This window comes from Pseudarthrobacter woesei, from assembly GCF_055412745.1.
In genome coordinates this window covers 505008-617670 of record NZ_JBVAYU010000001.1, presented here as the reverse complement: position 1 = coordinate 617670, position 112663 = coordinate 505008, and the positions used below count along the sequence as shown (strand labels likewise).

Genomic DNA, 112663 nt, shown 5'->3' with positions numbered 1-112663 from the left:
GCGTGGACGAAATCCGGGCGGGCCCGGCCGAACAGGTTCTTCCCGAACGTCGTGGCCGTGATGGACACCGCAGCGGCACCGCAGACCAGGATGATCGGCCGCCAGGTGCGGTTCAGCCAGGTGAGCCAGGCGGTGAGGATGCCCGCCAGGATCGGCATGCCGATGCTTCCGCCAATATTGGTGAAACCTGTGACGGCCGAGTTCAACTCCGGCGTGCGCAGGTCCTCGGCGAGGGCCAGGGCCGGTTCGTCCAGGTTCGCCAGTCCGGCCTCGTCCACCACGTTGTCATACACTTCGGCGCCCAGCAATGCCAGCGCCACGACGACGATGCCGCCGATCACCAGGGTGAGCCACAGGGCAGCGTAGGGGACCACCCATTTGCCCCAACGTTCTGCAAAGGTCTTCACGGCCGTCTCCCCAATGCTTTGCTTTTCACAGCTGCCCTTTCCTCGAAACTATCATTGAGCAATGACTTCCCCGGAGCCCCGCCATGCAGAGTGGATGGGCCTTGCCCTCGCCGAGGCGCGGGCTGCGCTGGCCACGGCGGATGTGCCGATCGGCGCCGTCGTGATCGGGCCCGACGGCGCGGTGCTCGGCTCCGGGCGCAACGAACGCGAAGCGCTCGGGGACCCGACGGCGCACGCCGAGATGGTGGCAATCCGCCAGGCCGCAGCCCGGCTGCAGGAGCGGCGGGCAGCGGACGGCAAGCCCGGTGACGGCTGGCGGCTGGCGGACTGCACCCTGGTGGTGACGCTGGAGCCCTGTGCCATGTGCGCCGGGGCGGTGGTGCTGGCCCGCATTCCGCGGGTGGTGTTCGGCGCGTGGGATGAGAAGGCCGGGGCGGCCGGCTCGGTGTTCGACGTCCTCCGCGAACGGCGGCTCAACCACTGGGTGGAAGTGTATGCCGGGGTCCGGGAACAGGAATGCGCGGCGCTGCTGCACGACTTCTTCGCCGGGCACCGCGGCAGCTGAACCGTGGACATCGCCGCTCCCCTCTGCACCTGATTCGCCTGGCCGGCGCGCTAGTGTCCCGCGGATGCTGCAGCGGATGCCGCCAGCGCGTCGATCCGTTGCTGCCGGGTGGCCGGTGAATCGAGGCTGAAGGCGCGGAAGTCGGCCAGGTCCTCCCGGATCCAGGCCTCCACCTGGGCGATCCGCCGGGTCACCGCCGGAGTGGTGGTGTGGAACAGCCAGGGCACGATCCGTTCCTTGCCCGGCTCGTACTGCCAGAGCCCGATGATCCGGCCGCGGTCCAGGATGGGATGGTCCGGGAGGTCCGCCTGCAGGGCGAGCGAACCCAGGGCCGTCGTGTGCCGGCTCTCATCGGCGAGCAGGTCCGCGGCGTTGCGGCGCAGCAGTACCAGCGAATCCGTCCCGGCAAGCAACTGGATCTGCTCGTCGCCGGGTTCCTCGAACGCTGCGAGGCGTTCGACGTCGTCGGGCAGCATCCACAGCCCCCCACCCCCCGCGGTGGTCACCTCAACGGCGCCGACGGCGGCCAGCGCCGCCTTGCTTTGGGCCACGGTGAAGGCCGAGAACCACTGCGACTGTTTGACGGTGGCTCCGCCGGTCCAGCCAAGGTAGCGGCGGATCAGCTCGGCTCGGGTTTCGTCGGCAGCGAGCGGGCTGGCCGGCAGGACCCAGGGCTCGTAGGCGTAGTGCTGCTGGTCGAGGCGTCCGGTGGCCGGCACCCGGCGGATCCGTCCCTGCGATTGCAGGATGCCGAGGGCGGTGGGCAGGGTGGTGGTGGCGCCCTTCTTTTTGCCTTCTTCGCCGAGGTTCCGCACGGAGTCGCCCAGCTCGTCCTTGAGTTGCCGGGGATCCAGCGGCGCGTCGGCATCGGCGAGGATGTGCAGCACCTGTTCCTCGAGCAGCGTGATTTCGCCGCGGTCGACGCCGAGCCGGCCCACCACCTTGACCGTCGCCTCGGCGGCGTCGCGCCCCAGCTGCAGCGCCCAGGCGAAGTCGTCCCGGCCCAGGACGTAAGTGCAGCCGCGCGCGGTGGGGAGTTCGAGGATCCGGTGCGCGAGGACGTCGGCGTCCACCTGTTCGCGTCGGATGCCGGCGCGGGCGAAGAGCGTGAGGTAGGGGTTGGCGCCGCCCACGGAGCGTGCCCAGCCGGCCCGGGCAAACACCTGTTCCGCGGTGCAGCCGGCGAGCGAGCCGTCGAGGCCCTGCCGGTGCCAGGCCCAGGCGCGGAGCCGTTCCGGGGTGAGAGTCCGGGCCGGCGGCGCGTTCGCGGCCAGGGGCTGGGTGCTGAGGGGCTCGGGCGTCATGGGGTCATTGTCCAACAGCTTGTGCGGCAGGGGAATCGTCTGCGGCGGTCTTTTCGTGCGGCGTGGCTGCCGGGCGCCCTGTGTCCGTGGCACCGGCCAGCGCCGCCAGCACCGTAAGTGCGGTGGTGTCCCAGCCGGGCAGGCGCTCCCGCGCGGCGACGGCGGCCGCGCGCCAGCGGCTGCGGAGCGCCGGTTCGGTGAGCCAGCGGCGCAGGATTTCGGCCAGCGGTGCGGGGTCCGTGCTGAGGGGGACGGCGGTGCCCGGCAGGGTTGTCTCCCCCGGCCGGGCCCCGGCCGCGAGCGCTTCGACGGCACCGGTGCCGGTCCGCACCACCGCTGGCACACCACGTGCGATCGATTCGGTGACCACCAGCCCGTAAGTCTCCGCCCGGGAAATCAGCAGGCTGAGGTCGGCCGCAGCCCGCTCAGCCTCCAGCGCCTCGCCCCGCAGCTCCCCGGGAATCCGGATCCGGTCCTGCAGCCCCAGCCGTTGCACCGTGTCCCGAAGCCGGGCCGCGTAGGCGGGGTCGGCGGAATCCGAGCCGACGAGCGAGGCGGTCCACGGCAGCTCCGTCAGCGCTGACAGGGCGGCGATCAGGAGCGACTGGTCCTTGTTCGGCAGCAGGGCGGCCACGGCGATCAGGTGTGGCGGCTCGGATCCGGCGGCAAGCGGGGCGGGCCCGGAGCCCGGGAGGGCAACCCGGACACCATCCATCCCGTGCCGGGCCCGGATTCCGGCTGCGGCCGCGCCGCTGGTGCAGATCACCCCGGCCGCTGCCCGCAGTGCCCGGCGTTCCAGCCCGGTTTCATCATGTCCGGCATCCTCCAGCGGCATGTGGAGCAGGATCCAGGCCGGGCGCCCGGCGGCCGCGGCGGCTGCCAGTTCCTCCGGCGCCCCGCACGCGAGCAGTCCGTCAACGACCGTGACCTCGCCACCGGCTCCGGCCGTCAGCAGGGCACCCAGCCTCCGCCGGTCCGCCTCGCTGCCCACCGGCCAGTCGCCGTCGAGCGGGCACGTCTCCACGGCGGCTCCCAGAACGGAAAGCTCCCGGGCGAGGGCGGCGTTGTAGACGTTGCCGCCGGAATTGTGGCGCACGTTGCCGGGCACCACCAGGCGGATGCGGAGGCCGGACGGCTGCACCGGGTTCCTAGCGGGCGACGAAGTCGAGCGAGTAGCCGGCCCAGGCGTCGGGGGTTTCGCGCAGCGTGACGTCCAGCCCGGCGAGCCCGCGCCCGTCCTGGCCCCCGCGGATCCGGGCGGCCACCGCGTCGGCGATGTACTGGGCCAGGGCCTCGGTGGTGCTCAGCTTCCCGGCGAAATCGGGGTGCTCGTCCAGGTTTTTGTAGTTCAGCCCCTCGAGGACCGAATCCAGCACGTCACCGGCGTCGCCGATGTCCAGCACAATCGAGTCCTCGTTCAGGGCCCGACGGCGGAAGGTCACCTCCGTGACGAAGGTGGCTCCGTGCAGGCCCTGGGCGGGGCCGAACGCCGGGCGGGGCAGGCTGTGGGCGATCATGAAGTTGCGGCGGACGGTCAGGCTGAACACGGATTTACCTCGTGGCTTCTGTTGTGGCTGTTGTGGCTGTTTCAGGGGCGGGCTGTTCACTGACTGGGTATTCAATGACATGGCAGAGTGCGTCCAGCGTCCCGTCGGAGAGCTGCTGGACCACGTCGGGAAGCCCTTCGAAGCTGGAGGACCCCGTGAGGAACACGTCGAAGACGGGATCGGCCAACAGTGAGACCGCGAGCCGGAGCCGGTCCGCGTGCGTGCGGCGGTGGCGGCGGGCCCGGGCCACCACGCCCACCTGGCTGGCGCGGATGGAGAGCCGGCGGGCGTGGAAGTCCTGCCCCAGCGGCAGCGTGACGTTCCGGTCGGCGTACCAGGACATTTCGATGACGTCGCCCTCGTCGCCCACAAGCTGCAGGCTACGTTCCAGGCCTTCCTGCGAGGCGGAGCAGTGGATCACGATGTCGCAGTCCGGCAGGGCGTCGTCGGGGTGGCTGAATTCGACGCCGAGGGTGTCCGCGAGCACGCGTTTTCCCGGGTCGACGTCGATCAGCTGCAGCCGTCCGAGCGGGAAGGTGCTGAGCAGTTTGGCCACCATGCCGCCGACGAGGCCGGCGCCGATCACGGCGACGCGGTCCCCCAGCCGGGGGCCGGCTTCCCAGAGCCCGTTGACGGCGGTCTCGACCGTTCCGGTGAGCACGGCGCGGCGGGCCGGAACGCCGTCGGGAACCACGGTGAGTGATTCGACCGGGACCACGTAGCGGTCCTGGTGCGGGTACAGGCAAAAGACCGTCGTGCCGCGCCAGTCCGCGGGGCCTTCCTCGACGATCCCTACGGACAGGTAGCCGAACTTCACCGGGGACGGAAAGGAACCTTCCTGGTTGGGGGCGGCCATTTCCTCGGCGACGCAGTCAGGGACGCGGGCGTTGTGCACCACGAGTTCGGTGCCCTTGCTGATGCCCGAGAACAGGGTCCGTACGAGGGCTTCGCCGGCGCCGGGCGCGGGCAGGTCCTCACGCCGGAGCTCACCCTTTTCGGGTCCGACGGTCCAATATGCGGTGGCTGTGGTGTGGTGCTGGGTCTGCTGTTGAGAGTTGCTCATCTTGCTGACGAATCTAGTCCGTGGCTTCGGCGCGGGGAAGAGCCGCGCGTCCGGGCGTGCCGCCGCGCACGGCAGGAGACGGCGCCGTTTTGTGGATGAGCGCTTTGCTCCGGTACCCTATACAGGTTGGTGACGTGTCCGAGCGGCCGAAGGTGCAACACTCGAAATGTTGTTTGGTGAAAGCCAACGTGGGTTCAAATCCCACCGTCACCGCGAATGAGAAAGGCCCTACTCCCCTTGCAAACAAAGGGAAGTAGGGCCTTTTTGTTTATCTGAGATCAAGGGTCTGGGCACACTCTGGGCACCCTTGATTATGAGACGGCATGATCGACGGCCTCCGAAACCGGGTCCAGGTCACCGTCGAATAGATACGCGTAACGTCCAACGTCATCGCTACCGACGCGTGACCGAGCCTTTTTTGAACGACTTCTGACGTTGCCCTGACGAAACGGCGAAGCTCGCCGCCGTGTGCCTAAGTTCGTGCGGAGTGATTCTTGGAACTCCCGAAAGCTTCACTGAAGATGAGTCCTTGGCATGAGGGCGGCGATTCTTCCAGAGCCAAATGCAACCGGTGACGGCCGGTCCTCCGGCTGGCAGGGGTTGTGCATTCTCAGCGGCGGAGGTGTGCCAGCATCTCGGGCGTTGTCTGCAACACTCGCGGGGATGATTTCGTCTGGATGACCAGGCCCTCGAGTTCCTGCCCGCCGTCCTATAATTCAGCAACCCATTTGGCGCGCTGCTTGTTTACGTAGCCGATCTTTCGTTCTGGACGGCCAACGGTGATCGCGACTGCGTTGGGGTCATGACTGTTGTTCGACTCGCGGGCGACGGACACCCGCTGCCCGTTCCGGAACTTGAACGGCCTGTCCTGGTCCTCGTAGAAGCCCATGCCGACGACGCGAAAGGCAAAAATGTTGAAGTGGCGCAACGCCAAAGTGTTGTAGTCCAGCAGCTTCCCATCGGGAAGGGTGAAGTCGAGGCCATTGTTCGATGGGACCAATTTCAACGGGGGAAGCCCATCGGGTCCGGCGACCAGTAGTGACTTGGCTTCCTCTGCCGGGATGTATCCGGCGCGGTAACCCTTGACTGTCTGTCCTGCCGCCTGCGCCGGCCGCTTCTCCGCCTCATAGAACTTGCTCGTCGCGTCCGACTGTCGATACGGCTCGTGCGGAGGTGTCACCGCTGGTTCGGGCCGCGCTTGAGGCTCCTGAGGCTGTCCATCCAGTGGGCGCTGGGTCCCATGGCCGGCCGCAGCCACGGAAGCAAGCCACGCGCGTATCGGCGACAGGTTGGATGAGGCACTGTGGATTATGGAGAAAATCTTCGAGCTCGGAAGTTACAGTTCTCAGACCGACATGGGGTTTACCCGTACACGGGGTCCGGGGAGGACGGCTCACCGCGGATGGAACTAATGGTGGCGGCCATGAGGCCGGCGACGATGGCGAGGACGCCCGGCGGAAGAATCGCGGCCACGATCATGTTTTCGCTGTTCCCCGAGGCGATCGCCAGTCCGACGGCGACGGCTGTGAGCAGGACGGCCCCGGCCCAGTAGGCACGCCAGACCACCCGGATGGTTCGTGCCCGCCCGGCGTTCTTCGCGTTCCATTCCCGCCGCACCCGTTGCACCTCGTCGGTGTGGGACTCGGGGCGTTCCCGGAAGGACCCGATCGCGGCGTCGGCATCCGCCGGGGTCATGAACTCGCAGAGGAGCGCGCGCACACGGACGAGCACCGCCTCCGCGTCGATCGTCTCGTTCACGCTCTCGTCGAATCCGGTGACAAGGGCGTCGATGAACGCCTGGACGTCGTCGTCCGTGCTCGGGGCCTCGCCGTCGAGCTCGCCATCCCAGAGCTCACGGGCGCGTTCGGCAGCGACCGCAGCGGCGGGGTACAGGTGGGCGCGCATCGCTCTCGTCAGAGAGTCGACCGTGAGATTGCTCATGAGGGCCATGGACTCATTGTGCACCGCCGCGCTCACGCATCACGCCACGGCGGCGCCGCGCGCATCCGCCGGGCGCGCCGCACACATCCCACCCCTGGGCCTTACATACCACCCGGCCGCTGATCGCCCTTGTGGGTCCGCAGGTTCTCCTGCACCTTGCCGAACAGATCCTTGATGGCAGTCTCGGTGTTCGCGAGCTTGTCCGGCTGCACATAAACCTGCTGGGTCGGCGGAAGGCTGTAGGAGGCCGGCACGCCGCCCGAACCGGCCACGCCGTCGAGGGCGATAGTCACTCCGCCCTCCTTCCGCGCGATCGCGCCGATCCGGCCAAAGATCAGCGTGAACTCGTCCGGCTCGAAACTCACGGTCAGTCCGACATGTGTCCGGTCAAGATCGCTTGCAGTGACGGCCTTCTCATTACCGGTCCCCGAATAGCTCATGTCCATCTCCTGTGGCGTTGGCGGCGTTGTACGCGTGCAGTCTATGTCCGTGCCCCGGAGGGCGGATAGGTTCCCGCAGGTGGAGAATGCGTCTATGACCAATGACGCTCCCCGCCCGGTCTACTTCCTCTCGGACAGTACGGGCATCACCGCGGAAACCCTCGGCAACACGTTGCTGACGCAGTTTCCCGAGAACGATTTTGACCGCATCACCGTCCCCTTTATCACCACGGTTGACCAGGCGCGGGCGGTGGTCAGCGTCATCGACGGACTGGCCGCCACAGGACTGCGCCCCATCGTCTTCTCCACCGCGGTGGGCAGCGACATCCGCCAGACCCTGGCCAAGTGCAACGGAATCGTGGTGGACCTGATCGGGACGCACGTCGGCGTGCTGGAAAGTGCCCTTGGCACCCCGGCGAGCGGGGAACCGGGACGGGCGCACGGGCTGGGCAACGCGGCACGCTACCAGTCCCGGATGGCCGCCGTCGAATATGCCATGGAGCACGACGACGGCCAGAGCCTGCGCGCCCTCGAAAAGGCGCAGGTCATCCTGGTGGCCCCGTCCCGCTGCGGAAAGACGCCCACCACGATGTATCTGGCGCTGCAACACGGCATCTTCGCGGCGAACTTCCCGCTGGTGGACGAGGACTTCGAAAAGGAGGGGCTCCCCCGGCCGCTCCGGCCGTTCATTTCGAAATGCTTCGGCCTCACCACCAATCCCCTGCGCCTGAGCCAGGTCCGCACCGAGCGCCGCCGCGGCTCGCCCTACGCGTCGCTGCGGCAGTGCGGTTTTGAGCTGCGCAGCGCCGAGCGGCTCTACGTGTCCCATGGGATTCCCTACCTGAATTCGGCCAGCGTGTCGGTGGAGGAAATGGCCGCCACCATCCTCCAGCAGATGAATCTCAAGCACTAGGAAAACGGTTCACAAGTGTTGCGTGGACCACATCATGTGGAAACACCGGCGCAGACCTGTCACTGTGGACAGGACTTGCGCCCATCAACCGGCGATCGCCCCACGCGGGGCGGCGATACCTCATGCCACCATCTGCAAAGGAGCAGCAACCATGACGACAGACATCCTGTGGTTCTCAGAACTCGGTCTCAAGGATCTGGACCGGGTGGGCGGCAAAAACGCCTCCCTCGGCGAAATGGTGCAGAACCTGACGTCTGCCGGCGTCCAGGTACCGGACGGCTTCGCCACGACGGCGGACGCCTACCGCAGTTTCCTGGCCGACTCGGGCCTGGACCAGAAGATCGCCGACAGGCTGGTCGGCCTGGATACCGACGATGTGACGGCCCTGGCCGCCGCAGGCCAGGAGATCCGGACGCTGATGCGCGAGACCGCCTTCCTGCCTGATTTCGAGACGCAGGTCCGCGCCGCCTACCAGCAGCTGGTGGACAAGCACGGCGGCTCCGAGGACCTCTCCTGGGCCGTCCGCTCCAGCGCCACGGCGGAAGACCTCCCGGATGCCTCCTTCGCCGGACAGCAGGAAACCTTCCTGAACGTCCGCGGCATCGAGAACATCCTGGTGGCCATCAGGGATGTCTTCGCGTCCCTCTACAACGACCGCGCCATCGCCTACCGCGTGCACCACAAATTCGAGCACGCCGAGGTGGCGCTCTCTGCCGGAATCCAGCGCATGGTGCGTTCCGACGTCGGCGCCTCCGGCGTGATGTTCACCATGGACACCGAATCCGGCTTCAATGACGCTGTCTTCGTCACCTCCTCCTACGGCCTGGGCGAGGCAGTGGTCCAGGGTGCCGTCAACCCGGACGAGTTCTACGTCTACAAGCCCGCACTGCAGGCAGGCCGCCCCGCCATCCTCAAGCGCGGACTGGGCGAGAAGGCGCTCCAGATGACGTACACGAGCAACCGCGAAATCGGCCACACCATTGACTTTGTTCCGGTTGAGGCTTCCCTGCGGAACCGCTTCAGCCTCACGGACGACGACGTCGAGCAGCTCGCCCGCCACGCGGTCGCCATCGAGACCCACTACGGGCGCCCGATGGACATCGAATGGGGCAAGGACGGGATCGACGGCGGCCTTTACATCCTGCAGGCGCGCCCCGAGACCGTGCAGTCCCGCAGGCCCGCAGGCCAGCGGACCCGCTTCCGCCTGCACGGGACCGGCCGGGTCCTTTCCGAGGGCCGCGCCATCGGGCAGCGGATCGGCGCCGGCCGCGTCCGGATCCTCACCTCCATCGATCAGATGGCCGCCTTCAAAACCGGCGACGTCCTGGTCGCAGACATGACCGACCCGGACTGGGAACCGATCATGAAGCGTGCCTCCGCAATCGTGACCAACCGCGGCGGCCGCACCTGCCACGCGGCCATCATCGCCCGCGAACTGGGGATCCCCGCCGTCGTCGGCACCGGAGACGTCACGGACGTCCTCTCCGACGGTGTCGAAGTCACCGTGTCCTGCGCCGACGGCGAGACCGGCTTCATCTACGAGGGGCTCCTGGACTTCAGCGTCGAGGAAACCGAGATCACTCAGCTGCCCGAGGCCCCGGTCAAGGTCATGATGAACGTCGGCACCCCGGAGCAGGCGTTCACGTTCGCGCAGCTGCCCAACCACGGCGTGGGCCTTGCCCGGCTGGAGTTCATCATCAACCGCCAGATCGGCATCCACCCCAAGGCGCTGCTGAACCTGGACGAGCAGCCGGCGGACGTGGCCGCCCAAATCCGGGAGCGGATCGCCGCCTACGCTAGCCCGCGCGACTACTACATCAAGCGCCTGGCCGAAGGCGTGGCCACCATCGCGGCGGCGTTCGCGCCCGAGCCGGTCATTGTTCGAATGTCCGACTTCAAGTCCAACGAGTACGCCAACCTGATCGGCGGACCGGCCTACGAGCCGCACGAAGAGAACCCGATGATCGGTTTCCGCGGCGCCTCCCGGTACCTCGAGCCGTCCTTCCGGGACTGCTTCGATCTGGAGTGCGAGGCCCTGTCCTTCGTCCGCAACGAGATGGGCCTGACCAACGTCAAGCTGATGATCCCGTTCGTGCGCACGCTCGACGAGGCCAGCGGCGTCATCGACCTGCTCGCGGAGAACGGCCTGCGCCGCGGCGAAAACGGCCTCGAGGTCATCATGATGTGCGAGCTGCCGTCCAACGCGCTGCTGGCCGACGAGTTCCTGGACTACTTCGACGGGTTCTCCATCGGCTCCAACGACATGACCCAGCTGACCCTGGGCCTGGACCGGGACTCCGCGATCGTCGCCGGCAGCTTCGACGAACGTGACCCGGCCGTCAAGAAGCTCCTGAGCATGGCCATCAAGGCCTGCAAGGCCCGCGGCAAGTACGTGGGGATCTGCGGCCAGGGACCGAGCGACCATGCGGACTTCGCCGAGTGGCTGGTCGGTGAGGGCATCGATTCCGTCTCGCTGAACCCCGACACTGTGGTGGACACGTGGCTGCGCCTCGCCGGCGCGGGTGCCGCCGCCGGCGCCGCGGCCAGCTAAGAACACGCAGCTAACTGGGCACCCCGGTCTTCGGACCGGGGTGTTCCGTTTTGCCCGGCACTCCCTGGCCATCGTTCCCTTGCCTAAGACCGCTGCCCGGGCCTTAACTAGTACGACAGCTGCCCCAGGCCGAACTGGTTGCGCAGCCTCCCGCCGAGGCCGGCGCTGAAGGCTGCTGCCCCTGGTCAGCGGACGCCCGCTGGACGCCTGCACAAGCAGACACCTGTCCCGCCGTGAGGTTGTCCATTGAGCTGCGGCTCCCGCACACGGTTAGCTAAGTCCCATCAGCGTTCCGCATCAATGACGTTCAGGACACATCGTGACTTTGCAGCAAGACCGGGCCAACGGCGCCCCAGGTACTTGGACCGACGTACGCACCGGCGACCGCACTGAGGACCTCCCATCCGGCCGGCCGTGTCCGGAGGACTGCCACTTCTGCTCGGGACCTGAGACGGACTGACCCCGGACCCGCGCCGCTAGACCCGGGCGCGCTGCAGCCGGCTGGCGGCGGCCCTGTCCAGGACGAGGGTGATGTGCGGGTGGCGCTGGATGAGCGACGCCGGGAAGTCTTCCGTGACGGGCCCTTCGACGGCGCGCGCCACGGCCCAGGCCCTGGGTGATGGCGTGGGTAGGGACGTCCGCTGCCGTGTCGAAGAACCGGGCATTGTCCAGCCGGGTGCTGGCCGCGAGTTCCGCGACGCGGCCAGGCTCGCGGACGCCGTCGCCGCGCTGTCCAGCGCGACGCGGATCGACATCTTCGGCGTTGGTGCCAGCGCATGGGTGGGGCAGGATCTGCAGCAGAAGCTCCACCAGATCGGGCTGACGGCGCACAGCTGGTCCGACGCCCATTCGGCCTGGACGTCGGCGGCCCTGCTCAACGCCCGGAGCGTGTCAGTGGCCCTCTCCCATTCCGGTTCGACCCTGGACACGGTCGAGGCCCTGCGCATCGCCACCGAGGCGGGCGCCCGGACCGTCGCCATCACCAACCACGCCGACTCGCCGCTGGCCCGGATCGCCGACGTCGTGCTGACCACGGCCGCACGCGAGAGCCCGTTCCGTTCCGGGGCCCTCGGCAGCCGCATGGCTCAAATGATGGTCATCGACTGCCTGTTTGTCGGCGTCGCCCAGCAGTCCTACGGCGGCCCCGTAACTTTTCGCGGCACTGCAGAGATCCGCCGGTAGAATCGGGGAAAGCCCGCCGGCGGCCGCGCCGGCGGGCCCAACCGTAAGCCGCCGCTGGTGAGGGAGTGTTCCGTGCGTACAGCCGCAAGAGCGCCGCTCCACGCCCTGCGCTCAGCCATGGTGGCACTGACGGTCGTTTCCCTCGCCGCCGGCGCCCACGTCCTGGCCGGCGGGGAACTGCCCGTCCCGGCCATCCTGCTGGCATTCCTGGCCCTGACCGGCCTCGCCTCCACCGCCGCCACCCGGCTGAAGCTCAACTTCCCCGCCATGGCGGCCCTGCTCGGCGCCGGGCAGCTTATGCTGCATGAGGCTTTCACCCTCTGCAGCGGTCCGGTGCCGGCCGCCGCCAGGGGGTCCGCGCACCACGCCGACGCAACCCTGGCGCCGGTCAGCGCAGACCAGATCCAGTTTCCGCTCCATGAACCGGACTCCACGCTTTCCCTGCTGATGCTTGCCGGCCACGCGCTGGCAACGCTCGCCTGCGCCCTGCTCCTCGCCAGAGGCGAGGCCGCCCTGTGGGCGCTCGCCGCGTGGCTCCGCCCGCTGCTGCGGCTCCCCGCGCCCGTGACGCCCGACGCCGTCACGGCGCCGGCCGAGGCCTGCTGGCCCGGGGATACTGCCCCGCTCCCCTGGCGGAACCTCCGGCGCGACTGCCGCCGCGGCCCGCCCGCCGCCGTCGTCTTCTCCTGACCTCCTTCCCCCGGCCCATTCACCGGCCATCCCATTTCTGTGCGCCCGGCCGCAGCGCCGCGCGCACGCCTGAAAGGCCCGCTTCCATGCGCAAACCCACCAAGTCCGTTCTCCGCCGCACCCTCGCCGCGACGGCCGTGGCCGGCGGAACCGCCGCCCTTATGCTCGCCGGCATCAGCGGCGCCTCGGCCCACGTCGGGGTCACCCCGGACAAAACCACCGCGAATTCTTACGCCCTGCTCACCTTCGGCATTCCGCACGGCTGCGACGCCTCCGGCACCACCAAGATGACCATCACGCTTCCCGTCGAACTCAACGATGCCCAGCCCACGGTGAACCCTAACTGGACGGTCCAGAAGGTCACAGAGCAGCTGCCCGAGCCCAAGAAGCTGGCGGACGGGACCTCCATCAGCAAGCGCACCAGCCAGATCATCTACACCGCAAAAGCACCGCTGGAACCTGCCCTCCGCGACGCCGTCGTGCTGTCCGTAAAACTGCCTGACATGGCCGGGCAGACGCTCTACTTCCCGACCCTGCAGAACTGCGAGCAGGGCCAGACCGACTGGTCGCAGATTCCGCAGGAGGGCCATGACCCGCACTCGCTGAAGGCGCCGGCCCCGTCCGTCGCGGTCACCGAGGCTGCCGGAGCCGCCGCCGACGGGCACAGCGCCCTTGCGGCCCCCGCATCCGACACCACGGCCGGTGCCGCTTCCGGTACCGTCCAGGCCGCTGCGGTGAGCGACACCGGCGCCCAGGCCCGCAGCTGGGCCGGACTCGTCGCCGGCATCGGCGGCCTGGCCCTTGGCGGTGTGGCATTGCTGCGGGGCCGGAGCGGCAAAGCCGTACCGGTCCGCGCGGACTCCTCTGCCAAGGAGTAGCTGACCTCGGTTGATGCCCGGAAATCACAATCCGGGCATCAATCGGGCGCCGCCGTCGTGGCGTCGTTGACTAAGGCAACGACGGGCGCAAAAGTGGTGCCATGACGGCTCAGCGAATGAAATTGGTACTCACGACGGCGGCTGCCGCGACAGCGCTCCTGCTCAGCGGCTGCGGGGGCGGCACACCCCAGTCCCAGACGTCGGGCACGCCGGCGTCCCCGCCGGCCAGTTCAGCGAGCCAGCCCGCGGCCTCGGGCGCGGCACAGGGTCCCGCCGCTTCGACCCCCGCGGCGCAGGCGACGACCCAGCCCGGCCCCACGCTCTGCAAGGCCGCCGGCCTCACCGCCAGCACCGATTCGACCGGCGGCGGCGCGGCCGGCAGCGTCTACATGCAGCTGATCCTGACCAACTCCGGTGCCGAGCCGTGCCTGCTGAAGGGCTTCGCCGGTGTGTCCCTCACCGCCGATGCCAATGGCGCCCCGATCGGTGCCGCAGCGTCCCGCGACGAGGCCACGCCGGTGGCCGATGTGCTGCTGGCGCCGGGCCAGGCCGGAACTGCCACGCTGCGGTACACCCAGGCCCGGAACTACACGGATTGCACGCCCGCCCAGGCGGCAGGCTTCCGGATCTACCCGCCGGAGGACACCGCATCCCTCTTCCTCGCCGAGCCCCACGATGCGTGCAGCAACGCCGCCACCAATCTGCTGACCATCAGTGCCTTCAAGGCCAAGTAGCACGGACCTCAGGCTCCGCTAAATACTGTCAGTGCCGTAAGGCATGATGGAGGAATGAAGGGGCAGGAGCCCGCCCGCGGCACGCTCGCGGCCGACGCCATTGACCGGTTCAGCCGGCCGACCCGGGATTGGTTCCTGGGTTCCTTTTCCGCGCCCACCCCGGCCCAGAACGGCGCCTGGAACGCCATCTCCTCCGGCTCACACGCCCTCGTGGTCGCCCCAACGGGATCAGGCAAGACGCTCGCGGCCTTCCTCTGGGCGCTGGACCGGCTGCTCGTCACCGCCCCCGCCGCTCCCGAGGCGCTGGCCGGTCTCGACGCCGGACAAGGCACCCGGCGGAAGGCACCCCGGCGGAAGACCCGCGTCCTCTACATCTCCCCGCTCAAGGCCCTCGGGGTCGACGTCGAACGGAACCTCCGCGCGCCGCTGATCGGCATCACCCAGACCGCCAAACGCCTCGGCCTGCCCGCGCCGCTCATCACGGTCGGCGTCCGCTCCGGGGACACCCCGGCGTCGGAGCGCCGCTCGCTGCTCAGCCACCCGCCGGACATCCTCATCACCACGCCCGAATCGCTCTTCCTGATGCTGACCTCCAAGGCCCGGGAGACGCTGGGCGAGGTGGACACCATCATCGTCGACGAGGTCCACGCCGTCGCCGGCACCAAACGCGGCGCGCACCTGGCCGTATCGCTTGAACGCCTCGACGCGCTGCTGCCCAAGCCTGCCCAGCGGATCGGGCTCTCGGCCACCGTCGAGCCGAAGGAGCTCGTGGCCCAGTTCCTGGCCGGCGCGGCACCGGTGGAAATCGTGGCGCCGCCGTCAAAGAAGAACTGGGACCTGACGGTCTCTGTCCCGGTGGAGGACATGTCCGACCTGCCCGGGGCGGCCGGGGCATTCGATTCCGGCCCGGCGTCGGGGCTTCAGCCGCAGGCATCGATCTGGCCCCATGTGGAGGAAAAAATCGTGGACCTGGTGCTCTCCAACCAGTCCACCATCGTGTTCGCGAATTCCCGCCGCCTCGCCGAGCGGCTGACCGCCCGGCTCAATGAGATCTACGCCGAGCGGCAGCTGATGGCCGCCGGCGGAGGGTGGGGCGGGTTTGGCGCCGGGGCGCCGGACTTCGAATCGGCGCAGTCGGAGGCGCCGTCCGGGGCGCCGTCCGGGAACGCTGGCGCCCCGGCGTCCACCGCGACGCCGGCGCACATGATGGCGCAGGCCGGCAGTACTGCCGGCGCGGACCCGGTGCTGGCCCGGGCGCACCACGGCTCGGTCTCCAAGGACCAGCGCGCCCTGATCGAGGACGACCTGAAATCCGGCCGGCTGCGCTGCGTCGTCGCCACGTCCTCGCTGGAACTCGGCATCGACATGGGTGCCGTGGACCTCGTGGTCCAGGTCGAGTCCCCGCCCTCGGTGGCCAGCGGGCTGCAGCGGGTGGGCCGTGCCGGGCATCAGGTCGGCGAGATCTCCCAGGGTGTGCTCTTCCCCAAGCACCGCGCGGACCTCGTGCACACGGCCATCACGGTGGAACGGATGCTCGCCGGCAAGATCGAGCGGCTCGCTGTCCCCGCCAATCCGCTGGACATCCTGGCCCAGCAGACCGTCGCGGCCACCGCGCTGGGCGCCATCGATGTGGAGGAATGGTTCGCCATGGTCCGCCGCTCCGCACCCTTCGCCTCGCTCCCCCGCTCCGCGTTCGAGGCCACGCTGGACCTGCTGGCGGGCCGCTACCCCTCCGACGAGTTCGCGGAACTGCGGCCCCGGATCATCTGGGACCGGAATGCAGGCACCATCGAGGGCCGCCCCGGCGCGCAGCGGCTCGCCGTCACCTCCGGCGGGACCATCCCTGACCGCGGCCTGTTCGGCGTCTACATCATCGGCACCGAACTGGAGGGTTCGGGTTCCCGCGGTGCCGGTTCCGCCGGCGGTGACGGCAGGGCCGCCAGTCCGGCGGCGGCCGCGGCCAAGGGCGGCCGGCGGGTCGGCGAACTCGACGAGGAAATGGTCTACGAATCCCGCGTGGGCGATATCTTCGCCCTCGGCGCCACCAGCTGGAAGATCGAGGACATCACCCATGACCGGGTCCTCGTCTCGCCGGCCTTCGGCCAGCCCGGGAAGCTCCCCTTCTGGAAGGGAGACTCCCTCGGCCGCCCGGTGGACCTGGGCCGAGCCCTCGGCGCATTCGTGCGCGAACTCTCCGCATCCGACGCCGGACCCGCAATGGACCGCTGCAAGGCCAGCGGGCTGGACGATTTCGCCGCCAACAACCTGATCCAGTACCTCGCCGAGCAGAAGCTGGCCACCGAGGTGGTCCCCAGCGACACCACCCTCGTGGTGGAGCGCTTCCACGACGAGCTCGGCGACTGGCGGGTGGTGCTGCACAGCCCCTTCGGCATGCCCGTGCATGCGCCCTGGGCCCTCGCCGTCGGGCAGCGGCTGCAGCAGCGCTTCGGTATGGACGGCTCCGCCATGGCCGCCGACGACGGCATTGTGCTGCGCGTGCCCATGATGGAGGACGAGCCGCCCGGAGCCGAGCTGTTCCTGTTCGACCCCGAGGAACTCGAACAGATCGTGACGGCCGAGGTGGGAGGCAGCGCCCTGTTCGCCTCCCGCTTCCGCGAGTGCGCCGCCCGCGCCCTGCTGCTGCCGCGGCAGAACCCGGGCAAACGGCAGCCCCTGTGGCAGCAGCGGCAGCGTTCCGCCCAGTTGCTGGATGTCGCGCGGAAGTACCCCACCTTCCCGATCGTGCTCGAGACGGTCCGGGAATGCCTGCAGGATGTCTATGATCTGCCGGCCCTGAAGGACATCGCCGCGTCCATCGAACGGCGCGAACTGCGGATGGTGCAGACCACCACCCAGCAGCCCTCCCCCTTCGCCAAGTCCCTGCTCTTCGGCTATGTGGCGCAGTTCCTCTACGAGGGCGATTCCCCGCTGGCCGAGCGCCGGGCCGCCGCCCTGGCGCTGGATTCGACCCTGCTCAACGAGCTCCTGGGCCGGGTGGAATTGCGTGAGCTGCTCGACGCCGCGGTCATCGACGCCACCGAAAAGGAGCTGCAGCGGCTGGCCCCGGACCGGTTGGTGCGCGGGCTGGAAGGGGTCGCGGATCTGCTCCGCCTCCTCGGTCCGCTGACCCCGGAGGAAGTCGCCGCCCGGCTCGAACCGGTGGTGGAGCCGTCCCCGGTGATTGAGCCCGTCGAATCCGCCGCCGCGGCGACGGCCGCCGCCGAGCACCTCGTGGCGCTCCAGCGGGCCAACCGCGCCATCAAGGTGAACATCGGCGGTGTCGAACGCTACGCGGCCGTGGAGGACTCCGCCCGGCTGCGCGATGCCCTCGGCGTCCCGCTGCCGATGGGCGTCCCGCTGGCCTTCATCGAGCCCGTCGCGGACCCGCTGGGCGACCTCGTCTCGCGCTATGCCCGCACGCACGGGCCCTTCACCTCCGCCGAGGCCGCCACCCGGCTGGGACTCGGCGTCGCCGTCGTGGGCACGGCCCTGAAGCGGCTCGCCGCGGACGGACGCGTCGTGGAAGGCGAGTTCCGGCCGCACGCCACAGCGCCGGAAACGACCAACGTCTCGGAAGCCGGCCCGGATGCGGTCCACAACGCCGTCGGAGCCGAGGCGCCACAAGCCCCACCCACCGCCCCGTCACTGGCCGGAGTCAGTGAATGGTGCGACGCCGAGGTCCTGCGCAAGCTTCGCCGCCGCTCCCTCGCCGCGCTACGCGCCGAGGTGGAGCCGGTGGACCCCGCCGCGTACGGTCGCTTCCTGCCGGCCTGGCAGAACGTCAGAATCCCCGGCACCCGCAGCCAGTCCGTGCTGCGCGGACTGGACGGCATCATCACCGCCGTCGACCAGCTCTCCGGCGTACCCATTCCGGCGTCGGCCTGGGAACCCCTGATCCTTGCCGGCCGGGTCGCCGGCTACCAGCCCGCCATGCTGGATGAGCTGATGGCCGCCGGCGAGGTCCTCTGGTCCGGCGCGGGATCGTTGCCGGGCAATGACGGTTGGGTGAGCCTGCATCTGGCCGATTCGGCCGAGCTGACCCTCAATCCGTCCGTGGACTTCGCGCCCGGCGACGCGCAGCAGCGGCTGCTGGACCATCTGCGCAACAACGGCGGCGGCTACTTCTTCCGCCAGCTGACGGACATCGCCGGCGGCATGGACACCGTGCTGAGCGATCAGGATGTGGTTTCCGCGCTGTGGGACCTCGCATGGGCCGGCCGCATCACCGGCGATACCTTCGCCCCGGTCCGCGCGCTGATAGCCGGCGGCCACACGGCGCACCGGCAGGTTGGCCGCGCGCCGCGGGCCCGGGCGCCGCGGATGAGCCGGCTGGGACGCGCCCACGGCACGGGCCTCATGGGATCGCCCGGACTGACCGGCGGGCGCTATGGTTCCCTCACTGGCACCGCGCCCACGCCCCCGCTGGCCGCCGGCCGCTGGTCCGCGCTGCCCGCCCCGGAGCTGGATGCCACCATCCATGCCCGGGCCACCGCGGAACTCCTGCTCGACCGCTACGGAATAGTCACCCGCGGCTCCGTTATGGCCGAAAACATCCTCGGCGGCTTCGGCCTGATGTACAAGGTGCTGGCCCGGCTGGAGGAAGCCGGCCGGTGCCGGCGCGGATACTTCATCGAGCACCTCGGCGCGGCCCAGTTTGCCGTGCCGGCCACGGTGGACCGGCTTCGGTCGTTCGCGGAGGACACCCAGCTCCACAAACCAGAGCCCACGGCACTGGCCCTGGCCGCGACGGACCCAGCCAACCCCTACGGCGCGGCCCTGCCGTGGCCCGCCCTGAACGCAGATGCCGGCACGGGCCACCGGCCGGGCCGGAAGGCCGGTGCCCTGGTGGTGCTGGTCGACGGCGCCCTCATCCTCTATGTGGAACGCGGCGGCAAGACCCTGCTGGCCTTCAGCGACGACACCGGGATCCTGGCCGCAGCCGGCGCCGCCCTCGTGGGAGTGGTCACCCGGGGGGCGGTGGACAAGCTGATAATGGAGAAAGTCAACGGACACGGCATCCTGGACACGCCCGTCGCCGCCGCGCTGGCCCACGCCGGCGCGTATTCCACCCCGAAGGGATTGAGGATCCGTGCCTGAGGGGGACTCGGTCTTCCGCGCGGCCGCGGAGCTTCATGCGGCGCTGGCCGGCCAGCAGCTGATCTCCTCCGACTTCCGTGTGCCGCGTTTCGCCACGCTCAAGCTCGGCGGCTGGACCGTGACCGAGGTGGTCCCCCGCGGAAAACATCTGCTCATGCGGCTGCAGGGGCCGGTGCAGCACGGTGACAACCGCCCTGCGGAACCGGACCGGCTGACCATTCATTCGCACCTGTTGATGGAGGGAACCTGGCAGGTCTACCCGCCGGGTGGCCGCTGGCGGAAGCCCGGCTTCACCGCCCGGTGTGTGCTGCGCACCGCCGCGGTGGACGCCGTCGGATTTTCGCTGGGCATCCTCGAAGTGGTCCGCACCTCCGAGGAGGACTCGATCGTGGGACACCTCGGTCCGGACCTCCTGGGCCCGGACTGGGTACTGGCCGAGGCGGAGCGGCGGATCCGCGCCGCACCGGAGATTCCTATCGGCGTCGCACTGCTGGACCAGCGGAACCTCGCAGGGATCGGCAATATCTACCGCTGCGAGGCGTGTTTCCTCTCCGCCGTCCACCCGGCCCTCCCCGTCACCGCTGTGCCCGATCTGGCCGGCCTCGTCACCGGGGCCAGGGCGCTGCTGGAAGCCAATCTGGGCCCTGGCCGCCGGACCACAGTGTTGAATCCCCGGGGCAGGCCGGTGGGGAGGACGTCGGGGCTGCCCGGCTACTGGGTCTACCGGCGGGAACACCGGCCCTGCCTGAAGTGCGGGACCCCGGTGCGCCGCGGTGTCCTCGGCACAGCGTCCGGCACCGAGGAGCGCGACATCTACTTCTGCCCCACGTGCCAGCCGTTGCCGGGCACGGGTCATCTACTCCCATGACGCGGCAACGGCCCTGCGACGCACGAATTACCTGAGGTCGCCCGAATTCCAGTGTCGAGCCGGGATCTGCGAGTCGCGAGGGATTTCCCGCGTCGTCAACGTGCAGGGGCGGACTGCGGCGGCGTCCGGCTCAGGGCGCGGCGACCGCCGGAAGGGTTGCCCCGCCATGCTTGGCCCGCACGGCCGACGTCGGCACCGGAACCGTGAACCGCGGGAGCAGCAACTGTACGAGCGGTCCGATCGCCAGCGCGTAGAGCACGGTGCCGACGCCGACGGAGCCGCCAAGCAGCCAGCCGGCGGCGAGGACCACGATTTCGATGCCGGTCCGGGAGGTTCGCACGGACCAGCCGGTGCGCCGGGCAAGGCCCGTCATCAGGCCGTCCCGGGCGCCGGGTCCAAGGCGGGCGCCGATGTAGCAGGCCGAGGCGATGCCGTTGAGCGCGATGGCCCCAGCGAGCATCCCGATCTGCCCGCCGAGGTGCGAGAACTCCGGAATCAGCGCCAGCCCGACGTCGGCGAACACCCCCACGAGCACGGCGTTGCAGAGCGTCCCGATGCCGGGCCACTGCCGGAGCGGAATCCAGAGGAGCAGCACGAGGAAACTGACGATGACCACCACCGTGCCGATGCTCAGCCCGGACTTGACCGCGAGCCCCTGATGGAAGACGTCCCAGGGGTCCAGGCCGAGCCCTGCGCGGACAAACATCGCGAGGGATACACCGTACATGGCGAGGCCAATAAGTAGCTGAAGGAGCCTGCGGGTCATCATGGAACCCATCATCCCGGACAACTGGCCTTGCAATCCATAGCCAGTTTGAAATACTGGCTCTATGTCCGGTTCACTGAACCCGAGTTCCCTCGCCCGTTTGCTGGGTGACTGGAACCTCGGCGCCGCCCCCGCCTACCGCGAGCTGGCCGACGTCGTCCGTCTGCTGGTCCTCGACGGCCGCGTCCCGCTCGATGCTGCCTTGCCCAGCGAACGGTCATTGGCCACGACACTTGGCATCAGCCGCACCACGGTGACCGCCGCCTATGCACAGCTACGCGAGCAGGGGTTCCTCAGTACCGGCCAGGGCAGCCGGGGCAGGACCTGCATCCCGAATCAGGCATCGGGTGGTGGCCGGACGGGCGGCGCCCTGAACCTCAGCGGCGCCCCCGGGCTGGCTGCTCCGGCCGGGATCCTCGATCTTGCCTATGCCTCCCTGCCCGCCAGCGGCGAGGTGGTGCACCGGGCCTTCGCCTCCGCCCTCACTGAGCTGCCGGCCCTGCTGCCGGGCTTCGGCTATGATGCCCTCGGCGTGGGTGCGCTCCGGGAAGCCATCGCGGCGAGGTATTCGGCGGCCGGGGCGCCCACCACCGCGCACCAGATCCTGGTGACCTCGGGTGCCCAGCACGCCCTGAACATCATCCTGCGCACCCTCGCCGGCCGCTCGGACAAGGTCCTCGTGGAGCATCCCAGCTACCCGAATGCCCTCGACGCCATCCGCGCCGCGGGCTGCCGCCCGGTTCCGGTGGCCATGCCGGCGGCCAGCCCTGACGGCCGATCGGGCTGGGATCTGGAGGCGCTCGAGACCGCACTGATGCAGCAGCGGCCGTCGATGGCCTATGTGGTGCCGGACTTCCACAACCCGACCGGCCGACTGATGCCCGATGCGCAGCGGCGCAGGCTGGTCCGGGCTGCCGCCGCGGCCGGCACTGTGCTCGTGGTGGACGAGACGCTGCGGGAGCTGAACCTCGACGGCGCGGTTTCCACGCCGCTGGCCGCGTTCAGCCCCGCGGTCGTCTCCATCGGTTCGCTCAGCAAGTCGCACTGGGCCGGGCTGCGGACCGGCTGGATCCGGGCCGGCGAGCCGCTCATCCAGCGCTTCGCCGCGGCCCGGACCACCATGGATCTCGGCGGCCCGGTGGTGGAACAGCTCGCCGCCGCCCATCTGGTCAATGCGCTGTCGGAACCGCTCCCGGCGCGGCTCGCCTCGCTCCGCGACAACCGGGATGCGCTGCTGGAACTCATCACCGGGCAGTTGCCGACCTGGCAGAGCGAACGGCCCGACGGCGGCCTGTCCGTCTGGTGCCGGCTGCCGGCGCCGATCAGCACCGCACTGGCCGTGGTCGCACCAGACTTCGGCATCAGGCTCGCCGCCGGACCCCGCTTCGGGGTGGGCGGCGCCTTCGAGCGCTACCTCCGGGTGCCGTTCACCCTGCCGCCTGAGCAACTGGAGTCGGCCGTCAAGGCGTTGCGCTCGGCGCAGGACAGGTTGGCAGCGTCGCCCCAGCTGCGGCGGAACCTCACGGCCGCGCCGGCCGCGGCCATCGCCTGAGCCGGGTTGGCTTTGGGGTTAGGTTGGAGCCGGGCCGGGCCGGGCCGGAGCCGGGGGCGGGGCCGAGCCGGGCCTGGGCCGAGCCGGAGCCGAGGTCGGGGTCGGGGTCGGCCACGGTCCCGCCTGGCGACGCCCGTTCTTTCCTGCGCTGCGCAGAATGCCTGGCGACACCCGGATTCGGGTATCGCCAGGGCATCTGCGGGTCGCCGGGCACTTTGCGCGTCGCGGGCCTAGGCGTAGACCTTCGCCAGGAATCCTCGCCAGGCCCCGGACGTGGTTTCGGAGTCCCCGCCGCCACTGAAATCGTGCACGGTCATGCCCACCGGGGCGCCGAAGGCGTTGCGGCCGAAGAAGCGGTACAGCGTGTCCGCCGTGCGCAGGCCCAGGAAGTTCTCGTTGGCGAAGTCCACGTCGCCGGTGAGCCGCCCGACGCCGTCGAGCTCCAGCTCCACGGTTCCGCCCGGGGCAGCGCCCGCCACCCCCATCGCCTTCTTCAGCCGGTCAAAGCCGCCCGCGGCCTGTGAGGCTGCGGGCGCCTGGACGTCGGTGAAGACCACGGGCCTGCCGTCGAAGTACTTCAGGTACTGGCCCAGGGTGTGCAGGTAGAACTCGGTGTGCTTGCTGGCGCCGTCGTACTGCCCGTCCCAGTTGTCCGCGAAGATGCCGCTGTGGACGTAGTGCAGCCTGGTCCGGCCGCCGTCGAGGGGTGCCAGCACATGCTCCAGCTGGTTGAACCAGCCGTCCGCGCCGTCCATGCGGGACACCAGGTGGGTGGGATACTCCTCGACGGGCCGCACGGCCGGCCATTCGTCCGTCGGGAACATCCAGGCTGCTTCGTCCCTGGTGACCGCGTTCCAGACCCGCTCCGGGGTGCCGGGGAGTTCGGTGTCGTAGACGATCTCGAATTTCCGTTTGTCAGTCATTGTCCTGCTCCTTTGCTGCTGGGGTTGTCGCCGGTTCGGTCGGTGGTGATGCTTTCGCTGACGGCTTGAGCGCCGGGTGAAGTACGACGACGAGGCGGTGCCTGCGCCCGGCGCCGGGACCGCCGTCGTCATACTCGTTGACGAGCCGTGTGACGGCGACGCCGAGCTCCTCGGCGAAGGCAGCCCGGTCCGCGGCCGTTCGGAACGTGATCTCGCCGTCGATCGCGAACGTGGGGAGCTTCTGCTTGGCCGCCGCGGCGCCGGCGATCAGCTGGCCCATTTCCTGGACCAGCCGGCCGGCGAGTGCCAGCAGCCAGAAGGCGGAGAACCGGTCCGAGAACCGGTGTGGATCCGGGGCCACGGAAGCCAGCGCCGCCGGGGAGATCAGGTACGAGGCCGCCGTCGCCCGCATGATGCGCTCCGTGACGTTGCCTTTCCGGCGTTCCTCGACGAGTTCGACCAGACCGTGCCGCTCCAGGGCCTTCAGATGGTAGTTCACCTTCTGCCGCGGCAGCCCCACCTTGGCCGCGAGCTGCGTGGCCGAGCCTGGTTCGGCGAGCTCCAGCAGGATCCGGGTCCGGATGGGGTCCAGCGAGGCCTCCGCCGCGGCCGGGTCCTCAATCACTTCGATGTCCAACATGGCTTAAGTGTGGTGTCCGACAGTTTTAATTGTCAAGACCTTTTTTTCCGTCGGTGGCGCTTGCCGCACCGGGATAGCGTGGGGGTTCGCCGGAAGGTCGGCGACGCCGCACGCTTTCGGCGAATTCGAGGGGACGGGGAACAGCCGGGCCGGGCAAAGTAGAATGGGCCGGTGATGCAATCCCCCCTCCCCGTGCGCGACGGCGTCAACGCTACCCGTCTCCGCCTCCCGGACGAGGGGCCCTGGGACACCGCGATGGACTATATGATGCACCGCTGGGGCCACGTCGACCCGCAGGGCATCGAGGACCGGTTCGACGCCGGGGAGATCGTCGGCGAGGCCGGCATCGCCCTGGACCGCACCACTCCGATGCGGAACCACACCTTTATCTGGTACTACCGCACGCTGCCGCAAGAGACCCGGATCCCGGTGGAACTGAACATCCTGCACCAGGACGAGCACCTCCTCGTAGTGGACAAACCGCACTTCCTGCCCACCACCCCCGGCGGCACCTACATCCAGGAGTCGGCCCTGGTCCGGCTCCGGAACCAGCTCAAGCTGCCGGACCTCATCCCGATGCACCGGCTGGACCGCATGACGGCCGGCATCCTGCTGCTCTCCACCAACCCCGAAACCCGGGGCAAGTACCAGGTGCTCTTCGAAAAGCGCCAGGTCCACAAGGAGTACGAGTGCGTGGCCGCGGCCGAGCCCGCCGCCGGGCACCCCGCCGTCGACTTCCCGGTGGTGGTCCGCAACCGGATGACAAAGTCCCGCAGCTACCTGCTCGCCGAGGTGATCGGCGGCGAACCCAACGCGGAGACCCGGATCGAGCGCCTCCGCGCCTTGAACGGCGAGGACGGCGAGGACGGCGCGGACGCCGGAGCCGGTGCCGCTGCCGGCGTCGGCGTCGAAGCTCCGCGCGCGCTGTACCGGCTGGAGCCGCACTCGGGAAAGACCCACCAGCTCCGCGTGCATATGGCGTCGCTGGGACTGGGAATCGTCAACGACGCCTTCTATCCGGAGCTGCTGGACAAGGCCCCGGACGACTACACCAAGCCCCTGCAGCTCCTGGCCCGCGGCATCAGCTTCCTCGACCCCATCACCGGAACGGCCGCGGAGTACCGCAGCGGCCTGGAGCTCAGCGAAGCACGGTAGGCCGTCACGGACCGTCGGCGGCCCGGGAATACCCGGAAGTGCGATACCTTGTGCCCATGGACTTAGGCAACGTGGACGGCTGGGGCGCCGCGATCTATTTCTGGGTCATCCCCATCGTCATGAGCGACGCCATCTTCCCGCCGGTTCCATCCGAAATGGTGGTGATCACCGGCGGCGCCCTGGCGGCGGACGGCCGGGTCAACGCGTTCCTCCTCGTGATCCTCGCGGCCCTGGCGTCCTGGCTCGGCGACATCCTGGTGTTCCAGCTCTTCAAGCGGCGGCTGAGCGTTGCCCTGGACCGCTGGCGATGGGGCCGGGCGTTTCATCAGGCTGTGCACACTGCCATCGGGAAGGCCGGCAGGTCCTCCACATACGGCGCGATCATCGGCGTCCGGTTCATCCCCGGCGGGCGGCTCGCGACGACGGCCGCCGCCGGCATTGCCAACGTCTCCACCCGGGGCTTCAGCTTCTGCGCTGCCCTTGGCGGGATCCTCTGGGCGGTCTGGTCGGTGGGCCTCGGCTACGTGACGGGAGCGGCCACCGGGCTGCCGTTCTGGGCGAGCTCGCTGATCGGTGTCGGCCTCGGGATCGTGATCGGCGTCGTCATCGGCATCATCGTCACCCGGCGCCGGGGCGACCGCTCCCCCGTGGACGGCCCGGAGCAGGAACTGGACTTCTGACGCCTGATCCTGGGAGTCTAGACCGGCGCCCAGCGGCCCCGGTTGCGGCGGAGCACCATCAGGTTTCCGGTCAACGCAACGCGTTCGACGGCGTCGCGCATCATTGCTGCCGACTCCCGCGCCTGGTTGTTCTCGCCGCTGTACGAGGTGGCTTCGACCAGGAACCGCAGGTTCAACTGGGGCACGCCGCCGGCCAGCTCCAGCTGGTTCGCCTCGACATGGTGCCGCGTCTCAAGCGCCTCCACGGCCGCGGCCATCACGGCCTCCGGAGGACTGCCGGGCTTGAGCCCGGTGATCTTGAGTCTGGTCTGGAACGACGGCATGGAACCACCCTAACCGCCCCGCCGACGCTCCCTCACCCAAATTGAGGGAGCGTCACGGAAAGCACGGCGCAACGTGAGGGAGCGACGGAACCGGGGGCTGTTACCCCGTGTTGCGGAGTCCTGCGGCAACTCCGTTAACGGTGATGAGCATGGCGCGCTGCAGCCGCTCGTCGACCCCCGCCCCGGAGACGCCTTCGCCGGCGGCAGCCTCTGCCCGCACCCGGCGCAGCAGCTCCACCTGCAGATAGCTGATCGGGTCCAGGTACTGGTCCCGGATCTCCAGTGAGCGCTTGAGCGTCGGCTGCGCGTCAAGCAGCAGGTCCTCGCCCGTGAGGTTCTGGATCTCGGCCACGGTCAGCTCAAATTCGGCCCGGATGGCGCGGAACAGGTGATGCAGCTCGGCCGGGACCAGAGTGGAGACGTAGTAGCCTGCGATATCCATATCCGTCTTGGCCAGCGTCATTTCCACGTTGGACAGCACCGAGCGGAAGAACGGCCAGCGCTCCATCATCTCGAGCAGCTGGGCCGAATTTCCGGCCTCGCGGGCTGCCCGCAGACCGGAGCCGACGCCGAACCAGCCCGGCACTATCTGCCGCGACTGGGTCCAGCCGAACACCCACGGGATGGCACGCAGGCCCTCCAGTCCGGCGCCGGAATCGGGCCGCTTGGACGGCCGCGAGCCGATGTTCAGCGACCCCAGCTGCTCCACCGGGGTCGATGCCATAAAGTAGGCGGGCAGGTCCGGATCATCGATCAGCGTCCGGTACCGGGCAAAGGCGGCGTCGGAGATGGTCTCCATGACGTGGGCATAGCGCTCGCGCTGGTCCTCAGAGGTGCGCGGGGTGCGGTGCAGCGCGGATCCCTGCATAACCGCCGCGAGCGACAGCTCCAGGTTCTCGCGGGCCAGCTCGGGCAAGGAGTACTTGTCCGAGATGACTTCGCCCTGCTCGGTGAACTTGATTTCGCCCTCCAGCACGCCGTTGGGCTGGGCCATGATGGCGTCGTAAGTCGGCCCGCCGCCGCGGCCCACCGAGCCGCCGCGGCCGTGGAAGAGGCGCACCCGGACGCCGTGCTTCGCCGCGATATCCCGCAGCTTCCGCTGGGTCTTGTGGATCTCCCACTGGCTGGTCATCACGCCGGATTCCTTGTTGGAGTCGGAGTATCCGAGCATAACTTCCTGCACGTCACCGCGCAGCCGGACCAGCTCGCGGTAGGACGAATCGGAGAGCAGCCGGTCCACGATTTCGGCCGAGGCGCGCAGTTCCTCGACGGTCTCCAGCAGCGGCGCGAAGCCGATCTTGGCGTAGGGGGCCGCGCCGAAGAGGCTCACGAGTCCGGCCTCGCGGGCCAGGACGGCCGCGGCCAGGACGTCATCCGCGCCGCGGGTCATGGAAATGATGTACGTCTCGATGACATCGGGGCCGCAGGCGCGCAGGGCACGCCGGATCTCGCGGAAGACGTCGTACGTTCCGTTCGCGACGCCGTCGAGCTTGATCGGGTGGCCGGAGAGCGGCCGGCGGGAGGCAAGCTCTGATCCGAGCACCTCGAGGCGCTCGGGCCGGCTCAGTTCCGCGTACCGTACGCCCGGACCGCCGAGCCGGTCCATCAGCTGCCCGACGGCGTTGTGGTGGTGGTCGGCGTGTTCGCGGATATCCAGGGTGGCGAGGTGCAGGCCGAAGGAGGCAATGGCGCGGCGGACCCGGGCCAGGGCGCCGTCGGCTGCGAGTGCGGCATGGTGGTTCCGCAGTGACCGTTCCAGGAGTCCCAGCTCGGCGAGGAGCTCCGCGGTGGCCGTGTAATCGCGGCCGGGCTCATGCGCCGAGCCGGCTGCCACGCGCCGCGCGGTATTGAGCAGTTTGGCCTTGATGCAGGTGAGCTTGAGGCGGTACGGCTCCTGGGCATTGAGTTCGAGGACCCGGGGGTCCAGGCCCGGGAGGTTTTTGAGGTCGACGTCGATCGAGTCCAGGAGATCCTGGTCCGCGCCGGCCAGCGCCGTCGAGTTGGAGAGGATGGAGATGAGCCCGTCGATCAGGCCAATGCTGATCCGGACCGCGTGCTGGTTCTGGAGCTGCAGGATCTCCCGGGTGACCGCAGCCGTGACGTTGGGGTTGCCGTCGCGGTCGCCGCCGATCCAGGAGCCGAAGCGGATCGGTGCCTTCCCTGCGGGGAGGGTGACGCCGTGCTCGCCGAGGAGCTCCGAGAGGTCGGAGAGCATTTCCGGCATGGCATCGGTCAGGATGCCCGTGAGGTAGTAGATCGCGTTGCGGGCCTCGTCCACCGGGGTGGGCCGGACCTGGCGGAGCTCGTCCGTCTGCCACATCTGGTCGATCACTTCGGAGAGCTGGCGGTCCTGCCGGCGGCGCGCGGACGTGCCGTCGAGGGTGGATTCGGCGAGGATATCGGAGAGCCGGCGGACCTTGTCCAGCACGGAGCGGCGGGAGGCCTCGGTGGGGTGCGCGGTAAAGATCGGCCGGACGTCGAGCTCGTCGACGACCTCCTGCAGCACGGAGGTGCCGGCCTGGGCCGCGATGTCGGTGACGGCCTTGGCCAGCCAGCCGTCCTTTTCCTGCCTGTTGCGCAGCCCGCGGACGCGGTGGACCTGCTCTGCGGCATTGGCCAGGTGGAAGTAGAAGGCGAACGCGCGGACCAGGTCGGTGGCCTGCTCAAGGGGCAGGGAGCCGAGCAGTTCGCGGACCTGCGCGACGACGTCGTACGAACTCCACGGCCCGGTCGCATCGGCACCGCCCCGGGCGGCTTCCTTGGATTCCTTGGTCAGCAGGCGCACCTGTTCCACGAGGTCCAGGAGTTCGGGGCCATGCTGGCGGACAAGGGATTCGCCGAGGAGGGTGGACACCCGGCGGACGTCGGCCCGCAGTTCGGAGGCCAGATCGGTGCCGGGATTCATTGCAGTGTCAGCCATGGAAACTATCTTTCGAGGGATCGACTTGGCTCGTACACTGCGCTGGATACTGTGAGCCGGGTTACGTGTTCCTATGGGATGCTACCCGCAGGGCGGGCAGCATGGGAATCCGTCTCAGATAGTGTCCGGCCGGTTGACGGGGATCCTTCGGGGTGCTGGCCTTAGCGGGCGATCTTGAAGTTGAACTCCCCGGTGCCGAGCGCACCCCAGATCCGCAGCCAGATCGGCAGGATCATTTCTGCGCCACGGGCGGTGGTGATGTCGCCCAGATCGATGATGTCGCGGTGCCCCAAGCCAGTGAGGAGTTCCGCCACGACGGACTTGGCATCCGCGTCATTTCCGGACACGAACACCGAGTGGTCTCCCCCGGCCACCCGCGCCGGATCCACCATCACGCCGGCCGTCATCGTGTTCAGGGTCTTGACCACACGGGCTTCTGGGAACGCCCGCTGGATCTGCTCGCCAAGGCTGTCGGTGTTCACCGGATTCAACGACGGCGGCCTGCCCCGGGAGAAGTCGAGCGGGTTCGCGACGTCGACGATGACCTTGCCTGCCAGGTTTGCCGTCCCGGCCGCCGCCAGCGCCTCAAGGGACCCGGCGCCGTTGGTGGCATTGACGACAATTTCTGCGCCGGCTGCGGCGTCAGCGAACGTAGCGACGTCGATCATGCTGTGCGCCGCGTGCCACTCGGCAAAGGGTGCGCCGCCCATCGCGCCCGGACCTGTCCGGGCCTGCGTGGCCTCCGGGTCGCGCGTGCCGATGACCACGTCGTGCCCCAGCCCGGACAACGCTCCCGCAAGGGCGGGGCCGACGGTCCCGGTGCCAAATACTGCAATCTTCATGGTGTCCTCGCTCCGGACTGCTGATGATGCGCGCATGTGGGTAGACAGCACCGTCTACTGCTGATCGAGACGGTATCAGACAGGCCTGTCTGCGGGAACCCGCGAGCTGAACGGCGTCCGAACCGCCGCTGAATTGCCGGCGAATCTCCGGAGCCCCGCCGCGCCAGCCCTTCCGCGGGGCAGGATCTTGACATACCTTGAGGTGTTATTGACAAATCCTGTCAAAAGCACCCGTGCCGTCACCCTCGGTGATCAGCCTGCCTCAAGGAGCCCCAGTGAACGCTGCCCCGCCGCCCCCCGTCCCGCCCGGCCGGACGCGAAGGGCGGGAGCGGACACCACCGGACGCAACCCGCTGCTCGCCGTCGCGCTTGTCCTCAGCCTGCTGTTCGCCGGCCTCGCGGCACAGTCTGCGTCGGCGCCGGGATCACAGGCCGCCGCGCCGCTCACCGTTGCCCAGGCCATCGCAACCCAGAACGGCTCGACGTCGGCGGTGACCGGCTTCGTTGTGGGCCAGCCGACGGCGGCGAGCACCGTGATCCGCAGCGGTTTCACCGCGGACACGGCCATTGCGATTGCCGACTCGGCCGCCGAGACCAACACGGCAAAGATCCTCTACCTCCAGGTCACCACGGCCTACCGTACGGAGTTCGGCCTCCAGGGCAATCCTTCACTCCTGGACAAAAAGATCGACGTCACCGGCCAGCTGGCCGCCTACTTCTCGCACCCCGGGCTGAAAAGTCCCAGCAGCATGGCCCTGTCAGGGGCGCCAACGCCCACACCGACAGCAACGCCGTCGCCCACCCCCACCCCCACCCCGGGCGACTATTACGGCCCGGCCGCGGGCAAAACCGGGGCGGCACTGGAATCCAGCCTTCACCAGATCATCTCCGTGCAGCAGAAGCTCACCTACGACCAGGTCTGGGACGCCCTGAAGGACACGGACCAGGACCCGGCCAACACCAACAACGTGGTCCTGCTGTACACGGGCCGCTCGCAGTCCAAGGCCACCAACGGCGGCGGCGTGGATGACTGGAACCGGGAACATGTCTGGGCGAAGTCGCACGGCGACTTCGGCACCGCCACCGGCCCGGGCACGGACGTCCACCATCTGCGTCCCACCGATGTCACCGTCAACTCCGCCCGCGGCAACAAAGACTTCGACCTCGGCGGCACCCAGTCCGCCGAGGCGCCGGGTAACTATACCGACGCCGATTCGTGGGAGCCGCGCAACGCGGTCAAGGGCGATGTTGCCCGGATGATCATGTACATGGCGGTCCGCTACGAGGGCAGCGACGGCTTCGCGGACCTGGAAATGAACAACCTCGTCAACAACGGCGCGGCCCCCTACATGGGCAAGATGAGCGTGCTGCTGGAGTGGAACCGGATCGATCCGCCGGACACCTTCGAACAGCGCCGCAACCAGCGCATCTACGAGCAGTGGCAGGGCAACCGCAACCCGTTCGTGGACCACCCGGAGTACGCCGACGCCATCTGGAACTGACCCCGTTCCCGCCCCGGCCAGGTGGCCCTCAGCCGGGGCGGGGCCTAGGGTTGTAGCCATAGGTAGCCGTTCACCGCTTGGGAGTAGCCCGTGAGCACCACACATCCCGTCCCTGACGCCCTGCTGGCCCGCTGGCAGCGCTTCCGGGACAGCCGCAACACGGCCCTGGCCAGCGACTACGGCTGGCTGACCCTGACCTCGTTCCAGTGGCTCGAGGACCGGCCGGCCGCCGTCGAACTCGTCCCCGGGCTCTGGTCCACGGACGGCACGACGGCGGTCCTCACCGCCGCCGCGTCCGACGGGCTCACCCTGGTGGACACCGGACGGCCCGTGGACGGCACCATCAGCGCGACGCTATCCGACGAGGAGTCCCTGCTCTGGGTCCAGTACGGCGGCGGGGACGGCCGGCAAGTGGTGGTGGAGCTGGCCATGCGCGCCGGCAACTACGCCGTGCGCACCCGGGATTCGACGTCGCCGGTGTTCACCGGGTTCGACGGCGTCCCCACCTTCGACTACCGCCCGGACCTTGCGGTCGAGGCCAGTTTTCTCCCGTATCCGGAGCCCGTGGACGTCCCGATCGGCACCGCCAACCCGCTGGTCGACGGCGTCCACCGTTCGGTCGGCGAACTGGTGTTCCGGCTCCCCGGCAAGGACCATGAGTTCCACCTGCAGGCGGAGGAGGAACGGCTCGGGGCCTTGACCGTGACGTTCCACGACGAAAGCAACGGTGCGGCCGTGCCGGAAAAGGCCACAGCAGAGTGGCGCAAGGTCTCCACGGCCCGGCCCCGCGTCGATGCCCTGGGAAACAGGACCGTGATCCTGGACTTCAACCGGGCCATCAACTACCCCAGCGCCTTCACCCCCTACGGCACGTGCCCCATGCCGGTGAAAAACAACAGCCTGGACTACCGGATCGAAGCCGGGGAGAAAGAGCCCGCGCTCTTCTAGACGGCCGGCTAGACGATCGCGGAAACCCCGGTCACGGCCCGGCCCACGATCAGCGTGTTGATCTCGAAGGAGCCCTCGTAGGTGTAGATCGCCTCGGCGTCGGCGAAGATCTTGGCCATCCGGTAGTCGGTGACAATCCCGTTGCCGCCCAGCAGGGACCGGCCCATCGCCACCGTTTCGCGCATCCGGGCGCTCACATAGGACTTGGCCAGCGCCACCTGGGGCATGTCCGCGGCGCCCTGCTCCTGCAGCTGGGCGATCCGGACCATCATGCCCATGCTCGCCACGGCGTTGCCGAGCATGGTCACCAGCTGCTGCTGGACCAGCTGGAACTTCGCCAGCGGCCGGCCGAACTGACGGCGTTCGACGGCGTACTGCCGGGCGACGTCGAACGCGGCCAACTGCTGGCCCACACCCTGCCAGGCCACCATGATCCGTGAGCCGCGCAGCAGCTCGTTGGTGTCCTCAAAGCTGCTGATCCCGGCGAAACGGTCCGCCTCCGCGACCAGGACGTCAGTGAAGACAATGTCGGCGTTCTGCACCGTGCGCAGCGCGATCTTGTTCTCGATCCTGCTCCGGGTCACGCCGGGCAGGGTCGCGTCCACGATGAAGCCGCGGATGCCGCCGTCGGCCTCGTCGCGGGCCCACACCAGCATGTAGTCGCAGAACGTCCCGTTGCCGATCCACCGTTTGGCGCCGTTGAGCACCCAGGCGTCCCCGCCGCCGGCCGCTCCCCCGGGAACCCGCCGGGCCCTGGTTTCCATGCCGCCGGCCACGTCCGAGCCATGTTCGGGTTCGGTCAGCGCGAACGCCCCCGTGGTCCGGAGGCTCGCGGCGTCGTCGAGCAACCGTGCCTTCTGCTCCTCGGAGCCGAAGCCGTACAGCGATTCGACAAAGAGGTCGTGGTGGACCAGGAAGAACGTCGCGAGCGAGGTGTCCACCCGGGTTATTTCGGCGATGACCAGCCCGGCGAACAAATTGCTGTAGCCGCGCTGGGCCGGTGCGCTGAGCTCGAGGGCAGCCAGCTTGGGCAGGATCTGGGCCGGGAATTCGGCCTTGTTCCACCAATCGGCGGCGTACGGGGCCACCTCGCGGGCCAGGAACTCCCGCAACTCGGCCATCTTCACCCGCTCAGCGGCGCTGAGCATCGACTCGAAGTCGAAGAAGTCTGCGGTCGGCAGGCCGTCCACGGACGACGCCGGGGCGGAGACGGATTCCACGGCGGGCCCGGCCCGCATCACTTCGGTCCCATCCGGATGGCGCCGTCGAGGCGGATGGTCTCGCCGTTGAGCATGGCGTTGTCAACGATGTGCGCGGCAAGGTTTGCGTACTCCTCGGGGCGGCCCAGCCGGGACGGATGGGGCACCTGCTGTCCCAGGGAATCCTGGGCTTCCTGCGGCAGCCCGGCCATCATGGGGGTCTCGAAGATGCCCGGCGCGATGGTGACCACGCGGATCAGCGAGCGCGCCAGTTCGCGGGCGATCGGCAGGGTCATGGCGGCCACGGCACCCTTGGAGGCGGCATAGGCCGGCTGGCCGATCTGGCCGTCGAAGGCGGCAACGGAGGCGGTGTTGATGATGACGCCCCGTTCCGGTCCGCCAAGTTCGGTGCTGACCGGCTCGGTGGCCACCATCGCTGCGGCGGCCAGCCGGATGACGTTGAAGGTGCCCACGAGGTTGATCTGGATGACGCGGCTGAAGGCCTCCAGCGGCAGCACACCGTCGCGGCCCAGGACCTTGCCGGGGGTGGCGATCCCGGCGCAGTTCACAACGATCCGCAGCGCGCCCAGCGCTGCGGCGGCGTCGACGGCGGCCTGCACCTGGTCTTCATTGGTGACGTCCGCGGGGACAAACACCGCGCGGTTGGCGGGCTCCGTGGGGTTCCCGGCTCCGGGGGCGTCCACAGGGGAGCCGCCGCGGGCGTTGAGGCCGGCGGCGAAGGCGTCACCGGTCGAGCCGGGCAGGTCCACCAGCACCACGGAGGCGCCGGCGTCGAACAGGCGCCGGGCCGTCGCCGCCCCGAGCCCCGAGGCCCCGCCCGTAATCAGCGCAACAGTACCTTCGATGTCCATGCATCCTCCTTGATGTGGAACCGGAACCCGTCGCGACACTGTGTGCAGCGTCACGGACTTGCAGGGAACATTAGTTAGTGAATGTTAACTGGAATAAGAACATTCCGCACCTTCGGCCCGGAATCCGGGAGGAATCCCGGGAACCACCGCCTACCCAAGATGCACACGTTCCGGCGCGGCGTCAGGCTGCAGTCACGATGCCGGTCCGGGGGCGCCGCCGCCACTAGGCTGGCTCAATGACCCCAGGCGCCCCGTCCACCCCGAACTGGTCCTTCCGTGCCGACGAAGCGGCCCGCTCCGTGACGAGGCTGTTCGGGCAGCGGCTGTACTGCCTGCCGAACACCCATATCGCCGCCGTGGAGCGGCCCTCCGGCTGGTTGCAGGGCCTTCGCGGGCCGTGGCACTACTGGTGGCAGGCACACTATCTGGACTGCCTGGTGGACGCCACCCGGCGGGAGCAGGGCAGTGAAGGCCAGCCGGGATTCGACGGCGGGAACCGGCCGAGCGCCGGAAACCTTGCCACCCGGCTCCTCGCCGGCATCCGACTGCGCAATTTCAGGAGCGTTGTCAACGACTACTACGACGACATGGCCTGGCTGGCCCTGTCCACCCTGCGACTCGAAGAACTTGCCGAGGACACCGGAATGACCACCGTCCGGGAGCGCACGTCCGCGGCCCTGAAAGCGCTCGCCCCGCAGCTCGACTCTGCCTGCACCGATGATCTGGGCGGCGGCACTTTCTGGAATGCCACACGGAATTTCAAGAACACGGCCGCCACGGCACCCACCGCCCTCTACTTCGCCCGGACCGACAGGGCGGCCAGGGCGCAAGCCTTGGTGGATTGGCTCAATGACCGGCTCCTGGGCCCGGAACAGGGCCTGTACCGGGACGGGCTGCGCATCACCGGGTCCGGCAAGGCCGCACTGGAAAGCACTATCTACACCTACAACCAGGGGCCAGTCCTGGGCGCCCTGCTCCAGCTTGGCGGCACGGCAAACCTGGAGCGGGCCGCCGCGCTGGTCTTGTCGGTGGCCCGGAACCTCACCCTGCCGGCTCCGCTGACAGGGCGGACCGCCACCGTACTGCGCTGCGAAGGCACCGGCGACGGCGGCCTCTTCACCGGAATCCTTATCCGCTACCTCTCGCTCGCCGCCGTCGACGAACGGCTGCCCGCGGGGAGCCGGGCCACGGCCGCCATGCTGGTCAATGACACCGCCGAAGCCTTCTGGGAAGGCCGCCGCATCGTCCAGGCGCAGGAACCGCTGGCCCGCAGGGGCGCCCGCCTGGTCTTTTCCGCCCGCCCCGAGGTGCCGGCGCGGAGCAGCTATCCGGTCGGTGCCGCCGTCGAACTTTCCACCCAGCTTCAGGCCTGGATGATCCTGGAGGCGGCCGCGTCGATCGCCGAAATCGCCGGCTCCGCCGAAGCCGGGACGCCCCCGCAGGCCAAAGACACCACAGAAAATTAAGTCACGAAATAGTTTCGTAATTGATGTGATCCTGATCACTTAATGCGGTTTCAACTTGGTCGCTTAGGTTTGGCTAACCTACAGTTTTGCTTAGTGAGCATGCCCTAACTTCCCCGCTCACGGGGGCTAGGGTTCCCTGACATTCTCCTTGCAGAAAGTAGCCCCATGAAGATCCGCAACAACGCCCTGGCAGGCATTGCACTCGCCGCCACCGCCGCGCTGGGCCTGGCAGCCTGTGGCTCGGGCACCTCCACCTCCCCCAGCAGCAGCGCCGCCGCCGGTGAAAAAGTCGCCGGCGAGATCACCGTGTACAACGCCCAGCACGAGTCCCTGACCAAGGAGTGGGTGGACGCATTCACCGCGGAGACCGGCGTCAAGGTCACGCTGCGGCAGGGCTCGGACACCGAAATGTCCAACCAGATCAGCCAGGAGGGCCAGGCCTCCCCGGCGGATGTCTTCCTCACCGAGAACTCCCCCGCCATGGCCCAGGTGGAAAACGCCGGACTCTTCGCGGATGTGGACAAGGCCACCGTAGACCAGGTCCCCGCCGGATTCCGGCCGTCCACCAACAAGTGGACCGGCATCGCGGCCCGCTCCACCGTGCTGGTGTATGACAAGGCCAAGCTGAGCGAGAGCCAGTTGCCCAAGTCCATGCTGGATCTGGCCAAGCCCGAGTGGAAGGGCAAGTGGGCGGCCTCGCCGTCCGGCGCCGATTTCCAGGCGATCGTCTCCGCCCTGCTGGAACTCAAGGGCGAAGCCGCCACCGAGGAATGGCTCAAGGGCATGAAGGACAACTACAAGCCCTACAAGGGCAACAGCACGGCCATGAAGGCCGTCAACGCCGGCGAGGTCGACGCCGCCCTGATTTACCACTACTACTACTACGGCGACCAGGCCAAGACCGGCGAGAACTCCAAGAACGTCACCCCGCACTACTTCAAGAACCAGGATCCGGGCGCGTTTGTGTCCGTCTCCGGCGGTGGCGTGCTGAAGTCCTCCAAGAACGCCGCAGCGGCGCAGGCCTTCCTGAAGTTCATCACCGGCAAGAAGGGCCAGGAAGTCCTGCAGAAGGGCACCTCCTTCGAGTACCCCGTGTCCTCCGGCGTTCCGGCCAATGAAAAGCTCGTACCGCTGACGGAACTGCAGGCCCCTACCGTGGATCCGGCCAAGCTCAACTCCGCAAAGGTCACCGAGCTGATGACCAAGGCGGGACTGCTCTAAGCACAGTGACAACCACGCTGGCCCCCGGAAAATCCGGGGACACGACGACGGCGGGCCGGGGCAAGAGCCCCCGCCCGCCTTTTGGCGTTTCTGTTGTAGCGATCCTCGCGGTCCTGATCGCCCTGTTCTCGCTGATTCCCCTGGGCTATGTCATCGTTATGACGACGGCCACCGGCTGGGACACCGCCGTCGCCCTGGTCTTCCGGGAACGGGTGGGTGAGCTCCTGCTGAACACGGTGCTGCTGATGGTGATCACCGTGCCGCTATGCCTCGTCCTGGGCGTGGGCGGCGCCTGGCTGGTGGAACGCACCAACCTCGCGGGCCACAAGTGGTGGGCCGTGCTGCTCGCCGCCCCGCTGGCGATCCCCGCGTTCGTCAACAGCTACGCGTGGGTCTCCGCGGTGCCCTCGCTCGGCGGACTCTGGTCCGGCGTCCTGATCTCCACGCTCTCCTACTTCCCGCTCGTGTACATCCCCGCCGCCGCGACGCTCAGCCGGCTGGATCCGGCCATCGAGCAGTCTGCCGCGTCCCTGGGCCTTGGCGCCTGGAGTGCCTTCTTCCGCGTGGTGCTGCCGCAGCTCCGGATCGCGATGACCGGCGGCGCACTGCTGGTGTCCCTCCACCTGCTGGCCGAGTATGGCGCCTTCGCGATGATCCGCTTCGACACCTTCACCACCGCGATCATGGTGCAGTACCAGTCCACCTTCAACGGCACCGCCGGGAACATGCTGGCCAGTGTTCTCGTCTTCTTCTGCCTGATCCTTCTGCTGCTCGAAGTCCGCGGCCGCGGCAGCGCCCGGTATGCGAGGGTGGGCTCCGGCGCCCAGGCCCGCGCCCTGCGGCTGCCGCTGCACGCCTACCAGGTCCCCGCACAGCTGTCCCTGATCGCCCTGACCGCCCTGGCCTTCGGCCTTCCGCTGACGTTCGTGCTGCGCTGGATCATCGCCGGCGGCCCCGAGATCTGGTCCGCGGACGAGTTCCTGCCGGCGCTCCTGCAGACCCTCGCCTACGGCCTCTCCGGCGCCCTCGCCACCACTGTCGTAGCGTTCCCGATGGCCTACCTTGCCGTTCGGCACCCCAGCTGGTTCAGCAAGGCACTGGAACTCTCCAACTACGTCACCAGCTCCATGCCCGGCATTGTGGTGGGCCTGGCCTTCGTGACGGTCAGCATCCGGGTGGCGCCGGGCCTCTACCAGACCTCGACAGTCCTGGTGGCCGCCTATGTGCTGCTGTTCCTGCCGCGCGCCCTGGTCAACATCCGTTCCGGCCTGGCCCAGGCACCCAAGGAACTCGATGAGGCCGCACAGGCGCTCGGAAAACCTCCGCTGTTGTCCTTCCTCCGCGTCACGCTGCGCCTCACGGCGCCGGCCGCCGCCGGCGGAGCCGCGCTGGTGTTCCTCGCGATCGTCAACGAACTCACCGCAACCCTGCTGCTCTCGCCCAACGGCACCCGCACTCTCGCCACCGAGTTCTGGAGCAAGAGCAGCGAAATCGACTACGCGGGCGCCGCCCCCTATGCGCTGCTGATGATCCTGATCTCGGCGCCGATGACCTATCTCCTCTTCCAGCAGTCCAAGAAAGCGGCGGGACAGTGACCCACAGCCCATCCCGGCTACCGGAACCGCGAATCGCGGCCTCGGTTGCCACCAGCACGAACAACCACCTCAGGATCGACGCTGTCACCAAGAACTTCGGCCCCCAGGCCGTCCTCCAGGGCGTCAACCTCTCCGTGGCCAAGGGCGGGACGACGGCGATCGTGGGCCCCTCCGGCTCCGGCAAGACAACATTGCTGCGACTGATTGCCGGCTTTGAACACCCCGACACCGGCAGCATCTCACTCAACGGCAGCAAGGTGGCCGGCGACGGTGCCTGGGTGCCGGCACACAAACGCCACGTCGGCTATGTGGCGCAGGACGGCGCCCTGTTCCCGCACCTGAGCGTCGGGCAAAACATTTCCTTCGGCCTGGACTCCGGCAAACTCGCGGGCGGACACCGCGCCGTCAAGGCCCGGGTCGGCGAGCTGCTGGAGATGGTCTCGCTGGACCCGGCCATGGCCAAACGACGCCCGCATCAGCTCTCCGGCGGGCAGCAGCAGCGCGTCGCCCTGGCCCGCGCCTTGGCCCGCGAGCCGGAGCTCATCCTGCTGGATGAACCGTTCTCCGCGCTGGATGCGGGCCTGCGCGTCGCCACCCGCCGCACCGTCGGCAAGGTGCTCAAGGACGCTGGCGTGACCACCATCCTGGTCACCCACGACCAGGGCGAGGCGCTGTCCTTCGCGGACCAGGTGGCGGTGATGCGCGGCGGCAGGCTGGCGCAAATCGGCAACCCGTTCATCGTCTACACCCGCCCGGCGGACCGCGCCACCGCGGAATTCCTGGGCGACGCCGTCATCCTCGACGCCTGGATGGAAGGCTCCCTCGCCACCTGTTCGCTCGGCGGCATCCCCGTGCGCCGGCCCCCGGCGCAGGGCCGGGTCCAGCTCATGCTGCGCCCCGAGCAGATCCGCATCGCCGAGGACGGCCCCATCCGCGGTGTGGTGGTGGACACCGACTACTTCGGGCCGGAAACCACGGTCCGGCTCAAACTCGCCGTCCCGCCGGTCCTCGCCGCAGGAGCCGTGGCGGACCACCGCTACCCCGGCGGCGGCGAAATTATCACGATCCGGCACTGGAATGCCTCCATCGCCCGCCCCGGCACCGAGCTGTCCCTGCGAGTGGTGGGCGAGGCCGTCGCCTTCCCTATGGAGGACCTGCCGCCGGGGTGAACGGTCCTGCCACGACAGGGCGCCGCGCCGCCCACACGCGGCGCGGCGCGCCCGCGCGGTCCGTTGAGCCGGTCCGGCTCCCGGCATAGGGTGGGGCGCATGACTGTTCAGCCAGCGCTCCACCGCCAGCACTGCTCCGTTGCCGCGCCGACCCAGTTGTGGCTCGACGACGACGGCCGCCTCGCGAGCGGACCGGACGCCTCCGGCGGGTCCCGCGCCGGAGCCGGCTGGTTCACCGGGCTGCTGCACGGGGACACCCGGATGCTGTGCCGGGCCGAGGTGCGGGTGAACGGCATGGAACCCGAACCCGCCACGGTCGAGGCGGCCCCGGGCGGTGTGCTCCACGTCCGGGGACTGATCCGCGGCATCACGGGACCCACCGAGGATCCCGCCGTCGAACTTGTCCAGACGTGGACCGTCACGCCGGGCGTGGTCCGCCACTGGCTGCAGCTGAGCACCTCGCTGGAGTCCGTTGACGTGGAAATCGAAATCCGGCTCGCCGCCGACTTCACCGATATGGCCGGGATCCGCCTCAGCCGCTTCCGCCAACCCCTCCGGCCGTACTCCGCGGATGATTCCTCGCTCCGCTGGCGTGACGGCGGCAGGACCCTGACAGTCGCCGCCCCCGGCAACGTCGCCGCGGGCGAACGGCTCCTCTGGCGCGGAACGGCCGGCCGCGGACGGCCCTTCGAGGCGGAGTGGCAGGCGGTCCTGGCAGACAGCGAGGACGCCATGGTGGCGGCGCGTCCGCCCGTCTCGCGGCGGCACCGCGCGTCGCCGCCGGGCGCACTGGGACACCTGCTGGACAACGCCCTCGATGAACTGGCCGGACTTCGCCTGGCCTCTCGGCAACTGCCGGACGCATCCTTCTTGGCCGCCGGCGCACCCTGGTACTTCACGCTGTTCGGACGGGACTCGCTGTGGGCGGCGCGGATGCTGTTGCCGCTCGACGCCGGCCTGGCCGCAGGGACCCTGCGGACCCTCGCCGCCTTCCAGGGCACCCGGGACGATCCCGCCGCCGCCGAGGAACCGGGCAAGATCCTGCACGAGCTGCGGTCCAAGGAGCTCGTGCTGGAGAGCCAGCGCCTGCACCTGCCTCCGGTGTACTTCGGCGCCGTGGATTCCACCCCGCTGTGGCTGTGCCTGCTCGGCGAGCTCGGGCGGGCCGGACTGGACGACGCCGCGGTCCGGGCCCTACTGCCGAATGCCGCCCGGGCCGCGGAATGGCTGCTTGCCGCCGGCGGTGCCGGGCAGGCCGGGAACCGCGGGGCGAATGGCGGGTTCCTCAGTTACCATGACGCCACCGGCCACGGGCTGAGCAACCAGGGCTGGAAGGATTCCGGGGACGCCATGCAGTTCCGCGACGGCCGGCAGGCCGACGGACCGATCGCGCTTTCCGAGGTGCAGGGCTACGCCTACCAGGCCGCGCGGGAAACGGCGGAGCTCTTCGACGCCTACGGGGAACCCGGCGGCCAGGCGCTGCGGGACTTCGCCGAGGCCCTGCAGCAAAACTTCCGCGAGCGTTTCTGGGTGGAGGATGACGGCGGGCTGTTCCCGGCGATGGCGCTCGACGGCCGCGGCGTTCCGCTGGACGTGCCGGGCTCCAACATGGGGCACCTGCTCGGCACCGGCATCCTGAACGCGGCCGAGGCCCGGCTCGTGGCGGACCGGCTGCTAAGCCCGGAGCTGTTTTCCGGTTACGGCGTGCACACAATCTCGCGCCGGGCCGCCGGCTTCTGGCCGTTCAGCTACCATTGCGGCTCGGTCTGGAGCCATGACACGGCCGTCGCGATCCGCGGGCTGCTCGCGGAAGGTTTCATTTCAGAAGCACGGACGCTTGCCGAAGGCCTGCTCGCGGCGTCGGCCTCCTTCGGCCACCGCCTCCCGGAACTGTTCGCGGGAATCCCCGCCGACGAGTCGGGCCGCGCCGTGCCGTACCCCGCCTCGTGCCACCCGCAGGCGTGGTCCTCAGCCTCGGCCGTGGTGATCGCCCAGGCCATGGGCGTGGGGTTCTAGGCCGGTTCCAGGTGTTTCCGGCGCGGCACGCGTTGCCGCGCGCCGCAGACCGTCCGCCAGGATGACGACGCCGACGACGGCGACCGCCAGCCCCACGGAGGCCAGCACATCCGTGAGCCAGTGATAGCCGAGGTACAGCCTGCTGAACGCCACCGCCGCGGTGCCGGCGGCTGCGGCTGCGAAGGCGGGCACCGCCGTCGTACGCCTTCCGCCGCGTGCCGCGATCAGGTAGGCCAGGACCAGCAGGAAGACGCCGGCGCCAAAGGTGTGCCCCGAGGGGAAGGAAAGGGCATCGTCCGGTCCCAGCAGGAAATCACTGGCCGGAGGCCGGGTGCGGCCCACCTGGTGCTTGATGAAGGTGGAAAGCCCGAAGGTCGCCGCCATGGCACCGATCAGCAGGGCCGGCCGCCAGATTTCCCGCTTCCAGACGGCCCAGGCCAGCGCGAACGCGAAGCCGATCACGGCCATCCAGAGCGGGGACGTCACCGTGGTCACGGCCGTCAGGGCGGCGGTGGCCAGCGGAGTCCGTGAGTCCATCAGGGCCTCATGCACCGGCCCGTCCAGGGCTGCGAGGCCGCTGTCCGATTGAACTGCCGCGAGCATGATCCAGAAGACGGCGTCGCCGGCCACCAGCAGCCCGGCGGCGATGAAGAACTGCCGGCGCCGGGACGGCACCGGGGAGGATTCAGGGGTGCGCGGCAGTCGCTGGGCGGTAGGCATTGGCCGATTCTGCCACCGGGACCTGCCCGCACCCCGGGCAGCCGCTGGGAGTTCCCTTTGGACCCGGCCGGCGATTGGATGGCCCCCGGCGGCCGGGTCAGGAACCCGCCGGCCGCCTGGTCTGCGGATATGGGCTTTCGTGGCGGGCCAGCATCGCCACGAACCCGGCGATTTTCTTCTCCCGGGTCGAGGCCAGCTTGACCGCGTTGGTCCGGTAGATCAGCGCGTAGCGGTTCACCGAGGTCAGGACCTCGAACATGGCCTGCGCCCGGGGCTCGGCCGCAATGGCCGCGGCGAGATCGGCCGGGACCACCGCCGTCGCCGGCCCGGCATAGGCGGATTCCCAGCGGCCGTCCGCCTTGGCGCTCTCGACGGCGGCGCGGCCGGCCGCTGCCATCCTCCCGGCAGCTTCGAGGCGTCCGATCCGGTCCACGTTCCGCGCGGACCACATGCTCTTGGGCCCCCGGCGGGTCATCCGCTGGAAGGAGCTTTCCGCGTCGCGCCGCCGGCCCTGCCCGTCAATCCAGCCGAAACAGAGCGCCTCCTGCAGCGCGGCCTCGTAGTCCAGTTCGGTCACCGAGCCGCCCTTCTTGTGCAGCACCAGCCACACGCCGGGACTTTCCGCATGATGCTCCTGCAGCCATTCGCGCCACTCGGCGGCGTCCTTCACCAGCAGTTCCTCGAGTTCAAGAGCCATTCTTCATCTTCTCCCACCGTGACCGGATTCGGCGCTTTGGTGGCACCATATCCCTAAGAACCCCAACCCGTTCCAGCCAGGGAGCAACGATGCTGCGTGTCCGCCCGATTCACTACACGTCCCGCCCGGATCAGTGGGAGCGGCTGCTCGCCGCCCTGGGCATGGTGCGGACGGTGGACGACGGCGACTGGCAGGAATTCGACGCCGGCTCGGGCCGGCTGGCGCTGCACCGGGTCGATGCCGGGGCCGCGAAGGACGGAAGGACCGACTTCGGCGTCGAGGTCGGGGACCTTGCCGAGTTCGCGCGCCGCACCAACGCGGCCGGGGTGGAGGACGATACATCCCCCGCCGAGCTGCTCCGGGCCGACCACGGCGACACGTGCCGCATCACCGGCGGGGACGGCTTCAGCTTCCTGGCTGACAGGGCCGCCCACGGCGCGCAGTGCGCGGACGCCGATCCGGCGCTCGCCGTCGTCGAAGTCTGGTTCACCGAGGATGCTGCCGCCGCCGGAGAAGCGCTGCGGAGCATCGGGGCCCGGTTCCGTCCCGTCCCTGACGACGATGAGACGGCTGACTTCACAGCCAAGAATGGCGGAGTGCTGATGGTGCGCACAGGTTCCGGCCCGGCGCGGGCCGGCCTGGGCTTCGAGTACGACGGCGATCTGGACGCCTTGCGGGACCGTCTCACCTCCGCAGGGCACCAGGTCAGCATGACTGATGAAGCCTTCGGTCGTTCGCTGCATGTAGCCAACCCGGACGCTGCCGCCGGCAACGCCGCTCCGGGTTCGCACGTGCCGCCCACCCTCTGGATTTCGAAGCGGGCTCCGCTCGGTTCCTGACACGAGTGGGCATCTGCCCGCTCCCTGATCCCGACCCGGACGGAGCATCCGCTGAGAGCTGAGATCGCATGCCGGCGCCGGGAACGGGTCAGGGATGGGGTAGAACTTAACCATGAACGTTCGCACTCCTGACCCGAATCCCGGCTGGCTCTCCGACGACGACTTGTTCGAGGCGCGCGGCCGGCTGCCCATGGTCTATGTCGAGGCCGTGCCGGTCCGGCTGGATCCGCTCGGGTTTGTCAATGAGGTCGGCACGCTCCTGCAGGCCGATGAGGACGGCACCATGGTCCGTTCCCTTGTCTCAGGCCGGGTGCTGTACCGCGAGACTATCCGCGCTGCCCTGCTGCGCCATCTGGAGAAGGACCTCGGCCCGCTGGCGTTCCCGCAGCTGCCCATCAGCCCGGTGCCATACACGGTGGCCGAGTACTTCCCGTCCCCGTCCCAGACCGGCTTCACCGATGACCGCCAGCACGCCGTGGCACTGGCCTATGTCATCCCGGTCACCGGCGAATGCTCGCCCCGGCAGGACGCCCTGGAACTGACCTGGATGACGCCGCAGGAAGTCATGAGCTCGGACGTCCAGCTCGAATTCAGCGGCGGCCGCGGTGCCCTCGTACGCCAGGCCCTGGCCTTCGCCGGCGTCGGGAACTGAGCGCCGCAGAACCACCAGGAGCGGGCACCGGAACGCTCCATGGTTCCGCTGCGTCCCCGACTTCACGTAGCCGCCTTTGTAGACTGGTGTGCGGACCGCAAGAGAACTTAAGGACTCCAGATGACCCACCCCCCAGCCTCCCGGAACTTCAGCGAGCAGCAGGCTGGAGCTCTGCAGGGCGGCGATCATCTGCTCCTGCCCGACGGCGACCGTTCGGCTGAAATCCAGCGCGTCGACGTCGAAACCGACGATTTCGGCACGCCCGCCATGGTGCTGGCGACCCTCACCGGCGGCGGCGTGCTGCGCATCGCGGCGGGCTCCGTGGTTCGGATCGCCGGGGCCGGCCAGGACCTCGACGACGCCAGCGCCGTGGAAACCTCCCCGGACACGGCCACGGACGCCGCTTCGGTCGCCGCTTCGGTCGCCGCCGTCAGCACCTCCGCCGGCGCCGGCTCTCCGCCGCCGGCCGGCGGGCGTCTCGCTCAGGGGGCCGGCAGCGGGGCCGACGGCGCCGCGGCGCCTCCCGCCGTCGTCGTCCCTCCCCTGCCGCCCGCGCCGCCAGCGGTGAGCGGCCCCAGCGAGGAAGACCTGGCACTCATCCCTGCCCTTGCGGGCACCCCCGAATCCGTGGTGGAAGCCGTGGCCGAGGCGCACCCGGATTCGGTCGGCGTGCAACTGCTCAGCGAGCGGCTGGCCAAGGGCATCAACCCCAAGTCCGGCAGCTGCCTCAAGGATCTCAGCGACCTCGCCCACGAGCTGTTCATCATCCTCAAGGACGCCGAAAGTGCCCTCGCCGTCGCGGACCTGCTCAATGTCCTGCCGTTCGATGGGAACCCCGGGCGCTGGGGATCGGTTGAGGCGTCGCTGGCCCTGTCCGGCTATATCTGCCGCCAGCTGGGCCAGGAGGAGCGGGCCGCGGCCTACGAAAGATTCCTCCGCGCGCCCGACGCGATGGAAGCCGACCCGTTCAAGGCCCGGATCAACGCCAAGGTCCGCCAGCGCTCGCTCAACGAACCAAACCTGTATGACAAGGAAATCTTCCGCGCGATCGACAGCTCGAATCCTGATGCCGAACGCGAGTGGCGGCTGCTGCGGCTTGAGTCGCTGCTGTTCCTGCGCGCCCACGGCGGCTCGGAAACCATCGGAGCGCCCGAGCTGGAACGCCGGATCGGCAACGAACTCGAGTCCGTCCGTTCCTGACTGGCGTTTGGCCCTACCCCCTCACGGCCGGGCGTTGTAGATTCTCCCCATGACGAACAATCTGAGCGTTGTGATCAACTCCGACGCGCAGCAGGTTTGGACAATGCTGCGCGAACCCTCCAAAGTGGCCCAGTGGCACGGCTGGGAAGCCGACGACCAGGCGGCCGAGATCAACGAGATCTACTTTGGCCCCAACGTGGTCGAAGGTGCGGACCACACCTCCCTCGTGGTCGACGGCGGTGACGTCTTCACCTTGAAACCGGTCCCCACCGGCACAGAAGTCAGTGTCACCCGTGCCGCGGTGGACCACAATTCCGAGTGGGCCGCCTGGGACGAGGACATCACCCAGGGCTGGCTCACCTTCCTCCAGCAGCTCCGCTTCGGGCTCGAACGGCATCCGCATGGCAAGCGCCGGACGTTCTTCTTCTCCGTACCCGGAACCGGAGGATCCGCGATTGAAAAACTGGGTCTGTCGGACGTCCCCAAGCCCGGCGAACCGTACTCACTGACCCTGGCCACCGGAGAGGAGGCCGCCGGCAAGGTGTGGTTCCGGAGCAACCACCAGGTGGGGCTCACCGTCCACCACTACGCGGAGCACGGCGAGGGCCTGGTGATCGTGGCGGACCAGCCGGTCATCCCGGATGTCCGGCCCGACGGCGGCTCCCTCGTGATCGTCTCGACGTACGATCTCGGGGCCCATCAGCTGGAGGCCGTCCGCAGCCACTGGGACAAGTGGCGGGCCGAGAAGTACCCCACATCGGACCCGCTGCACTAAGGGTTGCCGGCCGCTAGCTGGCACACTTGAACGGTGCCAGCGAATCCTGAATCACCCGTGCCGCCGCTCCAGCCGGGCCGGCAATCCGAATTCTCCTTCCGCGTGGGCAAACGCCTGAGTGAAAGCTGCCCGCCGTCGGCCGCTCAGGTGGCCGAAAACGGCGGGGAGTTCCTGGGCCGCACCGGCACCATCACCACCCCGCACGGCGAGATCCGGACGCCCGCGTTCATCGCCGTCGGCACCAAGGCCACGGTCAAGTCCGTACTGCCGGAATCCGTTGCCGAACTCGGCGCGCAGGCCGTGCTGGCCAACGCTTACCACCTGTACCTGCAGCCGGGTGCGGACATCCTGGACGAGGCCGGGGGCCTCGCTGCGTTCATGAACTGGCGCGGGCCCACGTTTACCGATTCCGGCGGTTTCCAGGTGATGAGCCTGGGCTCGGGTTTCAAGAAGGTCATCGACATGAAATCGGTCGACAATTCGGGACCCGACGACGCCGTCGCCCCCGGCAAGGAGCGCCTGGCCCACGTGGACGAGGAGGGCGTGTGGTTCAAGAGCCACCTCAACGGCGACCGGCACCGTTTCAGCCCGGAGATCTCGATGAACGTCCAGCACCGGATCGGCGCGGACATCATGTTCGCCTTCGACGAGCTGACCACGCTGCAGAACTCCCGCGGCTACCAGGAGGAGTCGCTGGAACGGACCCGGCGTTGGGCCGAACGCTGCATCACCGAGCACGTCCGGCTCACCGCCGAGCGTGCGGGCAAGCCCTACCAGGCGCTGTTCGGGGTCATCCAGGGTGCCCAGTACGAGGACCTGCGCCGCAAGGCGTGCAGGGACCTCGGCGCCCTGAACTTTGACGGCTTCGGCATCGGCGGGGCGCTCGAGAAGGAAAACCTGGGCACGATCGTGCGCTGGTGCACCGAGGAACTGCCGGAGAACAAGCCGCGGCACCTGCTGGGCATCTCCGAGCCGGACGACATCTTCACCGCCATTGAGAACGGCGCGGACACCTTCGACTGCGTCTCCCCCACCCGGGTGGCCCGCAACTCCGCGTTCTACCACCCCACCGGCCGGTACAACCTCTCCGGCGCCAGGTACAAGCGCGACTTCGGCCCGCTCCAGGACGGCTGCGACTGCTACGCGTGCCTGAATTACTCGCGGGCGTACATCCACCACCTGTTCAAGGCCAAGGAGATGGTCTCGGCCACCCTGATCTCGATCCACAACGAGCGCTTCGTGGTGAAAATGGTCGACGACGCCCGGCTGGCCATCGAGGCCGGCAACTTCTTCGAGTTCAAGGCCGAGACCCTGGCGCAGTACTACTCCTAGGTTCCGCTGCGTTACGGCGGCCGGCGGCCGGCGTCGAGATCGCCGGAACGTTGCGGCGGCCGGCGTCGAGATCGCCGGACCCGCGCCAGTTCGCCGGAAAATTCCGGCGATCTCGACACTTTCCGGCGACCTCGGCACTTTCCGGCGACCTCGGATTTTCCACATAACGACGGCGGGGCCTCCCGGGAGCTTCTTCAAGGCTTGACGCTTGTGTCATGCCGCACAAAAAATCTCTTGAACTGCCTGCCACGGGCAACCTTTGGCGCACCGGCCAGCTGTTGGACTCCGGCTATGGCTCGCGGGCCATTAAATCGTTCGTGGACTCCGGGGAACTCGTCCGGCTGCGCTACGGCTGCTACCTCCGCGCCAGCATCTGGAAGGCACAGTCCCCAAGCGTCCGAAGCCGACAACTGATCTTTGCCCACGCACACGGAACCCGCACGACGTCGACCGGCGCCTTTGTCTACAGCCACACGACCGCAGCGCGGCTGCATCGCCTGCATCTTTGGGACGTAAACGACGTCATCCATCTCCTGCAACGCGTGCGGCCATCGAATGAGCGCCACGGCAAGGACGTCAGGTGCCACACGCGCCCCTACGCTGAACACGAGGTGACTGCGGTCCGAGGCCTTCGGACAACTTCGCTGGAGAGGACGGCCGCTGACTGCGCCCTGATGCTGAGCTACCGGCAGGCACTGATCGTAATGGACCATGCCCTTCGCCTCGGGGCGGACGCGGTCACGATGCAGACGATGGCAGATTCGCTGGACGGGCGGCGCGGTATCCGCACGTTTCGAAGGGTCCTGGCGAATGCCGACGGCCGATCTGAATCCGCGGGCGAAACGCTGACCCGCGAGCTGATCCTGCGGCTTCGGATCAAGCTCCCTGAACCACAAGTCGAGGTATCAAGCCGGGCCGGTCGGCACCGGCTGGACTTTGCCTGGAAGGAGGAGAAGCTGGCCCTGGAGTTCGATGGCAAGACGAAGTACTTCGACTACAAGCCCACTCCCGAGGTGCTGTTCCAGGAGCGCCGGCGGGAGAAAGCCCTCACAGAAGAGGGCTGGCGTTTCCTCCGGATTGAGTGGAAGGATATCTTCCGCGAGCAGGAGTTCAAGGGCCGGCTGCTGCGTGCTTTGGCCGCCGGCCCACGTCCTTGAGCGGCGAATTCGCCGGACCCGCGCCGGGTCGCCGGAAGCCTACGGCGAGCCCGCACGTTTCCGGCGATTTCACCGGCGGATTACGCGCCGTAACTCGGTTCGCGCTTCTTGATCCAGCCGATGGCGAGCAAGGTCAGCGGCACGAAGGCGAACTCCACGAGGGTTTTATAGAGGAATCCGACGAGGACGTAGTTCACGAACATCCCCGCGTCTGCAATGCCGATCACGGAGGCTGCGATGCTGCAGAAGATCAGGGTGTCCACGAATTCGCCGGCGACAGAGGATCCCATGATGCGCGCCCAGAGAGACTTCTCGCCTGTGCGTGCCTTCATCTTCACGAGGATCCAGGCGTTGATCGTCTGGCCGGCCAGGAACGCCAGCAGCGACGCCAGCACGATCTGCGGGACCGGCCCCAGGGCGCCTTCCAGTGCGGTCTGTTTGGCGATGCCAAAGTCATCATCGAAGCCCGGCAAGGCGATGATGATCCAGTAGCAGAGCGACGCGAAGACGGACAGCGCGAAGGTGGTGACGATCGCCTTCCGCCCGACCTTGAAGCCGTAGACCTCGCTGATGACATCGCCCAGGATGTAGGCCAGCGGGAAGAGGAAGAATCCCCCGTCCGTGATGACCGGACCGATCGCGACGCCCTTGGACGCCCCGATGTTGGACAGGATCAGCACCACGGCCATGACGGCCATCATGATGCCGAAGTACGGGGAACCGATCGAGGCGAACTTCGGCGGCGCTGCGGCCGGAAAGGTCTTGGCGGAAGTCATGGGTATTCCATTCGTAGTGGTTCGCCTTATGCCCGGGTTCTCCGCGGAGGCCGTGTGGGCAGCCGGCTGTATTAGCACTGATGGCTCCTGGCGGGCTGACCGCCGGAACCGCCCTCCATTCTCTCACCCTGCGCCGCCATGGGAACCGGGCGCCTGGCAGCTCACAACCGTTCATCCCCACACTGTGAACGGTACGGTCGTGATGGCAGGATGGGGCCCAGGGAGCAGAAGTGCCTGACGGCGCGGTCTCCACCCGCGCCCTCGTCAAGCGATACCACGATGTCACCATCGTCGGCTCGCTCGACCTCGACGTCCGCCGGGGCGAGGTCTTCGGGTTCCTCGGCACGAACGGAGCAGGTAAGACGACCACCATCCGCATGCTGCCCGGCCGGGTCAGGGTCTGGAGACTCGTCCGCGGGTACGACAAAGGCCGGCAAATTCACGACCCCGGAAGGTAACGACGGGAGTTAACCACGACGGCGGGCCGCCGGATCCCGGAACTGACGCTCCGTAGGCGGCCACCCGCCGTCGCTCTTGCCCGTGCCGCCCTAGCGGCGCGAGGCGTCGACGAGGTCCTTGTCGTCGTCCTTGCGGCCGGTAACACCCGCGTCAGCGTCCACGTCAGCGGGCTCCCAGGCGTGTCCCTGTTCGTGGTCCAGGTGCGTGGACTTCTTGTTCTTCAGCGCGAAGATGTAGACCAACAGCGAAATACCGATGCCCACGGTGATATAGGTGAAGAAAATTTCCACCTGACCGGCCTTCTGGAACGCCGCACCCACCAGCGGCGTGGTGCCGCCGAACAGCGAGTTGGCAATCGCGTAGCCGAGGCCGACGCCGAGGGCCCGGATGGAGGCCGGGAACAGCTCGGCCTTCACGAGGGCGTTGATCGAGGTGTAGCCGCCGACAATGAGCAGGCCGCCCATCATCAGCAGGAACGCGGTGAACGGATCCTTGGTGCCGGCCAGCGCGGACAGCAGCGGCCAAGTCAGCAGCACACCCGTAATGCCGAACCAGAGCAGCAGCGGCCTGCGGCCGACGCGGTCCGAAATGATGCCGTAGACCGGCTGCAGGAGCATAAAGATGAACAGCGCCCAGAAGCTGATGACGGACGTGGTTTCCTTGGCGATGCCGCTGGTGTTCTGCATGAAGGACAGTGTGAAGTTGGTGTAGGTGTAGAACGCCATGGTCCCGCCCAAGGTGACGCCGATGCAGATCAGCAGGGACTTCCAGTGCTTCGTCAACAGCAGCTTCATGGTTCCCGGCTGCGCCTCGCCGCCGGCAGTCCCGGCCTTGGCGGCGGCAGTCTGCTCCGCAGAGATGGTTTCCTCCATCGACCGGCGTATCCAGAAAACCACGAGCGCGGCAACGCCGCCGATTGCGAACGGAATCCGCCAGCCCCAATCACCCAGGGCGTCCTTGCCGAGGGTACGTTCCAGGATGACGAGCACCAGGAGCGCCAGCATCTGCCCGCCGATGAGTGTGACGTACTGGAAGCTGGAGAAGAAGCCGCGGCGCTTGGCGGTGGCGGCCTCGGACATGTACGTGGCGCTGGTGCCGTACTCGCCGCCTACGGAGAACCCCTGCAGCAGCCGGATGAGCACCAGAAGGACCAGCGCCCAAATGCCGATGACCTCTTTAGTGGGCAGCAACGCGATGGCGAAGGAGCCTGCGGACATCATGGTCACACTCAGGGTCAGCGCGGCTTTCCGGCCGTTACGGTCCGCGTAGCGGCCGAAGAACCAGGCGCCGATCGGGCGCATCAGGAAAGTGACAGCGAAGACGGCCATTGCTTCCAGATTGCTCTGCAGCGGGTCCTTGGAGCTGAAGAAGTGGACGGCGAAGTAGGCGGAGAATGCCGTGTAGATATAGACATCGAACCACTCGACCAGGTTGCCTGCAGAGCCTTTCAGAATATTGCCTACGGCTTTTCTCGTTTGTGCCGATTCGGACAGCTGGGTGCTCATCAATGAACCTTCCTGGATCCGGCGCCGCAAGAGGCAACACCGTCCGCCACCCTATTCCTGGTGATCCGGAACACGCGGGTTCTGGTCATATTGGTCACGTGCACAATGCGGACGGTTTCCGGCGGGTGGCAGGATGGTGCCATGACTCCCAGCACGCCCGCCGTTGCCCTGACCATCGCCGGCTCCGAAGCGACCGGCGGCGCCGGCGCGCAGGCTGACCTGAAGACCTTCCAGGAGCTGGGCGTTTTCGGGATCGCCACCCTGACCTGCATCGTTTCCTTCGATCCGAAGAACAACTGGAACCACCGCTTTGTCCCGGTGGACCAGCAGGTCATCGCCGACCAGCTGGAGGCGACGACGGCGGCCTACGGTGCCGCGTCCGGCGCGCAGTCCGTGCTGGACACCGTCAAGATCGGGATGCTGGGCAGCCCGGCGACGATTGCCACGGTCGCCTCTGCGCTGGCGCAGGGTCAGTTCGCCAACGTCGTGCTGGATCCGGGGCTGATTTGCAAGGGCCAGGCACCGGGCCACGCGCTGGACACCGACCAGGCGCTCAAGGCGGAAATCCTGCCGCTGGCCACGTTCGTCACACCGAACCACTTCGAGGCCGAGTCCCTCTCCGGCCTGGAAATCACCGACCTCGAATCGCTCAAGGCCGCCGCCGTCCGCATCCACGAGCTCAGCGGCGCCGCGGTGCTCGCCAAGGGCGGTGTGCGCCTGGCCGGGCCTGACGCCGTCGACGTCTACTACGACGGCGACACGCTGGAAGTCCTGTCCGCCCCGAAGGTGGGCGACGTGGCGGTCTCCGGCGCCGGCTGCTCGCTGGCTGCCGCCGTGACGGCCGAACTGGCCAAGGGCGCCACCCCGATCGAGGCCGCCCGGACGGCGAAGGCGTTTGTGACCGCGGGGATCCAGAACCGGGTGGCTTCGGGAGCGCCGTTCGCTGCGCTCTGGCAGGGCGGACTCCGCTGACTTTTCCCAGCGCTGACAGATCCCAGTAGCAGTTTTCCAGGAGCAACCGGAGGGAACGGCAATGGCACAGCCTTTTGAGACCGTGGACGGGTACATCGCCTCGTTTCCGGCCGAGGTGCAGGAGGTGTTGCAGGAGGTCCGGCGCCGCTGCCGGGCCGCGGTGCCGGACTCGGGCGAAATGATCAGCTACGGCATCCCGACCATCACCCTCGGCGGCAAATACGTGGTGTACTTCGCCGGGTGGGCGCACCATGTTTCTTTGTACCCGGTGCCCGACGGCGACGCGTCATTCGAGGAGTCGCTGGCGCCGTACCGGGCAGCCAAGGGAACGCTGAAGTTCCCGCTGGGCAAGCCGATGCCTTACGGGCTCATCGGGCAGGTGGCGGCCCGGCTCGCCGAGGTACGGCGCCGCCCTTGACCCCCAAGTCGCCGGAAACTCTCCGTCTCGCCGGAAGTTCCCGGCGAACTGGAGAGGTTCCCGCGAACCGGCCGGGCTTCGGCGCCGCGGGATACGCCACTTCCGGACGCGTCAACTGCCGGAGTGGGCCTGCAGGAAGGAGTAGACCTCGGTCTCGTCCACGCCGGGGAAGGCGCCCGGCGGCATGGCGGCGAGCAGGTGCGAATGCGCACGGGCGGAGGGCCAGGCGTTGCCGGCCCATTCCGAGGTCAGGGCCGCCGGCGGGCGCCTACAGCACCTTTCGTCCGGGCAGGTCGATTTTGACCGCTCCGTGGTGTCGCGGCCGCGGAACCACTTCACCTGCGCATAGGGAACGCCCACGGAGAGCGAGAACTCGCCGTTCGCGGAGCGCTCGGTCCGGGCCGTGCACCAGAAAGTCCCGGCCGGGGTGTCGGTGTACTGGTTGTAGGCGCTGAACTTGTCCGGCACATCGAATACCACCCGGCTGGTCCAGTTCTTGCAGGACGGCTGGCCCTCGATGGCGCCGGTGTGGTCCTGCGGAAACGTCACGCCGTCGTTCTCGTAGGCCTTGTAGATGATGCCGCTCTTGTGCGTTTTCTGGAAGTGCGTGCGCAGGTCCAGGTGCTGGGTGGCGAGGTTGGTGAAGCGGTGCGCCGCGGTCTCATAGGACACGGCGAAGGCGTCCCGGATGTCCTCGACCGCGATTTCCCTGGCCTGCTTCGCCTTCTGCAGGAACTCCACGGTGGCCTGCTCCGGCAGCAGGAGCGCCGCGGCGAAATAGTTCGTGGCCACCCGCTGCATCAGGAAATCCCCGTAGTTGGTGGGGGTCTGGTGGCCCAGGACGTAGTGGCCCAGCGCCTGCAGCAGGACCGAACGCGGGTCGTGGTCGCTCCGGGCGTTCTGCGTGAGATAAATCCGGCGGTTCTTAAGGTCTGTCACCGAACGGGTGGAATGCGGCAGATCACCCACGTGGTGCAGGCTGAACCCCAGGTGCCCGGCGATGTCCGCGATGACGTGGTGGGACAGCGGACCGCTCGTGTGCCCCACCGAGGCCAGGACCTTCTGGGCCTCGGCCTCGTACTCCGGGAAGTAGTTGTTCCGCTCGCGCATCATGGCGCGCAGTTCCCCGTTCGCGCGCCGGGCCTCCTCCGGCGTCGCGATCTGCTCGTTGAGCCGTCGCTCCAGCTCGTGCTGAAGGCCCACCATGGACTCCAGCACGTCCATCGGGAGCCGCGAGCTGATGCGGATTTTGGGCAGTTTGAGGGACTCGTAGATCGGGCTGCGCTGGTAGCGTTCCAGCTCGATTTCCAGGGCCGCGCGGCGGTTGGGCGGCTCCGCGCCGAGCAGTTCGTCGATGCTGACGCCGAGGGCTGCGGCCAGCTGCTGAAGCAGGCCCAGCTTGGGCTCGCGTTTGCCGTTTTCGATCAGGCTCAGCTGGCTCGGGGCCGTTCCCACCGTGGCGCTCAGGTCATCGAGGGTGAGCCCGGCGGCTTTGCGGAGGTGCCTGACCCGGCGGCCCATGCTGATGACATCCACCTCGGGGACGGCGGGCGAGGAAGCTGACGAAGCGGGACGGTTCCAACTGGCGGAGTGCATTTCTTGAGAATACGCGAAGAAGTGCATTTCTTTCCACTGTTTTGGTCTAGAAAGACCCTTGAAAGTAAAGAAAAGTAGGTCTTACGGAAAGCCCCAGCCGCTCCCCCCACCTCGCAAGCTCGGTGAGGGACCCCGGCGGCCGTGGGCCCTACACCGCTCCGGATCAGCCAGCCCCTCTGCGAGGAAGCAGAAGAGCCGGCCCCGGACCCCACCAAGGAGACAAAGATGACTGCAGCATTTGAGCCCACCCAGCAGACGCCCGAAGAGCAGGCCGCCGCCCTGGAGCTCGAGTGGGCTGCCAACCCGCGCTGGGAAGGTGTCACCCGGGACTACAAGGCCTCCGACGTCGTCCGCCTCCGCGGCCGCGTCCCCGAAGAGCACACCCTGGCCCGCCGCGGTTCCGAAAAGCTGTGGAAGCAGCTCACCGGGGAGCACACGGAAGGCAAGTACACCAATGCCCTCGGCGCCCTGACCGGCAACCAGGCTGTGCAGCAGGTCAAGGCCGGGCTGCGCGCCATCTACCTCTCCGGCTGGCAGGTGGCCGCCGACGCCAACAACTCCGGCCACACGTACCCGGACCAGTCCCTCTACCCGGCCAACTCGGTGCCGACCGTGGTCCGCCGCATCAACAATGCCCTGCTCCGCGCGGACCAGATCGAGTTCTCCGAAGGCATCCAGACGGTCGAGGACTGGATGGTCCCGATCGTCGCCGACGCCGAGGCCGGCTTCGGCGGCCCGCTCAACGCCTACGAGCTGATGAAGTCCATGATCCAGGCCGGCGCCTCGGGCGTGCACTGGGAAGACCAGCTCGCCTCGGAGAAGAAGTGCGGCCACCTCGGCGGCAAGGTCCTGATCCCCAGCCAGCAGCACGTCCGCACGCTGAACGCCGCCCGCCTGGCAGCCGACGTCGCCGGCACCCCGTCGGTCATCATTGCCCGCACCGACGCCGAGGCAGCCACCCTGATCACCTCCGACGTCGACGAGCGCGATCAGGAATTCATCCTCCGCGAAGGCGGACAGCCGGTCCGCACCGCGGAAGGCTTCTACAAGGTCCGCAACGGGATCGAACCCTGCATTGCCCGTGCCAAGGCCTATGCCCCCTACTCCGACCTCATCTGGATGGAAACCGGCACCCCCGACCTGGAACTGGCCCGCAAGTTCGCCGAATCCGTCAAGGCCGATTTCCCGGACCAGATGCTCTCCTACAACTGCTCGCCGTCGTTCAACTGGAAGAAGCACCTCGACGACGCCACGATCGCCAAGTTCCAGCGTGAGCTCGGCGCCATGGGCTTCACCTTCCAGTTCATCACCCTGGCCGGCTTCCACGCCCTGAACTACTCGATGTTCGACCTCGCCCACGGTTACGCCCGTGAAGGCATGAGCGCCTACGTCGAGCTTCAGGAAAAGGAATTCGCCTCCGAGTCCCGCGGCTACACCGCGACCAAGCACCAGCGCGAAGTCGGCACCGGCTACTTCGACGCCATCGCAACCGCGCTCAACCCGAACGCATCCACGCTGGCCCTGGTGGGATCCACCGAAGAAGGCCAGTTCCACTAGCACTTACGACGGCGGGACTTCCGTCCGGCCTTCGGTCCGGCATTGCTCTGCCTGCTATTCCCCACGGCCGGCTTCGACCTCGCTGAGCGAGGACGAAGCCGGCCGCAGGGCCCCTTTTACGCAGGCTGCCGCAATACCGGCACCTTCGGCCTCGCGCTTACTTCAAAAACCGCCGTCGAACTTTTGCTTCTCCGAGGAGAGATTGAGATGAACAGCTTCACTGACAACTTCACCATCAACGGAATCACGTTGACTGCCCAGCCCATTTGCCGTCAGAGCGAGGTTCTCACTCCTGATGCCCTGGCATTTGTTGCCAAGCTGCACAAGGCCACCGCGGGACGCCGGCAGGAACTGCTGCAGGCCCGCCGCGACCGCCGGCAGCAGATCGGAAAGGGCCAGGACCCGCGCTTCCTCCGCGAGACCGAGTCCGTCCGGAACGATCCGAACTGGCGCGTGGCGCCCCCGGCCCCCGGCCTGGCGGACCGTCGTGTGGAGATCACCGGCCCGGTGGATAAGAAGATGACCATCAACGCGCTCAATTCCGGCGCCAAGGTCTGGCTCGCCGATATGGAAGACTCCTCCACACCGTCGTGGCGCAACGTCATCCAGGGCCAGCTCAACCTCACCGATGCGCTGGAACGGCGGATCGACTTCACCTCCCCGGAGGGCAAGGAGTACAAGCTGGGCGCCGCCGAGGACCTGCCCACAATCGTGGTCCGTCCCCGGGGCTGGCACCTGCCGGAAAAGCACATGCTCATTGACGGCACCCCCATCGCCGGCGGAATCGTCGACTTTGGCCTGTACTTCTTCCACAACGCCCGCCGGCTGATCGCCCAGGGCAAGGGACCGTACTTCTACCTGCCGAAGATCGAGAACCACCTCGAGGCCCGGCTGTGGAACGACATCTTCGTCCTCGCGCAGGACCTGCTCGGCATCCCGCAGGGCACCATCCGCGCCACCGTGCTGATCGAGACCATCACGGCCGCGTTCGAGATGGAGGAGATCCTCTTCGAGCTCAAGGACCACGCCGCGGGCCTCAACGCCGGCCGCTGGGACTACATTTTCTCGCTGATCAAGAACTTCCGCACCCGCGGACCGCGCTTCGTCCTGCCGGACCGGGCCCAGGTCACCATGACCCAGCCGTTCATGCGCGCCTACACCGAGCAACTGGTCCGGGCCTGCCACAAGCGCGGCGCCATGGCGATCGGCGGCATGGCCGCAGCCGTCCCCAACCGCAAGGATGCCGAAGCCAACGCGGTCGCCTTCGAGAAGGTCCGCGCGGACAAGACCCGCGAGGCCGCCGACGGCTTCGACGGCTCCTGGGTGGCGCACCCGGACCTTGTTCCGGTGTGCCGCGAAGTGTTCGACGGCGTCCTCGGCGACCGCCCGAACCAGCTGGACCGCCTCCGCGAAGACGTCACCCCGGACGACCGCGCCCTGCTCGACATCGCCTCCACCACCGGCACCATCACCGAACAGGGCATCCGCAACAACATCGAGGTGGGCATCCGCTACATCGAGTCCTGGCTCCGCGGCAACGGCGCCGTGGCCATCCACAACCTGATGGAGGACGCCGCCACCGCGGAGATCTCCCGCTCGCAGCTGTGGCAGTGGATCTTCTCCCGCGCCATCACGGACAAGGGCGATGTCATCACCCGTGAGTGGGTGGAGGACATGCTGGACGAGGAGTTCGCCAAGCTGGAACGCTTCGAAGGGGACCGCTTCGCCGATTCGCGGGACATCTTCGAGGAAGTCACGCTCAGCACCGCTTTCCCGGCCTTCCTGACGCTTCCGGCCTACGACCGGTTCCTGCATGAAGCGCGCGACGGCGGCGACGTCGCCAGCGAGGACCCCACGCTCATCCCGGCCTAGGGCGGGGCCCGGCCGCAGGTCCGCACAGATTTCCGTTAGCTGGGCTGTCACGCCCTTCGCAACAGGCACCCCCGAGATCCGGGGCGGCAGCCCGGCTGCGGAAGACCCTCACAAACAACTCGACAACGGCGTCGGGATCACGGTCAAGGCCCATGTTCTTCACGGACATGGGCCTTCACTGTTGTCCCGATGGTTTGGGCCCGGCGCAGGGTGCCGGGCGAAAAGGGCGCAGGGTGCCGGCGCTAATGAGCTTTCGGCACGTGGCGCAGGGAAAGCGCGGTTCCGAGGATGAACACGGCCACCGAGCCGAGCACCATCAGCAGCGGCCCGGTCCACGATCCGGAGACGCCGTTCACATAGCCCAGGAGGGTCGGCGCCAGGGCGCCAAAGGAGTAACCGATACCCTGGACAACGGCGGACATCCGCCCGGCCGAGGCCTGGTCCCGGGCCAGCCGGATGATGGCGATGAAGATCAGGGTGATGCCGCCGCCCTGGGCGATGCCGCCGAACGAGGACCACAGCCACCACAGCTCCGGTGCCAGCAGCAGGCCCACCGGAACCGTCAGCCACAACAGTCCCAGGGTGAGGCCCACCGACGTCGTGCTGGCGAAACGGGCCGCGAACGGAACGCCCAACCCGCCCGCGATGGCGAGGATCTGGAACAGCGAGGACCCGGCGCCGGCGGCCGCGGGCGTCATGCCGAGCTCGTCCGCAAGGAGGGTGGGCAGCCAGGCGGTGATCCCGTAGTAGGAGAAGGCCTGCCCGGCGAAGCCTGCGGTCAGCCCGGCCGTGATCCAGCGCGACGCCGGCCTGGCGCCAGTGCGGGCCGGGTCCGGGCCGGGGACCGGTTCGGGGCAGAAAGCCCGGCGGCCGAACGCGAGCACCCAGACCACCGCCGCCGCGACGGTGAAGAGCCCGCACGCGGCGAGGGCCAGGCGCCAGCCCAGCAGCTCCGCCAGCGGCGCCGTCACCATGGAGGTCACAAAGGATCCGACGTTCAGGGCGGCGGTATAGATGCCCATCGCCGTGCCCTGCCGTGCCGGGGCGAAGTCACGCCGGATGATCAGCGGAACCACGATATTGCCCACCGTGATGGCGACGCCGAGGATCACCGTTCCCAGCATAACGACGGCCCCGCCGCCCGAGGAGCGCACCACGACGCCGAGCATCACGCCGAGGAGCGTCAGCGTGATGGCGACTTCCGCGCCGAGTTTGCGCCCGGCGAGGGAGGCCAGGGGCGCGGCGAGGGCGAAGCACAGCACCGGGATGCCGGTCAGGAATCCCAGTTCCACCGGTGAGAAGCCGAGCTCCTGCTGCATCAGGCCGACCACCGGCGCCACGGCCACGAACGGGCCGCGCATATTCAGGGCGATGAGCCCGATCGCGGCCAGCAGAATCCAGGTGCGCGGAATCCTGGCGAGGGCCTTGGCGCTCATGGGTGCCGCGGCGCGGCCGGTGGGCAGAAATATGCTTTCATCAGTCCCATTGCTATCACGGGACCGCCGCGGAGTTGCCGAACATGACGGCCGGAGATGACGGCCGGAACGTCGCGGACTCAGGCGGTGGCCTGCAGGGTCGCCTCGATCACGGCGGGCGAAAGCACATACTGCGTGACCATCTGGCTGGCGCCCAGGATCGCGGCCTGGTCCCCCGCCATCGACAGGCCGATCCGCAGATGGGTTGTGGCCAGCGGCAGCGAGCGCCGGTAGACCACTTCGCGGACCCCTGCCATCAGGTGTTCGCCGGCCTGGCCCAGGCTCCCGCCGATCACGATTGTGGAGGGGTTGAGCAGGTTCACCACCGTGGCCAGGACGTCGCCGAGGTCCCGGCCGGCCTGGCGCAGGGCCTGGATCGCCTGCAGGTCGCCGTCGGCCACGAGCCGCAGCACGTCGCCGCCGTTGTCCGCCTTCAGCCCCTGCTGGGTGAGCGCGTGTGCGACGGCGGGGCCGGAGGCGAGCGCTTCGAGGCAGCCGTAGTTGCCACAGCGGCAGAGCACGTCATCGCCGCGCGGCACCCGGACGTGGCCGAGGTCGCCGGCGGTGCCGTTGGCGCCGCGCTGGAGCTGGCCGCTGCTGATGATGCCCGCGCCGATGCCGGTGGCCACCTTGATGAAAAGGAAGTTCTCGTGCCCGGGCCAGTAGGCGGTCCGTTCGCCCAGCGCCATGATGTTCACGTCATTGTCCACCAGCACCGGGACCGGCAGCGAGCGCTGGACGTGCCGGACGACGTCGAACCCGTCCCAGCCTGGCATGATGGGCGGCTTCACCGGCTTCCCGGTGGCGTGTTCCACGGGCCCGGGCAGGCCGATGCCAATGCCGGCCAGGTCCGCCGTGCTGCGCCCGGCCTGGCTGAGGAGCCTGATGCCTTCCCCGACCACACGGTCCAGGACCGTTTCCGGGCCGGCTGCCACATCCTGGGCCAGGCGGCATTCCGCCAGCACCTTTCCGTTGAGGTCCGTCACGGCGATGATCACGTGGGTGGCACCGACGTCCACGGCGAGGACCACGCGGGCGGCCGGGTTGAAGGCAAAGCGCGACGGCGGCCTGCCGCCGCTGGAACTCGCCTCACCGGCGGGGCCAACGAGTCCCGAGAGCATCAGCGCATCGATGCGCGAGGCGACGGTGGAGCGGGCCAGCCCGGTAGTCAGAGCCAGTTCGGCCCGGGTCCGTGCCTTGCCGTCGCGCAGGAGCTGAAAAAGGTCCCCGGCCCGGGACAGGCTGCCGCCGGCCTCGGGGGCTGCGGGGTCGGTAGCGGTGGGCGTGCTCATGAGTAAGGAATAGCACGAACTTCTTATGCGTGTCACGCTGCGGAAAGAATGCAACGTTGTTTTCAACTTTTGCTTGACGCCCGGCAAAAGTAGTTCTAACTTGGGGTGTGAGTCAGCTCACCAACCATGCATGAACCTGCGAACCATTCCTCGTAAGGCATCAGGGGCGGTGGCTGCAGCTCATCCCCCAAAGACGAGGAGAGACAGTGTCATACTCGATCCAGCTCTACACGGTCCGCAAGGCCCTTGAAGAGGATCTCGCTGGAACCATCCAGCGCCTGGCCGACATCGGCTTCACCATGGTTGAGCCTTACCGTTTCGTCGCCAAAGCCGCTGAACTCAAGCAGGCCATGGCCGAAAACAACCTCACCGCACCGTCCGGCCACGCTCCCGTGCTCAGCGATGACCAGGACGCCATCTTTACCGCCGCACAGCAGCTGGGCATCGGTACCGTCATCGATCCGCACGTGCCGATCGAGCGCTGGAATGCCATCGAGGACATCAAGGAAACCGCCGCGCAGCTCAACGCCGCCGCGGCCAAGGGGGCCGGTTACGGCGTCCGCGTCGGTTACCACAACCACTGGTGGGAAGTTCAGTCCGTGATTGACGGCAAGACCGCCCTGGAGCACCTCGCAGACCACCTGGACCCCGAGGTTGTCCTGGAACTGGACACCTACTGGGCGGCCGTCGGCGGCCAGAACCCTGCCGAGCTCCTCGCCCGGCTCGGCGACCGGGTCAAGTTCATCCACATCAAGGACGGCCCGGTCACCTCGGATCCCTCCAGCCAGCTCGCCGTGGGTGACGGCAAGATGCCGATCTGGGACGTGCTGGAAGCGGCAGGTTCGCTGGAAGCCGGCGTGGTCGAACTCGATGACTTCCAGGGCGACATGTTCGACGCCGTCCGGGACAGCTACAACTACCTCAACGCCGGGAAGGTTTCCGCATGAGTCACGCCGCAGGAGCCGCGTTCGGCCCGCTCGGATCGGGCCCCGTCGGCGTCGGCATCATCGGCGCCGGCGTCATCAGCAAGCAGTATCTGGACAACCTCACGAGCTTCCCGGATGTCAGGGTCGTCGCCATCGGAGACCTCTTCGAGGAGGCAGCCGCCGCCCGCGCCGCTGAATACGGGATTGAAAACCACGGCGGCGTCGACGCCGTGCTAGGCAATCCCGACGTCGAGATCGTCATCAACCTGACCATCCCCGCAGCCCACGTCGAGGTGGCCACCCGGGCCGTCCACGCCGGCAAGCACGTCTGGAGCGAGAAGCCCTTCTCCCTGGACCGCGAAAGCGGCCTGGGGCTGCTCAAGGCAGCCGACGCCGCCGGAGTCCGGCTCGGCTGCGCCCCGGACACCTTCCTCGGCGCCGGCCTGCAGACCGCCCGCCGGATGATCGAACGCGGCGATATCGGCACGCCGTTGACCGCCCTGACCCTGATGCAGTCCCCCGGCCCGGAATCCTGGCACCCGAATCCCGCGTTCCTGTTCCAGGACGGCGCCGGCCCGCTGTTCGACATCGGCCCGTATTACCTCACCACCCTCGTCCAGACCTTCGGCAGCGTCCGCCGGGTGGCAGCGTTCGGCTCCAAGTCCCGCGAAACCCGTGTGATCGGGTCCGGGCCGAAGGCCGGCGAGGAATTCGCCGTCACCGTTCCAACGCACGTCAGCTCCATCCTGGAGTTCGAAGGCGGCGAATCCGGCCAGAGCATCTTCAGCTTCGATTCGCCGTTCAAGCGCGCCGGCTTCGTGGAGATCACCGGCTCCGACGCCACGATCGCGCTGCCGGACCCGAACAATTTCGACGGCGACATCCGGATCTGCGCACTGGGCTCCGAGGACTGGACCGTCGTCCCGTCCGTCGGCTCCACCGCCAGCCGCGGCGCCGGCGTGCTCGAAATGGCCCGTGCCATCCGTGCTGGCCGGCCGCACCGGGCCCAGGGCGAACTGGCGTTCCACATCCTCGACACCATGGCCTCCATCTCCGAGTCGATCGACACCCGCGCCTTCGTGGACGTCGAAAGCTCCGCCGCCCGGGTACCTGCCCTCCCCGAGGACTGGGACCCCACCGCGGCCACGCTCTCCGCCTAGCAGTTCAGCTCGACCCCTAAATCAGCCCCAGCTCGACGACGAGAAACCCGGAGCAACCATGAAAAAACCCCTGAGAGTCCTGTCCGCCCTGGCCGCCACGGCAACCCTGGCATTCAGCATGACCGCGTGCGGCAGCAGCAGCAGCCAGGCCTCCAGCGACACCATCACCTACTGGGCCTCCAACCAGGGCAACAGCCTTGAGGACACCGCGGCCAAGCTCAAGCCCAGCCTCGACCGGTTCACCGAGAAGACCGGCGTCAAGGTCCAGCTCGAGGTGATCGGCTGGAACGATCTGTACAACCGCATCCTCACCGCCGTCACGAGCGGCGACGGCCCCGACGTCCTGAACATCGGCAACACCTGGGCCGTCACGTTGCAGGAGACCGGCGCGTTCGAGCCGGTGGAAGGCCCCCTCCTCGAGGCTGTCGGCGGCAAGGACCGCTTCCTGAAGACCAGCTGGTCCACCGGCGGCGCCGACGGCAAGACCCCGACGTCGGTCCCGCTGTACGGGCTCGCGTACAACATGTACTACAACCCGAAGATGTTCAAGGAAGCCGGCATCGAGAAGCCGCCGGCCACCTGGGATGAGTTCGTCGCGGACGCCAAGAAGCTGACCAAGGACACCAACGGCGACGGCAAACCGGACCAGTGGGGCTTCACCGCCGCGGGTGCTTCGGTCTCGGCCAACTCGCACCAGGCCTTCGTCCGCGGGCTGCAGAACGGCGGTTCGCTCTTCGACCAGGACGGCAAGCCGACCTTCGACAGCGCAGCCCAGGTCAAGGGCGTCAAGCAGTGGGTCGACCTGATGGCCACCGACAAGGTGATGTCGCCGTCGGACGCTGAAGTTTCGGACGGCGCCCAGAAGGTCGACAACCTGATCAATGGCAAGGCCGCCATGATGTTCGACCAGAGCCCGGTCAAGAACTTCGACGCCCGCGGCTTCACGGACTGGGCCGTCGCCCCGGTCCCGATGATGGCCGCCGGCGCGAGCGGCCCCGAAGGAACGCAGAGCCACGTCGCCGGCATCAACCTCAGCGTGTTCAAGAATTCCAAGAACAAGGAAAACGCGATCAAACTGGCCGGCTGGCTCACCAACGACGCCGAACAGGTCGCGTTGAACAAGGCCTACCGCTCCCTGCCCGTGGTTTCCAGCGTCTCCTCGGACGCGGCTTTCCAGACCGAGGAGGTCAAGCTCAAGAACGACGCGCTGGCCAACCACGCCCTGCCGATGCCGCTGATCGCCAAGGAGGGGCAGATGGAAACCCTCACCGGTACGGCCATCAAGAGCCTCTTTGCCAAGGCGGCCACCGGAACTGTCAGCGAGGCCGACGTCCAGGCGGCCCTCAAAGACGCCAACAACCAGATGGCTGCGGCCCAGTAACAATGCCTGAGAGGGTGCGGGGGCCACGCCCCGCACCCCTGGCCGAGGAGCTTCCCATGACCCACTCAGCATTGGACAGCGGCACCGCCGCCCCCGGGGGCGACCCCGCCCCGAAACCCGTACCCGCCCCACCCGCCGCAACCGCCCCGCCGGTCCGCAAGAAGAAAAAGTCCTTCCTTCCCTACGGCCTCGTCCTGCCGGCCGCCCTGCTCGAACTGCTGATCCACATCGGCCCGATGGTGCTGGGCGTCTGGATAGCCTTCATTTCGCTCACCCAGCGGAACCTGACCAACTGGCTCAACGCCCCGTTTGTGGGCCTGCAGAACTTCGTCAACGGCCTGAACCCCGAGAGCACCATCGGCCAGGCGTTTTTCAGCACCGTCGGCCGGACCCTGCTGTACACCGTCACCGTCGTCGGCTTCTCCTGGGTCCTGGGCATGGCGGGAGCGGTGTTCCTCTCCTCCAATTTCAAAGGCCGCGCCATCCTGCGGACCTTCTTCCTGGTTCCCTACGCCCTGCCCGCCTATGTGGGCACCATCGCCTGGGCATTCATGTTCAACCAGCGCGACGGCGCCGTGAACCAGATCCTGGTGGACACGTTCCACCTCTTCGGCGACGACCGCCCCTTCTGGCTCCTGGGCCAGAACTCCTTCGGCGCCATGATTGTGGTGAACATCTGGCAGCTCTGGCCCTTTGCGTTCCTGATGCTGATGGCAGCCCTGCAGAACGTCCCCACCGATATCTACGAGGCCGCGGCGATCGACGGCGCCTCGCTCTGGCAGCAGTTCCGCACCATCACCCTCCCGATGGTCCGGCCCGCCAACGGGGTGCTGCTGCTGGTGATGTCGCTCTGGACATTCAACCAGTTCAATATCCCGTTTGTGCTCTTCGGCGCAGCCTCCCCGAAGGAAGCCACGCTGGTCTCGCCACTGATCTACCAGAACTCCTTCGGCAGCTGGAACTTCGGCCTGGGCGGCGCCATGAGCGTGCTGCTCCTGATCGCCCTGTTCATCGCGTCAATCTTCTACATCCGCATGGTGCTGCCCAAGGGGGCCGACAATGATTGAGACCCGCAACTTCCGCATTCTGCGCAACATCGTCCTGACCATCCTGTCCCTCTGGGTGGCCGTCCCGCTCTACGTCGTGGTGTCCACCTCGCTCAAGCCGCTCAAGGACGTCTCCGGATTGTTCCAGTGGATCCCGGACGAGATCACCGCCGCACCGTACTTCGACATCTGGACCACGGTGCCGCTGGCCAAGTACTTCCAGAACAGCCTCATCATCACCGTGGCCGCCACCATCTGTTCGGTGACCGTCGCCGTCCTGGCCGCGTACGCCGTCGCCCGGCTCCAGTTCCGGGGCCGGCGCGCTTTCAGCCTGACGGTGCTGTCCACGCAGATGTTCCCGGGCATCCTGTTCCTGCTGCCGCTGTACCTGATCTTCACCCAGATCCGGAACATCACCGGGTTGCAGCTCCAAGGTTCCTACTTCGGTCTGATCATCACCTACATGACGTTCACGCTGCCGTTCGCGATCTGGATGCTGACCGGATACTTCGCCGCCATCCCCAAGGAACTCGAAGAGGCCTCGATGATCGACGGCACCGGCCGGATGGGCGCCCTGTTCCGGGTGATCCTGCCGGTGGCGAAGCCGGGCATCATCGCAGTGGCGGTGTACTCCTTCATATCCGCCTGGGGAGAGGTCCTGTTCGCCTCGGTCCTGACCAATGAGGCCACCAAGACCCTGTCCCTGGGGCTCAAGTCCTACGCCAGCGAATCGGACGTGTTCTGGAACCAGCTCATGGCCGCCTCCGTGGTGGTCAGCCTGCCCGTTCTGATCGGCTTCATCCTGGTCCAGAAGCACCTCGTCGCGGGATTGTCCGCCGGCGCCGTCAAATAGGCCCGGCGCCCGGCACACTACCTGCCAGCCACACATAGCTTTCGAGGAGCACCACCATGACGACGGCGAACACGCCACCTCCGGCGCAGCCCGGCACCACCACCTCCGTCCTTTCCGCGGCCCCCGCCCCGCTCGGCGTAGCAATGATCGGCTACGCGTTTATGGGCAAGGCCCACTCCAACGCCTGGCGCAACGTGTCCAGTTTCTTCGAGGTCCCCGCGTTCGAACGGCGGGTCCTCGTGGGCACGGACGCGGCCGGGGCAGCGGCGGCCGCCGCCAAGTACGGCTGGGCCGAGTCCGCCACCGACTGGCGCTCTGTGATTGATCGGGACGATATCGACATCGTAGACATCTGCGCGCCGGGCTTCCTGCATGCGGAAATAGCCATCGCGGCACTGGCCGCCGGCAAGCACGTGCTCGTGGAGAAGCCGCTCGCGAACACCCTGGCCGAGGCCGAGGCCATGACCGTAGCTGCCAGGTCCGCCCGCCGCCACGGTGTGCAGTCCATGATCGGCTTCAACTACCGCCGCATCCCGGCGCTGGCCCTGGCCCGGGAACTGATCAGCGAGGGCCGGCTGGGCGCCATCCGGCACGTCCGGGCGGCGTATCTGCAGGACTGGCTCGTGGACCCGGAATCCCCCATGACGTGGCGGCTGAACAAGGACACTGCCGGCTCCGGGGCGCTGGGCGACATCGCCTCCCACGCCATCGACCAGGTGCTGTTCCTGCTCGGGGACCAGGTCACCGAGGTCTCTGGCCGGCTGCACACCTTCACCTCGCACCGCCCCGGCCGAAACGGCCTGGAGGAGGTGACGGTCGACGACGCCGCCTGGGTCACGCTCTCGCTCGCCTCCGGGGCAGTCGCCTCGGTGGAGGTCTCGCGCGTTGCCACCGGCCGGAAAAACTCGCTCAAACTTGAGATCTACGGCGACAAAGGGTCCATCCTTTTCGACCTCGAGGACCTGAACGAGCTGGGCTTCCTGGACGCCACTGTGCCGGTCCGGGAACAGGGCTTCCGCCGCGTCCTCGTCAACGAACCCGTTCACCCCTACGCCGCCGCCTGGTGGCCGCAGGGGCACGTGATCGGCTGGGAACACACCTTCACCCACGAGATCCGCGACTTCCTCGTCGCGATCAGCACGGGTAGCCAGCCCTCGCCGTCGTTCGAGGATGGCCTGACCGTCCAGCGTATTCTGGCCGCGGTGGAAGAAAGCGCAGCGGCCAAGAGCTCCATCATCCAGCTGGCCGGCAACCCTGCCGCCACCCGCACCCCCGGCGGCCCCTCCGCACCGACCGCACCGACCGCCCGCACCGAAGGAGCCTGACATGCCCCGCCCGTACACATTGTTCACCGGCCAGTGGGCCGACCTCCCGTTCGAGGAGGTCGCGCGCCTCGCCTCCGGCTGGGGCTACGACGGACTGGAAATCGCCGTCTCCGGCGACCATCTGGACGCCTGGCGCTGGGACGAGCCCGGCTACCTCGAGTCCAAGCTCGCCGTACTTCAGAAGTACAACCTCAAGGTCTGGGCCATCTCGAACCACCTCAAGGGCCAGGCCGTCTGCGATGACCCGATCGACTTCCGGCACGAGGCCATCGTCGGGGCCAGGGTCTGGGGCGACGGCGACCCCGAAGGCGTCCGGCAGCGCGCCGCCGAGGAAATGAAGCACACCGCCCGGCTCGCCAAGGCGCTCGGCGTGGACACCGTCGTCGGGTTCACCGGCTCCTCGATCTGGCAGTACGTCGCGATGTTCCCGCCCGTGCCCGAGAAGGTCATCGAGGCCGGCTACCAGGACTTCGCGGACCGCTGGAACCCCATCCTGGACGTCTTCGACGAATGCAACGTCCGCTTCGCCCACGAGGTCCACCCCTCCGAGATCGCCTACGACTACTGGACCACCGTCCGCACCCTCGAGGCGATCGGCCACCGCGAGGCGTTCGGGCTGAACTGGGATCCGTCCCACTTCATGTGGCAGGGCATTGATCCCGTCTCCTTCATCTGGGACTTCAAGGACCGGATTTACCACGTGGACTGCAAGGACACGAAGCTGCGGCCCACCGGGCGCAACACCGTGATGGGCTCGCACCTGCCGTGGGGCGACCCGCGCCGGGGCTGGGACTTCGTCTCCGCCGGCCGCGGCGACGTCCCCTGGGAATCGTCCTTCCGCGCCCTCACCGCGATCGGCTACACCGGCCCGATCAGCATCGAGTGGGAGGACGCCGGCATGGACCGCCTCCACGGCGCCCCCGAAGCCCTCGCCGCGCTGAAGAAGTTCGACTTCCCGGCGTCGAACACGTCCTTCGACGCGGCCTTCAAGCAGTAGCGGATTTCGACACGGATCCGGACGGGCGCCGCGCAAAAGACCCGGCGCTGCGGGGATTCCCGCCGCGCCGGGCCTTTTCCGCGTCACAGGGCTTTTTGCGTGGCGGAAAGCGGCGACTGCCGCCATACCGGACTAGGGTTTTGGCATGACCCACGTCATCCGGACAGCAACAGCGGACGACGCCGGCCGGCTGGCAGAGCTCGCGGCGATCACCTTCCCGCTGGCGTGCCCGCCGGAGTCCCGGCCGGAAGACATTGCGGCGCACGTCGCGGCCACGCTCAGCGAGGCGAACTTCCGCGTTTACCTGGCCGATCCGGACGTGACTGTGCTCGTGATCGACGCCGGCGGCGTGCTCGGCGGCTACAGCCTGCTGGTGGCCCGGCCCACGCAGGACCCCGATGTGGCCGCGGTCCTGACCGGCCTGCCCTGCACCGAACTCAGCAAATGCTACGTCCACCCGGACCACCACGGCCTCGGCGCGGCGGCCGAACTGATGCGCGCCAGCATCGTCGCCGCCGCGGCGGCGGGTGCCGGCCGGCTCTGGCTGGGCGTCAACGACCAGAACGCCCGCGCCATCCGCTTCTACGAGAAGTCGGGCTTCCGGAAGGTCGGCACCAAGTCCTTCACGCTCGGCACCACGGTGGAACACGACTTCGTGATGGAGCGCCCGGCCACGCCGTAGCCGGCGCCGCAGGAAGCCCCGTGACCAGGCCGACAGTCCGCCGGGGAATGGAGCCGGCGGATGCGGGGTTGTGGCGGACATGAAGATTGAAATCTGGTCCGATGTCGCGTGCCCCTGGTGCTACATCGGCAAACGCCGCTTTGAAACCGCCCTGGCGGCCTTCCCGCACCGCGACTCCGTGGAGGTGCAATGGCGTAGCTACCAGCTGGATCCGGGCCTCCCCGAGCACTACGACGGCACCGAACTGGACTACCTGAGCACCCGCAAGGGAATGGCTCCGGCCCAGGTCGCCGGTATGTTCGAGCATGTGGCCGCCCAGGCCAGGGCAGAGGGCCTCAACTACCGCTTCGACGACGTCGTGGTGGCCAACAGCTTCACTGCCCACCGCCTGATCCACCTCGCCGCCGCGCACGGGAAACAGGACGCAGCCAAGGAACGCCTGCTCAGCGACCACTTCGAGCACGGCAGGGACATCGGCAGCCGGGACTACCTCACCTCGCTGGGACGCGATCTCGGGATCGACGCCGCCGGGCTGGCGGAGCTGTTCACGACGGACAAATACGCCGACGATGTCCGGCTCGACTTCGAGGAGGGCCGCGCGCTGGGCATCAACGGCGTCCCGTTCTTCGTGATCGACCGGAAGTTCGGGCTCTCCGGCGCCCAGCCAGCCGAGACCTTCACCGCCGCCCTCGAACAGGCCTGGCAGGACGGCCGACCGCTCGTGCTGGTTCCGGCGGCCGGCGACGGTGCGGACGCGGGCGGAGCCTGCGGCCCGGACGGCTGCGCCGTCTAGCGTCACACTTTGCGGACGGCTTGCCAACAGCAGCCCCGAAATGAAGCAGGTTTGCTGACAGATCGCGCTAAAGTGTCTGTATGCCCAGGATTTCGGCCGCGAGCAACGCCGCCCAACGTGCCGAGACCCAGCACCGCATCCTGACCGCGTTCGGGGAGCTCCTCTTCACCCACGGGCTGCCCGGCCTGACCATGACGGACGTCGCCCGGCACGCCAGGATCGGCCGCACGGCCGTCTACAACTACTATGCGGACATCGAAGAGCTCCTGATCGCATATGCCCTGGACGAGACGGAACGGTTCCTCCTGGACCTGCGCGAATCTCTGGACTCGCTGGAAAACCCGGTGGAACGGCTGGCCCTCTATGTCCGCGCCCAGGTGGAGGACCTCAGCCGCCGGCACCTCCCGCCCGGTCCTGCCATGGGCTCCGTGCTCTCGCCGGCCTCCTTCGCGAAGCTGGCCGATCATGTGGGAGATCTCAGTGTGATCCTGCAGGGCATCCTCCGCGACGGCATTGCCCAGGGCTACCTGCCGGAGGCGGACATCGGCCAGCTCGCGCAGCTCATCCACGGCACACTCGCCTCAAGTGCCGCCCGCGGCGACGGCGCGGGGCAGGACTCCGAGGCCGAGGCCCGGATTGCGCGCACCGTGCGCTTCATCCAACTCGGCGCCGGCGCCGGGTTCGACGAGGCCGGCCGGCCGGTGCGGACCGGCGCCTAGCCGCCGGTCGGGAGCCCGGTGGGAAGCGCAGTCGGGACGACGGGCCACAGCGAGTCGTCAACGATCCGCCGGTCCTCGCGCGGGCAGCTGAGTTTGCCCGGTGTCTGGTCCACCAGTTCCGGCTTCGCCAGCGCCTCGTAGTCCCCGGTGAGGATGACGTCCACGCTCGGGTCGGTGCGGCCGTCCTGGAAATAGTCCGAGCCGGGCAGGTTGCGCTGGACACTGAACGCCGCAGACTGGCCCGCGGCGCCGGAGACGACAAGGGCCACGCCGCGGTAGCTCGACGTGGTGTTGGCGACGGCCCCCACGATGAACTTGCGCGCCGCGAACTCGTCCGCCACGGTCCTGGCCAGGCCCGGGCGGGAGGTGGAGTTGAAGACGTTGAGGTTGATCTTTTCCGGCGGCGTGTAGTCGTAGGCGGCCGCCGGGCAAACGGACGCGGCCGAATGGCTGCGCTCCGCCGTCGGAATCTTGATCTGGCCGTTCATGATCGCCAGGGCCACCACGATTGCGGCGGCGATCAGCCCGACGAGCAGGACCAGGACAACGCCGTGCAGGATGCGGCGGCGCATCCTGACGGGATTCTCCAGCTCCGCATCCTCCACGAAAGTCTCCCGCAAATCAGAGCCCGTGATGACATGGTGCCCGTGCAGGACAGTGACGTCCTTCGGCGATCTAGCCATTTATCACCAGGACGCGCGCGTGGATCGCAGTGCGCTGGTGCAGCGCTGTGCGGACAGCACGGTGCAGTCCGTCCTCGAGGTACAGGACGCCGCGGAACTCCACCACATGCGGGAACAGGTCGCCGAAGAAGGTGGAATCCTCGGCCAGCAGCGCTTCAAGGTCAAGGGTGCGCTTGGTGGTCACCAGCTCGTCCAGCCGGACCGGACGCGGCGGCAGGGCCGCCCAGTCCTTGGGCGTCTTGAAACCATGGTCGGGGTACGGGCGTCCCTCGCCCACGGCTTTGAATATCACCCTGCAAGCCTAGGGAACTTGGACGGCCAAAGGAATCAATGACCGCCGGCGGCGCGAGGTTGTAGCCAAACGGTAACCATTTGTCACACCAATCGCCGTCGGCTGTCACGGCGAACACCGGCGGCCGCCCCCGACCCCGGCACATACAAAGGGACGTGCCGGCTGAGAGAATAGGGGAATGACTGCTCCCGAGACTCCGGCCTCCCACCCGCCGTCGACCCCCAGGCTGGCCCTCCTGCTCGACGTCGACGGGCCCGTCGCGAGCCCGGTGACCCGCGAAGTGCAGCCGGCCATCATTGCGGACCTGCTGGCGTTGGCCGCGGCCGGGATCCCCGTCATCTTCAACACCGGACGCTCGGACACGTTCATCCGGGAGCAGGTGATGGAGCCGATGATCGCCGCGGGTATGCCGGCCGGAACCGTCATTGATGCCATCTGCGAAAAGGGCGCCGTGTGGTTCAGCTACACCTCGCAGGGCCCTGGCCCCGTCCACGTGGACCGGGAGCTCGCCATTCCGCGCGCCTTCGGCTACGACGTCCGCCGGCTCGTGGCCGAGGACTACTCCGCCCACATGTTCTTCGACGAAACCAAACTGGCCATGGTCTCCGTGGAGCAGCACATCGCCGTCGTCAACTCCGACTACCGGTCCGAACAGGAACTCTTCGACGCCGACGCCATGGAGCTGATGGCCCGGCACGGCCTCGGGGTGGTGCGGCTGGACCACCACGCCCCGGACTCCGACGACAAGGTCGACTACCGGGTGGACCCGACGATCATCTCCACGGACATCGAATCCGTCCGGCTCGGCAAGGACCTCGGCGCAAGCCGCGCCGTGGAACTGCTGGCAGCCCGCGGCATCACCCCTCAAGCCTGGCGCACCGTGGGCGATTCCCGCACCGACTACGCCATGGCCGACTGGCTGCACCACAACGATCACGCCGTGAAACATGTCGATGTCCGCCCCGCCGACGGGATTCCGGTCAAGCCGTACGACGTCCTCACCGCGGAGGATCTTGGGCTGGGCGGGGACGTCATCCACGACGACGCCGGAGCGGCCTTCCTGCGCAGCTGGCGGACCGCACTCACGGGCTGAGCGGGGCTGCTTCCGCCGGCACCGACGGCGTTTCTTCAGCGTTTCCCGAGGCAATTTTAGGGTGGACGTTATCATGCAAGTAGGTACACACTCACGCACAGAAGCACGGAGAAACGACATTTCAGACGCACAGGTCCAGGATGAGATCTACTACGGCAGCCAGGCATCCGAGGATGCCCATGAGGAGGTCACGTCCGCGGCTGCCGTCGCCAGGTTCCGGGCCCGCCCGGACGTCGTCCGCCGGCGGGGCAGGTATGCGCTGATCAACGAAAACCGCACCCCGTACCAGGCCATGGTCGAGGACCTGATGGTCATCCGTTCCGTGCTCGACAGCGCCGGCCTGGACTACCTCCTGGTCCGCGGCAACAACCACCGGCCGGTCATCGCCGTGGACTGGAAGGACCGGAAGGAACTCCGCGACGCGCTTGTGGAGGCCTGGCGCGACGAGCCTTTCTATTCCATGAGCGTCGATGCAAAGAAGAAGTCCTCGGTACTGGTGGCCGACGGGGAGCTCTCCCCTAACCGCCAGGCCCGCATCTTCCGGCTGTACCGCCCCCGGGTCGAACCGGAGGGCGGCTTCGAATTCGGTGCCTCGGCCGGCGTCCAGCTGGAGCTCTGGAGCTTCGAGGACGACCAGCTGATCCTCCCGATCGAAAACTCGCTGACCCGCCGGACCATGCTCGCCCAGGACGCCGTCCGCGGCACCGTCGAGCGCTACGGCCACACCTGGCCCACCATCGAGAACATGTTCGCGGACCACGCCAGCGACATCAGCTTCGACGTCGACCTGGTCTTCTCCTGGGTGGACGGCAGCTCCCCGGAATACATCGCAGCGCGCCGCGCCCGCATGGCCGGCGTCGTCGTCGGCGAAGGCGACGACCACGAGGCCCGCTTCCGCCAGATCGACGAGCTCAAGTACGCGCTGCGCTCGGTGTACATGTTCGCGCCATGGATCCGCCGGATCTTCATCGCCACAGACTCCCCCACACCGTCCTGGCTGGCGGAGCACCCGGGCGTCACGATTGTCCGCAGCGAGGAGTTCTTCGCGGATCCCTCCGTGCTGCCCACGCACAACTCGCAGGCGGTCGAGTGCCAGCTCCACCACATCGAGGGACTCTCCGAGCATTTCCTGTATTCCAACGACGACATGTTCTTCGGACGCGCCGTCGGACCGGACATGTTCTTCACCCCGGGCGGCATCACCAAGTTCATCGAGGCGGAAACGCGGATTGGACTCGGCGACAACGACGCCGAGCGCAGCGGCTTTGAAAACGCCGCACGGGTCAACCGCAAGCTGCTCTGGGACCGCTTCGGCCGGATCACTACCCGGCACCTGGAGCACTCGGCCGCTCCGCTGCGGCGCAGCGTCGTGGCGACCATGGAGCAGGAATTCCCGGCGGAGTTCGCCAAGACGGCCGCCAGCACCTTCCGGGCAGCGAACAACATCTCGGTGACCAACTCGTTCTACCACTACTACGCGCTGCTCACCGGCCGGGCCGTCACCCAGACGGCGGCCAGGGTGCGCTACGTGGACACCACGGCCCGCGCCGGCCTCAACTACCTGCCCAAGCTGCTCGCCAAGCGGAACATGGATTTCTTTTGCCTCAATGACGGCAGCTTCCCCGAGGTGCCGGCGGAAGAACGCGCCGAACTGGTCACCGACTTCCTGGAGAAGTACTACCCCATCAAGGCGCCGTGGGAAAAGTAGGCGGCGAAATCAGGCACGGCCCGGCCGCCCGGGAGGTGCCCCGGGGAGGTGAGCTCAGTTGCTGGGCGTCATCCTGCGGTGGCCAGCTGCCCGGGAGGGATCCTCAAGCCTCGCCTTGCGCGGGATGCTGATCCCGGCGGCCGAAATGCGACGCTGGACTTCCTCGGCCAAAACCAACTCTCCGACCGGAGGGGTATCGCCCAGCAGGACCACAGAGTGCACGATCGTATGCTCGTAGACATGGACGAGGTTGAACGCCTGGCCGCCGTCGCGTCCGCGGGTCCCGCCCACCTTTACGTTCAGGTCCTGGGTGTAACAGGTCGCTGACGCCACGGACACCGGGATGCCCGCGAAGCTCGCAGTCGTCGAATAGTGCAGGTGCCCGCCCAGGATGGCGCGGACGTCGGAGTTCCGCAGGATGCCGGCGAGGGCAGCCTGGCCCCGGAGCTCAACGAGGACGGCGAGGTCCAGCACCGAAGGCACCGGCGGATGGTGCAGGGCGAGGATCGTCCCGTCCGGTGCCGGGGTGGCCAGTTCCGACGCGAGCCACTCCAACTGCGCGTCGCTCAGTTCGCCGTGGTGGAATCCCGGCACGGAGGTGTCAAGCGTGATGATCCGCAGCCCGTTGATGAAGTAACTGTGGTCCACCGGAGCGTCGTCGGCCGGCTGATCCAGAAGCCCGGCGCGGAAGTTCGCGCGGTCGTCATGGTTTCCCATCGCCCAGATGACTTTGGCGCCCATGGCCTTGCAGGCAGGATCGACGATGGCACGCAGCTTCGCGTACGCCTCCGGTTCGCCCTGGTCCGCGAGGTCACCGGTAAAGATCACGGCTTCCGGGCGCGCGCCGGAAGCCCGGACTTCGTCGAAGAGTTGCTGGAGGCGGGAGTCGCTGTCGACCACGCCATGCAGGGGTTGTGGACCCCCCAGCAGGTGGGGGTCACTCAGATGGAGTAGAAAATGACGTGGCCGGGGGTGCTCGGCCTCGATGAGCTCCATTGCTACCTTCCTGGTTGGGTGGAGGCTGTAGCCCCCAGCGTCCCTCTCAGTAATGTCTATCCAACCAGACATTCGGCCAACAATGTGCAAACTCCAGTAGGCATGTTTGAAAAAATGCCAACAACGAGTAATCCGGCGGACACATACCTGCCCCGGTATGTGTCCGCCGGAACGTGCGTACTCGAGTACCTGGCGTCTAGCTCAGGTAGCCGTTCGGGTTCAGTACGTACTTCGTGGCGGCGCCGGCGTCGAACTCCGCGTAACCCTTGGGCGCATCTTCCAGCGTGATCGCCTGAGCGTTGACGTTCTTGGCGATGTGGACCCTGTCGTGCAGGATCGCCATCATCAGACCGCGGTTGTACTTCATCACCGGACACTGTCCGGTGGTGAAGCTCAGCGACTTGGCCCAGCCGGTGCCGAGACTGATGGAGAGCGCGCCCTTCTTGGCGGCCTCGTCCACGCCGCCCGGATCCCCCGTGACGTAGAGCCCGGGAATGCCGAGGGCGCCGCCGGCTCCGGTGACCTCCATGAGCGAGTTCAGCACGGTGGCCGGGGCCTCGTGGGCTCCCGCGCCGTGGCCCTTGGCCTCGAACCCGACAGCATCCACACCGCAATCGACTTCCGGAACGCCCAGCAACTGTTCGATCTGCTCGGCCGGCCCGCCCTTGGTCAGGTCCACCGTTTCGCAGCCGAAGCTCCGGGCCTGGGCCAGGCGGTCCGCGTTCATGTCACCGACGATGACGACGGCGGCGCCCAGCAGCTGGGCGCTCGTGGCCGCGGCCAGGCCCACGGGACCGGCACCGGCGACGTAGACCGTGGAGCCGACACCCACGCCAGCCGTGATGGCGCCGTGGAAGCCCGTCGGGAAGATATCGGAGAGCATCGTCAGGTCAAGCATCTTTTCCAGGGCCTGGTCCCTGTCCGGGAACTTCAACAGGTTCCAGTCGGCGTAGGGCACCAGGACGTAGTTGGCCTGCCCGCCGACCCAGCCGCCCATGTCAACGTAGCCGTAGGCGCTGCCCGGACGGTCGGGATTGACGTTGAGGCAGATGCCGGTCTTGCGCTCCTTGCAGTTCCGGCAGCGGCCGCAGGCGATGTTGAAGGGAACCGAGCAGATATCCCCCACTTTGATGAATTCGACGTCGGGGCCCACTTCAACAACCTCGCCGGTGATTTCATGGCCGAGGACGAGGTCGATGGGGGCGGTGGTGCGTCCGCGGACCATGTGCTGGTCGGAGCCACAGATGTTTGTGGCAACGGTTTTGAGGATTACGCCATGGCGCACCGAACGGCCCACGTTGGCGGGGTTGACCCCCGGGCCGTCCTTGAGCTCGAAGCTGGGGTAGTCAATGTCGATGAGTTCGACCTTGCCCGGTCCTTTGTAGGCAACGGCTTTGTTCCCTGTCATCACTTTCCTCCTGGTTTCACGGACCCCCAAGATGAGCGCCCAGTTGTGATTCACGAAGCGTTCTGATGCACCCCCACAGGCCTACCTAGGCTGCATGGCCGGCACGCAGGCGTGACTGCGCTGCGGGTATGCCCGGATCGTTCAGAGGGTCCGGCCAGTCTAAGCGGTAAGCATGCTTAGGGATAGGGGCCGTTGGCCCCTTGTGGTCTGCGAGCGGATTCTCAGCTGAGGGCCGATTGGACCGCCTCGATGACCTCCGGCGAGTCCGGCTCCACGGTGGGTGCGAAGCGGGCCAGCACTTCGCCATCGCCGTTCACCAGGAACTTCTCGAAGTTCCACTTCACCAGGCCAGGAAGGATGCCGCTCTTGAATTTGGTCAGCTCGGCGTAGAGCGGATGCTGGCTCTTTCCGCGGACATTGGCCTTGGCGGTGAGCGGGAACGTCACGCCGAAGTTGCGCTCGCAGAACTCGGCGATTTCGGAATCGGAGCCCGGTTCCTGCCCGGCGAACTGATTGCACGGGACCCCGAGCACTTGGAAGCCCTGGTCGCGGAACTTGTTGTGAAGGGCCTCGAGTCCCGCGTACTGGGACGTGAACCCGCACTGGGATGCCACGTTCACCACCAGCACTACCTCTCCCTTGAAGCGGCCGAAGTCAGTTTCCGTGCCGTCGATAAGGGTCAGGGGAATGGAGTGCAGAGACGTCATGGGAGGGTACCTCGCGATGTTGGTGATGAAGGTGGCGCCCGGAGCAGTGTTCCGGAAAATGGTCGCGCCTGTCATCGATCACAACGCACGCGGCCATGGGTTTGTGCCCGGGGCGCCCTGCGCCACGGACGGCGGCACTGTGCCCTGGCCAGTCCGGTTGAGTCGCCTCGCTACGGAAGCGGCGTCATGGTGGGGTCAAGGGTCGCCGCCGGTTCGGTGGCCGCGAGTTCGGCGGCAGCCGACGCGAGCGGATCCGGAATGGGCTCCCCTGCCGGCCCCGGCGGCGTCACCGTCTCCTCGGGCGCTGTTTCAGCGGGGAGGGTCACTGCCCGCGCAGTTTCTGGAGGTGCAGATTCTGGAGGTGCGGCTTCTTCTGGAGGCAGGGCCTCGGCTGCCGGGGGCGTATCCGGGGGCGTTTCGGCCGGTGCTGTCGCGGCCGGAGTGGTCGTGGCCGTCCGCGCAGGCGCGATGTCCGGCGTCGCCGTCGGCGTCGGCGTCGGGGTGGGCGTCGGCGTGGGTGTCGGGGTCACGGTCGGCGTCGGCGTCGGCGTCGGCGTCACGCTCGGGGTCGGCGTCGGGGTCGGGGTCTCGCTCGGGGTCGGGGTCGGGGTGGGTGTGGCGCTGGGACTGGATGTAACGCTGGGTGTCCTCGTCGCCGTGGTCGGTGGCTTCTTCGTCGGCGATAGCGAATCGGAGGCGGATGGCGACGATGTTGCCGTCGCCGTGATCTTGGCCTTCGGCGTGCCGGGCGTCGCGGGAATAGGCTTTTCCTGAACGCCGCCGGTTACTTCGTGCTTCAAGTCCTCGGAAACAGGGATGGCCCAGCCGAGGGTGACGTTGGTGGCCTTGTCGGCTTCCGGCGTGTAGCTGGTCATCGAAATGCTGCCGAGCTCGTCTACCTGCTTGATGGGCAGCAGCGTCCAGGCGTGCGGGTCCTTGTGCGAGCCGTTCAGGATGGTCTCGAAGTGCAGGTGGCAGCCCGTGGACGATCCCGTGGTTCCCACCCGGGCAATCACCTCACCCACACGCACAGAGTCGCCCTTCCTGACGGCGATCGCCTCAAGATGGTTGTAGGTGGTGATAAGTCCGTTCCCATGGTCGATTTCCACCCTGTTGCCGCCGCCCCAGGGGTGCCAGCCGACAGCCCGCACCACACCGGCGTCGGCCGCGTAGACGCGCGTGCCGCAGGGCGCGGCATAGTCCTGTCCCCAATGGAATTCCCCCGAGGACCCTGTCAGGGGACTGGTGCGCAGGCCAAAGGGGGACGATTCCTGCAGGCTCTCCAGCGGCGCCATGAGAGTTCCAGGTGCCGGGCGCTTCAGGCCGGCGGACGCTACATTGAGCTCGCCGCCGATGCCCTCTTTGGTGCTGGTCTCCACTGTGGACCGGCTGAAGGCCACGAGAGCGAGGGCGTCCGCGGTGAAGGCGGACGGAACCGCCTCTCCGGCCGGTGCGGCGGCCGGAACGCCCGGATCCAGCGCCCCGGGCCCCACGACGCCGGACGCCAGCGACGCGTTGGGCGCCATGTGGGCCGCGGTGCCTGCGAGCCCCTGGACCCCGAAGGTCAGGACCGCCAGGGACAGGCAAAAGCCGCCGGATAGGCAGCGCACGGCAATGGTCCGTGCCCTGACTGCGTGCTCACTCGATGAGGTTCCCCAGTGTTTTCCCACGATGTGACTCCTGCATTCTGTCCGCCAGACCCCAATCTTCGCGGACTCACCTTCCTATGGGAACACAGCCGGCTGTGTCTGTGAACCGTCAACACCACTCTTTTGCGGGGCCAATTCCGGGTCCGGGCGGGCATCCGTCCCGGCCCCAGTGGCGGGCCCAGTAGTCGGCGTCACCGAAGCAAGTGTTGGGCGCGGCGGAGCTGGGTAAGAATGGAGTATGCGCAACGTCCTCAGGGAATGGCAGGCAGAACTCAAACAAACGTTCACCGGGACCCGGGACGCAGTTCCGGAGTGGGTGCTCCTGCTCGCCGAGGGTGACGACGCCGGCTACCATCTGCCCGGTTCGGCTGTCTGGGCGGTGCACGGGGACATGCCAACGATCGTGGCGGGCATCCGGGCATTGCTGATGCAGGCACTCCACCCGGGTGCACTGGCCGGCGTGCGTGACCACTCCCGATTCCGCGAAGACCCTTTGGGGCGCCTGGCCGGGACGATCCGCTGGATTTTCACGGTGTCCTACGGCTCGACGGCCGCGGCCAGGGCTGCCTCCGACTGGGTGCTGCGCCTGCACGGAACGGTCCGCGGGGAATACGTGGACGGCCACGGCGCCGCCCGGAGTTATGCGGCAAACGACCCCGAACTGCTCCGGTGGGTCCACATTGCCTTCACCGATGCTTTCCTCTCCGCCCATAAACTCTGGGGCCGGCCCATCCCGGGCGGGCCGGACGCCTACGTGCGCGAGTGGGCCCAGGCCGCGAAGCTGATGGGCGTGGACGCAGCGCCGCTTAGCGAAGCGGAGATGCGGCGTCAGCTGGATCGCTGGTACGACGACGGCGAGCTGCGCTCCGATGAAAGGGTCGCCGAGACGGTCGCGTTCATCCGGAACCCACCACTGCATCCCGTGCTCAGGCCGGGCTACCGGGTGCTGTTTGCCGCTGCCGTGACCAGCCTCGAGCCCAAGTACCGCGAACTCCTGGGCCTCCGGACCGCACGGCTGGGTCCTGTCCCGCTGCCGGTGAGGCTGGCCACCACCGTGACGCTCGGCGTCGTACATGTTGCCCTGGGACGGGTAGGTCCGAGCGAGCAGGCCGCCCGGGATCGGCTGCGGCGGCTGGGGCATCTGGCCTGAGTCCTCGTGGACGAGCCCGGCTGCCGCCTGTCCGGACACGCAAAAAGGCCCCGGTCCGAGGGACCGGGGCCAAACGCGGAGAATGGGGGATTTGAACCCCCGAGGGCGTTAACCCAACACGCGTTCCAGGCGTGCGCCATAGGCCGCTAGGCGAATTCTCCAGTAGCTTCTGAATCAAAAGCAGATACTAGAATACCTGAACTTCCGGGCATCACCCAATTGGGCCACTAGCCCTCCCGCCATGGGACATGCCCAACCCTCGGCGCCAGCGATGGACATAGCCCCACTATGCCCACTCCCCGCCCCGAAAAATGGGCATGTCCCCCGGTGGGTAGCTGGGCTGCGGCGTCCGATTCGGGGCACACTCAAACGTCGGGTAAACTTGCTGACGGCCCCTCATGTGGCGTCATCCTGTTGAACTCCCCCAGGACCGGAAGGTAGCAAGGGTAAATGGGCTCTGGCGGGTGCATGGGGGGTCTTTTATGTCTGTGCCGATTGGTAGGGTTAAATCTGTGACTGTTACTACCGCTCTTTACCGTAGATACCGCCCCGATTCGTTCGCGGACGTTATCGGCCAGGAACACGTCACTGAGCCGCTGATGACGGCCCTGCGCAAGAACCGCGTCAATCACGCCTACCTCTTTTCCGGCCCGCGCGGCTGCGGAAAAACAACGTCCGCCCGCATCCTGGCCCGCTGCCTGAACTGCGCCGAGGGCCCCACGGACACCCCCTGCGGCAAGTGCCCGAGCTGCATAGAACTCGCCCGCGGCGGATCCGGCGCCCTCGATGTGATCGAGATCGACGCCGCCAGCCACGGCGGTGTGGACGACGCCCGCGACCTCCGCGAGCGGGCCACTTATGCCCCGGTCCGTGACCGCTACAAGATCTTCATCATTGACGAAGCGCACATGGTCACCTCGGCCGGCTTCAACGCCCTGCTCAAGATTGTCGAAGAGCCGCCGGAACACATCAAGTTCATCTTCGCCACCACGGAGCCGGACAAGGTCATCGGAACCATCCGTTCCCGCACGCACCACTACCCGTTCCGGCTGGTGCCGCCGGAGCCGCTCATGGCATACCTTGAGCTGCTTTGCACGCAGGAACACGTCCCCGTGGCGCCCGGCGTGCTCTCGCTCGTCATCCGCGCCGGCGGTGGTTCCGTCCGCGATTCGCTCTCTGTCCTGGACCAGCTCATGGCCGGCGCCGGACCGGCGGGCCTGGATTACGAACTCGCCGTCGCACTGCTGGGGTACACCCACGCCTCGCTGCTGGATGACGTGGTGGAGGCCGTGGCGGCCTCCGACGCCGCGACCGTTTTCCGCGCGGTGGACCGGGTCATCCAGACCGGCCATGACCCCCGCCGTTTCGTTGAGGACCTGCTCGAGCGTTTCCGCGACCTCATCATCGTCCAGGCCATGCCGGAGAGCGCCCAGTCGATCCTCCGCGGCATGCCGGCAGACCAGATCGCGCGCCTGCAGAACCAGGCCCACAACCTGGGCGCGGCCGAGCTGTCCCGCGCGGCGGACGTCACCAACACCGCCCTCACCGAGATGACCGGGGCCACCTCGCCGAGGCTGCACCTGGAGTTGCTGTGTGCCCGCATCCTGCTTCCCTCCTCCGAGCAGACCGAGCGCGGCATCGCCGCCCGGATCGATCGGGTGGAACGCCGCCTGAATTACGCCGGGAACGACGTCGGACATCCCGCACCCGCTGCTCCCGCGCCAACAAGTCCTGCTCCGGCGGCTGCCGCGCCGGGTCCTGCCGCACAGCCAGGACCCGCAACCACACCGCCTCCGGAGCCCACCTCGGCAGCTCCGGCTGCCACGGCGGCCGGGGCGCCAAGGGGGCGCGTCGAAACGGCTCCTGAACCAATCACGGCACCACGTGTCAGCACCGTCGACTGGCCAGTCGACGAACCCGCCGCAGCCCAGCGCGGCACGTCCGGCCTGGCGCCCGCAGGCCAGGCTCCCGCAGTCCAGGCTCCCGCCACCCGGGCTCCGGAAGTTCGGCCTTCCCCGCCGGCGCAGCCAGCGCCGGCCGGTCCCCCGCCGTCCGCGCCTGCCCAGCCCTCGGCCGGGCCCGGGGCGGACGTTGAAGTCCTCCGCCGCGCCTGGCCCGAGATCCTGCAGACGCTGACCAAGATCAAACGGAGCACCTGGGCGCTCGTTGAGCCCAATGCGCAGGTCGGCCACTTTGAAGACCATGTCCTGACGCTCACGTTCACTACCTCCGGTCTGGCGGGCGCCTTCGGACGGGCCGATCACTCCGAGAACCTGCGTCAGGCCATCCACAAGACCATCGGCATTGAGTGCCAGATCAACGCCGTCGCCGGCGGCACCAACAGCTCAGCGAGCTCTGAGCCAAACCCAAAAGCACCCGTTAGCCGGGACGCCCCGGTTACGTCCACCGAGGCTGACTGGGGCCTGATCCCCTCCGCTGAGCAGGACCCTGCCCAGGGGGCGGCGGTCCCGGAGTCCGCCCCCGCTGCGGCTTCCCCCGCGGCACGGGCCGCCCTCGCGCCGGCAGCCTCCGGGCAGGCACCGGCTTCGCCGTCATTGGCTACCGGGCCGCCGGATTCCCTCGACCCGACTCCGGCCGCCTTACTCGCGCAGGAATCCCCGGGCACTGTGGCGCCGGCACCTGCCCCGCAGCAGCCAGCTCAGCCCACCGACCCCCCGGGATCCCATGCCTACCCCGACGATGACTGGGGTCCGCCGCGGGATGAGGACGCTCCGCCGCTTGACGAGGAACCGCCCATGGACTGGGACCCCTCGGCCCCCGTCGCACCGCGGCCCGCCCGGCCGTCGCCTGCGGCTGCGCCTACTGCTGCTCCTGTTGCTGCTCCCGCCCGGAAGAAGGCTGCCGTCCCGGCCCCTGCCCGCAGCGGGGCCGCTGCCCGCGCGTCCACGGCCACGACTCCCGATCCGCAGGCGCCCGACACCGCCAGGGATCCGTGGGCACGCGCCGTTGAAGAGAATCCCGGAATCTGGTCGGTCGGTACGGACTCCAATGTCGGGCACTACCAGCCGGCAGAAGCCACCACCCCGGAGCGCACGCCCGAGCCGGAACCGCCCCACTACGAGCCCGCGGCAGCCCAGATCCCGCAGTACGCCGCGGCAGTGTCCGCTTCCGCCGTCTATGAGCCTGCCGTCTCCTCATCGAACGGTTGGGGAGACTCCGCACAGCTGGTCCAGATCGGTGCTGCCAGCTCTGTGGTCTCTCCCGGCGCGCCATCAATTGCCGCGCCCGCAGCACCAGCAGCCGCGGCACCCGCTGCCGTGCCTGAGCCAACCGCAACGGGCCGTCAAAGCCTGTACCAGCGGCTGTCCAACAGCCCAGAGGCGGAGGCTGGACGCGCCATCGCTCCGGCCCGCGCCGCGGCCGCCACCTATGTCCAGGACATTCCCAGCGCGGATGACCAAACCATCGAGGAATCGGGCGTTTTCGGACGTGCCGCCGTCGAGCGTATTCTGGGCGGAAAACTGGTCGAAGAGCGTTCCCTGGACGGAAGCCCGCTGCAGCCGCGCCTCTAGCCAGCCCGTCGGGCACTACGCCCGCAACCATCCCAAGCGAACGAGGACATTGTGTACGAAGGTGCAGTTCAAGAGCTGATTGACGAGCTCGGACGCCTGCCCGGAGTCGGGCCCAAATCAGCCCAGCGGCTGGCCTTCCACATCCTTGAGGCGGACCCGCAGGATATGAAGCGGCTCGCCGACGCCATCACCACAGTGAAGGAAAAGGTCAAGTTCTGCACGGTCTGCGGCAATGTCACCGAGCAGGAACTGTGCAACATCTGCCGCGACCCGCGCCGGGACCCGTCAATCATCTGCGTCGTCGAGGAATCCAAGGATGTCCTGGCGGTGGAGCGCACCCGCTCGTTCCGCGGCAGGTACCACGTGCTGGGCGGCGCGATTAACCCGATCGCCGGAATCGGCCCCGAACAGCTGCGGATCCGCGAGCTGCTCACCCGCCTCAACGACAGCGCCATCCAGGAAATCATCATCGCCACCGACCCCAACCTCGAGGGCGAAGCCACGGCCACCTACCTCGCGCGGATGCTCAAGTCGATCGGCATCGCCGTCACCCGGCTGGCGTCCGGCCTGCCCGTGGGCGGAGACCTGGAATATGCCGACGAGGTTACCCTTGGCCGCGCCTTCGAAGGCCGCCGCAACGCCCTGGGCTAGGCCACACGGGCTGGAACGCTTCCGCCGCGATCCGCACCGCCCGGCCGGTGTTGCGGTGATCGGCGACGGACGATCCTGTCACACCGCGGGGCCGCCGACGGGCGGCCGGATACCTCCGACGGCGCCAGCCTGGGCCATGTCCTTCATCCTGACCACCACGGGCAGGGTTTCGGCCGAGCAACTGCCGGTGCCCTGGCCGCCTGGCTGTTCTCCGGCGGCATTCGAAAGGTTTGCCAGCGCCTAACCGGCCGGCAGGCCCTCACCTCGGAGCAACTTCCCGCCGTCGGGCTGACGCATCCCCTCCGATCAGGAAAATCCCGGCCAGCACTCCCTGAACGACCAGACCGCTCAGGGCCAACGGGACCTGCAGACCGGGTTCGCCCAGCTGCTCGGCTTCAACACACGGGACATGCCAGCCTTCGGCAGCGGCCTGGAGTTCACCCGGCAACCAGCCGAGGGGGTCCGGCTGAGGAGATGCCTCGCCGGCCAGCAGGGCAAAGATAATCGCCGGGTTCGAACCCGCCAGCCAGAAGATCCGCTCGGTGTGGAACACCTCGGTAATCCCCGAGAACTCGGGCGAACATTCAAAGCGCACCACCCGGCCCAAGTCATCGCGCTCGATATTGATGGCCACCAGGGCCGGCTCGTACGCCCGCACCGCCGGGAGCAGCGCGACCACCGCCACCACGTTTCCCAGCAGCAGGAACGCCGTAACAGCGCAGGCGGCGGCGCGCGCGGGGCCGGGCCGGAACCAGGCAGCCGCGCCGGCACCGATGCCGCCGAACACCACGAAACCCATGACCATGACGGCGGCGGCAACAGCCGCTACTTCCACCGGCCCACCGGATGCGAAGGCCAGTACCTGCAGAAAAACGAAGGCCGCCACGGAGAACACGACGCCCAGTAACGACGCGGCGAACCAGTTGGGTAGCGGGCCACCGCCCCTGCCCGGCTCGTACCCCGGCTCCGAATCGGAGGGGCCAGGGGGCCTCCCGCGCAAACCGAGGCCCCACCTCACCCCCACCAACGCGGCCACCACGGTCAACGTTGCCGCGGTCAGAATGTACGCCCACCGGTAGGAATCGTCCTGGAAACCGCCGCCTGTGACCAGCACGATGACCAGCAGCATGCCCGCACCCCAAGACGCCAGCAATACCGCTAGCGACATCCGCCAGAACCTCACCATAAGCACGGCCCGCAGGCAGTCCAGTACGGCTGCCCGGAATGCGCGGGACGCGCGGCCGGCGGCCGGACGTGGCCCGCCGCCGTCCTGGTCGTTACCGCTTTGCCATTCCCCGGACCCGTGCAAGGAGTCCGGGGCAGTCCCGGCACCGATCAGCTCATATCCAACCTCGTCCTCGTCCACCGTTTGCGCCTCCAACCCCGTGGACATGCCCAGCACCAGCGCCCCCGGATGGACATACCGGCCATATGCCCAATCCTGATCCGCGCGGGAGGGCATGTCCAGAGGGAAGGAGCCAGTCTGCCATTCGGTCACAATTCAGCGGCGGAGCGCTCCCGGCGATAAACTGGGCTCAGAAGTTACGCCGTCGCGCCGTTTGGTTGCTTGGCCCAGAACCCCGATGATCCAGTGAGGGTGCGCGCATGAGTTTGCCCACTACCGAAGTCCAGCCCGGACCGCAGCCGCAGGAGCTGCCCGTCGCGGCGGCCGCCACCAAGCACCTTGTGGTGAAGAAGTTCGGCGGTTCCTCGGTCGCGGACGCGGAGGGCATTAAGCGCGTCGCCAGGCGCGTCGTGGATGCCCAAAAAGCCGGCGACGAAGTGGTCGTTGTGGTCTCCGCTATGGGCGACACCACCGATGAACTCCTCGACCTCGCCGCGCAGGTCACCGACTCGGCCCCGGCCCGGGAAATGGACATGCTCCTTTCCGCCGGAGAGCGTATTTCCATGGCCCTGCTGGCCATGGCCATCAACAAGTTCGGCGCCTCGGCCCAGTCCTTCACCGGTTCCCAGGCCGGCATGATCACCGACGGGATCCACGGCAAGGCCCGGATCATCGACGTCGACCCGCACCGCATCCGCACCGCCCTGGACAAGGGCCACATCGCGATTGTCGCCGGCTTCCAGGGCATGAGCCGCAACACCCACGAGGTCACCACGCTGGGCCGCGGCGGCTCGGACACAACGGCGGTGGCTTTGGCCGCCGCCCTCGACGCCGACGTGTGCGAGATCTACACCGACGTGGACGGGATCTACACCGCCGATCCGCGCGTCGTAGCCTCCGCCCGCAAGATCGACAAGATCTCCAGCGAGGAAATGCTGGAACTCGCGGCGTCCGGAGCGAAGATCCTGCACCTGCGCTGCGTCGAGTACGCACGCCGCTTCGGGATACCGCTGCATGTCCGTTCCTCATTCAGCCCGAACGAAGGCACCTGGGTTCTGCCCAGCGCCGACGATAAGATCACCACCCAAGAGGGAGTTGCCTTGGAGCAGCCAATCATCTCCGGCGTTGCACACGACCGTTCCGAAGCCAAGGTCACGGTCGTCGGTGTTCCGGATATCCCGGGCAAGGCTGCAGCGATCTTCCAGGTCATTGCGGATGCGCACTCGAACATCGACATGATCGTCCAGAACGTCTCCACCCACGGCACCGGCAAGACCGATATCTCCTTCACCCTGCCAATCGTCGAGGGTGCCGAAGCCCTGGCCGCCCTCCATGCCGCCCAAGACCGGATCGGCTTCGAGAGCATCGAATACAACGAGAAGATCGGCAAACTGTCCCTGATCGGCGCCGGAATGCGCTCCCACCCGGGCGTCTCGGCACGCTTCTTCGCGGCGCTTTCCACCGCTGGGATCAACATCAATATGATCTCCACCTCGGAGATCCGCATCTCCGTCGTTACGCACGCGGATGTGCTGGACGACGCCGTGCGCGCCATCCACAAGGCCTTCGATTTGGACAGCGATGACCAGGCAACGGTCTACGGCGGCACCGGCCGCTAATCCCCAGCAGTTAACTGGCGAAGGGAGCGGCACTCGCCGCTCCCTTCGCCGTTCCAGCGGTGATCAGACCTCTTCTTTCCAGAGATCTTCCCTGCGCACAGCGTAGTGATGCCCGCTCGAGTCGGCTTCAACCTCGAACGATGACAGTTCTTCTTCCGAAGCATGCTCGAAGTCATCGTGCCGGTGAATAACGGGCGCCTTGGTGTCGCCCCGGGCCGCGGGCCCAAACAGGAGCCTCGACTTGTCGGTCATCCTCATAAAGCCGCTGATGGTATGTGCCACAATCCCCACCCCCTCTCCTGCCTTCAGGTTAAGCGGGACCAATGCGGCCCGCTGTGCATGATGACCAACGAGCCGGTGTCCCTATTTTACGCCCGACGGCGGGAAAAGGCTTGGGCTTGCGGGCGCACTATCGGACTGGAAGGGAGCGGATGGGCGCGCATTTGCTGCCTAGCGCAGGGATTTGTCCCCGGGGTTCCGGGGGACGACGTAGGTGCTGCCGTCGGGCCGGTGCAGGGTCTCCCACTGCTGGGTCTCGGCCTGGCGCTGCGCCAGCAGCTGCCTGTTCTGCTCCGTCATCTCGTGGCCGAGGGCGCTGCGGTTGGCCGGGCCGAAGATCATCCGGAGCTTGCCGGTTGCCCGCATGAACCTCTGGGAGGCGTTTTCCTTTGCCATCGCTATCCACTCCTAAGAACAAGATGTTGCCCCAAGTGTACGCTAATGATTAGCACACTAACTATCTGAGGAGGCCCCCTGTGACGGATGTGACCGAAGGAACCCACGACGATCTCCTGCTCGAACACCAACTCTGCTTCGCCCTCACAGTGGCGTCCCGGAGCGTGGTCGGCGCGTACAAACCCGTACTGGACGAACTCGGCCTGACCCACCCGCAGTACCTCGTAATGCTGTGCCTCTGGGAATCCAGCCCCCGCTCCGTGCGCGACATCAGCGAGGCCCTGGCCCAGGAACCGGCGACCATCTCGCCGCTGCTGCGCCGGCTCGAGACGGCCGGCTTGATCACCCGCCAGCGGATGGAGGGCAACGAACGCGCCCTGGCCGTGCGCCTGACTCCGCGCGGGGCCGCGCTCCGGCAGCGGGCGACGGCGGTCCCCGGCACCATGATGGACCGGCTCGGCCTGACCCGGGAACAAGTCGGACAGTTGCACGCGTCCATGATGGACCTGATTGCAGCCACGAAGGCCGCCGCCGAAGTCGCTCCCTGGCGGTAGACTGGGCGAAACAGAGGAGGACTGCTGATGCGAAAGAAACTGGGCCACGCGGCGCTCGTTCTGATGGCGGCAGCCGGATTGGCCGCCTGCACGCCAGGCGGCGGGACCACGCCGTCGCCCAGCCCGTCAAGTACGTCCGGCAGCCCCGCCCCGACGAGTACGGGCTCCAGCGCCTCTTCCTCCGCAACCACGTCGCCGGACACCGAGACGACCGCCCCGGCGCCCTCCCCGTCCGCCGTACCGGTGACGTCCGGCCCGGGCCAGGGCAACGCCGAACTGGCCATCATGGTCAAGCCCTCCGAGACCGGCGCCGCCGCCAATTTCACGCTCGTCTGCCAGAACGGCGCACCCGCGTCCGAAAGCCAGCACCCCAATGCCGCCGCAGCGTGCACCGCACTGAAGAACAACGCGGCGCTGCTCGGCCCCGCCCCGCGGGCGAAGGACCAGGCCTGCACACAGCAGTATGGCGGCCCGCAACAGGCAACCGTCACCGGCGTCGTGGACGGTACGCCGGTTGAGGCGAGCTTCAGCCTGAGAGACGGCTGCGAAATCGCCGCCTGGGATGCGGCCAAGGACGTCCTGGGCTCCACCGGCGGAGCTGTCTAAGCTGCAGCACCTCCCGCAGGACGATTGGCTCCCCCGCCAGTCCGCCTACCAACAACGCGTCCGGCGCTACGCGGATCCCTACCTTGCCCGCAGGTCGGCCGGCCACAAGCACCCGGTGGAGGACTTCCTCTTCACCTACTACACCCAGAAGCCCGGTCAGCTGCTGCGCTGGCACCCGGGCGCCGGCGTCCTGCTCTCCGGCCCTGCCGCTGCCGAGCGGGCCGGCTGGAAGTATTACCGCGCTCCCGACGACGGCGAACTCGCCGCCGCGGGGCTGCCAACGGGCACAGCGGCCGTGACCGTCGACGTCGAAGCGTTCGTGCGGGACCGCCGGGACGCGCTGCAGTTCGCCGGGATCATCCTCGCCGGGACCGCCGCGCGGCCGGCCCAGTTCGGCTGCTTCGGGCTGCACGAATGGGCCATGGTCTACCGGCAGGACAAGTTCGAGCTGCGCCACGAGTACCTGCGGCTGCGGCTTGGCTCGGAACGCACGGATCAGGTGGTCGAGGAGAACCGGATCCGCTGCTCGCACTTCGACGCGTTCCGGTTCTACACACCGGACGCCGTGCCGCTGAACAGCCTGGCGCCGAGCCGGGAGAACCAGCGGGCCATGGAACAGCCGGGCTGCCTGCACGCCAACATGGACCTGTACAAGTGGGCCTACAAACTTGCGCCGCTGCTCCCCAGCGAGCTGGTGATGGACTGCTTTGAACTCTCGTGGCGGATCCGGGCCATGGACATGCAGGCCTCGCCCTATGACCTGAACGAATGGGGTTATCCGGCCATCAGGATCGAGACGCCGGACGGCAAGGCCGAGTACGTTGAATACCAACGGGCCTTCGCTGCCGAATCGCAGGAGCTGCGGGTGCGGCTGCTGCGGGAACTCGCCCCGCTGCTGACGTCAATGAGCCACCACCGGCCCCCGCCGCACGCCCTCGACAGCACGGAAGGACAGCAATGACAGCTCCCCGCAACCCGCACACCCGGCACGACATCGACCTCACCGTTCGGCTGACGGAGGCCCCGGGAGCCCCCGAATACGTGTTCCGGCTGAAGGCCACCGACGGGGCCCTCGCCGAAGGGTGCACCCTTCCCGATTCCGCCGCAGCCCTCGATGCCGTGCGGCAGCATGGCGAGGACATCTTCTTCCCTGCGCCCGGGCCGCCGAAGATGTGCACGCAGCAGTACGGCGGCCCGCAGGTGGCCGTCGTGACCGGCCGGTTCCAGGGGCGCGAAGTACACAGCGAATTCAGCCGCACGGACGGCTGCGAGATCGCCCGCTGGCGGGCGATGATGCCGCTGCTCGGCGGGATTGCGGGATCCACCGGCGCAATTTAGGACTGCGCCCGGCTGGACCGCGGGAGTCAACCCTGGCGCACCAAAAAAGACAGCGACGGCCGGCGGTGGAAACCGCCGGCCGTCGCCGTTTTCAGGACGCGGAAGTCCGCCTAGACGGCGTTGTTGGAGCGCTCAAGCTCCTCGTTCTGGATCTTGCCCGTCTCCGTCTTCACCTTCTTGCCCTTGTCTTTTTTGTCTTTCTTGTCCTTGCCGTCGTGGCTGGTGTCCCCGCCATCGCCCGGACCCACATTGCTGTCCTGGTCCTCGGACGTCGGCGGCACCACCACGGTGCCGGCCGGGGTCACCAGCACGCTGACGAACGTCGGCTCACTGGCCCCGGTGAAGGTCACGCGGCCGATGTAGGAACCAACGGCGAGGCCCTTCCAGTTCAGGGTGACCTTGCCGGCGGTGCCGTTGGCGAGCCGCAGCGGGTTGGGCGTCAGTGTTGCGTTGCCGGCGTTGGAGCCCAGGACGGCCGCATCCATGCTTGCCTTGGTGGCCTGCCCGGTCAGGTTGGCGTACAGGTTCGCGAAGATCAGGTACCGCCCCGGTGCCGGGTTGGGGATGGAGAGCGACTCGCTCGCCGACGAGGTTGCGACCTGGATCAGCTGGTTCGCCGGATTCACCACCCACATGTCGAAGTCGGCGTTCGGGTCCGCGGAGAAGACCGAGAACTTGGCCAGCTGGACGCCGGCCCCGACCTGGACCTCCTTGACGGCGTTCGAGGGGTTGTTGGCCCCGAGAACGGCGTCGCCCGGAACCAGTTCGATGGCAGTGGAGTCCGCCTTGGACAGGCCGTCCAGGGTCATCTTGATCGGGTTGTTGGTGCCGGAGACGAGCTTGATGTCACCGGCACCGGTGCCGCCCTCGGAGGTGAAGGCAACATCCGGGGCCGTCACGACCGACTGCGGCCGGACCGCGATCGGGGACGCGACATTCTTGTTGGCGCCCTGCCAGGTCAGCGAACCCATCGCGAACTTGCCCAGGGCTGCACTCTGGTTTTCGAAGGACACCTTGAAGGTCTTCTTCTCGCCGGCCGCACCGAAGGTCAGAATGGACGGGGTCACGGTGACCTTGACGCCGGGGAGGTCGGTCTTGACCCGGTAGGTGCCCGGGGTCAGCGCCGTCAATGTGCGGGTGACTTCGATCTTGCCCGTCAGGTTTCCCAGCGCGAAGGACGGCACATTCATGTCACGGGACTTGGTGGTAGCCAGTCCCGGCATGCCCAGGTCGATGCCGGTGCCCTGGATGAATGCCAGGTAATCATCGCCGGCCGCATCGTAGACCAGGCCCGGATCCAGCACGCGGGCCGGGTCCACCTGGCCTGCGCCGGTGGCGAGGACATCCTTGTCCTTGCTGCCGTTCGCGAGTTTGACCTCACTGGCCGTGGTCATCATGGCGGACTTCACGGCGGCGGGAGACCATTGCGGGTTCTTGCCCAGGATCAGTGCGCCGAAGCCGGCCACGTGCGGGGCTGCCATGGAGGTACCGGACAGGAAGCCGAAGTTGTCCCCGCCGGTACCGATCGGCGACACGCCGGCCAGGACGGCAACACCGGGAGCAGCAACATCGGGCTTCAACAGGTCAGATCCGGCCGCCAGCAGCGGACCGCGGGAAGAGAATCCGGCGATCTGGGGCTGTGCCTCGGCGGCCAGACCGGTGGTGTCCTTGTTGACCAGCGAGACCGTGATGGCCGGGTTGGCGGTCACCTTGGCTTTGATGGCCTCCGTGGCCGGCGGGTTCACGTGGACGCTCGGCACGGCATGCTTGTCCGCATCCAGCGAGGAGCTGGTGAGGTTCACCAGGATCATGCCCACACCGCCGCCGCGCTTGACTTCAGTGCTCTTGGCGACGCGGTCAACAACGCCGCGGTCACAGACCACCACCTTGCCGGCAACCTTGGCTGGGTCCAGGCTGCCGGGAGCGCAGAGGGCAGCGTTCGCGTTTCCGGCCGTGGCGGCCGCACTGGTGGCTAGCACAACGCCGGCGTTGGCGACCTGGCGGTTCATGATGCTGGCACCGCGGTACTTTGTGCCGTCCGAAAACTCGACGGTGCCCTGGAGCTCCTGGGAGAAGCTGCTGGCGGCAACCGTGGTGACCCACGGGGCACCGTGGTTGACGGTGCTTGCCGTCGGGCCCGAGTTGCCGGCCGAGACGGCGACGAAGATGCCGGCCGAAGCGGCCGACAGGAACGCCATGGACACCGGATCCGTGGTGGTGGTGGTGGACCCGGAGATGGAGTAATTCAGGACGTCGACGCCGTCCTGGATGGCCTGGTCAATGGCCGCAACAGAGGCGGAGCTGTAGCAGCCGCCCGAGTTGGGGTTCGTGTCCTCCCAGCAGACTTTGTAGATGGAGAGCTTGGCGGCCGGGGCGATCCCGCTGGTCAGGCCGAAGCTGCGGCCGTCAACAAACGTTTCAACATTGGCGTTTCCGGCGGCGGTGCTGGCCGTGTGCGTGCCGTGGCTGGCGACGTCGATCGGGGAGATCTGTTCCTGCGGCGCAGGGGTCGCGTAGGCCAGGAAGTCATCGGCGAAGTAGTGCGCGGCGAGGACCTTCGAGTTGCAGGCAGAGCCATCGAAGTCCGCGCCCGTACCCGTGCCCTTCTGGCATTCTCCAACGAAGGTGTCGCCGTCGGATTTGAGCATCGCGATCGTGCCGTCAGCGGTGCGGTACGGGACGCCGACGACAGGATTGCCGACGAGGGGCTGGACCTGCTCTCCTGCGAAGAAGGCGCTTCCGGGGGTGTAGCCGGTGTCGATGACGCCGACAACGACCCCCTTGCCCGCTCCGGCCTGGCCGCCGAATTTCGTGTTCCAGGTGCCGTTGGCGCCGCTGAGTTTGAGGAAGTCGGTGCTGGAGTAGTCCGGTGCGTTTTCCGTATCGGGGGCGACCACCAGGACGCCGGGATTCTTGGCAAGCTTTATGGCCTGGTCCGACGTCAGGTTTGCGCTGAAGCCGTTGACCGCTGAGGTGAACTGGCGCTTGATCCGGACGTCCTGCTGGCCGGCAACCTCGGCCTGCTTCTGCTCGAGGTGCGCCTCGTACTGCTGGACTTCAGGCTTCTTGGTGTCCAGCTTCTTGCCCGATTCCGGCTTGGTTGCCGCCAGGCCGGCCGTTCCGCCGTCGTACGTGGCCGACGGCTTCTCGGCCAGAACGACGATGTAGCGGCCGTCCTTGTAGCTGTTTGGATCCAGATTTTTCGGCGCCAGAGTCTTCTGCGCAACTCCGGCGACGGACGGAACCTGTGCGGGGGCCGCAGTGGCGGGCGCGATGGCGACTGTTGACAAGAGAACCGGCAAGCCCAGGGTCAGTGCCGCGGCCCTCCGGAGTCCCCCGCTTCGAAGGAAGCTCATTCCTGGTGATTTCACGTGTGTTTGAACCTTTCATAAGGAACGGTCCCAGCGTCGTTGCCGGGGTCAATTGACGGGCGGGGCGGTAAGAGCGGTGGCTCGCACTGCACCGACGGACACCAGCCGATTCATACAGTACAGACTGAGAGCCAGATATGACATAGAACACAAAGGGTAATTTGGAATTTGTCACACAATTCGACAGACCACTCTGGGGGGCACCCGGGTAGGCAGGAATTCCGCCGGGTTGAGCCCGCCCTCAGGTTGCCGTACTGCTATTGCCGCGGGGTCCTGACCACTTCGCTGATCCAGGCGCGGGTCTTCTCATCGAGAGGTCCGGCGACATTGCTTTCCCGGGCCGCACGGTCCGCCTTGATCTTCTGCAGGATCATCCGGCCAAGGCCCGCAAAGACAGCGGCAGCGACGACGGGCAACAGCACGGACTTCGATTTCTCAGACATGGGCACATCCTACTGACCGTGCACCGGCGAGACCATAGCCCGCGTCGGCCCTCAAAGCGTGAGACGGTTCCCGCGAACCCGGCCGTTTTGCCGGTGCGGTTCACACTCACCGGGCGGAATGCGGCGGGACGCACCGCGCCCGGTAGAATGGGCTTGCAAGCTCGCGGAGCGCCCTTTCATGCTGTCCTCACCACACAGCGGACCGGCGTGAGACGGCATCACTCCGCTGCGCCCTTACCCAATGCTCACGCACAGGAGTTGCCGGATGCCCCGGATCGTTGTCGACGTCATGCCCAAGCCCGAGATTCTCGACCCGCAGGGGAAGGCCATCGTGGGTGCACTCCCCCGGCTGGGCTTCACCGCGTTTAGCTCTGTCCGCCAGGGCAAGCGTTTTGAACTCACGGTCGACGGCGAGGTGACCGAGGAGATCCTGGCCCAGGCCCGGAACGCAGCCGAGACCCTGCTGTCCAACCCGGTCATCGAGGACGTCGTCAACGTCGAGGTCGTCGAGGCCTGAGATGACTGAACTCCCCCTGATCGGCGAGGCTATCGCCGTCGCGGCCAACCCGAGCCTCGCCGGTGCCCGGATCGGCATCATCACGTTCCCCGGCACACTGGATGACCGCGACGCCGCCCGGGCGGTCCGTCTGGCCGGCGCCACCCCGGTGGCGCTCTGGCACGCCGACACCACCCTCGGTGACGTCGACGCCGTCGTGATCCCCGGCGGTTTCTCCTACGGCGACTACCTCCGCGCCGGCGCCATTGCCAGGTTCGCCCCGCTCATGGCCAGGATCATCGACGCCGCCAACTCGGACGCCTTGCTGCCTGTCCTGGGCATTTGCAACGGTTTCCAGATCCTCACCGAATCGCATCTGCTGCCCGGCTCGATGATCAAGAACGATCATCTGAAGTTCCTGTGCCGCGATCAGGTCCTGCGCGTGGAGAACAACGCCACCGCCTGGACCGGGGACTACGCCGTCGGCCAGGAAATCACCGTGCCGCTGAAGAACCAGGACGGCCAGTACATCGCGGATGAGAAGACCCTGGATGCCCTGGAAGCGGAGGGCCGCGTGGTGTTCCGCTACGTCGGCTGGAACCCGAACGGCTCCCGCCGCGACATCGCCGGTATCTCCAACGCCGCGGGCAACGTGGTGGGCCTCATGCCGCACCCGGAGCACGCCGTGGAGGCAGGTTTCGGCCCCGAAATCGGGTCCGGCACCGAGGGCCTCGGCTTCTTCACCTCTGTACTGAACAAGATCGTGGGAGACAACAAATGACGGAGACGTCGCGCCCCATCGGCACCCTAACCTCGCAAGCTCGGCCAGGGAACCCTGCCGACGTGGACCCCGGCCCCACGGCCGGAACCGCCACCGAGACCAAGAAGTTTAACATCGACACCGTCGAGAACGCGGCCGGGACCCCGGACACCGAACTGCCTTGGGCCGAACTGGGCCTGAAGCAGAACGAGTTCGACGAAGTGGTCAAGGTCCTGGGCCGGCGCCCCACCGGCGCCGAGCTCGCCATGTACTCCGTGATGTGGAGCGAGCACTGCTCGTACAAGTCCTCCAAGAACCACCTGCGCCAGTTCGGCGAAAAGGTCACCGAGGAGATGAAGAAGGACATGCTCGTGGGCATCGGCGAAAACGCCGGTGTCACCAACCTGGGCGACGGCTGGGCCGTGACGTTTAAGATCGAGTCCCACAACTCCCCGTCGTTCGTGGAGCCCTACCAGGGTGCCGCGACCGGCATCGGCGGGATCGTCCGCGACATCATTTCCATGGGCGCCCGCCCGGTGGCCGTCATGGACCCGCTGCGCTTCGGCGCGATCGACCACCCGGACACGGCCCGCGTGATGCACGGCGCCGTTGCCGGCATCGGCGGTTACGGGAACTCGCTGGGCCTGCCGAATATCGGCGGCGAAATGGTCTTCGACTCCGTGTACCAGGGCAACCCGCTGGTCAACGCGCTGGCCGTCGGCGTGATGCGGCACGAGGACATCCGCCTCGCCAACGCCTCCGGCAAGGGCAACAAGGTGGTGCTCTTCGGCGCCCGCACCGGCGGCGACGGCATCGGCGGCGCCTCCGTGCTGGCCTCGGAGTCCTTCGACGACACCAAACCGTCCAAGCGCCCCGCCGTCCAGGTGGGCGACCCCTTCGCCGAGAAGGTCCTGATCGAATGCTGCCTCGAGCTGTTCAAGGGTTCCCTGGTGGAGGGCATCCAGGACCTCGGCGCCGCAGGCATCTCCTGCGCCACGTCCGAACTCGCCTCCAACGGCGACGGCGGCATGGAAGTCGAGCTGACCTCCGTCCTGCTGCGCGACCCGACCCTGACCCCGGGCGAAATCCTGATGTCCGAGTCGCAGGAACGCATGATGGCCGTGGTCACCCCGGAGAACGCCGCCGCGTTCGAAGCGGTCATGGACAAGTGGGCCGTGGAGTACTCCTGGCTGGGCGAGGTGACCGACACCGGCCGCCTCATCATCACGTGGGCAGGCGACGTGATTGTCGACGTCGACCCGCGCACCGTGGCACACGACGGCCCGGTCTACGACCGCCCGTTTGCCCGCCCCGGGTGGCAGGACACCGTGCAGGCCGACGCCTTCACCGGGTCCGTGCAGGATGCCGGCCGCCCTGCCGCCCCCGCGGACCTGGCCGCCGCCATCACCGAACTCGTCGCTTCACCCAACATGTGCAGCAAGGCCTGGATCACCAAGCAGTACGACCGGTACGTCGGCGGCAACACCGCCATGGCGTTCCCGGACGACGCCGGCGTGGTCCGGGTGGACGAGGAAACCGGCCTCGGCGTGGCCCTCGCCACCGACGCCAACGGCCGCTACACCTACCTTGATCCGTACCACGGTGCCCAGCTGGCACTGGCCGAGGCGTACCGCAATGTCGCCACCTCCGGCGCCGTGCCGATGGCCGTCAGCGACTGCCTGAACTTCGGCTCCCCCGAGGACCCCGACGTCATGTGGCAGCTGGCCGAGGCCATCCGGGGCCTCTCCGACGCCTGCATGGTACTGGGTATCCCGGTCACCGGCGGCAACGTCTCGCTGTACAACCAGACCGGCAGTGTCCCCATCCACCCCTCCCCCGTGGTGGCCGTGCTCGGCAAGTTCGACGACGTCGCCCGCCGCACGCCGTCGGGCTGGCGCGAGGACGGCCAGGCCATCTACCTGCTCGGCACGACGGCGGCGGAACTGGACGGTTCGGAATGGTCCAACATGCGCGGGCACCTGGGCGGGCTGCCGCCCAAGGTTGACCTCGCCGGAGAGCGCGAACTGGGGCAGATCCTGATCAACGCCTCCCGCGACGGAATGGTGGACTCCGCGCACGACCTCTCCGAAGGCGGCCTCGCGGCAGCCCTCGTGGAGTCCTCGCTGCGCTACGGCGTGGGCGCCCGGATCGCGCTCCAGGACGTCCTGGACCGCGACGGGGTGGACCTGTTCACGGCGCTGTTCTCCGAATCCCAGGGCCGCGCGGTCGTCGGCGTGCCCCGCTCGGAAGAAATCCGCTTCACGGACATGTGCACCGCCCGCGGCTTCGCGCACCTCCGGATCGGCGTCGTCGATGCCGAGGGCGGCACGCTGGAGATCACCGGCGTCGAGACCATGAACCTCGACTCGCTCCGCGAAGCCCACGAGGCCACCCTGCCGAAGTACTTCGGGTAGCCTCACCGTCAAGTAGCAACGCGGGGTCACTTACCGCCCATAAATCCCTCTGGGATGGGCGGTAAGTGACCCCGCGTTGCTGTTCAGTCGTCGCCGCGCAGTTCGCGCCGGCGGGCGCTGAGCAGCTCGAGCTCCGGGCGCGCCGCCACGAAGCGTTCGACGGCGGCGAGGACTTCCACGAGGTGCGCCCGGTCCGCCGCGACCAGCCCGACGCCGATGACGGTGCGCCGGTACTGGTCCTGCCTTTCCGCCTCGGTCACGGAGACGTCGAAGCGGCGTTTGAGTTGGGCAAGCAGTGGCCGCACCACGGATCGCTTCTCCTTCAGCGTATGAACGTCGCCGAGGAGGAGGTCGAATTCAATCCAGCCGATCCACATGACTTTTTCTTCCTATGCGATGGCGAGTTCGCCCATCCGGTCCCAGCCCGCGCCGTCGAACTGGCGGCTGATGATGCGGGGAGTCTCCAGCAGGGCCTGCGGCATGTCCGCCATGGCCTTCTTGAAGTGTGCGCTGTTCACGTGGTCCCCTGCGGCGTCGTCCTTGAAAGCCTCGACGAGAACGAATTCGTCGGGATCCTCGACGCTGCGGGACCAATCGAACCAAAGGTTCCCCGGTTCCTGCCGGGTAGCCTGGGTGAAGTCCTCCACGAGGCCGAGCCAGCGCTCCGACCAGTCGGACTTGACCTTGAATTTAACAACAATGAAGATCATGGGAAGGGCCTCTCATTCGGATTTCCGGAGGTTCCATTCTTGCAACAGGACAACGCGGGGTCACATCCGGCCCATTGCGGGGGCATTTAAGGGCCGTAAGTGACCCCGCGTTGAAGTTGAAGGGGCGGGATCAGCAGGCCGCGATAGCCTCCCGTGCCAGTTCCTGCTGCCGGGGCGTGCCCACCCGTTCCGCCCATTGCCCGGCAAGCTGGAACTCCACCATCGCCTCGGTGCACCGGCCGGCGTCATGCAGGGTCCAGCCCAGGTTGTTGTGCAGCGCCACAAGCCAGCATTTGGTCCGTTCGTCGTGGACTGTAGAGGCATACTCGAGCGCGCTCCGGGTCCAGGTGTCGGCGTGGGCGGAGTCGGCGACGGCCAGCATATGCAGCGCATCCACGGCCAGGAATTCCTCGCCCAGGTGGTCTGCGAGTTCGGCGGCCTGTTCAAACAGCGGCACGGCCATTTGTGCGTGGCCGCCGGAGTTCAGTACCCGGCCGCGTTCCAGCAGCACCCGGACGGCAACCGTGGGCTCGTCGCCGTCGATCGAGTCCAGCAGGGCGTCGGCTTCCTCGAACCGGCCCTGAAGCCCGATGGCCCGGCCCAACTGGGTGCTAAGCTCGGCCCGTTCGTCGGCGTCGAAGGCCATATCGGCCCGCGCGGCCCGGAAACGCGTTTCCGAAAGCCCGGGGTTGTCGACGTCCCACAGCCGGTCGAGGGTCTGTTGATCCAGCATCTGCCAACTCCTGCTCAGCTCACTCCGGCGGCCAGTTCCTGTGCACTCCTAATGTAGCGGGAAGTGATGCGCCCCCGCGCCCGCCGCGTCAGGGCGCCGCCGGCCGCGTAGAACCAATTGGACGGAACACCGAAAGCCGTAATCTTGATCGTCACCAAGCCTTTGCCATTGATGTCAATCTCGAACGCTTCCTCGCCGCGGACCGGATGCCCCGGGAGGGTTCCGTAGCCGAAGCCCGCGGACTGAGGCCCGCCGCCAGGCATCGGCCGGCGGACCCATACGACCTCGCAGGGCGCATTGATTCGGAACGGTCCGACGCCGAAGCCACTCACCACACGCGCCCCGGGGGCCACGATGCCGGAATCCGTGCGGACCCGCAGCCCTGCCCGCTTCTGGAGCTGCCAGGTGAGCATCCCCTGGACAACGCGCCGGTACGTCGCCAGGCCCTCGCCGACGTGGGCCTGGGTCACCAGGCAATCGACGCCCGACGGCGGCGGGCCGTACTGCGTGGAGCCGATTCCCTCGTAGTCCAGCTCACCGGCGGCAATCCGCGGCCCGTTCAAGGCCGCACCGTCGGGGCGGACCCCTGCGCCAGCCTGGCCCAGCCGAGCCCTTCCTGCTGGCGCCGGCTTAGGCTGGCGACGACGAGGTCATAGGAGTCCTCCACCATGTCGCACACCATCGAATCGGGCAGCGAACCGTCCAGCCGAACGCCGTTCCAGTGGGTCTTGTTCAGGTGCCAGGCTCCGGTGATTTCAGGGTGCGCGGCGCGCAACTGTTCTGCCAGCGCCGGCTCGCACTTCAGGCTCACGGCGAAATCATCCTCGTCCATGGCGGAAAGCGCGAACATCTTGGCTTCGTAGCGGGCACCGGACACCGCCGCCCGCACTTTGAACACGGACGTCTCGGGTCCGAACGGAAAGTCCTCGAAGGTGCCCGGGAAGGCGAGACAGAATCTCCGGAGTGCAGCTACATCCATGGTTCGAGCCTACTTCCAACGACCGACATTGTGGCCCGCCGGGTGGCGCGGCTCAGACGACGCCGAGGAAATCCTCGAGCAGCACCACTTCAAGACCGGCGGCCAGCTGGGCGGCACGGAAGGCCGCCAGGTCGGCGGCGAATTCGGTCCGGAAGTGCATCAGGACTATGTCTCCCGGGCGCAGCACGTTGCCATACTGGTAGTCCATGCAGCCGGCGTTGGCTTTGGCCTCCCACGTGACGATCGCCTTCATCCCGGCGGACGCGACCGCCTGCCGCATGGCGTTGGAGTAGGCGCCTCCGGGCGGCCGGAACAGCGTGGGGCGCCGTCCGTACTGCTGCTGGGCATAGTCCTGCATGCCGGTAATTTCCGCAAGCTGCCGGTGGTAGTCGAGCTGGCTGGCCATGTTTACGTTGTGGCTCACCGTGTGGTTTTCCACCAGGCTTCCCTGCGCCGCGAACTGCTTGAAGAAGGCCGGATCGGCCTGCACGAAGTTCCGGGCGAGGAAGATCGACGCCGGGTAGTCATGTTCGGTCATGAGGCGCACCATTTCCGGGGTTCTGGTCGCGCCGTCGTCGATGGTGAGGAACACAACGGGGTGTTGCGTATCGATCTTCGTGATCACGGGCGCGAGGCCGTCCTGCGCCGGCGGCAGCTTGAATTCGGGGATAAAGCTCCGCCGGATGCGTTTGCTGCCGGGACGCCGGAGCGCTGCGGGGGCCGCCGAAACCGTCGAAAACTCGGCCTTGAGGTGCCTGGCAGCCAGCGCAGAGGGCAGCGGCCGCCCGGTCCGTGCGGCACCGCTGGACGCGGGTCCCGGCGTCGTGCCGTCCGGGGCAGCACAGGCCCCCAAGGCCGTCACAAGGGACGCACCGAGGATTCCCAGCGCCGCCCGGCGTCCCGGGTTCGCGGGAAACGCGGGCGGGCGGTCTTCACACATGGGTGGTCCTGGCTCGAAAGTGGGGTGTCAGCAGAAGACTAACAGAGCAAAAAGGCGGCCCGGGACGGAGGCTTCACAGATGTGGCCTACAGACCGAAACGCCGTGCATCCTGCGCGGGGCAGGCGTTCATGATGACGTCCAGTCCGGCGGCCTTGGCGCGCGCCGCCGCCGCTTCATCGATGACGCCCAACTGCAGCCAGACGGCTTTGGCGCCGGCGGCGATCGCCTGGTCCACGACTGCCCCCACCCGCTGCGAATTCACGAAACAGTCGACGACGTCGATGGGCCGCTTCCCGGCCGGGATCTCGGCCAGGGACGCGTACCCGGTTTCGCCATGAACGGGATCGGCGGGAAGGTTCACCGGGATGATTTCCATGCCGAGCCGGTCCCGGATGAACAGGGAGGTGTCATAGGCGGCGCGCCATTGGTTGGTGCTGAGGCCGACGACAGCCCAGCGGCCCCTGGTGCGCAAAAGCCGTTCGAGGACTGCCTGATCATTGACGTGGGCCATGAGCACAGCCTAACCGCCGCACGCGCGCCTCGCAGGGCGCGCAGCCGGCCGCCGCGCCCGCGCCTCGCAAGGCGCACAGCACTCTCCGCTGCCGCGGCCCGAACAAATGACTGATCGACAGGCCCGCGACCCGTAGCCACCGAATATTACGCGACAAATCGCGGGAATTTGGGAAAAAGCTCCGGTTCCGTTTTAGTGGAAAGTGACCATCCCGAGCGGCCGAGAGACCTGGATCGATGAAGCCGCAGCAACCCTGGTCGCCGGAATTTCCCCTGGACTCCGGCGATAGCAAGGCAAGAGCCACGGGAACGGCCGGACCGACCACCCGGCAAGGCTCTTTCCGTAGGGTGCTACTGCCAGGACCGATGGAGTGCCCCTATGACTGCTGTTCTGTCCCCTTCCGCGGTTGGGACGTCCCCGGACGCCCCCGCCGGAGCATCCGCCCGCACCTCCGCCCTTTCGGTGTCCTTCCGCGGCCTTCGCCGCACCTTCGGCACAGGCTCCGAAGCCCACACCGTCCTCCGGGACGTGGACTTCGAGGTCCGCTCCGGTGAGGTCCTGGCCATCCTCGGCACCTCCGGCTGCGGCAAGTCCACTCTGCTCCGCGCCACCGCAGGGCTCGATTCCCCCAGCTCAGGCAGCGTCGACATCGACGGCACCCCTGTCCGGGGCATTGACTCCCGCTGCGCCTTCGCCTTCCAGGAACCACGGCTGCTGCCATGGCACACCCTGCAAGCCAACATAGCGATTGGCCTTCCCACCGGAATCAGCGCCAAGGACGGCAAAGCCAAGGTCGCCCGGCTGCTGGAACTCGTGGGGCTCACTGATTTCGCCAAGCACCGTCCCCGCGAAGTTTCCGGCGGCATGGCCCAGCGCGCCTCGCTGGCCCGCGCCCTCGCCCGGAACCCCGGCGTCCTGCTGCTCGATGAGCCGTTCGGTGCGCTCGATGCCCTGACCCGGATCAAGATGCAGGACCTGTTGCTCGACATCCACCGCGCCGAGCCGACCACGGTGCTGCTGGTGACACACGACGTCGACGAAGCCCTCCAGCTTGCCGACCGCATCATTATCCTCGGCCAGGAAACACGCACCGGCGGCACCATCACAGGCGACGATGCCGCCGGCGCCGACGACGGCACTGGGCCGGGCGCCACGATTGTGCGCACCGTCCTGGTGCCCGGCGAGCGGCCCCGGGACCGCGGTTGCGTGGAACTGGCCCGAATGCGGGCCTCGCTCCTGGCCGGCCTCGGCGTCGCCGGCCATTAACCGCAGCTCAGCGTTCCCCGGCATTCCCATGCCGTGCCGGCGCCCCGGTGCCGCCCGCACCACCCCGCACCACCCCGCCCCATCCTGTCTTCCATTCACCCGTTCGCATTTCGCTTGATGTCTCAAAGGATTGCCATGTCGTTCGCCCGTCCAACCACCCGCCGTCCAACCACCCGCCGTTCAATGATTGGGGCCGCCGCCGTCTCCGCTGCCCTGATGCTCAGCGGCTGCGTCGCCGGTGAAGGTTCCGGGGGTGGCCCGGCGGCCAGCGGCGCCGTCGAGGGCGGAACGCTCAACATCGACTTCGCCACGTACAACCCGCTGAGCCTGGTCATCAAGAAGAAAGGCTGGCTGGAGGCCGCACTCAAAGACCAGGGCGTCGCCGTCAACTGGGTCCAGTCCGCCGGGTCCAACAAGGCCAACGAGGCCCTGCGCTCCGGCGCGATCGACGTCGGCTCCACCGCCGGTTCCGCCGCACTGCTGGCCCGCGCCAACGGTTCACCGATCAAGACGATCGACATTTACTCCCAGCCGGAATGGGCGGCCCTGGTGGCCGGGCCTTCCTCGGGCATCACCACGGTGGCCGGGCTCAAGGGCAAGTCCGTGGCCGCGACCAAGGGTACCGATCCGTATTTCTTCCTGCTCCAGTCCCTTTCCGAGGCCGGCCTCTCCGCCAGGGACGTCACGGTGCAGAACCTTCAGCACGCAGACGGCCGGGCGGCGCTGGAGAACGGCTCCGTGGACGCGTGGTCCGGACTGGATCCGATCATGGCCGCCGCGGAGCAGAAGGGCGCCAGGCTGTTCCACCGCAACCTGTCCTTCAACACGTACGGCTTTCTGAACGCCACGGAATCGTTCCTGAAGAACAAGCCGAAGCAGGCCCAGACCGTCGTGAATGCCTATGAGAAGGCACGCGCCTGGGCCGCCGCGAACCCGGACGAGACCGCGCAGATCCTCGCCGACGCCGCGGGACTGGGCCTCGCCGTCGCGAAGACCGTGGTGCTGGAGCGCAGCAACCTGAACGTCGACCCGGCACCGGGCGAGGCACAGCGCAAGGTCCTGGCAAAGATCGGCCCGACCTTCGTGGAGACCGGCGATGTTGCCAGCCAGAAGCAGATCGACGACGCCGTCGCCTCCATCCTGGATGACTCGCTGGTGAAGAAGGCGGATGCGTCCGCCATCAAGGATTCCTGATGACCCAGCCCGGAACTTCCCACCTCGCCGGCACCATTGTTGCGGACGGGCGCGCTGCAGCCGTCCCCGCAACTCCGGCAGCCGCCCGGCCGGGCCCGCCCCATTCGGGACCGAGCGGCTCCCCGGCGAACGGATGGTCCCCCGCCGGGATTCTGGCCAACGGCTGGGCGCGTCTGCTCCTTGGACTGATCATTCCGGCGGCGGTCCTGGCGGCCTGGCAGCTGTCCTCCGCGGCCGGGATCTTCAGCGTTGTCCAGATCCCGCCGCCGGCGATGGTGCTGGAGGCCGGATTCGATCTGCTCCAGCGCGGGCAGCTCGGCCAGCACATCGCTATCTCAACCCAGCGCGTGTTGATCGGCTTCGCCGCCGGAGCGGCCCTTGGCCTCGTCTTCGGCTCGTTCGTTGGCCTCTCCCGCGTCGCTGATGTCCTGCTGGCCCCGGCCCTCGGCGCCCTCCGTGCCGTGCCGTCGCTGGCATGGGTTCCCCTGCTCATTCTCTGGATGAAGATCGGCGAGGATTCCAAGATCACCCTGATCCTGATCGGCGCGTTCTTCCCCGTCTTCACCACCGTCTCCCTGGCGCTGCGCCATGTGGACCGGAACCTGGTGGAGGCCGCGCGGGCCTTCGGGCTTACGGGCGTGAAGCTGCTGACCGCTGTCCAGCTCCCGGCCGTGGTTCCGGCGGTCTTCTCCGGGCTCCGTCTCGCGCTGGCCCAGGCCTGGCTGTTCCTCGTGGCGGCCGAACTCATCGCGTCCTCGATGGGGCTCGGCTTCCTCCTCACCGATTCGCAGAACAACGGCCGCACGGACCGGCTGCTGCTGGCGATCGTACTGCTCGCCGTGATCGGCAAGATGACCGATGCACTGCTGGGCCTCGCCGAGAAACGGGCGGTGAAACGATGGGCGTAAATGTGACTGAAACCATCATGGCTAAAACTCCGACGTCCCCCGCCACCGTCCCCGTCACGGAAGAGGAACGCATCGCGTTCTGGGAGGCGGCCGCCCTTCGCCTCGACTGGGAGCCAACGCCGGCGGGCCAGGCCCCCGGCGGAGGCAAGCCGTGGCATACCGCGCACCGCCGTGTCCCGTCCGACGTCGGGGCCGGTACCGGCCCGCAAATCAGCTGGTTCGACGGCGGAAAGCTCAACGTCGCCTACAACTGCGTGGACCGCCACGTGGAGGCCGGGCGCGGGGACAAGGTTGCCCTGCACTTCGAGGGCGAGCCCGGAGACCGCCGCACCATCAGCTACACCGAGCTGCAGCGCGAGGTCGCCAAGGCCGCCAACGCCCTGCTGGGTCTCGGCATCAGCAAGGGCGACCGCGTGGTCATCTACCTCCCTGTCATCCCCGAAACCGTAATCATCACCCTGGCCGTGGCCCGTATCGGCGCCATCCACTCGCTCGTTTTCGGCGGCTTCTCCGCCGAGGCGCTGAAGTTCCGGGTGGAGGACACCGGCGCCAGGCTACTCGTCACCACCGACGGCCAGTTCCGCCGCGGCGCCGCGGTACCGGTCAAGGACAACGCGGATGCTGCTGTGTCCGGCGACAACGCGATCGAGCACGTCCTGGTGGTCAACCGCACCACAGCACCGGAACTCCTGGACACCGTCCCAATGACCGCCGGCCGCGATGTGTGGTGGCACGACGCCGTCGGGCAGGCCTCCGAGGTCCACACCCCCGAGGCGTTCGACGCCGAAACCCCGCTGTTCATCATGTACACGTCCGGCACCACGGGGAAGCCCAAGGGCCTGGTGCACACCTCCGGCGGCTACCTCACGCAGGCCTCCTGGAGCTTCGAGCACCTGTTCAGCAACCCCGACGCCGCGCTCCGGGGCCAGGACGTCCACTGGTGCACGGCCGACCTCGCCTGGGTCACCGCCCACACCTACGAGCTCTACGGCCCGCTCTCCAACGGCGTCACCCAGGTGATCTTCGAGGGCACACCCAACACCCCGCACCCGGGACGGCACTTCGAAATCATCGAACGCTACGGCGTGACGCAGTACTACACGGCGCCCACCCTGATCCGTTCCCTGATGGGCTGGTTCCCCGACGGCGTCCCGTCCGGCTACGACCTCTCCTCCATCCGCCTGCTCGGCACGGTGGGCGAGGCCGTCAACCCCGAGGCCTGGCGCTGGTTCCGGAAGAACGTCGGCGCCGGCACCGCCCCCGTCGTGGACACCTGGTGGCAGTCCGAAACCGGTGCCACCATCCTCTCCCCCGCACCCACCGACACCGAGTTCAAGCCCGGCTGCGCGGCCCGGCCGCTGCCCGGCGTCAGCACCCGGATCGTGGACGACGCCGGCAATACGGTCCCGCCGGGTGTCCAGGGCTTCATCGTGGTAGACGCCCCCGGCCCCGCCATCGCACGGACCGTGTGGGGCAACCCGCAGCGGTACTTCGATTCGTACTGGCGAAAGTACGCCGACCAGGGCTGGTTCCTCGCCGGTGACGGCGCCAAATACGACGACGACGGCGACATCTGGATCCTCGGGCGGGTGGACGACACCCTCAACGTCTCCGGACATCTGCTCTCCACGATCGAGATCGAATCGGCCCTCGTGTCCCACCCGGACGTTGTGGAAGCCGGGGTGTGCCCGGTCGCGGACCCGACGACCGGCCACGCCGTCGTGGCGTTCGTGGTGCTTCGGGAATCAGCGGTAATCCCCTCCCGCCGCTTTGACACCCTCGCTCGTTCCTCGCTCGCGCGATGCGCGGCTACGGAGGGAATCACCGCCGATTTGAAGGCTTGGGTCGGAGAAAGGATCGGGCCGATCGCGAAGCCGCGCGACGTCGTCGTTGTCCCCGATGTGCCGAAGACGCGCAGCGGCAAGATCATGCGCCGGCTGCTGACCCAACTGTTCGAAGGAACCACGCTCGGTGACACCACCTCGCTCCAGAACGAACCATCCATCGCAGCCATCCAGGATGTCCTGCGCACCCGCTTTACCACCCAAAAGTAAGGAACACTCATGACCGAGACCAGCAACGTCGCACGTCTGTCCGAACCGCTCAAGTTCGCCTACTGGGTTCCCAATGTCTCCGGCGGCCTGGTGGTTTCCACCATCGAGCAGCGCACCGGCTGGGACTTCGACTACAACAAGAAGCTCGCCCGGATCGCCGAAAACTCCGGCTTCGAATACGCCCTGACCCAGACCCGCTACGCCGCCTCCTACGGCGCCGACAAACAGCACGAGGCCACCTCCTTCAGCCTGGCACTGCTGGCCGCGACCGAGCGGCTCAAGGTCATCGCCGCCGTCCATCCGGGCATGTGGCACCCCGGCGTGCTCGCCAAATTCATCATCACCGCGGACCACATCTCCAACGGCCGCGCCGCCGTGAACATCGTCTCCGGCTGGCTCAAGGACGAGTTCACCAACTTCGGCCTGGAATGGCTGGAGCACGACGAGCGCTACGTCCGCACCGAGGAATTCATCAAAATCCTCCGCGGGCTGTGGACCGAGCAGGAGTTCAGCCAGTCCGGCAAGTACTACAACATCAACGACTTCACCCTGCAGCCGGCCCCGGTGGACGTGCCGGGCCGTGCGCACCCGGAGATCTTCTTCGGCGGAAACTCCACCGCGGCGCAGGCCACGGCCGGCCGGGTGGCGGACTGGTACTTCTCCAACGGCAAGGACCTCGAAGGGTTCAAGGAGAACATCGCCGGCGTCGTCGCGGCCTCCGGAGAGGCCGGGCGCGGGGCCGGGGGCGCGCTCCCTGCCCCGCGCTTCGGCCTGAACGGCTTCGTGATCACCCGCGATTCCGAGAAGGAAGCCCGCGAGACCCTCCGTGAAATCGTGGCGAAGGCACACAAGCCCGCCGTCCAGGGTTTCCGCGACGCAGTCCAGGAGGCCGGGGCGTCCACCAAGGACGGCAAGGGCATGTGGGCCGACTCCAGCTTCGAGGACCTGGTCCAGTACAACGACGGCTTCAAGACCCAGCTGATCGGCACGCCGGAGCAGATCGCCGAACGGATCGTGGAATACAAGAAGATCGGCGTGAACCTGTTCCTCACCGGCTATCTGCACTTCCAGGAGGAAGTCGCGGCGTTCGGCCAGGACATCCTGCCCATCGTCCGCGAACTCGAAGCCGACCTCGCCCGGAAGAACGGCACGGAACTGGACCTGTCCGGCACCCCGGTTGCCGCCGACGCGTCGAAAACCGCCGCGCTGGTGACCGCGTAATGGCTGACCGCAAGTTCGGTTTCCGCACCCGCGCCCTGCACGCCGGCGGCACCCCCGATGCCGAGCACGGAGCCCGCGCAGTGCCCATCTACCAGACCACGTCCTTCGTATTCAAGGACACCCAGGACGCCGCAAACCTCTTCGCGCTGCAGAAGTACGGCAACATTTACTCCCGGATCGGCAACCCCACGGTCGCCGCATTCGAGGAGCGCATTGCGTCGCTGGAGGGTGGCATCGGCGCCGTGGCCACAGCTTCCGGCATGGCCGCGGAGTTCATCACCTTCGCCGCGCTCACCCAGGCCGGCGACCACATCGTCGCCGCCTCCCAGTTGTACGGCGGCACGGTGACCCAGCTCGACGTCACGCTGCGCCGCTTCGGCGTAGACACCACCTTCGTTCCCGGCACGGACCCGGCCCACTACGCCGCGGCCATCCGGGAGAACACCAAAGCGATCTTCGTCGAGGTCGTGGCCAACCCGTCCTCGGAAGTCCAGGACCTGGAGGGGCTGGCGAAGGCGGCGCACGACGCCGGTATCCCGCTCGTCGTCGACGCCACCTTGAGCACGCCGTACCTCGTGCGGCCAATCGAGCACGGGGCCGACATCGTGATCCACTCCGCCACGAAGTTCCTTGGCGGCCACGGCACCACCCTGGGTGGTGTGGTCGTCGAGAGCGGCCGCTTCAATTGGGGCAATGGCAAGTTCCCCATGATGACCGAGCCGGTGGCCTCCTACGGGAACGTCTCCTGGTGGGGGAACTTCGGCGAGTACGGCTTCCTCACGAAGCTGCGCTGCGAGCAGCTGCGCGACATTGGCCCGGCGCTCTCCCCGCTGTCGGCGTTCCAGCTGCTGCAGGGCGTCGAGACGCTCCCGCAGCGCCTGGACGAACACCTCAAGAACGCCCAGGCCGTGGCGGAATGGCTCGAGGCGGACGAGCGCGTGGCCTACGTAAACTTCTCCGGCCTGCCCTCGCACCCGCACTTTGAGCGGGCCAAAAAGTACCTGCCGCTGGGGCCGGGCTCGGTGTTTTCCTTCGGCGTGAAAGGAGGCCGCGCCGCGGGGCAGAAGTTCATCGAGTCCCTGCAGCTGGCCTCGCACCTGGCCAATGTCGGCGACTCCCGCACCCTCGTGATCCACCCCGGCTCCACCACCCACCAGCAGCTCAGTCCCGAACAGCTCGAATCCGCCGGCATCCCCGAGGACCTTGTCAGGATCTCCATCGGTCTCGAAGACATCGAGGACATCCTCTGGGACCTGGACCAGGCCCTGGACGCAGCGTCCGAAGAGTCAGCCTCGGATGTGTCCGCCCACGGCGTAGAGGCTGACGCCTGCACGATTGGAGCACTCTCATGAGCAGCGAAGACACCAGAACCTGGACCGGCCCGTCGGCGCCGGAGCGGCTGAACCTGCTGCGACAGGCGAAGTCGATCGCGATTGTGGGCGCCTCGGACAAGCCGTCCCGCGCCAGCTACTTCGTGGCAACGTACCTGCAGTCGTCCACGCGGTACAAGGTGTACTTCGTAAACCCGGTGGTGCAGGAGATCCTGGGCCAGCCGACCTATGCCTCGCTCGCGGACCTGCCGGAGAGCCCGGACATTGTGGATGTGTTCCGCAAGCACGACGACCTGCCGGGGGTCCTGGATGAGGCCGTCGCGGCCGGCGCCAAGACGCTCTGGCTGCAGCTGGGCTCGTGGCATGAGGACGTTGCGAAGGAAGCGGAAGCCGCCGGTCTCGACGTCGTGATGGACCGCTGCGTGAAGATTGAGCATGCCCGTTTCCACGGCGGCCTGCACCTCGCCGGCTTCGACACCGGGGTCATTTCCGCCAAGCGGCAGATCCTGGCCTAGCCCTTCCGGCACCTGTTCGGCGCATTCAGCTGCCGGACTCGCGGGAAACGTGCGGGCTCGCCGTAGCGAAACGGCGAGCCCGCATGTTTCCCGCGAACCGGACGGCGGCCGAACGGGCTGTGGCCGAACGGGCTGTGGCCGGGCTAGGGTTGGCCGGGGAGCGTCGGAAGCACGCCCGGAAGAGTGGGCAGCGGATCCGCGGGAAGGCTCCGGTCCCCGCCCGGGCCGGGGAGTCCGGGGACGGCCGGTGTGACAGGACGACGGGGCGGCGCCGGAAGGACTCCGCCCCGGCCAAGAGCCGGCGGAGTGTCCGCGGCGCCGGGCTTCGCGGGATCCCCGGCAGCGGATTCGGTTGCCTCCGGAGCATCGTGTGCCGTCGGCGGAGTGGCGGAGTCTGCCGCGTTGGACGGCACGGGGCGTGCCGGAATGTCGGCCGGTGACGTGCGGGCGGGCCGCGGAGCCACATCGGGCACCTCGCCGGAAGGCTGGAAAATGCTGCCGACGGTGTGGTTGACCCGGAGGCGGAAGTCCTCGCTGGACGCCGCCACGGCACCGGCGCCGAGGGTCATGGCACCCACGACGGCGCCACCGACGATTGCCAGCCTGCGCTTCCGGCCGCGGCGCTCGGCCAGGCTTGTGACCCCTGCTTGCAGGGATTCCTCGCCGGAATCCGGCGCTGACGCGAGAGCGGGGGCCGCCGTCGTCGGGCCGGCGGAAGCGTGGGCGGCCGAACCTTCAGACCCGGCGGCCAGCAGGGCCGCAAGGTCGGCGCGGGGCGCGGGGGCGCGGTCCGGAACCAGTGCGCGGAGTTCTTCCAGCGAGCTGCGGAGCTCGGTGGAGGCGTCGAGGCCAGACTCACGGAGCATCGCCTGGATGCTGCCATCCTCCTGGGGTTCGCGTGTGCCGGTCATGATGCTGCGTGGTCCTTTTCGGTGACGAGTTCGCGCAGGGCGCTGAGCCCGCGTCGCTGAAGCTGTTTGATGGCACCCGGCGTCTTATCCATGATGCCGGCCACCTGTTCGATGGAGAGGTCCGCGACGATCCGCAGGACCAGGACTTCCCGCTGCTCTTCGTTGAGCCGGGAAAGGGTGTCTGAGATGCCGCCCAGGGATCCAAGGGCCTCGTCCTCGGCGGACGCGGCATACCGGGTGTCATCCCGGGGGTCATATTCGGCCAGGTACGGCGTGCGTTCGGCCCGCCGACGGTAGTCCACAAGCCTGGCGTGGGCGATAGAGAAAATAAAGGTCCGCAAGCCCTTGTGGCCGCCGGTGACGCTGGCGAGTTTCGGCAGGATATCCACGAAGACATCCTGGGTCAGCGCCTCGGCGTCTTCGACGCCGCGGGCCCGGAAGTAGCCGAGCACCGCGGGCGAAATCACCGTGTAGACGGCGCTAAATCCGGAGGGGTCGCCAGCTAAGGCTGCTGACAATTCGTCATCGCCTAGCTGGTCTGCCAAGAGGCTGTCCTTCCGGTTACTGCTGGGGTGCGGCCGCATCAAGTCTAGCGGCCGCACCCCCGGTGCCTCCCCGGGGAGGCGTTTAGTACCTACTTGTTGAGCTCAGGCAGCTCGGCCGACGGCACGGTCGGAACAGCCGGGACGGCCGGAGTAGCCGGCACACCCTTGCCGCCCGGGACGGCCGGAACAGCAATGCTCAGGTCAACGT

General features: G+C 67.9%; 105 protein-coding genes, 2 tRNA genes and 1 other RNA gene (2 of these 108 only partly in view). 62 read left to right on the top strand and 46 right to left on the bottom strand.

The window, feature by feature from the left end; all coding sequences use genetic code 11:
* On the bottom strand, window positions 1–407 hold the beginning of the coding sequence (locus tag ACZYZE_RS02975; RefSeq protein ID WP_459319487.1) for a phosphatase PAP2 family protein. 478 nt of this gene lie to the left of the window's left edge; the window shows 407 of its 885 coding nt (coding positions 1–407); it begins with the start codon at window positions 405–407; its stop codon lies off the left edge, out of view.
* A 61-nt stretch (window positions 408–468) separates the two neighbouring features.
* On the opposite strand from ACZYZE_RS02975, the gene ACZYZE_RS02970 reads away from it, so the two are divergent.
* Window positions 469–972 (top strand): nucleoside deaminase, encoded by a 504-nt coding sequence (locus tag ACZYZE_RS02970; protein WP_459319486.1) that lies wholly within the window; start codon window positions 469–471, stop codon window positions 970–972.
* Between the two features lie 50 nt (window positions 973–1022).
* Here the strand turns inward: ACZYZE_RS02970 and ACZYZE_RS02965 are convergent, their stop codons facing one another.
* The 4 genes from ACZYZE_RS02965 to ACZYZE_RS02950 are packed head-to-tail and all read right to left on the bottom strand — an operon-like array spanning window position 1023 to window position 4886.
* Window positions 1023–2276: a DNA glycosylase AlkZ-like family protein gene (locus ACZYZE_RS02965; protein ID WP_463906141.1), complete on the bottom strand. Its 1254-nt coding sequence runs from the start codon at window positions 2274–2276 to the stop codon at window positions 1023–1025.
* 4 nt (window positions 2277–2280) lie between these two features.
* Window positions 2281–3417: a glycosyltransferase gene (locus ACZYZE_RS02960; protein ID WP_463906138.1), complete on the bottom strand. Its 1137-nt coding sequence runs from the start codon at window positions 3415–3417 to the stop codon at window positions 2281–2283.
* Between the two features lie 7 nt (window positions 3418–3424).
* Window positions 3425–3823 carry a 6-pyruvoyl trahydropterin synthase family protein gene (locus ACZYZE_RS02955; protein WP_463906136.1) on the bottom strand — a complete coding sequence of 133 codons (399 nt, stop codon included), beginning with the start codon at window positions 3821–3823 and terminating at the stop codon, window positions 3425–3427.
* 4 nt (window positions 3824–3827) lie between these two features.
* Window positions 3828–4886, bottom strand: a complete 1059-nt coding sequence (locus ACZYZE_RS02950; protein ID WP_463906135.1) for a zinc-dependent alcohol dehydrogenase — start codon at window positions 4884–4886, stop codon at window positions 3828–3830.
* A 128-nt stretch (window positions 4887–5014) separates the two neighbouring features.
* Here ACZYZE_RS02950 and ACZYZE_RS02945 point away from each other — a divergent pair.
* Window positions 5015–5099 (top strand) — tRNA-Ser (locus ACZYZE_RS02945).
* A gap of 496 nt (window positions 5100–5595) precedes the next feature.
* Here the strand turns inward: ACZYZE_RS02945 and ACZYZE_RS02940 are convergent.
* The 3 genes from ACZYZE_RS02940 to ACZYZE_RS02930 form a co-directional block, all read right to left on the bottom strand.
* Complete coding sequence (locus tag ACZYZE_RS02940; RefSeq protein WP_463906133.1) at window positions 5596–6066, bottom strand: HIRAN domain-containing protein; 471 nt, start codon at window positions 6064–6066, stop codon at window positions 5596–5598.
* Between the two features lie 182 nt (window positions 6067–6248).
* Entirely contained in the window at window positions 6249–6827 is a 579-nt protein-coding gene (locus ACZYZE_RS02935) for a hypothetical protein (RefSeq protein ID WP_463906131.1), read from the bottom strand.
* Window positions 6828–6928: 101 nt separating this feature from the next.
* Window positions 6929–7267 carry a hypothetical protein gene (locus tag ACZYZE_RS02930; protein ID WP_459319478.1) on the bottom strand — a complete coding sequence of 113 codons (339 nt, stop codon included), beginning with the start codon at window positions 7265–7267 and terminating at the stop codon, window positions 6929–6931.
* Between the two features lie 94 nt (window positions 7268–7361).
* Here ACZYZE_RS02930 and ACZYZE_RS02925 point away from each other — a divergent pair, with 94 nt between their 5' ends.
* Window positions 7362–8180, top strand: a complete 819-nt coding sequence (locus ACZYZE_RS02925) for a pyruvate, water dikinase regulatory protein (protein WP_459319477.1) — start codon at window positions 7362–7364, stop codon at window positions 8178–8180.
* A 151-nt stretch (window positions 8181–8331) separates the two neighbouring features.
* A complete protein-coding gene (gene ppsA, locus ACZYZE_RS02920) occupies window positions 8332–10731 on the top strand; it encodes a phosphoenolpyruvate synthase (RefSeq protein WP_463906129.1) in 2400 nt (799 codons plus the stop codon).
* 476 nt (window positions 10732–11207) lie between these two features.
* On the opposite strand, the gene ACZYZE_RS02915 is transcribed toward ppsA, so the two are convergent.
* Entirely contained in the window at window positions 11208–11333 is a 126-nt protein-coding gene (locus ACZYZE_RS02915; protein ID WP_459319475.1) for a hypothetical protein, read from the bottom strand.
* 22 nt (window positions 11334–11355) lie between these two features.
* Between ACZYZE_RS02915 and ACZYZE_RS02910 the strand changes: the two genes are divergently transcribed.
* The 6 genes from ACZYZE_RS02910 to ACZYZE_RS02885 all read left to right on the top strand — a co-directional run bounded on the left by ACZYZE_RS02910 (window position 11356) and on the right by ACZYZE_RS02885 (window position 20180).
* Complete coding sequence (locus ACZYZE_RS02910; RefSeq protein ID WP_463906126.1) at window positions 11356–11913, top strand: MurR/RpiR family transcriptional regulator; 558 nt, start codon at window positions 11356–11358, stop codon at window positions 11911–11913.
* A gap of 72 nt (window positions 11914–11985) precedes the next feature.
* Window positions 11986–12603, top strand: coding sequence for a hypothetical protein (locus ACZYZE_RS02905; protein WP_459319473.1), 618 nt, complete (start codon window positions 11986–11988; stop codon window positions 12601–12603).
* 86 nt (window positions 12604–12689) lie between these two features.
* A complete protein-coding gene (locus tag ACZYZE_RS02900) occupies window positions 12690–13481 on the top strand; it encodes a YcnI family copper-binding membrane protein (RefSeq protein ID WP_463906124.1) in 792 nt (263 codons plus the stop codon).
* Between the two features lie 116 nt (window positions 13482–13597).
* Window positions 13598–14215, top strand: coding sequence for a DUF4232 domain-containing protein (locus ACZYZE_RS02895; protein ID WP_463906122.1), 618 nt, complete (start codon window positions 13598–13600; stop codon window positions 14213–14215).
* 54 nt (window positions 14216–14269) lie between these two features.
* Window positions 14270–19312 (top strand): DNA glycosylase AlkZ-like family protein, encoded by a 5043-nt coding sequence (locus tag ACZYZE_RS02890; protein WP_463906119.1) that lies wholly within the window; start codon window positions 14270–14272, stop codon window positions 19310–19312.
* Complete coding sequence (locus ACZYZE_RS02885) at window positions 19305–20180, top strand: DNA-formamidopyrimidine glycosylase family protein (RefSeq protein ID WP_463906117.1); 876 nt, start codon at window positions 19305–19307, stop codon at window positions 20178–20180. The genes ACZYZE_RS02890 and ACZYZE_RS02885 overlap by 8 nt, the downstream gene beginning before the upstream one ends.
* Window positions 20181–20310: 130 nt before the next feature.
* On the opposite strand, the gene yczE is transcribed toward ACZYZE_RS02885, so the two are convergent.
* Window positions 20311–20949: a membrane protein YczE gene (gene yczE / locus ACZYZE_RS02880; protein ID WP_459319468.1), complete on the bottom strand. Its 639-nt coding sequence runs from the start codon at window positions 20947–20949 to the stop codon at window positions 20311–20313.
* A 61-nt stretch (window positions 20950–21010) separates the two neighbouring features.
* Between yczE and yczR the strand changes: the two genes are divergently transcribed.
* On the top strand, window positions 21011–22498 hold the full coding sequence (gene yczR / locus ACZYZE_RS02875) for a MocR-like transcription factor YczR (RefSeq protein ID WP_463906114.1): 1488 nt from the start codon (window positions 21011–21013) through the stop codon (window positions 22496–22498).
* A gap of 230 nt (window positions 22499–22728) precedes the next feature.
* Here yczR and ACZYZE_RS02870 read toward each other — a convergent pair whose 3' ends face one another.
* Together ACZYZE_RS02870 and ACZYZE_RS02865 are read right to left on the bottom strand one after the other, a co-directional pair.
* Complete coding sequence (locus tag ACZYZE_RS02870; RefSeq protein WP_459319466.1) at window positions 22729–23421, bottom strand: SRPBCC family protein; 693 nt, start codon at window positions 23419–23421, stop codon at window positions 22729–22731.
* The gene (locus ACZYZE_RS02865) at window positions 23414–24061 is read right to left on the bottom strand and encodes a helix-turn-helix domain-containing protein (protein ID WP_463906112.1); all 648 of its coding nucleotides are present in this window, start codon (window positions 24059–24061) and stop codon (window positions 23414–23416) included. Before ACZYZE_RS02865 ends, ACZYZE_RS02870 begins: the two co-directional genes overlap by 8 nt.
* Before the next feature lie 174 nt (window positions 24062–24235).
* On the opposite strand from ACZYZE_RS02865, the gene ACZYZE_RS02860 reads away from it, so the two are divergent.
* Both ACZYZE_RS02860 and ACZYZE_RS02855 read left to right on the top strand, forming a co-directional pair.
* Window positions 24236–25216 carry a pseudouridine synthase gene (locus tag ACZYZE_RS02860; protein WP_463906171.1) on the top strand — a complete coding sequence of 327 codons (981 nt, stop codon included), beginning with the start codon at window positions 24236–24238 and terminating at the stop codon, window positions 25214–25216.
* 56 nt (window positions 25217–25272) lie between these two features.
* A complete protein-coding gene (locus ACZYZE_RS02855; RefSeq protein WP_459319464.1) occupies window positions 25273–25896 on the top strand; it encodes a DedA family protein in 624 nt (207 codons plus the stop codon).
* 17 nt (window positions 25897–25913) lie between these two features.
* Here the strand turns inward: ACZYZE_RS02855 and ACZYZE_RS02850 are convergent, their stop codons facing one another.
* The 3 genes from ACZYZE_RS02850 to ACZYZE_RS02840 form a co-directional block, all read right to left on the bottom strand.
* Entirely contained in the window at window positions 25914–26219 is a 306-nt protein-coding gene (locus ACZYZE_RS02850) for a hypothetical protein (RefSeq protein WP_463906111.1), read from the bottom strand.
* 100 nt (window positions 26220–26319) lie between these two features.
* The gene (gene ppc / locus ACZYZE_RS02845; protein ID WP_463906110.1) at window positions 26320–29139 is read right to left on the bottom strand and encodes a phosphoenolpyruvate carboxylase; all 2820 of its coding nucleotides are present in this window, start codon (window positions 29137–29139) and stop codon (window positions 26320–26322) included.
* Window positions 29140–29300: 161 nt separating this feature from the next.
* Window positions 29301–29981: an NADPH-dependent F420 reductase gene (locus ACZYZE_RS02840; RefSeq protein WP_459319461.1), complete on the bottom strand. Its 681-nt coding sequence runs from the start codon at window positions 29979–29981 to the stop codon at window positions 29301–29303.
* Between the two features lie 275 nt (window positions 29982–30256).
* Here ACZYZE_RS02840 and ACZYZE_RS02835 point away from each other — a divergent pair, with 275 nt between their 5' ends.
* Both ACZYZE_RS02835 and ACZYZE_RS02830 read left to right on the top strand, forming a co-directional pair.
* Window positions 30257–31483, top strand: coding sequence for an endonuclease (locus ACZYZE_RS02835; RefSeq protein ID WP_463906108.1), 1227 nt, complete (start codon window positions 30257–30259; stop codon window positions 31481–31483).
* A gap of 90 nt (window positions 31484–31573) precedes the next feature.
* A complete protein-coding gene (locus tag ACZYZE_RS02830; protein WP_459319459.1) occupies window positions 31574–32431 on the top strand; it encodes a DUF1684 domain-containing protein in 858 nt (285 codons plus the stop codon).
* Window positions 32432–32439: 8 nt separating this feature from the next.
* Here ACZYZE_RS02830 and ACZYZE_RS02825 read toward each other — a convergent pair whose 3' ends face one another.
* Both ACZYZE_RS02825 and ACZYZE_RS02820 read right to left on the bottom strand, forming a co-directional pair.
* Entirely contained in the window at window positions 32440–33669 is a 1230-nt protein-coding gene (locus ACZYZE_RS02825; protein ID WP_463906107.1) for an acyl-CoA dehydrogenase family protein, read from the bottom strand.
* Window positions 33669–34502 carry an SDR family NAD(P)-dependent oxidoreductase gene (locus ACZYZE_RS02820; protein ID WP_463906104.1) on the bottom strand — a complete coding sequence of 278 codons (834 nt, stop codon included), beginning with the start codon at window positions 34500–34502 and terminating at the stop codon, window positions 33669–33671. Before ACZYZE_RS02820 ends, ACZYZE_RS02825 begins: the two co-directional genes overlap by 1 nt.
* Before the next feature lie 236 nt (window positions 34503–34738).
* Between ACZYZE_RS02820 and ACZYZE_RS02815 the strand changes: the two genes are divergently transcribed.
* The 5 genes from ACZYZE_RS02815 to ACZYZE_RS02795 all read left to right on the top strand — a co-directional run bounded on the left by ACZYZE_RS02815 (window position 34739) and on the right by ACZYZE_RS02795 (window position 41969).
* Complete coding sequence (locus ACZYZE_RS02815; protein ID WP_463906103.1) at window positions 34739–35968, top strand: glycoside hydrolase family 76 protein; 1230 nt, start codon at window positions 34739–34741, stop codon at window positions 35966–35968.
* A gap of 165 nt (window positions 35969–36133) precedes the next feature.
* The gene (locus tag ACZYZE_RS02810) at window positions 36134–37189 is read left to right on the top strand and encodes an iron ABC transporter substrate-binding protein (protein WP_463906101.1); all 1056 of its coding nucleotides are present in this window, start codon (window positions 36134–36136) and stop codon (window positions 37187–37189) included.
* A 5-nt stretch (window positions 37190–37194) separates the two neighbouring features.
* A complete protein-coding gene (locus ACZYZE_RS02805) occupies window positions 37195–38784 on the top strand; it encodes an ABC transporter permease (RefSeq protein WP_459319455.1) in 1590 nt (529 codons plus the stop codon).
* Window positions 38781–39953 (top strand): ABC transporter ATP-binding protein, encoded by a 1173-nt coding sequence (locus tag ACZYZE_RS02800; protein WP_459319454.1) that lies wholly within the window; start codon window positions 38781–38783, stop codon window positions 39951–39953. The genes ACZYZE_RS02805 and ACZYZE_RS02800 overlap by 4 nt, the downstream gene beginning before the upstream one ends.
* Window positions 39954–40052: 99 nt before the next feature.
* Window positions 40053–41969: a glycogen debranching N-terminal domain-containing protein gene (locus ACZYZE_RS02795; RefSeq protein ID WP_459319453.1), complete on the top strand. Its 1917-nt coding sequence runs from the start codon at window positions 40053–40055 to the stop codon at window positions 41967–41969.
* On the opposite strand, the gene ACZYZE_RS02790 is transcribed toward ACZYZE_RS02795, so the two are convergent.
* Together ACZYZE_RS02790 and ACZYZE_RS02785 are read right to left on the bottom strand one after the other, a co-directional pair.
* Entirely contained in the window at window positions 41922–42689 is a 768-nt protein-coding gene (locus ACZYZE_RS02790; RefSeq protein WP_463906099.1) for a phosphatase PAP2 family protein, read from the bottom strand. The genes ACZYZE_RS02795 and ACZYZE_RS02790 overlap by 48 nt on opposite strands.
* A gap of 97 nt (window positions 42690–42786) precedes the next feature.
* Window positions 42787–43386 (bottom strand): YdeI/OmpD-associated family protein, encoded by a 600-nt coding sequence (locus ACZYZE_RS02785; protein WP_463906097.1) that lies wholly within the window; start codon window positions 43384–43386, stop codon window positions 42787–42789.
* 89 nt (window positions 43387–43475) lie between these two features.
* On the opposite strand from ACZYZE_RS02785, the gene ACZYZE_RS02780 reads away from it, so the two are divergent.
* The 6 genes from ACZYZE_RS02780 to ACZYZE_RS02755 all read left to right on the top strand — a co-directional run bounded on the left by ACZYZE_RS02780 (window position 43476) and on the right by ACZYZE_RS02755 (window position 49341).
* Window positions 43476–44225, top strand: a complete 750-nt coding sequence (locus ACZYZE_RS02780; protein WP_459319451.1) for a VOC family protein — start codon at window positions 43476–43478, stop codon at window positions 44223–44225.
* Between the two features lie 112 nt (window positions 44226–44337).
* Window positions 44338–44877, top strand: a complete 540-nt coding sequence (locus tag ACZYZE_RS02775) for an NUDIX hydrolase family protein (protein ID WP_463906096.1) — start codon at window positions 44338–44340, stop codon at window positions 44875–44877.
* Between the two features lie 120 nt (window positions 44878–44997).
* Entirely contained in the window at window positions 44998–46077 is a 1080-nt protein-coding gene (locus tag ACZYZE_RS02770; protein ID WP_463906094.1) for a DUF6707 family protein, read from the top strand.
* A 49-nt stretch (window positions 46078–46126) separates the two neighbouring features.
* Window positions 46127–46852 carry an SRPBCC family protein gene (locus tag ACZYZE_RS02765; protein WP_463906093.1) on the top strand — a complete coding sequence of 242 codons (726 nt, stop codon included), beginning with the start codon at window positions 46127–46129 and terminating at the stop codon, window positions 46850–46852.
* A gap of 33 nt (window positions 46853–46885) precedes the next feature.
* Entirely contained in the window at window positions 46886–48184 is a 1299-nt protein-coding gene (tgt, locus tag ACZYZE_RS02760; RefSeq protein WP_463906091.1) for a tRNA guanosine(34) transglycosylase Tgt, read from the top strand.
* Window positions 48185–48399: 215 nt separating this feature from the next.
* Window positions 48400–49341, top strand: a complete 942-nt coding sequence (locus tag ACZYZE_RS02755) for a type IV toxin-antitoxin system AbiEi family antitoxin domain-containing protein (protein WP_463906089.1) — start codon at window positions 48400–48402, stop codon at window positions 49339–49341.
* A gap of 80 nt (window positions 49342–49421) precedes the next feature.
* Here ACZYZE_RS02755 and ACZYZE_RS02750 read toward each other — a convergent pair whose 3' ends face one another.
* Window positions 49422–50117: a queuosine precursor transporter gene (locus ACZYZE_RS02750; RefSeq protein WP_463906087.1), complete on the bottom strand. Its 696-nt coding sequence runs from the start codon at window positions 50115–50117 to the stop codon at window positions 49422–49424.
* Between the two features lie 230 nt (window positions 50118–50347).
* On the opposite strand from ACZYZE_RS02750, the gene ACZYZE_RS02745 reads away from it, so the two are divergent.
* Window positions 50348–50575, top strand: coding sequence for an ATP-binding cassette domain-containing protein (locus ACZYZE_RS02745; protein ID WP_463906085.1), 228 nt, complete (start codon window positions 50348–50350; stop codon window positions 50573–50575).
* Between the two features lie 90 nt (window positions 50576–50665).
* Here the strand turns inward: ACZYZE_RS02745 and ACZYZE_RS02740 are convergent, their stop codons facing one another.
* Window positions 50666–52081: an MFS transporter gene (locus ACZYZE_RS02740; RefSeq protein WP_463906084.1), complete on the bottom strand. Its 1416-nt coding sequence runs from the start codon at window positions 52079–52081 to the stop codon at window positions 50666–50668.
* 141 nt (window positions 52082–52222) lie between these two features.
* Here ACZYZE_RS02740 and ACZYZE_RS02735 point away from each other — a divergent pair, with 141 nt between their 5' ends.
* On the top strand, window positions 52223–53053 hold the full coding sequence (locus tag ACZYZE_RS02735; protein WP_463906082.1) for a hydroxymethylpyrimidine/phosphomethylpyrimidine kinase: 831 nt from the start codon (window positions 52223–52225) through the stop codon (window positions 53051–53053).
* 61 nt (window positions 53054–53114) lie between these two features.
* Window positions 53115–53471 carry an iron chaperone gene (locus tag ACZYZE_RS02730; protein WP_463906080.1) on the top strand — a complete coding sequence of 119 codons (357 nt, stop codon included), beginning with the start codon at window positions 53115–53117 and terminating at the stop codon, window positions 53469–53471.
* Window positions 53472–53582: 111 nt separating this feature from the next.
* Here the strand turns inward: ACZYZE_RS02730 and ACZYZE_RS02725 are convergent, their stop codons facing one another.
* The gene (locus ACZYZE_RS02725) at window positions 53583–55094 is read right to left on the bottom strand and encodes a helix-turn-helix domain-containing protein (RefSeq protein ID WP_463906078.1); all 1512 of its coding nucleotides are present in this window, start codon (window positions 55092–55094) and stop codon (window positions 53583–53585) included.
* A gap of 198 nt (window positions 55095–55292) precedes the next feature.
* On the opposite strand from ACZYZE_RS02725, the gene aceA reads away from it, so the two are divergent.
* Together aceA and aceB are read left to right on the top strand one after the other, a co-directional pair.
* Window positions 55293–56624 carry an isocitrate lyase gene (gene aceA / locus ACZYZE_RS02720; RefSeq protein ID WP_459319656.1) on the top strand — a complete coding sequence of 444 codons (1332 nt, stop codon included), beginning with the start codon at window positions 55293–55295 and terminating at the stop codon, window positions 56622–56624.
* A 207-nt stretch (window positions 56625–56831) separates the two neighbouring features.
* Window positions 56832–58496, top strand: a complete 1665-nt coding sequence (gene aceB / locus ACZYZE_RS02715) for a malate synthase A (RefSeq protein ID WP_463906077.1) — start codon at window positions 56832–56834, stop codon at window positions 58494–58496.
* Between the two features lie 242 nt (window positions 58497–58738).
* On the opposite strand, the gene ACZYZE_RS02710 is transcribed toward aceB, so the two are convergent.
* Both ACZYZE_RS02710 and ACZYZE_RS02705 read right to left on the bottom strand, forming a co-directional pair.
* Entirely contained in the window at window positions 58739–59932 is a 1194-nt protein-coding gene (locus tag ACZYZE_RS02710) for an MFS transporter (RefSeq protein WP_463906075.1), read from the bottom strand.
* A 119-nt stretch (window positions 59933–60051) separates the two neighbouring features.
* Window positions 60052–61263, bottom strand: coding sequence for an ROK family transcriptional regulator (locus ACZYZE_RS02705; protein WP_463906073.1), 1212 nt, complete (start codon window positions 61261–61263; stop codon window positions 60052–60054).
* Between the two features lie 206 nt (window positions 61264–61469).
* Here ACZYZE_RS02705 and ACZYZE_RS02700 point away from each other — a divergent pair, with 206 nt between their 5' ends.
* The 10 genes from ACZYZE_RS02700 (at window position 61470) to ACZYZE_RS02655 (ending at window position 71145) form a co-directional block, all read left to right on the top strand.
* Complete coding sequence (locus tag ACZYZE_RS02700) at window positions 61470–62210, top strand: sugar phosphate isomerase/epimerase family protein (RefSeq protein WP_463906071.1); 741 nt, start codon at window positions 61470–61472, stop codon at window positions 62208–62210.
* Complete coding sequence (locus ACZYZE_RS02695) at window positions 62207–63349, top strand: Gfo/Idh/MocA family protein (protein ID WP_463906070.1); 1143 nt, start codon at window positions 62207–62209, stop codon at window positions 63347–63349. Before ACZYZE_RS02700 ends, ACZYZE_RS02695 begins: the two co-directional genes overlap by 4 nt.
* Window positions 63350–63407: 58 nt before the next feature.
* The gene (locus ACZYZE_RS02690) at window positions 63408–64730 is read left to right on the top strand and encodes an ABC transporter substrate-binding protein (RefSeq protein ID WP_463906069.1); all 1323 of its coding nucleotides are present in this window, start codon (window positions 63408–63410) and stop codon (window positions 64728–64730) included.
* A gap of 56 nt (window positions 64731–64786) precedes the next feature.
* Entirely contained in the window at window positions 64787–65797 is a 1011-nt protein-coding gene (locus tag ACZYZE_RS02685; RefSeq protein WP_463906067.1) for a carbohydrate ABC transporter permease, read from the top strand.
* Window positions 65790–66629: a carbohydrate ABC transporter permease gene (locus tag ACZYZE_RS02680; RefSeq protein ID WP_354188164.1), complete on the top strand. Its 840-nt coding sequence runs from the start codon at window positions 65790–65792 to the stop codon at window positions 66627–66629. The genes ACZYZE_RS02685 and ACZYZE_RS02680 overlap by 8 nt, the downstream gene beginning before the upstream one ends.
* Before the next feature lie 143 nt (window positions 66630–66772).
* Window positions 66773–67954, top strand: coding sequence for a Gfo/Idh/MocA family protein (locus tag ACZYZE_RS02675; RefSeq protein WP_463906169.1), 1182 nt, complete (start codon window positions 66773–66775; stop codon window positions 67952–67954).
* A 1-nt stretch (window position 67955) separates the two neighbouring features.
* Complete coding sequence (locus ACZYZE_RS02670; RefSeq protein WP_463906066.1) at window positions 67956–68951, top strand: sugar phosphate isomerase/epimerase family protein; 996 nt, start codon at window positions 67956–67958, stop codon at window positions 68949–68951.
* A gap of 145 nt (window positions 68952–69096) precedes the next feature.
* Window positions 69097–69633: a GNAT family N-acetyltransferase gene (locus ACZYZE_RS02665; protein ID WP_463906064.1), complete on the top strand. Its 537-nt coding sequence runs from the start codon at window positions 69097–69099 to the stop codon at window positions 69631–69633.
* Window positions 69634–69712: 79 nt separating this feature from the next.
* Window positions 69713–70426 carry a DsbA family oxidoreductase gene (locus ACZYZE_RS02660; RefSeq protein ID WP_463906063.1) on the top strand — a complete coding sequence of 238 codons (714 nt, stop codon included), beginning with the start codon at window positions 69713–69715 and terminating at the stop codon, window positions 70424–70426.
* Window positions 70427–70506: 80 nt separating this feature from the next.
* Window positions 70507–71145, top strand: a complete 639-nt coding sequence (locus tag ACZYZE_RS02655; RefSeq protein ID WP_463906062.1) for a TetR/AcrR family transcriptional regulator — start codon at window positions 70507–70509, stop codon at window positions 71143–71145.
* Here the strand turns inward: ACZYZE_RS02655 and ACZYZE_RS02650 are convergent.
* Both ACZYZE_RS02650 and ACZYZE_RS02645 read right to left on the bottom strand, forming a co-directional pair.
* Window positions 71142–71828, bottom strand: coding sequence for a LytR C-terminal domain-containing protein (locus ACZYZE_RS02650; protein ID WP_459319649.1), 687 nt, complete (start codon window positions 71826–71828; stop codon window positions 71142–71144). The genes ACZYZE_RS02655 and ACZYZE_RS02650 overlap by 4 nt on opposite strands.
* A complete protein-coding gene (locus tag ACZYZE_RS02645; RefSeq protein WP_459319648.1) occupies window positions 71821–72120 on the bottom strand; it encodes a type II toxin-antitoxin system VapB family antitoxin in 300 nt (99 codons plus the stop codon). The genes ACZYZE_RS02650 and ACZYZE_RS02645 overlap by 8 nt, the downstream gene beginning before the upstream one ends.
* 178 nt (window positions 72121–72298) lie before the next feature.
* Here ACZYZE_RS02645 and ACZYZE_RS02640 point away from each other — a divergent pair, with 178 nt between their 5' ends.
* Both ACZYZE_RS02640 and ACZYZE_RS02635 read left to right on the top strand, forming a co-directional pair.
* Window positions 72299–73213, top strand: coding sequence for a hypothetical protein (locus ACZYZE_RS02640; protein ID WP_463906060.1), 915 nt, complete (start codon window positions 72299–72301; stop codon window positions 73211–73213).
* Between the two features lie 73 nt (window positions 73214–73286).
* Complete coding sequence (locus ACZYZE_RS02635; RefSeq protein ID WP_463906058.1) at window positions 73287–74921, top strand: stealth family protein; 1635 nt, start codon at window positions 73287–73289, stop codon at window positions 74919–74921.
* Between the two features lie 54 nt (window positions 74922–74975).
* On the opposite strand, the gene ACZYZE_RS02630 is transcribed toward ACZYZE_RS02635, so the two are convergent.
* From ACZYZE_RS02630 to ACZYZE_RS02615, 4 genes are all read right to left on the bottom strand, one after another.
* Window positions 74976–75917 (bottom strand): phosphodiesterase, encoded by a 942-nt coding sequence (locus ACZYZE_RS02630; RefSeq protein ID WP_459319645.1) that lies wholly within the window; start codon window positions 75915–75917, stop codon window positions 74976–74978.
* Window positions 75918–76113: 196 nt separating this feature from the next.
* Complete coding sequence (gene fdhA / locus ACZYZE_RS02625) at window positions 76114–77325, bottom strand: formaldehyde dehydrogenase, glutathione-independent (protein WP_459319644.1); 1212 nt, start codon at window positions 77323–77325, stop codon at window positions 76114–76116.
* Window positions 77326–77546: 221 nt separating this feature from the next.
* A complete protein-coding gene (locus ACZYZE_RS02620; protein WP_459319643.1) occupies window positions 77547–78032 on the bottom strand; it encodes a glutathione peroxidase in 486 nt (161 codons plus the stop codon).
* Window positions 78033–78202: 170 nt separating this feature from the next.
* Complete coding sequence (locus ACZYZE_RS02615; RefSeq protein WP_463906056.1) at window positions 78203–79702, bottom strand: M23 family metallopeptidase; 1500 nt, start codon at window positions 79700–79702, stop codon at window positions 78203–78205.
* Between the two features lie 217 nt (window positions 79703–79919).
* On the opposite strand from ACZYZE_RS02615, the gene ACZYZE_RS02610 reads away from it, so the two are divergent.
* Window positions 79920–80831: an oxygenase MpaB family protein gene (locus tag ACZYZE_RS02610; RefSeq protein WP_463906055.1), complete on the top strand. Its 912-nt coding sequence runs from the start codon at window positions 79920–79922 to the stop codon at window positions 80829–80831.
* 76 nt (window positions 80832–80907) lie between these two features.
* On the opposite strand, the gene ACZYZE_RS02605 is transcribed toward ACZYZE_RS02610, so the two are convergent.
* Window positions 80908–80992, bottom strand: a tRNA-Ser gene (locus ACZYZE_RS02605).
* Between the two features lie 226 nt (window positions 80993–81218).
* On the opposite strand from ACZYZE_RS02605, the gene ffs reads away from it, so the two are divergent.
* The 3 genes from ffs (at window position 81219) to recR (ending at window position 85015) form a co-directional block, all read left to right on the top strand.
* Window positions 81219–81315: signal recognition particle sRNA small type (ffs, locus tag ACZYZE_RS02600), an RNA gene on the top strand.
* 28 nt (window positions 81316–81343) lie between these two features.
* Window positions 81344–84364 carry a DNA polymerase III subunit gamma and tau gene (locus ACZYZE_RS02595; RefSeq protein ID WP_463906053.1) on the top strand — a complete coding sequence of 1007 codons (3021 nt, stop codon included), beginning with the start codon at window positions 81344–81346 and terminating at the stop codon, window positions 84362–84364.
* A 51-nt stretch (window positions 84365–84415) separates the two neighbouring features.
* Entirely contained in the window at window positions 84416–85015 is a 600-nt protein-coding gene (gene recR / locus ACZYZE_RS02590; RefSeq protein ID WP_459319639.1) for a recombination mediator RecR, read from the top strand.
* Between the two features lie 259 nt (window positions 85016–85274).
* Here recR and ACZYZE_RS02585 read toward each other — a convergent pair whose 3' ends face one another.
* Window positions 85275–86408, bottom strand: a complete 1134-nt coding sequence (locus ACZYZE_RS02585) for a hypothetical protein (RefSeq protein ID WP_463906051.1) — start codon at window positions 86406–86408, stop codon at window positions 85275–85277.
* Window positions 86409–86620: 212 nt separating this feature from the next.
* On the opposite strand from ACZYZE_RS02585, the gene ACZYZE_RS02580 reads away from it, so the two are divergent.
* Window positions 86621–87979 (top strand): aspartate kinase, encoded by a 1359-nt coding sequence (locus tag ACZYZE_RS02580; protein WP_463906050.1) that lies wholly within the window; start codon window positions 86621–86623, stop codon window positions 87977–87979.
* Window positions 87980–88042: 63 nt separating this feature from the next.
* Here the strand turns inward: ACZYZE_RS02580 and ACZYZE_RS02575 are convergent, their stop codons facing one another.
* The gene (locus ACZYZE_RS02575; protein ID WP_459319636.1) at window positions 88043–88261 is read right to left on the bottom strand and encodes a hypothetical protein; all 219 of its coding nucleotides are present in this window, start codon (window positions 88259–88261) and stop codon (window positions 88043–88045) included.
* Between the two features lie 168 nt (window positions 88262–88429).
* Window positions 88430–88654: a hypothetical protein gene (locus tag ACZYZE_RS02570; RefSeq protein WP_459319635.1), complete on the bottom strand. Its 225-nt coding sequence runs from the start codon at window positions 88652–88654 to the stop codon at window positions 88430–88432.
* An 80-nt stretch (window positions 88655–88734) separates the two neighbouring features.
* On the opposite strand from ACZYZE_RS02570, the gene ACZYZE_RS02565 reads away from it, so the two are divergent.
* The 4 genes from ACZYZE_RS02565 to ACZYZE_RS02550 are packed head-to-tail and all read left to right on the top strand — an operon-like array spanning window position 88735 to window position 91152.
* Window positions 88735–89208, top strand: coding sequence for a MarR family winged helix-turn-helix transcriptional regulator (locus ACZYZE_RS02565; RefSeq protein ID WP_463906048.1), 474 nt, complete (start codon window positions 88735–88737; stop codon window positions 89206–89208).
* Between the two features lie 27 nt (window positions 89209–89235).
* Complete coding sequence (locus tag ACZYZE_RS02560) at window positions 89236–89814, top strand: SSI family serine proteinase inhibitor (protein ID WP_463906047.1); 579 nt, start codon at window positions 89236–89238, stop codon at window positions 89812–89814.
* Window positions 89771–90775, top strand: a complete 1005-nt coding sequence (locus ACZYZE_RS02555) for a 3-methyladenine DNA glycosylase (protein WP_463906046.1) — start codon at window positions 89771–89773, stop codon at window positions 90773–90775. Before ACZYZE_RS02560 ends, ACZYZE_RS02555 begins: the two co-directional genes overlap by 44 nt.
* Entirely contained in the window at window positions 90772–91152 is a 381-nt protein-coding gene (locus tag ACZYZE_RS02550; RefSeq protein WP_459319631.1) for a serine protease inhibitor, read from the top strand. The genes ACZYZE_RS02555 and ACZYZE_RS02550 overlap by 4 nt, the downstream gene beginning before the upstream one ends.
* Window positions 91153–91262: 110 nt before the next feature.
* On the opposite strand, the gene ACZYZE_RS02545 is transcribed toward ACZYZE_RS02550, so the two are convergent.
* A complete protein-coding gene (locus tag ACZYZE_RS02545; protein WP_459319630.1) occupies window positions 91263–94508 on the bottom strand; it encodes a S8 family serine peptidase in 3246 nt (1081 codons plus the stop codon).
* A gap of 272 nt (window positions 94509–94780) precedes the next feature.
* The gene (locus ACZYZE_RS02540; protein WP_459319629.1) at window positions 94781–94966 is read right to left on the bottom strand and encodes a hypothetical protein; all 186 of its coding nucleotides are present in this window, start codon (window positions 94964–94966) and stop codon (window positions 94781–94783) included.
* A 265-nt stretch (window positions 94967–95231) separates the two neighbouring features.
* On the opposite strand from ACZYZE_RS02540, the gene purS reads away from it, so the two are divergent.
* Genes purS through purL form a run of 3 tightly spaced genes read left to right on the top strand, consistent with a single transcriptional unit; the run spans window position 95232 to window position 98636 of the window.
* Entirely contained in the window at window positions 95232–95483 is a 252-nt protein-coding gene (gene purS, locus ACZYZE_RS02535) for a phosphoribosylformylglycinamidine synthase subunit PurS (protein WP_011690410.1), read from the top strand.
* Window position 95484: 1 nt separating this feature from the next.
* Entirely contained in the window at window positions 95485–96243 is a 759-nt protein-coding gene (gene purQ, locus ACZYZE_RS02530; protein WP_459319627.1) for a phosphoribosylformylglycinamidine synthase subunit PurQ, read from the top strand.
* A complete protein-coding gene (gene purL, locus ACZYZE_RS02525; protein ID WP_463906044.1) occupies window positions 96240–98636 on the top strand; it encodes a phosphoribosylformylglycinamidine synthase subunit PurL in 2397 nt (798 codons plus the stop codon). Before purQ ends, purL begins: the two co-directional genes overlap by 4 nt.
* A gap of 83 nt (window positions 98637–98719) precedes the next feature.
* Here the strand turns inward: purL and ACZYZE_RS02520 are convergent, their stop codons facing one another.
* The 7 genes from ACZYZE_RS02520 to ACZYZE_RS02490 form a co-directional block, all read right to left on the bottom strand.
* Complete coding sequence (locus ACZYZE_RS02520) at window positions 98720–99013, bottom strand: DUF503 domain-containing protein (protein ID WP_459319625.1); 294 nt, start codon at window positions 99011–99013, stop codon at window positions 98720–98722.
* Between the two features lie 12 nt (window positions 99014–99025).
* Window positions 99026–99346: a putative quinol monooxygenase gene (locus ACZYZE_RS02515; RefSeq protein WP_459319624.1), complete on the bottom strand. Its 321-nt coding sequence runs from the start codon at window positions 99344–99346 to the stop codon at window positions 99026–99028.
* Between the two features lie 130 nt (window positions 99347–99476).
* A complete protein-coding gene (locus tag ACZYZE_RS02510) occupies window positions 99477–100079 on the bottom strand; it encodes a hypothetical protein (RefSeq protein WP_463906042.1) in 603 nt (200 codons plus the stop codon).
* 14 nt (window positions 100080–100093) lie between these two features.
* On the bottom strand, window positions 100094–100642 hold the full coding sequence (locus tag ACZYZE_RS02505; protein ID WP_463906041.1) for a DUF1990 domain-containing protein: 549 nt from the start codon (window positions 100640–100642) through the stop codon (window positions 100094–100096).
* Window positions 100639–101058, bottom strand: coding sequence for an MmcQ/YjbR family DNA-binding protein (locus ACZYZE_RS02500; protein WP_459319621.1), 420 nt, complete (start codon window positions 101056–101058; stop codon window positions 100639–100641). The genes ACZYZE_RS02505 and ACZYZE_RS02500 overlap by 4 nt, the downstream gene beginning before the upstream one ends.
* 52 nt (window positions 101059–101110) lie before the next feature.
* Window positions 101111–101998, bottom strand: coding sequence for a polysaccharide deacetylase family protein (locus ACZYZE_RS02495; RefSeq protein WP_463906040.1), 888 nt, complete (start codon window positions 101996–101998; stop codon window positions 101111–101113).
* Between the two features lie 86 nt (window positions 101999–102084).
* Window positions 102085–102510, bottom strand: coding sequence for a CoA-binding protein (locus ACZYZE_RS02490; protein ID WP_459319619.1), 426 nt, complete (start codon window positions 102508–102510; stop codon window positions 102085–102087).
* Between the two features lie 378 nt (window positions 102511–102888).
* Between ACZYZE_RS02490 and ACZYZE_RS02485 the strand changes: the two genes are divergently transcribed.
* The 7 genes from ACZYZE_RS02485 to ACZYZE_RS02455 all read left to right on the top strand — a co-directional run bounded on the left by ACZYZE_RS02485 (window position 102889) and on the right by ACZYZE_RS02455 (window position 110999).
* Entirely contained in the window at window positions 102889–103776 is an 888-nt protein-coding gene (locus ACZYZE_RS02485) for an ABC transporter ATP-binding protein (protein WP_463906039.1), read from the top strand.
* 135 nt (window positions 103777–103911) lie between these two features.
* Window positions 103912–104970 (top strand): aliphatic sulfonate ABC transporter substrate-binding protein, encoded by a 1059-nt coding sequence (locus ACZYZE_RS02480; RefSeq protein WP_463906037.1) that lies wholly within the window; start codon window positions 103912–103914, stop codon window positions 104968–104970.
* A complete protein-coding gene (locus ACZYZE_RS02475) occupies window positions 104970–105878 on the top strand; it encodes an ABC transporter permease (RefSeq protein ID WP_463906036.1) in 909 nt (302 codons plus the stop codon). Before ACZYZE_RS02480 ends, ACZYZE_RS02475 begins: the two co-directional genes overlap by 1 nt.
* Window positions 105879–105895: 17 nt before the next feature.
* Entirely contained in the window at window positions 105896–107932 is a 2037-nt protein-coding gene (gene acs, locus ACZYZE_RS02470) for an acetate--CoA ligase (protein WP_463906168.1), read from the top strand.
* Between the two features lie 9 nt (window positions 107933–107941).
* Window positions 107942–109153 (top strand): dimethylsulfone monooxygenase SfnG, encoded by a 1212-nt coding sequence (sfnG, locus tag ACZYZE_RS02465; RefSeq protein ID WP_463906034.1) that lies wholly within the window; start codon window positions 107942–107944, stop codon window positions 109151–109153.
* Complete coding sequence (locus ACZYZE_RS02460) at window positions 109153–110505, top strand: O-acetylhomoserine aminocarboxypropyltransferase/cysteine synthase family protein (protein WP_459319614.1); 1353 nt, start codon at window positions 109153–109155, stop codon at window positions 110503–110505. Before sfnG ends, ACZYZE_RS02460 begins: the two co-directional genes overlap by 1 nt.
* Complete coding sequence (locus ACZYZE_RS02455) at window positions 110502–110999, top strand: CoA-binding protein (protein WP_459319613.1); 498 nt, start codon at window positions 110502–110504, stop codon at window positions 110997–110999. The genes ACZYZE_RS02460 and ACZYZE_RS02455 overlap by 4 nt, the downstream gene beginning before the upstream one ends.
* 143 nt (window positions 111000–111142) lie before the next feature.
* Here ACZYZE_RS02455 and ACZYZE_RS02450 read toward each other — a convergent pair whose 3' ends face one another.
* The 3 genes from ACZYZE_RS02450 to ACZYZE_RS02440 all read right to left on the bottom strand — a co-directional run.
* A complete protein-coding gene (locus ACZYZE_RS02450; protein WP_463906031.1) occupies window positions 111143–111910 on the bottom strand; it encodes a hypothetical protein in 768 nt (255 codons plus the stop codon).
* On the bottom strand, window positions 111907–112455 hold the full coding sequence (locus ACZYZE_RS02445) for an RNA polymerase sigma factor (RefSeq protein ID WP_459319611.1): 549 nt from the start codon (window positions 112453–112455) through the stop codon (window positions 111907–111909). Before ACZYZE_RS02445 ends, ACZYZE_RS02450 begins: the two co-directional genes overlap by 4 nt.
* An 89-nt stretch (window positions 112456–112544) precedes the next feature.
* On the bottom strand, window positions 112545–112663 hold the 3' portion of the coding sequence (locus tag ACZYZE_RS02440; RefSeq protein WP_463906029.1) for a hypothetical protein. It continues 373 nt past the right edge of the window; 119 of the gene's 492 nt are visible here — the last part of the coding sequence; its start codon lies off the right edge, out of view; it ends in the stop codon at window positions 112545–112547.

Bases quoted from the DNA above. Each gene is read 5' to 3' on its own strand.
- ACZYZE_RS02970 (WP_459319486.1), top strand. From the start codon at position 469: ATGACTTCCCCGGAGCCCCGCCATGCAGAGTGGATGGGCCTTGCCCTC.
- ACZYZE_RS02965 (WP_463906141.1), bottom strand. From the start codon at position 2,276: ATGACGCCCGAGCCCCTCAGCACCCAGCCCCTGGCCGCGAACGCGCCG.
- ACZYZE_RS02950 (WP_463906135.1), bottom strand. From the start codon at position 4,886: ATGAGCAACTCTCAACAGCAGACCCAGCACCACACCACAGCCACCGCA.
- ACZYZE_RS02935 (WP_463906131.1), bottom strand. From the start codon at position 6,827: ATGAGCAATCTCACGGTCGACTCTCTGACGAGAGCGATGCGCGCCCAC.
- ACZYZE_RS02930 (WP_459319478.1), bottom strand. From the start codon at position 7,267: ATGAGCTATTCGGGGACCGGTAATGAGAAGGCCGTCACTGCAAGCGAT.
- ACZYZE_RS02925 (WP_459319477.1), top strand. From the start codon at position 7,362: ATGACCAATGACGCTCCCCGCCCGGTCTACTTCCTCTCGGACAGTACG.
- ppsA (WP_463906129.1), top strand. From the start codon at position 8,332: ATGACGACAGACATCCTGTGGTTCTCAGAACTCGGTCTCAAGGATCTG.
- ACZYZE_RS02900 (WP_463906124.1), top strand. From the start codon at position 12,690: ATGCGCAAACCCACCAAGTCCGTTCTCCGCCGCACCCTCGCCGCGACG.
- ACZYZE_RS02895 (WP_463906122.1), top strand. From the start codon at position 13,598: ATGAAATTGGTACTCACGACGGCGGCTGCCGCGACAGCGCTCCTGCTC.
- ACZYZE_RS02890 (WP_463906119.1), top strand. From the start codon at position 14,270: ATGAAGGGGCAGGAGCCCGCCCGCGGCACGCTCGCGGCCGACGCCATT.
- yczE (WP_459319468.1), bottom strand. From the start codon at position 20,949: ATGATGACCCGCAGGCTCCTTCAGCTACTTATTGGCCTCGCCATGTAC.
- yczR (WP_463906114.1), top strand. From the start codon at position 21,011: ATGTCCGGTTCACTGAACCCGAGTTCCCTCGCCCGTTTGCTGGGTGAC.
- ACZYZE_RS02870 (WP_459319466.1), bottom strand. From the start codon at position 23,421: ATGACTGACAAACGGAAATTCGAGATCGTCTACGACACCGAACTCCCC.
- ACZYZE_RS02865 (WP_463906112.1), bottom strand. From the start codon at position 24,061: ATGTTGGACATCGAAGTGATTGAGGACCCGGCCGCGGCGGAGGCCTCG.
- ACZYZE_RS02860 (WP_463906171.1), top strand. From the start codon at position 24,236: ATGCAATCCCCCCTCCCCGTGCGCGACGGCGTCAACGCTACCCGTCTC.
- ACZYZE_RS02855 (WP_459319464.1), top strand. From the start codon at position 25,273: ATGGACTTAGGCAACGTGGACGGCTGGGGCGCCGCGATCTATTTCTGG.
- ACZYZE_RS02850 (WP_463906111.1), bottom strand. From the start codon at position 26,219: ATGCCGTCGTTCCAGACCAGACTCAAGATCACCGGGCTCAAGCCCGGC.
- ppc (WP_463906110.1), bottom strand. From the start codon at position 29,139: ATGGCTGACACTGCAATGAATCCCGGCACCGATCTGGCCTCCGAACTG.
- ACZYZE_RS02840 (WP_459319461.1), bottom strand. From the start codon at position 29,981: ATGAAGATTGCAGTATTTGGCACCGGGACCGTCGGCCCCGCCCTTGCG.
- ACZYZE_RS02825 (WP_463906107.1), bottom strand. From the start codon at position 33,669: ATGCGGGCCGGGCCCGCCGTGGAATCCGTCTCCGCCCCGGCGTCGTCC.
- ACZYZE_RS02820 (WP_463906104.1), bottom strand. From the start codon at position 34,502: ATGGACATCGAAGGTACTGTTGCGCTGATTACGGGCGGGGCCTCGGGG.
- ACZYZE_RS02815 (WP_463906103.1), top strand. From the start codon at position 34,739: ATGACCCCAGGCGCCCCGTCCACCCCGAACTGGTCCTTCCGTGCCGAC.
- ACZYZE_RS02810 (WP_463906101.1), top strand. From the start codon at position 36,134: ATGAAGATCCGCAACAACGCCCTGGCAGGCATTGCACTCGCCGCCACC.
- ACZYZE_RS02795 (WP_459319453.1), top strand. From the start codon at position 40,053: ATGACTGTTCAGCCAGCGCTCCACCGCCAGCACTGCTCCGTTGCCGCG.
- ACZYZE_RS02790 (WP_463906099.1), bottom strand. From the start codon at position 42,689: ATGCCTACCGCCCAGCGACTGCCGCGCACCCCTGAATCCTCCCCGGTG.
- ACZYZE_RS02785 (WP_463906097.1), bottom strand. From the start codon at position 43,386: ATGGCTCTTGAACTCGAGGAACTGCTGGTGAAGGACGCCGCCGAGTGG.
- ACZYZE_RS02780 (WP_459319451.1), top strand. From the start codon at position 43,476: ATGCTGCGTGTCCGCCCGATTCACTACACGTCCCGCCCGGATCAGTGG.
- ACZYZE_RS02775 (WP_463906096.1), top strand. From the start codon at position 44,338: ATGAACGTTCGCACTCCTGACCCGAATCCCGGCTGGCTCTCCGACGAC.
- ACZYZE_RS02770 (WP_463906094.1), top strand. From the start codon at position 44,998: ATGACCCACCCCCCAGCCTCCCGGAACTTCAGCGAGCAGCAGGCTGGA.
- ACZYZE_RS02765 (WP_463906093.1), top strand. From the start codon at position 46,127: ATGACGAACAATCTGAGCGTTGTGATCAACTCCGACGCGCAGCAGGTT.
- ACZYZE_RS02755 (WP_463906089.1), top strand. From the start codon at position 48,400: ATGCCGCACAAAAAATCTCTTGAACTGCCTGCCACGGGCAACCTTTGG.
- ACZYZE_RS02750 (WP_463906087.1), bottom strand. From the start codon at position 50,117: ATGACTTCCGCCAAGACCTTTCCGGCCGCAGCGCCGCCGAAGTTCGCC.
- ACZYZE_RS02740 (WP_463906084.1), bottom strand. From the start codon at position 52,081: ATGAGCACCCAGCTGTCCGAATCGGCACAAACGAGAAAAGCCGTAGGC.
- ACZYZE_RS02735 (WP_463906082.1), top strand. From the start codon at position 52,223: ATGACTCCCAGCACGCCCGCCGTTGCCCTGACCATCGCCGGCTCCGAA.
- ACZYZE_RS02730 (WP_463906080.1), top strand. From the start codon at position 53,115: ATGGCACAGCCTTTTGAGACCGTGGACGGGTACATCGCCTCGTTTCCG.
- ACZYZE_RS02725 (WP_463906078.1), bottom strand. From the start codon at position 55,094: ATGCACTTCTTCGCGTATTCTCAAGAAATGCACTCCGCCAGTTGGAAC.
- aceA (WP_459319656.1), top strand. From the start codon at position 55,293: ATGACTGCAGCATTTGAGCCCACCCAGCAGACGCCCGAAGAGCAGGCC.
- aceB (WP_463906077.1), top strand. From the start codon at position 56,832: ATGAACAGCTTCACTGACAACTTCACCATCAACGGAATCACGTTGACT.
- ACZYZE_RS02710 (WP_463906075.1), bottom strand. From the start codon at position 59,932: ATGAGCGCCAAGGCCCTCGCCAGGATTCCGCGCACCTGGATTCTGCTG.
- ACZYZE_RS02705 (WP_463906073.1), bottom strand. From the start codon at position 61,263: ATGAGCACGCCCACCGCTACCGACCCCGCAGCCCCCGAGGCCGGCGGC.
- ACZYZE_RS02695 (WP_463906070.1), top strand. From the start codon at position 62,207: ATGAGTCACGCCGCAGGAGCCGCGTTCGGCCCGCTCGGATCGGGCCCC.
- ACZYZE_RS02690 (WP_463906069.1), top strand. From the start codon at position 63,408: ATGAAAAAACCCCTGAGAGTCCTGTCCGCCCTGGCCGCCACGGCAACC.
- ACZYZE_RS02685 (WP_463906067.1), top strand. From the start codon at position 64,787: ATGACCCACTCAGCATTGGACAGCGGCACCGCCGCCCCCGGGGGCGAC.
- ACZYZE_RS02680 (WP_354188164.1), top strand. From the start codon at position 65,790: ATGATTGAGACCCGCAACTTCCGCATTCTGCGCAACATCGTCCTGACC.
- ACZYZE_RS02675 (WP_463906169.1), top strand. From the start codon at position 66,773: ATGATCGGCTACGCGTTTATGGGCAAGGCCCACTCCAACGCCTGGCGC.
- ACZYZE_RS02670 (WP_463906066.1), top strand. From the start codon at position 67,956: ATGCCCCGCCCGTACACATTGTTCACCGGCCAGTGGGCCGACCTCCCG.
- ACZYZE_RS02665 (WP_463906064.1), top strand. From the start codon at position 69,097: ATGACCCACGTCATCCGGACAGCAACAGCGGACGACGCCGGCCGGCTG.
- ACZYZE_RS02660 (WP_463906063.1), top strand. From the start codon at position 69,713: ATGAAGATTGAAATCTGGTCCGATGTCGCGTGCCCCTGGTGCTACATC.
- ACZYZE_RS02655 (WP_463906062.1), top strand. From the start codon at position 70,507: ATGCCCAGGATTTCGGCCGCGAGCAACGCCGCCCAACGTGCCGAGACC.
- ACZYZE_RS02650 (WP_459319649.1), bottom strand. From the start codon at position 71,828: ATGGCTAGATCGCCGAAGGACGTCACTGTCCTGCACGGGCACCATGTC.
- ACZYZE_RS02640 (WP_463906060.1), top strand. From the start codon at position 72,299: ATGACTGCTCCCGAGACTCCGGCCTCCCACCCGCCGTCGACCCCCAGG.
- ACZYZE_RS02635 (WP_463906058.1), top strand. From the start codon at position 73,287: ATGCAAGTAGGTACACACTCACGCACAGAAGCACGGAGAAACGACATT.
- ACZYZE_RS02630 (WP_459319645.1), bottom strand. From the start codon at position 75,917: ATGGAGCTCATCGAGGCCGAGCACCCCCGGCCACGTCATTTTCTACTC.
- fdhA (WP_459319644.1), bottom strand. From the start codon at position 77,325: ATGACAGGGAACAAAGCCGTTGCCTACAAAGGACCGGGCAAGGTCGAA.
- ACZYZE_RS02620 (WP_459319643.1), bottom strand. From the start codon at position 78,032: ATGACGTCTCTGCACTCCATTCCCCTGACCCTTATCGACGGCACGGAA.
- ACZYZE_RS02610 (WP_463906055.1), top strand. From the start codon at position 79,920: ATGCGCAACGTCCTCAGGGAATGGCAGGCAGAACTCAAACAAACGTTC.
- ACZYZE_RS02585 (WP_463906051.1), bottom strand. From the start codon at position 86,408: ATGTCCACGGGGTTGGAGGCGCAAACGGTGGACGAGGACGAGGTTGGA.
- ACZYZE_RS02580 (WP_463906050.1), top strand. From the start codon at position 86,621: ATGAGTTTGCCCACTACCGAAGTCCAGCCCGGACCGCAGCCGCAGGAG.
- ACZYZE_RS02570 (WP_459319635.1), bottom strand. From the start codon at position 88,654: ATGGCAAAGGAAAACGCCTCCCAGAGGTTCATGCGGGCAACCGGCAAG.
- ACZYZE_RS02560 (WP_463906047.1), top strand. From the start codon at position 89,236: ATGCGAAAGAAACTGGGCCACGCGGCGCTCGTTCTGATGGCGGCAGCC.
- ACZYZE_RS02555 (WP_463906046.1), top strand. From the start codon at position 89,771: ATGCGGCCAAGGACGTCCTGGGCTCCACCGGCGGAGCTGTCTAAGCTG.
- ACZYZE_RS02550 (WP_459319631.1), top strand. From the start codon at position 90,772: ATGACAGCTCCCCGCAACCCGCACACCCGGCACGACATCGACCTCACC.
- ACZYZE_RS02545 (WP_459319630.1), bottom strand. From the start codon at position 94,508: ATGAGCTTCCTTCGAAGCGGGGGACTCCGGAGGGCCGCGGCACTGACC.
- ACZYZE_RS02540 (WP_459319629.1), bottom strand. From the start codon at position 94,966: ATGTCTGAGAAATCGAAGTCCGTGCTGTTGCCCGTCGTCGCTGCCGCT.
- purS (WP_011690410.1), top strand. From the start codon at position 95,232: ATGCCCCGGATCGTTGTCGACGTCATGCCCAAGCCCGAGATTCTCGAC.
- purQ (WP_459319627.1), top strand. From the start codon at position 95,485: ATGACTGAACTCCCCCTGATCGGCGAGGCTATCGCCGTCGCGGCCAAC.
- purL (WP_463906044.1), top strand. From the start codon at position 96,240: ATGACGGAGACGTCGCGCCCCATCGGCACCCTAACCTCGCAAGCTCGG.
- ACZYZE_RS02520 (WP_459319625.1), bottom strand. From the start codon at position 99,013: ATGTGGATCGGCTGGATTGAATTCGACCTCCTCCTCGGCGACGTTCAT.
- ACZYZE_RS02515 (WP_459319624.1), bottom strand. From the start codon at position 99,346: ATGATCTTCATTGTTGTTAAATTCAAGGTCAAGTCCGACTGGTCGGAG.
- ACZYZE_RS02510 (WP_463906042.1), bottom strand. From the start codon at position 100,079: ATGCTGGATCAACAGACCCTCGACCGGCTGTGGGACGTCGACAACCCC.
- ACZYZE_RS02500 (WP_459319621.1), bottom strand. From the start codon at position 101,058: ATGGATGTAGCTGCACTCCGGAGATTCTGTCTCGCCTTCCCGGGCACC.
- ACZYZE_RS02495 (WP_463906040.1), bottom strand. From the start codon at position 101,998: ATGTGTGAAGACCGCCCGCCCGCGTTTCCCGCGAACCCGGGACGCCGG.
- ACZYZE_RS02490 (WP_459319619.1), bottom strand. From the start codon at position 102,510: ATGGCCCACGTCAATGATCAGGCAGTCCTCGAACGGCTTTTGCGCACC.
- ACZYZE_RS02485 (WP_463906039.1), top strand. From the start codon at position 102,889: ATGACTGCTGTTCTGTCCCCTTCCGCGGTTGGGACGTCCCCGGACGCC.
- ACZYZE_RS02480 (WP_463906037.1), top strand. From the start codon at position 103,912: ATGTCGTTCGCCCGTCCAACCACCCGCCGTCCAACCACCCGCCGTTCA.
- ACZYZE_RS02475 (WP_463906036.1), top strand. From the start codon at position 104,970: ATGACCCAGCCCGGAACTTCCCACCTCGCCGGCACCATTGTTGCGGAC.
- acs (WP_463906168.1), top strand. From the start codon at position 105,896: ATGGCTAAAACTCCGACGTCCCCCGCCACCGTCCCCGTCACGGAAGAG.
- sfnG (WP_463906034.1), top strand. From the start codon at position 107,942: ATGACCGAGACCAGCAACGTCGCACGTCTGTCCGAACCGCTCAAGTTC.
- ACZYZE_RS02460 (WP_459319614.1), top strand. From the start codon at position 109,153: ATGGCTGACCGCAAGTTCGGTTTCCGCACCCGCGCCCTGCACGCCGGC.
- ACZYZE_RS02455 (WP_459319613.1), top strand. From the start codon at position 110,502: ATGAGCAGCGAAGACACCAGAACCTGGACCGGCCCGTCGGCGCCGGAG.
- ACZYZE_RS02450 (WP_463906031.1), bottom strand. From the start codon at position 111,910: ATGACCGGCACACGCGAACCCCAGGAGGATGGCAGCATCCAGGCGATG.